The sequence below is a fragment of the Nocardia sp. CC227C genome, from assembly GCF_030767025.1.
Classification (GTDB): domain Bacteria; phylum Actinomycetota; class Actinomycetes; order Mycobacteriales; family Mycobacteriaceae; genus Nocardia.
This window is the reverse complement of record NZ_JASITE010000005.1, coordinates 286,565-401,907: the sequence shown is the minus strand read 5'-3', so window position 1 is coordinate 401,907 and position 115,343 is coordinate 286,565. Positions and strand designations below refer to the sequence as shown.

Annotated in this window: 101 protein-coding genes, 3 tRNA genes and 1 pseudogene (2 of these 105 running past the window's edge); 37 read left to right on the top strand and 68 right to left on the bottom strand. The window is 67.9% G+C overall.

Features of this window, described 5'->3' with window-relative positions; translation table 11 throughout:
* From QMO76_RS12915 to QMO76_RS12905, 3 genes are all read right to left on the bottom strand, one after another.
* On the bottom strand, positions 1-405 hold the 5' portion of the coding sequence (locus QMO76_RS12915) for an ABC transporter permease (RefSeq protein ID WP_306361481.1). It extends 384 nt beyond the left edge of the window; only the first 405 of its 789 coding nucleotides appear in the window; its start codon is at positions 403-405; its stop codon lies off the left edge, out of view.
* The gene (locus QMO76_RS12910) at positions 405-1,139 is read right to left on the bottom strand and encodes an ABC transporter ATP-binding protein (RefSeq protein WP_306361480.1); all 735 of its coding nucleotides are present in this window, start codon (positions 1,137-1,139) and stop codon (positions 405-407) included. The genes QMO76_RS12915 and QMO76_RS12910 overlap by 1 nt, the downstream gene beginning before the upstream one ends.
* A gap of 119 nt (positions 1,140-1,258) precedes the next feature.
* Positions 1,259-1,741, bottom strand: a complete 483-nt coding sequence (locus QMO76_RS12905) for a hypothetical protein (RefSeq protein WP_306361479.1) — start codon at positions 1,739-1,741, stop codon at positions 1,259-1,261.
* A gap of 202 nt (positions 1,742-1,943) precedes the next feature.
* On the opposite strand from QMO76_RS12905, the gene QMO76_RS12900 reads away from it, so the two are divergent.
* The 3 genes from QMO76_RS12900 to QMO76_RS12890 are packed head-to-tail and all read left to right on the top strand — an operon-like array spanning position 1,944 to position 4,575.
* Positions 1,944-2,903 carry an ATP-binding cassette domain-containing protein gene (locus tag QMO76_RS12900; protein ID WP_306361478.1) on the top strand — a complete coding sequence of 320 codons (960 nt, stop codon included), beginning with the start codon at positions 1,944-1,946 and terminating at the stop codon, positions 2,901-2,903.
* The gene (locus tag QMO76_RS12895) at positions 2,903-3,721 is read left to right on the top strand and encodes an ABC transporter permease (RefSeq protein ID WP_306361477.1); all 819 of its coding nucleotides are present in this window, start codon (positions 2,903-2,905) and stop codon (positions 3,719-3,721) included. The genes QMO76_RS12900 and QMO76_RS12895 overlap by 1 nt, the downstream gene beginning before the upstream one ends.
* Entirely contained in the window at positions 3,718-4,575 is an 858-nt protein-coding gene (locus QMO76_RS12890) for an ABC transporter permease (protein WP_306361476.1), read from the top strand. The genes QMO76_RS12895 and QMO76_RS12890 overlap by 4 nt, the downstream gene beginning before the upstream one ends.
* Before the next feature lie 81 nt (positions 4,576-4,656).
* Here QMO76_RS12890 and QMO76_RS12885 read toward each other — a convergent pair whose 3' ends face one another.
* The 10 genes from QMO76_RS12885 to QMO76_RS12840 form a co-directional block, all read right to left on the bottom strand.
* Complete coding sequence (locus QMO76_RS12885) at positions 4,657-6,291, bottom strand: long-chain-fatty-acid--CoA ligase (protein ID WP_306361475.1); 1,635 nt, start codon at positions 6,289-6,291, stop codon at positions 4,657-4,659.
* Between the two features lie 22 nt (positions 6,292-6,313).
* Positions 6,314-7,582 (bottom strand): wax ester/triacylglycerol synthase domain-containing protein, encoded by a 1,269-nt coding sequence (locus QMO76_RS12880; protein WP_306361474.1) that lies wholly within the window; start codon positions 7,580-7,582, stop codon positions 6,314-6,316.
* Entirely contained in the window at positions 7,579-8,742 is a 1,164-nt protein-coding gene (locus QMO76_RS12875) for an acyl-CoA dehydrogenase family protein (protein ID WP_306361473.1), read from the bottom strand. Before QMO76_RS12875 ends, QMO76_RS12880 begins: the two co-directional genes overlap by 4 nt.
* Complete coding sequence (locus QMO76_RS12870) at positions 8,739-8,981, bottom strand: acyl carrier protein (RefSeq protein WP_306361472.1); 243 nt, start codon at positions 8,979-8,981, stop codon at positions 8,739-8,741. The genes QMO76_RS12875 and QMO76_RS12870 overlap by 4 nt, the downstream gene beginning before the upstream one ends.
* Positions 8,982-9,032: 51 nt before the next feature.
* Complete coding sequence (locus tag QMO76_RS12865) at positions 9,033-10,394, bottom strand: lysine N(6)-hydroxylase/L-ornithine N(5)-oxygenase family protein (RefSeq protein ID WP_306361471.1); 1,362 nt, start codon at positions 10,392-10,394, stop codon at positions 9,033-9,035.
* Positions 10,387-11,928: an aminotransferase class V-fold PLP-dependent enzyme gene (locus QMO76_RS12860; RefSeq protein WP_306361470.1), complete on the bottom strand. Its 1,542-nt coding sequence runs from the start codon at positions 11,926-11,928 to the stop codon at positions 10,387-10,389. The genes QMO76_RS12865 and QMO76_RS12860 overlap by 8 nt, the downstream gene beginning before the upstream one ends.
* 89 nt (positions 11,929-12,017) lie before the next feature.
* Entirely contained in the window at positions 12,018-13,460 is a 1,443-nt protein-coding gene (locus QMO76_RS12855) for a condensation domain-containing protein (protein ID WP_306361469.1), read from the bottom strand.
* Entirely contained in the window at positions 13,457-15,811 is a 2,355-nt protein-coding gene (locus QMO76_RS12850) for a penicillin acylase family protein (protein WP_306361468.1), read from the bottom strand. The genes QMO76_RS12855 and QMO76_RS12850 overlap by 4 nt, the downstream gene beginning before the upstream one ends.
* On the bottom strand, positions 15,808-17,628 hold the full coding sequence (locus tag QMO76_RS12845) for an IucA/IucC family siderophore biosynthesis protein (protein ID WP_306361467.1): 1,821 nt from the start codon (positions 17,626-17,628) through the stop codon (positions 15,808-15,810). The genes QMO76_RS12850 and QMO76_RS12845 overlap by 4 nt, the downstream gene beginning before the upstream one ends.
* Positions 17,629-17,640: 12 nt before the next feature.
* Positions 17,641-18,240, bottom strand: coding sequence for a GNAT family N-acetyltransferase (locus tag QMO76_RS12840; protein WP_306361466.1), 600 nt, complete (start codon positions 18,238-18,240; stop codon positions 17,641-17,643).
* 560 nt (positions 18,241-18,800) lie between these two features.
* On the opposite strand from QMO76_RS12840, the gene QMO76_RS12835 reads away from it, so the two are divergent.
* The 9 genes from QMO76_RS12835 (at position 18,801) to QMO76_RS12795 (ending at position 27,447) form a co-directional block, all read left to right on the top strand.
* On the top strand, positions 18,801-18,956 hold the full coding sequence (locus QMO76_RS12835; protein ID WP_306361465.1) for a hypothetical protein: 156 nt from the start codon (positions 18,801-18,803) through the stop codon (positions 18,954-18,956).
* A complete protein-coding gene (locus QMO76_RS12830) occupies positions 18,953-19,678 on the top strand; it encodes a hypothetical protein (protein ID WP_306361464.1) in 726 nt (241 codons plus the stop codon). Before QMO76_RS12835 ends, QMO76_RS12830 begins: the two co-directional genes overlap by 4 nt.
* Before the next feature lie 134 nt (positions 19,679-19,812).
* Positions 19,813-22,422, top strand: coding sequence for a rifamycin-inactivating phosphotransferase (gene rph / locus QMO76_RS12825; protein ID WP_306361463.1), 2,610 nt, complete (start codon positions 19,813-19,815; stop codon positions 22,420-22,422).
* Between the two features lie 48 nt (positions 22,423-22,470).
* Positions 22,471-22,788, top strand: coding sequence for an antitoxin VbhA family protein (locus QMO76_RS12820; protein WP_306361462.1), 318 nt, complete (start codon positions 22,471-22,473; stop codon positions 22,786-22,788).
* Positions 22,785-23,213 carry a Fic family protein gene (locus tag QMO76_RS12815; RefSeq protein WP_306361461.1) on the top strand — a complete coding sequence of 143 codons (429 nt, stop codon included), beginning with the start codon at positions 22,785-22,787 and terminating at the stop codon, positions 23,211-23,213. The genes QMO76_RS12820 and QMO76_RS12815 overlap by 4 nt, the downstream gene beginning before the upstream one ends.
* Positions 23,214-23,291: 78 nt before the next feature.
* Positions 23,292-24,380 carry a tyrosine-type recombinase/integrase gene (locus QMO76_RS12810; RefSeq protein ID WP_306361460.1) on the top strand — a complete coding sequence of 363 codons (1,089 nt, stop codon included), beginning with the start codon at positions 23,292-23,294 and terminating at the stop codon, positions 24,378-24,380.
* Positions 24,377-26,416 carry a tyrosine-type recombinase/integrase gene (locus QMO76_RS12805; protein ID WP_306361459.1) on the top strand — a complete coding sequence of 680 codons (2,040 nt, stop codon included), beginning with the start codon at positions 24,377-24,379 and terminating at the stop codon, positions 26,414-26,416. The genes QMO76_RS12810 and QMO76_RS12805 overlap by 4 nt, the downstream gene beginning before the upstream one ends.
* Positions 26,406-26,861: a DUF6262 family protein gene (locus QMO76_RS12800; RefSeq protein WP_306361458.1), complete on the top strand. Its 456-nt coding sequence runs from the start codon at positions 26,406-26,408 to the stop codon at positions 26,859-26,861. Before QMO76_RS12805 ends, QMO76_RS12800 begins: the two co-directional genes overlap by 11 nt.
* 313 nt (positions 26,862-27,174) lie before the next feature.
* On the top strand, positions 27,175-27,447 hold the full coding sequence (locus QMO76_RS12795; RefSeq protein ID WP_306361457.1) for a hypothetical protein: 273 nt from the start codon (positions 27,175-27,177) through the stop codon (positions 27,445-27,447).
* 19 nt (positions 27,448-27,466) lie between these two features.
* Here the strand turns inward: QMO76_RS12795 and QMO76_RS12790 are convergent, their stop codons facing one another.
* Together QMO76_RS12790 and QMO76_RS12785 are read right to left on the bottom strand one after the other, a co-directional pair.
* Positions 27,467-27,913 (bottom strand): hypothetical protein, encoded by a 447-nt coding sequence (locus QMO76_RS12790; protein WP_306361456.1) that lies wholly within the window; start codon positions 27,911-27,913, stop codon positions 27,467-27,469.
* The gene (locus QMO76_RS12785; protein WP_306361455.1) at positions 27,910-28,401 is read right to left on the bottom strand and encodes a DUF6301 family protein; all 492 of its coding nucleotides are present in this window, start codon (positions 28,399-28,401) and stop codon (positions 27,910-27,912) included. The genes QMO76_RS12790 and QMO76_RS12785 overlap by 4 nt, the downstream gene beginning before the upstream one ends.
* 153 nt (positions 28,402-28,554) lie before the next feature.
* Here QMO76_RS12785 and QMO76_RS12780 point away from each other — a divergent pair, with 153 nt between their 5' ends.
* Both QMO76_RS12780 and QMO76_RS12775 read left to right on the top strand, forming a co-directional pair.
* Complete coding sequence (locus QMO76_RS12780) at positions 28,555-28,971, top strand: transposase family protein (RefSeq protein ID WP_306361454.1); 417 nt, start codon at positions 28,555-28,557, stop codon at positions 28,969-28,971.
* Positions 28,972-29,035: 64 nt separating this feature from the next.
* Complete coding sequence (locus tag QMO76_RS12775) at positions 29,036-30,469, top strand: DUF234 domain-containing protein (protein WP_306361453.1); 1,434 nt, start codon at positions 29,036-29,038, stop codon at positions 30,467-30,469.
* 667 nt (positions 30,470-31,136) lie between these two features.
* On the opposite strand, the gene QMO76_RS12770 is transcribed toward QMO76_RS12775, so the two are convergent.
* A tRNA-Leu gene (locus QMO76_RS12770) sits at positions 31,137-31,221 on the bottom strand.
* A gap of 390 nt (positions 31,222-31,611) precedes the next feature.
* Between QMO76_RS12770 and QMO76_RS12765 the strand changes: the two genes are divergently transcribed.
* Positions 31,612-40,980, top strand: a complete 9,369-nt coding sequence (locus tag QMO76_RS12765; RefSeq protein WP_306361452.1) for a polyketide synthase — start codon at positions 31,612-31,614, stop codon at positions 40,978-40,980.
* Positions 40,981-41,097: 117 nt separating this feature from the next.
* Positions 41,098-41,520: a holo-ACP synthase gene (locus QMO76_RS12760; RefSeq protein WP_306361451.1), complete on the top strand. Its 423-nt coding sequence runs from the start codon at positions 41,098-41,100 to the stop codon at positions 41,518-41,520.
* A 30-nt stretch (positions 41,521-41,550) separates the two neighbouring features.
* Here the strand turns inward: QMO76_RS12760 and QMO76_RS12755 are convergent, their stop codons facing one another.
* The gene (locus QMO76_RS12755; RefSeq protein WP_306361602.1) at positions 41,551-42,180 is read right to left on the bottom strand and encodes a TetR/AcrR family transcriptional regulator; all 630 of its coding nucleotides are present in this window, start codon (positions 42,178-42,180) and stop codon (positions 41,551-41,553) included.
* A gap of 275 nt (positions 42,181-42,455) precedes the next feature.
* Between QMO76_RS12755 and QMO76_RS12750 the strand changes: the two genes are divergently transcribed.
* Complete coding sequence (locus QMO76_RS12750; protein WP_306361450.1) at positions 42,456-43,739, top strand: hypothetical protein; 1,284 nt, start codon at positions 42,456-42,458, stop codon at positions 43,737-43,739.
* A gap of 67 nt (positions 43,740-43,806) precedes the next feature.
* Here the strand turns inward: QMO76_RS12750 and bcp are convergent, their stop codons facing one another.
* Positions 43,807-44,280, bottom strand: a complete 474-nt coding sequence (gene bcp / locus QMO76_RS12745; protein WP_306361449.1) for a thioredoxin-dependent thiol peroxidase — start codon at positions 44,278-44,280, stop codon at positions 43,807-43,809.
* Between the two features lie 160 nt (positions 44,281-44,440).
* On the opposite strand from bcp, the gene QMO76_RS12740 reads away from it, so the two are divergent.
* A complete protein-coding gene (locus QMO76_RS12740) occupies positions 44,441-44,665 on the top strand; it encodes a DUF3618 domain-containing protein (RefSeq protein ID WP_306361448.1) in 225 nt (74 codons plus the stop codon).
* 83 nt (positions 44,666-44,748) lie between these two features.
* Here QMO76_RS12740 and QMO76_RS12735 read toward each other — a convergent pair whose 3' ends face one another.
* Positions 44,749-45,048, bottom strand: coding sequence for an excalibur calcium-binding domain-containing protein (locus QMO76_RS12735; protein WP_306361447.1), 300 nt, complete (start codon positions 45,046-45,048; stop codon positions 44,749-44,751).
* Between the two features lie 198 nt (positions 45,049-45,246).
* Positions 45,247-46,221 carry a pirin family protein gene (locus QMO76_RS12730; RefSeq protein ID WP_306361601.1) on the bottom strand — a complete coding sequence of 325 codons (975 nt, stop codon included), beginning with the start codon at positions 46,219-46,221 and terminating at the stop codon, positions 45,247-45,249.
* 59 nt (positions 46,222-46,280) lie between these two features.
* Between QMO76_RS12730 and QMO76_RS12725 the strand changes: the two genes are divergently transcribed.
* The gene (locus tag QMO76_RS12725) at positions 46,281-46,739 is read left to right on the top strand and encodes a MarR family winged helix-turn-helix transcriptional regulator (RefSeq protein WP_306361446.1); all 459 of its coding nucleotides are present in this window, start codon (positions 46,281-46,283) and stop codon (positions 46,737-46,739) included.
* A 13-nt stretch (positions 46,740-46,752) separates the two neighbouring features.
* Here QMO76_RS12725 and QMO76_RS12720 read toward each other — a convergent pair whose 3' ends face one another.
* Both QMO76_RS12720 and QMO76_RS12715 read right to left on the bottom strand, forming a co-directional pair.
* Entirely contained in the window at positions 46,753-47,814 is a 1,062-nt protein-coding gene (locus QMO76_RS12720; RefSeq protein ID WP_306361445.1) for a crotonase/enoyl-CoA hydratase family protein, read from the bottom strand.
* A gap of 93 nt (positions 47,815-47,907) precedes the next feature.
* A complete protein-coding gene (locus QMO76_RS12715; protein WP_306361444.1) occupies positions 47,908-48,252 on the bottom strand; it encodes a hypothetical protein in 345 nt (114 codons plus the stop codon).
* Between the two features lie 156 nt (positions 48,253-48,408).
* On the opposite strand from QMO76_RS12715, the gene QMO76_RS12710 reads away from it, so the two are divergent.
* Positions 48,409-50,595, top strand: a complete 2,187-nt coding sequence (locus tag QMO76_RS12710; RefSeq protein ID WP_306361443.1) for a DUF4132 domain-containing protein — start codon at positions 48,409-48,411, stop codon at positions 50,593-50,595.
* A gap of 51 nt (positions 50,596-50,646) precedes the next feature.
* On the opposite strand, the gene QMO76_RS12705 is transcribed toward QMO76_RS12710, so the two are convergent.
* Positions 50,647-51,093, bottom strand: a complete 447-nt coding sequence (locus QMO76_RS12705) for a MarR family winged helix-turn-helix transcriptional regulator (protein ID WP_306361442.1) — start codon at positions 51,091-51,093, stop codon at positions 50,647-50,649.
* Positions 51,094-51,170: 77 nt separating this feature from the next.
* On the opposite strand from QMO76_RS12705, the gene QMO76_RS12700 reads away from it, so the two are divergent.
* Positions 51,171-51,545 (top strand): cupin domain-containing protein, encoded by a 375-nt coding sequence (locus QMO76_RS12700; RefSeq protein WP_306361441.1) that lies wholly within the window; start codon positions 51,171-51,173, stop codon positions 51,543-51,545.
* Between the two features lie 26 nt (positions 51,546-51,571).
* On the opposite strand, the gene QMO76_RS12695 is transcribed toward QMO76_RS12700, so the two are convergent.
* The 5 genes from QMO76_RS12695 to QMO76_RS12675 all read right to left on the bottom strand — a co-directional run bounded on the left by QMO76_RS12695 (position 51,572) and on the right by QMO76_RS12675 (position 62,366).
* Positions 51,572-52,402 (bottom strand): ion transporter, encoded by an 831-nt coding sequence (locus QMO76_RS12695; protein ID WP_306361440.1) that lies wholly within the window; start codon positions 52,400-52,402, stop codon positions 51,572-51,574.
* A 163-nt stretch (positions 52,403-52,565) separates the two neighbouring features.
* Entirely contained in the window at positions 52,566-53,141 is a 576-nt protein-coding gene (locus QMO76_RS12690; RefSeq protein WP_306361439.1) for a TerD family protein, read from the bottom strand.
* Between the two features lie 252 nt (positions 53,142-53,393).
* Entirely contained in the window at positions 53,394-53,972 is a 579-nt protein-coding gene (locus tag QMO76_RS12685; RefSeq protein WP_306361438.1) for a DUF421 domain-containing protein, read from the bottom strand.
* A gap of 257 nt (positions 53,973-54,229) precedes the next feature.
* Complete coding sequence (locus QMO76_RS12680) at positions 54,230-61,723, bottom strand: LamG-like jellyroll fold domain-containing protein (RefSeq protein WP_306361437.1); 7,494 nt, start codon at positions 61,721-61,723, stop codon at positions 54,230-54,232.
* Positions 61,724-61,910: 187 nt separating this feature from the next.
* The gene (locus QMO76_RS12675; RefSeq protein WP_306361436.1) at positions 61,911-62,366 is read right to left on the bottom strand and encodes a hypothetical protein; all 456 of its coding nucleotides are present in this window, start codon (positions 62,364-62,366) and stop codon (positions 61,911-61,913) included.
* Positions 62,367-62,441: 75 nt separating this feature from the next.
* Here QMO76_RS12675 and QMO76_RS12670 point away from each other — a divergent pair, with 75 nt between their 5' ends.
* Positions 62,442-63,032 carry a TetR/AcrR family transcriptional regulator gene (locus QMO76_RS12670; RefSeq protein WP_306361435.1) on the top strand — a complete coding sequence of 197 codons (591 nt, stop codon included), beginning with the start codon at positions 62,442-62,444 and terminating at the stop codon, positions 63,030-63,032.
* A 26-nt stretch (positions 63,033-63,058) separates the two neighbouring features.
* Here QMO76_RS12670 and QMO76_RS12665 read toward each other — a convergent pair whose 3' ends face one another.
* The 3 genes from QMO76_RS12665 to QMO76_RS12660 form a co-directional block, all read right to left on the bottom strand.
* On the bottom strand, positions 63,059-63,514 hold the full coding sequence (locus tag QMO76_RS12665) for an SgcJ/EcaC family oxidoreductase (protein WP_306361434.1): 456 nt from the start codon (positions 63,512-63,514) through the stop codon (positions 63,059-63,061).
* Entirely contained in the window at positions 63,447-64,076 is a 630-nt protein-coding gene (locus tag QMO76_RS35345; protein WP_372341965.1) for a sigma factor, read from the bottom strand. Before QMO76_RS35345 ends, QMO76_RS12665 begins: the two co-directional genes overlap by 68 nt.
* 134 nt (positions 64,077-64,210) lie before the next feature.
* Positions 64,211-64,426: a hypothetical protein gene (locus QMO76_RS12660; RefSeq protein WP_306361433.1), complete on the bottom strand. Its 216-nt coding sequence runs from the start codon at positions 64,424-64,426 to the stop codon at positions 64,211-64,213.
* A 132-nt stretch (positions 64,427-64,558) separates the two neighbouring features.
* On the opposite strand from QMO76_RS12660, the gene QMO76_RS12655 reads away from it, so the two are divergent.
* Positions 64,559-65,512 (top strand): LysR family transcriptional regulator, encoded by a 954-nt coding sequence (locus QMO76_RS12655; protein WP_306361432.1) that lies wholly within the window; start codon positions 64,559-64,561, stop codon positions 65,510-65,512.
* A gap of 70 nt (positions 65,513-65,582) precedes the next feature.
* Here the strand turns inward: QMO76_RS12655 and QMO76_RS12650 are convergent, their stop codons facing one another.
* From QMO76_RS12650 to QMO76_RS12630, 5 genes are all read right to left on the bottom strand, one after another.
* Positions 65,583-67,055, bottom strand: a complete 1,473-nt coding sequence (locus QMO76_RS12650) for an amidase (RefSeq protein WP_306361431.1) — start codon at positions 67,053-67,055, stop codon at positions 65,583-65,585.
* A 26-nt stretch (positions 67,056-67,081) separates the two neighbouring features.
* Complete coding sequence (locus QMO76_RS12645) at positions 67,082-67,585, bottom strand: cupin domain-containing protein (protein ID WP_306361430.1); 504 nt, start codon at positions 67,583-67,585, stop codon at positions 67,082-67,084.
* A gap of 646 nt (positions 67,586-68,231) precedes the next feature.
* Positions 68,232-69,440 (bottom strand): MFS transporter, encoded by a 1,209-nt coding sequence (locus tag QMO76_RS12640; RefSeq protein ID WP_306361429.1) that lies wholly within the window; start codon positions 69,438-69,440, stop codon positions 68,232-68,234.
* 395 nt (positions 69,441-69,835) lie between these two features.
* The gene (locus tag QMO76_RS12635) at positions 69,836-71,434 is read right to left on the bottom strand and encodes a hypothetical protein (RefSeq protein ID WP_306361428.1); all 1,599 of its coding nucleotides are present in this window, start codon (positions 71,432-71,434) and stop codon (positions 69,836-69,838) included.
* A 273-nt stretch (positions 71,435-71,707) separates the two neighbouring features.
* On the bottom strand, positions 71,708-71,950 hold the full coding sequence (locus QMO76_RS12630) for an iron chelate uptake ABC transporter family permease subunit (RefSeq protein WP_306361427.1): 243 nt from the start codon (positions 71,948-71,950) through the stop codon (positions 71,708-71,710).
* 43 nt (positions 71,951-71,993) lie between these two features.
* Here QMO76_RS12630 and QMO76_RS12625 point away from each other — a divergent pair, with 43 nt between their 5' ends.
* Positions 71,994-72,620, top strand: a complete 627-nt coding sequence (locus tag QMO76_RS12625) for an MFS transporter (RefSeq protein ID WP_306361426.1) — start codon at positions 71,994-71,996, stop codon at positions 72,618-72,620.
* 366 nt (positions 72,621-72,986) lie between these two features.
* On the opposite strand, the gene QMO76_RS12620 is transcribed toward QMO76_RS12625, so the two are convergent.
* The 4 genes and pseudogenes from QMO76_RS12620 to QMO76_RS12605 all read right to left on the bottom strand — a co-directional run.
* Entirely contained in the window at positions 72,987-73,580 is a 594-nt protein-coding gene (locus tag QMO76_RS12620) for a hypothetical protein (RefSeq protein ID WP_306361425.1), read from the bottom strand.
* Positions 73,581-73,650: 70 nt separating this feature from the next.
* Entirely contained in the window at positions 73,651-73,938 is a 288-nt protein-coding gene (locus QMO76_RS12615) for a hypothetical protein (protein ID WP_306361424.1), read from the bottom strand.
* A gap of 9 nt (positions 73,939-73,947) precedes the next feature.
* On the bottom strand, positions 73,948-74,460 hold the full coding sequence (locus tag QMO76_RS12610; RefSeq protein ID WP_306361423.1) for a hypothetical protein: 513 nt from the start codon (positions 74,458-74,460) through the stop codon (positions 73,948-73,950).
* A gap of 557 nt (positions 74,461-75,017) precedes the next feature.
* A pseudogene (locus tag QMO76_RS12605) lies at positions 75,018-75,724 on the bottom strand (transposase); the annotation flags it as partial.
* Positions 75,725-75,808: 84 nt separating this feature from the next.
* Between QMO76_RS12605 and QMO76_RS12600 the strand changes: the two are divergent.
* Entirely contained in the window at positions 75,809-75,985 is a 177-nt protein-coding gene (locus QMO76_RS12600) for a hypothetical protein (protein WP_306361422.1), read from the top strand.
* A 59-nt stretch (positions 75,986-76,044) separates the two neighbouring features.
* Here QMO76_RS12600 and QMO76_RS12595 read toward each other — a convergent pair whose 3' ends face one another.
* From QMO76_RS12595 to QMO76_RS12575, 5 genes are all read right to left on the bottom strand, one after another.
* The gene (locus tag QMO76_RS12595) at positions 76,045-76,422 is read right to left on the bottom strand and encodes a hypothetical protein (RefSeq protein ID WP_306361421.1); all 378 of its coding nucleotides are present in this window, start codon (positions 76,420-76,422) and stop codon (positions 76,045-76,047) included.
* Positions 76,423-76,634: 212 nt separating this feature from the next.
* The gene (locus tag QMO76_RS12590; protein ID WP_306361420.1) at positions 76,635-76,871 is read right to left on the bottom strand and encodes a hypothetical protein; all 237 of its coding nucleotides are present in this window, start codon (positions 76,869-76,871) and stop codon (positions 76,635-76,637) included.
* A gap of 73 nt (positions 76,872-76,944) precedes the next feature.
* Positions 76,945-77,733 carry a hypothetical protein gene (locus tag QMO76_RS12585; RefSeq protein ID WP_306361419.1) on the bottom strand — a complete coding sequence of 263 codons (789 nt, stop codon included), beginning with the start codon at positions 77,731-77,733 and terminating at the stop codon, positions 76,945-76,947.
* Positions 77,733-80,336: a hypothetical protein gene (locus QMO76_RS12580; protein WP_306361418.1), complete on the bottom strand. Its 2,604-nt coding sequence runs from the start codon at positions 80,334-80,336 to the stop codon at positions 77,733-77,735. Before QMO76_RS12580 ends, QMO76_RS12585 begins: the two co-directional genes overlap by 1 nt.
* Complete coding sequence (locus QMO76_RS12575) at positions 80,333-80,668, bottom strand: type VII secretion target (RefSeq protein ID WP_306361417.1); 336 nt, start codon at positions 80,666-80,668, stop codon at positions 80,333-80,335. Before QMO76_RS12575 ends, QMO76_RS12580 begins: the two co-directional genes overlap by 4 nt.
* A gap of 300 nt (positions 80,669-80,968) precedes the next feature.
* Between QMO76_RS12575 and QMO76_RS12570 the strand changes: the two genes are divergently transcribed.
* The 3 genes from QMO76_RS12570 (at position 80,969) to QMO76_RS12560 (ending at position 82,962) form a co-directional block, all read left to right on the top strand.
* Positions 80,969-81,151 (top strand): hypothetical protein, encoded by a 183-nt coding sequence (locus tag QMO76_RS12570; RefSeq protein WP_306361416.1) that lies wholly within the window; start codon positions 80,969-80,971, stop codon positions 81,149-81,151.
* Positions 81,152-81,639: 488 nt separating this feature from the next.
* On the top strand, positions 81,640-82,047 hold the full coding sequence (locus QMO76_RS12565) for a hypothetical protein (RefSeq protein WP_306361415.1): 408 nt from the start codon (positions 81,640-81,642) through the stop codon (positions 82,045-82,047).
* 387 nt (positions 82,048-82,434) lie between these two features.
* Positions 82,435-82,962: an Ltp family lipoprotein gene (locus tag QMO76_RS12560; protein ID WP_306361414.1), complete on the top strand. Its 528-nt coding sequence runs from the start codon at positions 82,435-82,437 to the stop codon at positions 82,960-82,962.
* A 397-nt stretch (positions 82,963-83,359) separates the two neighbouring features.
* Here the strand turns inward: QMO76_RS12560 and QMO76_RS12555 are convergent.
* Positions 83,360-83,432 (bottom strand) — tRNA-Lys (locus tag QMO76_RS12555).
* 329 nt (positions 83,433-83,761) lie between these two features.
* Here QMO76_RS12555 and QMO76_RS12550 point away from each other — a divergent pair.
* Positions 83,762-84,976: an Ig-like domain-containing protein gene (locus QMO76_RS12550; protein ID WP_306361413.1), complete on the top strand. Its 1,215-nt coding sequence runs from the start codon at positions 83,762-83,764 to the stop codon at positions 84,974-84,976.
* A 72-nt stretch (positions 84,977-85,048) separates the two neighbouring features.
* Here the strand turns inward: QMO76_RS12550 and QMO76_RS12545 are convergent, their stop codons facing one another.
* Together QMO76_RS12545 and QMO76_RS12540 are read right to left on the bottom strand one after the other, a co-directional pair.
* Complete coding sequence (locus QMO76_RS12545; RefSeq protein ID WP_306361412.1) at positions 85,049-85,426, bottom strand: hypothetical protein; 378 nt, start codon at positions 85,424-85,426, stop codon at positions 85,049-85,051.
* A gap of 121 nt (positions 85,427-85,547) precedes the next feature.
* Positions 85,548-86,504: a LysR substrate-binding domain-containing protein gene (locus QMO76_RS12540; protein WP_306361411.1), complete on the bottom strand. Its 957-nt coding sequence runs from the start codon at positions 86,502-86,504 to the stop codon at positions 85,548-85,550.
* Between the two features lie 93 nt (positions 86,505-86,597).
* Between QMO76_RS12540 and QMO76_RS12535 the strand changes: the two genes are divergently transcribed.
* On the top strand, positions 86,598-86,774 hold the full coding sequence (locus QMO76_RS12535; protein ID WP_306361610.1) for a hypothetical protein: 177 nt from the start codon (positions 86,598-86,600) through the stop codon (positions 86,772-86,774).
* A gap of 31 nt (positions 86,775-86,805) precedes the next feature.
* On the opposite strand, the gene QMO76_RS12530 is transcribed toward QMO76_RS12535, so the two are convergent.
* The 7 genes from QMO76_RS12530 to orn form a co-directional block, all read right to left on the bottom strand.
* Positions 86,806-88,296 (bottom strand): amino acid permease, encoded by a 1,491-nt coding sequence (locus QMO76_RS12530; RefSeq protein WP_306361410.1) that lies wholly within the window; start codon positions 88,294-88,296, stop codon positions 86,806-86,808.
* A gap of 34 nt (positions 88,297-88,330) precedes the next feature.
* The gene (locus QMO76_RS12525) at positions 88,331-89,401 is read right to left on the bottom strand and encodes a Glu/Leu/Phe/Val dehydrogenase dimerization domain-containing protein (RefSeq protein WP_306361600.1); all 1,071 of its coding nucleotides are present in this window, start codon (positions 89,399-89,401) and stop codon (positions 88,331-88,333) included.
* Between the two features lie 142 nt (positions 89,402-89,543).
* Positions 89,544-93,020 (bottom strand): indolepyruvate ferredoxin oxidoreductase family protein, encoded by a 3,477-nt coding sequence (locus QMO76_RS12520; RefSeq protein WP_306361409.1) that lies wholly within the window; start codon positions 93,018-93,020, stop codon positions 89,544-89,546.
* A 197-nt stretch (positions 93,021-93,217) separates the two neighbouring features.
* On the bottom strand, positions 93,218-93,694 hold the full coding sequence (locus QMO76_RS12515) for an Lrp/AsnC family transcriptional regulator (protein ID WP_306361408.1): 477 nt from the start codon (positions 93,692-93,694) through the stop codon (positions 93,218-93,220).
* A gap of 49 nt (positions 93,695-93,743) precedes the next feature.
* Entirely contained in the window at positions 93,744-94,157 is a 414-nt protein-coding gene (locus QMO76_RS12510; RefSeq protein WP_306361407.1) for a hypothetical protein, read from the bottom strand.
* Positions 94,158-94,305: 148 nt separating this feature from the next.
* A tRNA-His gene (locus QMO76_RS12505) sits at positions 94,306-94,378 on the bottom strand.
* A 55-nt stretch (positions 94,379-94,433) separates the two neighbouring features.
* The gene (orn, locus tag QMO76_RS12500; RefSeq protein WP_306361406.1) at positions 94,434-95,072 is read right to left on the bottom strand and encodes an oligoribonuclease; all 639 of its coding nucleotides are present in this window, start codon (positions 95,070-95,072) and stop codon (positions 94,434-94,436) included.
* A 239-nt stretch (positions 95,073-95,311) separates the two neighbouring features.
* Here orn and QMO76_RS12495 point away from each other — a divergent pair, with 239 nt between their 5' ends.
* Positions 95,312-97,069: a helicase HerA-like domain-containing protein gene (locus QMO76_RS12495; protein WP_306361405.1), complete on the top strand. Its 1,758-nt coding sequence runs from the start codon at positions 95,312-95,314 to the stop codon at positions 97,067-97,069.
* Between the two features lie 231 nt (positions 97,070-97,300).
* On the opposite strand, the gene lysA is transcribed toward QMO76_RS12495, so the two are convergent.
* The 5 genes from lysA to QMO76_RS12470 all read right to left on the bottom strand — a co-directional run bounded on the left by lysA (position 97,301) and on the right by QMO76_RS12470 (position 102,930).
* Positions 97,301-98,641 carry a diaminopimelate decarboxylase gene (lysA, locus tag QMO76_RS12490; RefSeq protein ID WP_306361404.1) on the bottom strand — a complete coding sequence of 447 codons (1,341 nt, stop codon included), beginning with the start codon at positions 98,639-98,641 and terminating at the stop codon, positions 97,301-97,303.
* Between the two features lie 144 nt (positions 98,642-98,785).
* Positions 98,786-99,580 carry a mycolate reductase gene (gene cmrA / locus QMO76_RS12485; protein WP_306361403.1) on the bottom strand — a complete coding sequence of 265 codons (795 nt, stop codon included), beginning with the start codon at positions 99,578-99,580 and terminating at the stop codon, positions 98,786-98,788.
* Between the two features lie 153 nt (positions 99,581-99,733).
* Complete coding sequence (locus tag QMO76_RS12480) at positions 99,734-100,309, bottom strand: VOC family protein (protein WP_306361402.1); 576 nt, start codon at positions 100,307-100,309, stop codon at positions 99,734-99,736.
* On the bottom strand, positions 100,309-102,336 hold the full coding sequence (locus tag QMO76_RS12475; RefSeq protein ID WP_306361401.1) for an NADPH-dependent 2,4-dienoyl-CoA reductase: 2,028 nt from the start codon (positions 102,334-102,336) through the stop codon (positions 100,309-100,311). Before QMO76_RS12475 ends, QMO76_RS12480 begins: the two co-directional genes overlap by 1 nt.
* Positions 102,337-102,354: 18 nt before the next feature.
* Complete coding sequence (locus QMO76_RS12470) at positions 102,355-102,930, bottom strand: PadR family transcriptional regulator (protein ID WP_306361400.1); 576 nt, start codon at positions 102,928-102,930, stop codon at positions 102,355-102,357.
* 134 nt (positions 102,931-103,064) lie between these two features.
* Between QMO76_RS12470 and QMO76_RS12465 the strand changes: the two genes are divergently transcribed.
* A complete protein-coding gene (locus tag QMO76_RS12465) occupies positions 103,065-104,435 on the top strand; it encodes an MFS transporter (protein ID WP_306361399.1) in 1,371 nt (456 codons plus the stop codon).
* A gap of 36 nt (positions 104,436-104,471) precedes the next feature.
* Positions 104,472-105,155 (top strand): phosphoribosylanthranilate isomerase, encoded by a 684-nt coding sequence (locus QMO76_RS12460; RefSeq protein WP_306361599.1) that lies wholly within the window; start codon positions 104,472-104,474, stop codon positions 105,153-105,155.
* Here the strand turns inward: QMO76_RS12460 and QMO76_RS12455 are convergent.
* From QMO76_RS12455 to QMO76_RS12445, 3 genes are all read right to left on the bottom strand, one after another.
* The gene (locus QMO76_RS12455; RefSeq protein WP_306361398.1) at positions 105,040-105,975 is read right to left on the bottom strand and encodes a DMT family transporter; all 936 of its coding nucleotides are present in this window, start codon (positions 105,973-105,975) and stop codon (positions 105,040-105,042) included. The genes QMO76_RS12460 and QMO76_RS12455 overlap by 116 nt on opposite strands.
* Positions 105,972-107,288 (bottom strand): hypothetical protein, encoded by a 1,317-nt coding sequence (locus tag QMO76_RS12450; protein ID WP_306361397.1) that lies wholly within the window; start codon positions 107,286-107,288, stop codon positions 105,972-105,974. Before QMO76_RS12450 ends, QMO76_RS12455 begins: the two co-directional genes overlap by 4 nt.
* Before the next feature lie 149 nt (positions 107,289-107,437).
* Positions 107,438-108,058, bottom strand: coding sequence for a TetR family transcriptional regulator (locus QMO76_RS12445; RefSeq protein WP_372341964.1), 621 nt, complete (start codon positions 108,056-108,058; stop codon positions 107,438-107,440).
* A gap of 199 nt (positions 108,059-108,257) precedes the next feature.
* On the opposite strand from QMO76_RS12445, the gene QMO76_RS12440 reads away from it, so the two are divergent.
* The 3 genes from QMO76_RS12440 to QMO76_RS12430 are packed head-to-tail and all read left to right on the top strand — an operon-like array spanning position 108,258 to position 110,849.
* On the top strand, positions 108,258-109,334 hold the full coding sequence (locus QMO76_RS12440) for a ferredoxin reductase (protein ID WP_306361395.1): 1,077 nt from the start codon (positions 108,258-108,260) through the stop codon (positions 109,332-109,334).
* Positions 109,335-109,349: 15 nt separating this feature from the next.
* The gene (locus tag QMO76_RS12435; RefSeq protein WP_306361394.1) at positions 109,350-110,498 is read left to right on the top strand and encodes an acyl-CoA desaturase; all 1,149 of its coding nucleotides are present in this window, start codon (positions 109,350-109,352) and stop codon (positions 110,496-110,498) included.
* Positions 110,499-110,849 carry a hypothetical protein gene (locus QMO76_RS12430; protein WP_306361393.1) on the top strand — a complete coding sequence of 117 codons (351 nt, stop codon included), beginning with the start codon at positions 110,499-110,501 and terminating at the stop codon, positions 110,847-110,849. It abuts the gene before it with no gap.
* A gap of 54 nt (positions 110,850-110,903) precedes the next feature.
* Here the strand turns inward: QMO76_RS12430 and QMO76_RS12425 are convergent, their stop codons facing one another.
* Positions 110,904-111,620, bottom strand: a complete 717-nt coding sequence (locus tag QMO76_RS12425; RefSeq protein WP_306361392.1) for a DUF4254 domain-containing protein — start codon at positions 111,618-111,620, stop codon at positions 110,904-110,906.
* Between the two features lie 175 nt (positions 111,621-111,795).
* On the opposite strand from QMO76_RS12425, the gene QMO76_RS12420 reads away from it, so the two are divergent.
* Positions 111,796-112,398, top strand: a complete 603-nt coding sequence (locus tag QMO76_RS12420) for a hypothetical protein (RefSeq protein ID WP_306361391.1) — start codon at positions 111,796-111,798, stop codon at positions 112,396-112,398.
* A 349-nt stretch (positions 112,399-112,747) separates the two neighbouring features.
* Here QMO76_RS12420 and QMO76_RS12415 read toward each other — a convergent pair whose 3' ends face one another.
* The 4 genes in view from QMO76_RS12415 to QMO76_RS12400 are tightly spaced (each overlapping or abutting the next) and all read right to left on the bottom strand, a layout consistent with a single transcriptional unit that may run on beyond the window.
* On the bottom strand, positions 112,748-113,347 hold the full coding sequence (locus QMO76_RS12415) for an ATP/GTP-binding protein (protein WP_306361390.1): 600 nt from the start codon (positions 113,345-113,347) through the stop codon (positions 112,748-112,750).
* Positions 113,331-113,774: a DUF742 domain-containing protein gene (locus QMO76_RS12410; protein ID WP_306361389.1), complete on the bottom strand. Its 444-nt coding sequence runs from the start codon at positions 113,772-113,774 to the stop codon at positions 113,331-113,333. The genes QMO76_RS12415 and QMO76_RS12410 overlap by 17 nt, the downstream gene beginning before the upstream one ends.
* Positions 113,771-114,199 carry a roadblock/LC7 domain-containing protein gene (locus tag QMO76_RS12405; protein ID WP_306361388.1) on the bottom strand — a complete coding sequence of 143 codons (429 nt, stop codon included), beginning with the start codon at positions 114,197-114,199 and terminating at the stop codon, positions 113,771-113,773. Before QMO76_RS12405 ends, QMO76_RS12410 begins: the two co-directional genes overlap by 4 nt.
* Positions 114,196-115,343 carry the 3' end of a nitrate- and nitrite sensing domain-containing protein gene (locus tag QMO76_RS12400; RefSeq protein ID WP_306361387.1) on the bottom strand. 1,153 nt of this gene lie beyond the right edge of the window, so 1,148 of the gene's 2,301 nt are visible here — the last part of the coding sequence; its start codon lies beyond the right edge, outside the window; the stop codon is at positions 114,196-114,198. The genes QMO76_RS12405 and QMO76_RS12400 overlap by 4 nt, the downstream gene beginning before the upstream one ends.

Below are 115,343 nucleotides of genomic sequence, written 5' to 3'. Positions count from 1 at the left end.
AAATACGCGCGGGAATCCGGCGAGTAGCGCGAAGGTGGTGAGCCCGGCGGTGACGGCGGAGATCGCGCCGAACACGATCAGCTTGGCCACCGGCAGGATCCAGCGCCGCGGCTGGATCGCGAAGGCCGTCTCGGCGGTGCGGTCCTTGAATTCCGCGCTGAGCGAGGACACTCCGGCCGACATGAGGATGAAGGTGGAGAAGATGAGGATCCAGTAGGCGGCGTTGTCGGTGTCCATGCCGCCCGCGCCCCGGAACGCGTTGGACTGGGTGGCCTTGGCGATGCCGAAGTTGATCGCGACCGGGATCAGCACGGCCAGCGGCACCACCGAGTACCACACCGAGCTGCGCCACGACAGTTTCGCCATTTCCGCGCGGACGGCCCGGACCAGGTAGGCGATCGACATCAGCGCGCACCTCCGGCCGCGTATTCCACACTGCCGCTGGTGATGTCGATGTAGGCCGACTCCAGCCGCCGGGGTTCGGTTCCCTTCGCCACCAGTTCTTCCTTGGTCGTGTCGGACAGCACCGCGCCCTTGCCCATGATGACGATCCGGGTACCCGTGATCTCCACCTCGGTGAGATTGTGCGAGGCCACCAGCAGGCACTTGCCCTCCGCCGCCAGACCGACGACCAGCTCGCGCAACCACAGGATGCCCTCGACGTCCAGCCCGTTGGCGGGTTCGTCCAGCACGACGGTCTTCGGATCACCCAGCAGCGCCGAGGCGATGCCCAGCCGCTGCAACATGCCGTAGGAGAACTTGCCGACCGGCCGCCCGGCCACCCGCTCGAGCCCGACCCGCTCCAGTGCCGCGCCGACCGTCGAGGTGGGCAGACCGCCCAGCCGCGCCTGCCACCGCAGGTGCTGGGTGGCGGTGTGCTGCGGATTGCGGGCGAACGCGCCGAGGCTGAACCCGATCTCGCGCAGGGTGTTCGGGAAGTCGTGCAGGGTCTTGCCATTGATGGTGATCGACCCCGAATTCGGCCGCGCCAGCCCGGCGATCATGCGCATGACCGTGGTCTTGCCCGCGCCGTTGGGCCCGAGCAGATAGGTGATGGCCCCCGGTTCGGCCTCGAAGCTGACGTCGTCCACGGCGACGGTGTCGCCGAAGCGCTTGGACACACCGCGAACGCTGATCATAGGGCAGTCCTGACTAGCTGTTTCACAATCGGATTCGTTCCTCTCCGGTGCCGACACGACAACGCGACCCCCGGATCGCGTGGACGCAATCAGGGGGTCGCGCCGGTGTCAGCGGTGGCTCAGTAGCCGAAGTCCGGGTTGCCGGCGCACTGCATCGACTGGCAGATGCTCTTCCAGTCGAACTTCCACAGGCCGCCCTCGCGGATGTAGTGGTAGGTGGTGCTGGTGGCCGGGAAGCCCGCCATCAGGCCCTCGACCTGGACCGACATCGTGTTGCCGGCGACGTTCACCGGGCCGAGCGCGCGGCCCTGGATGGAGAAGAAGTCCATGGTGGCGCTGTTGCTCATGACGCGCTCGAGCGCGCCGCGGGCGCTGGGGCCGTTGTAGCTCACCTCCACCTTGGCGTCCATGCCGATGTTCGGGTTCCAGAACGCGGCGAACTGCTTCTCGATCTGGTGCAGGCTCGGCACGTCGGCGCGGACGTAGAGGTCGGAGACCTGCGAATCGCGGATGGACACATCGGCGGACGCGGGCTGCGCGAAGCCCAGGCCGAGGATGGCGGCGAAGACGGCGATGGCGACGACTTTGATGAACTTTGGCATGACAGCCCTTCTCGAACAGCGTGCGAAACGTGCAGCGAGAGCACACGCTAGCCAGGCAAATTAGGCAAGTCAATCCTAAGTCGAGTATGGCCGCCGAAGTGTGAGGTCTCCCAAAGTGATTGGTGCGGAGCGAGGCAGGTCACACCTACACTCGCGGTAAGTTAGTCTAGCCTTGCCTAATAAAAGTACGGAAGGATGCAAGGTGTCGACCGAACCCGCCATACAGGTCGCCGATCTGGTCAAGACATACGGCGAGGTCTCGGCGTTGCAGGGGATATCTTTCGAGGTGGCGCCCGGTGAGGTGCTCGGCCTGCTCGGCCCCAACGGCAGCGGCAAGACCACGACCGTCACACTGCTGTCCACGCTCCAGCGGCCGACCTCGGGACGAGCCCGCATCTGCGGGCACGACGTGGTCGCCGACGCGGCGCGGGTGCGCGAATTGATCTCGCTCACCGGGCAGTACGCCGCCTTGGACGCCGGACTCACCACCGTGGAGAACCTGGCCGTCTTCGGCAAGCTCACCGGCCTGCGCGGGGCCGGGCTGAAGGTCCGGATCGACGAACTGGTCGAGCAGTTCGATCTGGCGGCGGTGCGTGATCGCCGGGTGGGTGCGCTCTCGGGCGGCATGCAGCGGCGCGTGGACATCGCCAGCGCGCTGGTCACCCGCCCGGAGGTGCTGTTCCTGGACGAACCGACCACGGGCCTGGACCCGCGCAGCCGCGCCGCGGTGTGGGAGACCGTCGCCGGACTGCGGGGCGAGGGCATCACCGTGCTGCTCACCACGCAGTATCTGGAGGAGGCCGACCGGCTCGCCGATCACATCGTCATGCTCAACCGCGGCTCGGTGGTCGCCGCCGGTACGCCCGGCCAGCTGAAACAGCAAGTCGGAGCGGCCGTCTGCGAGGTCACCCTGATCGAGCGCGACGACACCGCGCGGGTGCTGTCCCTGCTCGACGGATTCGAACTGGTCGAGGCCCCCGCGGACGGGAGCGCCGCCGCGAGTACCGTCCATCCGCGCCTGGTGGTCCGCGCCCCGGAGGGCATGGACACCGTGTCCGAGGTGATCGCGCGGCTGCGCGGCGAACGCATCGACGTGGTGGACATCGGGCTGCGGCAGCCGTCGCTGGACGAGGTGTTCCTGCAACTCACGGAGCAGCACTGATGGCATCGACCACCCTCGCTCCCGTATCCGTCACCCCGGCGCGCGGCGGCGTCGCCCGCGCCTCGGTGCGACTGGGCGCGGCCACCGCCACCCTGGCCCGGCAGAAGATCGTGGCCGCGCTCCGTTCCGGCGACGCGATCTTCGCCGTGTTCGGGCCGGTCGTCTTCTTCGTCTGCTTCTACGTGCCGCTGCACCGGCAGTTCGAACTGGGCGGCGGCGACTACGCGCAGTTCCTCACCCCGATCATTCTGTTGCAGGCCGGACTGTTCACCGCCATCACCGCCACCGAGACCGCCGGGCACGACGCGCGGGCCGGGGTGCACGAACGCATGATGTCGCTGCCCATCCCGCGCGTCACGCCGTTCCTGGGCCGGATGGCCTGGGTGGTGGTGCGCATGCTGCTGGCCCTGGTGGGCGGTCTCGGCATCGGCTACTCGCTGGGCTTCCGGTTCCACGGGTCCGCCTGGCACACACTGGCTTTCCTGGCGCTGGTGGTGGTCTTCGGGCTGGCGCTGAGCATGCTCACCGACGCGGTCGGCACGGTCGCGCGCAATTCGGTGTCCATCGCCAGCATCCTCATGATCCCGCAGTTGATCCTGGTGATGGCGTCCACGGGACTCGTTCCGGCGGAAGGGTTTCCGGACTGGGCGCAGCCGTTCGTCCGCAATCAGCCGATGTCGGTGTTCACCGATGCGCTGCGCACGCTGGCGACCGGGACCGGAATCGACCTGACGGCCGCTCTCGTCTGGGCGGCGGCGCTGCTCACCGCGGGCGGCATCGCGATCGTCGCGGCGGGGCGGACGCAGGTGAGCCGATGAATCAGGAAGCCATGACCTCAACCGAATCCAGTGCCACCGCAATCGATTCCACCGACGCATCCACTACATGGCCACCGCGCCGAGCTGTTCCGCTGCTGCGGCAATCGCTCGTGCACGCGGGCGCGCTGCTGCGCTCCTGGTCGCGCGATCCAGGCATCGTGGTGCAGTCGTTGGTCTTTCCCGCCTTCATGCTGCTGATGTTCCAGCTGGTGCTCGGCAAGACGGTGACCGCCATGGGCGGCGGCGACAGCGTGTACGGCAATACCGGTCTGGTGGCGCTGGTGGGTGCGCTGTTCGGCACCCTCGCCACGGCGATCAGCCTGATCCGAGAACGTGATACCGGGCTGTTGGCGCGCACCTGGACGCTGCCGGTGCCGCGCGCGGGCTTCATCGCCGGGCGGCTGCTCGCCGAGGCGCTGCGCACCGGCATCGCGACCGTGGTGCTGTTCGCCGTGGCGGTGCCGCTGGGGTTCCGCTTCGAGCACGGGATCGCCGCCGCCGTCGGCGCGGTGGTGGTGCCCATGGTGTTCGCGGTCGGCATCGCGGTGCCGGTGATCGCCATGGCCACGGTGGCCTCGGGTCGGCAGGCCGTGCAGCAGCTGGGCGGGCTGTTCCTGCTGCTGCTGTTCTTCAATGGCGGCTTCGCGCCGGTCTCCGAATATCCGGGCTGGTTGCAGCCGGTGGTGCGGCACCAGCCGATGACACCGGCGGTGGATGCCATTCGCGGCCTGACCGAGAGCGGCGCGGTGGCGAAACCGCTCGTCCTCACGGTGGTGTGGACCCTCGGCCTGATCGTCGTCTTCGGTCCGCTGGCGGCGCGGGGTTACCGCCACGCCGCCGAGCAGCGCCGCTGACCCGTACGCCGAGAGCGGGGCCGGATCGGAATTCCGATCCGGCCCCGCTCTCGTTGTTGGCCTGCGACGCCTGTCGTGACCTCAGGCCGGGATCAGGCTGGTCGCCAGCGAGCGGCGCAGCTTGCCCGACGGGGTCTTCGGCAGCGCCCCCTTCGTCACGATGGTGACCACGGCGGGCGCGATGCCGACATCGTCGTACACCGCGCGCGCCACCTCCTTGCGAATCCGTTCGGCCTCATCGGCGTCGGCGGCCGCATCGGATTCGGCGATGACCGCGATGCCCTCGCGGGCCATGGACGGCAGTCGCACCGCCACGGCCGCCACGCCGCCCGGACGCACGCCGGAGACGACACCCGCGGCCCGCTCCACCACGGTCGGCGAGATATTGCGGCCCGCCACGATGATGACGTCCTTCTTGCGTCCGGTGACCACGATCTCGCCGCTCTCGGTGACATAGCCGAGGTCGCCGGTGGACAGCCAGCCCTCGGCGTCCACCGCCGAGGAGTACCCGTCCGGTCCCAGGTAGCGCGTGGTCACCGCGTCACCGCGCACCAGAATGCTGCCGATGCGGTCGGCGGGCAGGACGGTGCCGCTCTCGTCGACCACGCGCAGCTCGATACCCGGCACGGGTGCGCCCAGCTTGGCCAGAGACCGTGTCCGCTGGACCTGCTCGCGCTGCACGACCCCGTCGCGCTCGGCCACCTCGCCGTCGATGACATCCACCGAGAACATCTCGGTCACCGGGGCGAACGACACCGCCAGGGTGGTCTCGGCCATGCCGTAGGCGGGCATGACGGCCTCCGGCCGCAGGCCGAAACGCGACGCCTCCGTGACGAATTCGTCGAGTGTGCTCTCGTCGATGACCTCCGCGCCGTTCACCGCGACCCGCAGGGTGGACAGGTCGTACGCGCCCTCGGGGGCGCGCTTGAGCCGCCGGGCGAGCAGCGAGTACGCGAAATTCGGTGCGGCGGTGTAGGTGCCGTTGAACCGGGTGATGTACTCGGCCCACTTCAGCGGGCTCTTCAGGAACGCCAGCGGGGTGGTGATGACCGCGGTCGCCTGCGCGAGCATGGGCGTCAGCATCATGCCCACCATGCCCATGTCGTGGTAGAGCGGCAGCCAGCTGACCACCACGTCCTCGGGCCGGAACCCGGCGGCCGCCACCATGGCGTGCTGGTTCTGCCGGACATTGCCGTGCGAGATGGCGACGGCCTTCGGGACACCGGTGGTGCCGGAGGTCAGCTGGAGAATGGCGATATCGTCCTCGGCGGCGGGCACCGGCTCCACCTCGGTGGCGGCCGCCAGGTCCTCGACCGAGACGATCGGCGCGCCCAGATCCAGGTCGCGCACGGCCGCGGCGAACGGCTCGCCGACCGCGATCACCGCCGCACCCAGCATGGCCACCACGGCGCGGGTGTCGGCCACCCAGGTTTCCAGATTGGTGCGGGGCGTCGGCTGATGCAGCATGGTGAACGCCGCGCCGCGCATCCAGCTCGCCTGCACCAGCGCAGCCACGTCGGCGGGTTCACCGGCGAGGATGGCGACCGATCCGCCGTGCTCGACGCCCGCCCCCGCCAGACCGCCCGCGATCCGGCGGGCGCGGGAGCGCACCCGCTCCCAGCTGTGGAAGGCCAATTCCGTTGTGTCGCTTCCACTCCACAGTCCGGTGGTAGTGGACGCGGGCTGCTCGAACAGCAGCTCGGTGACGTTGCTCATTGTTCTCCGGTCTCTTCCCGGCTCATGCCGACGGTGCTGCCTCGCGCAGCACGCGGTCGAAGTTCTCTGCGAAGGTCGCGGCGTACCCCGCCGGAAGGGCGGCCGGATCGGTGACGACGCCGAACGACGTGCGATTCCCCAGAATCAGGGAGGTCACCGAGAACGAGTAACCGGCCAGCGGCGACAGCGGCGTCAGTTCGGCGATGCGGTTGCCGAGCACCGCGCGGATCCGGGAGAAACCGGGATTGATGCCGATGTGGATGTCCGGGCTCATATGCGCCATGGCCGCGTGGGCGATGACCCGCTGCACCGGCCAGGGCAGCGCCGGACCGCCGTCGGGGGCGGCCGAGGTCAGCTCCGGACGCCGCCGCTCGATGGTCGCCAATTCGCCGCGGCAGCGCTCGATCTGGCGACCCAGATCGGATTCGTCGCCGAGCAGGTTCAGCGGCGTGACGATGACCGCGTTGCCGGTGTGCCGGAATTCCGGATCGTTGGTCACCGGCAGCGTCACCCGCAGCGTGTGCGCCCGGGTGCCGGGCGGGTGCGCGCTGAGGGTGCGGCCGATGGCGGCGAGCACGAACTCGTGCACCGTCGCGTCGTGCTTCTTGGCGGCGCGGCGCAGCTCCCGGGTGGAGATCCCGGTCGTCGCGACCTCGCGGCGGCCGGACTTGGTCAGCTTGGGCCAGCCGCGGCCCGTGCGTCCGGCGGCCCACTGGTCGTTGAAGGCGGCCTTGGACTCCTTCAGCACCTCCGGCTCGACGGGCGGGGTGCGGAAGCGCGGGCTGGTGGCGAAACGCTCGAATTCCGACAGCTCTTCGGTGGTGCCGTCGGCCAGCAGCGCGGCGAAGGCGGCCCCCGCGATGCCGTCGGACAGCGCGTGGTGCACCCGCAGCAGGATGCGCTGCGCACCGTCACCGCGCGGCGTCAGCAGCGTGATGTGCCACAGCGGATCCGGGCGGGGCAGCGGCGTCTCCATCAGGGTGGCCAGCTGCCGTCGCAGGTCGGCCTGATCGGCGAACTCGCCGCCGGTGATGTGCCGCCCGAGGTCCGGCTCGTCGGTCAGCACCACTCGCGGTGCGCGCCAACGGCCTTCGGCGATGCCGACCCGGAAGATGTCGAACAGGCCGATGCGCTCGGCCACCCGGGCCCGGATGGCGTCGAGGGTGAGCCGCTGCGCGTCCGCCTCCAGTTCGAGGAGCATCGCCCAGTGCATGGGGCGGCCCTTCATGTCCAGGTGCAGATAGGTGTAATCGGGCGGGGTCAGTTCGATGGGGGCGCTGGGATCGGTCATGGCTGTTCCACCTGGTTCTCGAACATCTTCCGGTACCGCGCGGTATCGGGCTTCATGGCCGCGGCCACCAGCTCCCACAGGATTTCGTCGGTGCCGCCGCCGACCCGCGCCAGTTTCATATCCCGCCACCAGCGGCCGATCGGCAGCCCGGTCTCCAGATAGCCGATGCCGCCGAAGATGTGCAGGCACTGCGACGCCACTTCCTCACCGAGGTTGGCGGCGGTGGCCTTGAGCGCGGCGGCGGTGCGCAGGTTGATCTTCCCCTCGGCGGCGACCCCGGCCAGGGCGTAGCGCAGCATGTCGACCCGCGATTGCAGATCGGCCAGCCGCAGCCGCAGCGCCTGATGGTCGTAGAGGCGCTTGCCGAACTGGGTGCGGTCCATCATGCGGGCCAGCGTGACGCCGAGCATGACCTCGCAGGCTCCGGCGATCTGTCCGGCCACCGAGAAGCGCTCGTGGGCCAGCCCCCAGCTGATCATGGCCAGACCGGTGCCCGGTCGCCCGATCAGCGCCTCCGCCGGCACCCAGGTGTCGATGCTGACCGCGGCGGTGTCCAGCGGTCCAGCACCGAGCTTTTCGTAGGGTGTGGCGATCTCGACCTGCGCGGTGGGCACGATGGCCAGCGCCACATTGCCGTGCTCGGCCGAGGAGCCGTCCCCGGCGCTGCGGCACACGACCATGATCTGATCGGCGATGGGCGAGAGCGAGACGAACTTCTTGTGCCCCACCACCCGATAGCCGTCGCCCTCGGGCTCGATCATGGTGCGGGCGATCTGGAGATCGGAGCCGCCGGATTCCTCCGACGCCGCGACGCACAGCACCGCCTGGGTCTCGATGGCCCGATCGGCCAGCTCACGCTGGAAGTCGTTGCGCCCGAACCGCCGCAGGATGGAGATGGCCGAATCGTGCAGGCTCACACCGACTCCGATGCCCGCCGAGTTCAGCGCGCCCAGGCGCTGGGCCAGGGCGAAGTGCTTGCCGAGGTCGGTGAGCTTGCGGTCTTCCCATTTGCGGGCGAAGACGCCCTCCTTGCCGAGCTGCTCGAGCAGCGCCCGGGGGAACTTCTTGTCCTGCTCGGCGGCTTCGGTCCAGGCGATCACCCGGTCGTCGAAGACGCGGTCGAGCAGTTCTTCGTAGGTTTCCGTGGTCGTCACGGTCACGAACCGACCTTGGAGCGGATGAGGTCTTCCAGATCGCCGACCGACGCGGCTTCGGACATCTCCCGCTCGGACAGCTTCACGCCGAGCCGCTCCTCGATGGCGACCACGCCGATGGCGAAGGCCACCGAGTCGACGCCGAGATCCTCGATCAGCAGCGACGACCGGGTGACATCGGTCAGGGACAGATCGAGGTCTTCTTCGAGAATGCTGTTCAGCGCGTCGCTGATGTGGTCGGACATATCGAACTCCTTTGGAACATAAGAGAATTGGTAACCGGGGCGGGAGCGGTGCTACTCGAGCACTTCCTCGTCGCCCACCCCGAAGCTGGTGAACGCGGTGTTGCGCTGGAGCCGGTAGACCTCGCGGCCGAGTACGGAGTTGAGGATCTTGGCATTGCGCATCGCGCCGATGTCCAGGTTCGGCGCGGAGACGCCCACCGCGTGCGCCTCGGCATTGGCCACGAACACCCGTCCGGCCAGCGCGGCGTCGGCGGCCACCGCGTGATTGCCCTCGACGACCAAGCGGCCCTTGGTGTCCCGGTGCAGCCGGTCCGCGATCGGGTCCAGGAACGCCTGCGCGCGGGGCTGGTAGCCGGTGGCCGCCACGACCATATCGGCGGTGTGCGCCAGCAGCGATCCGGTGTCGCGGTGGCGGCCGCGAATGCGCAGCCGTCCGTCGTCGAGGGTGTCGATGCCCTCCACCGTGACGCCGTTGCGCAGCCGCACCGGTTGCAGCTTCTCCTTGAGTTCGCGGCGGTAGAGCAGATCGTGCAGCCGGTCCAGGGTGTCGGTGGAGATGCCCTTGTGGAACTGCCAGTGCCCGGCGCGCACCCGGTCGCGAGTCTCCTCGGGCAGCCCGTGGAAGTACTCCATATAGGCGGGCGTGGTCATCTCCAGCGACAGCTTGGTGAAGTCCAGCGGCGCGAACCACGGTGTGCGCGTCCACCATTGCACCGCCGGGCCGCCGTCGAGGTTGGCCTCGAGCAGGTCGACCACGATCTCCGCGCCGGACTGGCCGGACCCGATCACCGTCACCGCGCCCGCGGCGTGCGCGTCGTCGCGGTGGTGCAGGTAGTCGGCGCTGTGGACGAGCCTGGGGGAGGCGGTGGCGAGCGCCGCCGGGATGGCGGGCTCGGTGCCCACGCCCACCACGATGTGACCGGCGTGGATAGTGGCGGCGGTGCCGCCGGAGGTCATGGCGGCGGTGCCGCCGGAGGTCATGGCGGCGGTGCCGCCGGAGGTCACCGACACCTCGAAGCGGTCGTGCTCGTCGTCCCAGCGCACGGCGTCGACGGTGGTGGAGAACCGCAGCGACGACAGCCGCCGCACCGCCCACAGCAGGTACGCCTCGTATTCGCGGCGGGTGGGGAAGAAGTCCTCGCGCACCAGGAACGGGTACAGCCGGTCGACATCGGCGAGATAGGCCAGGAACGACATGGGGTGGGTCGGGTCCACCAGTGAGACCAGATCCGACAGGAAGCTGACCTGGAGCTTGGCTTCCTCGAACATCATGCCGGGATGCCAGTGGAACTCCTCGACGGAGTCGACCACCAGCACCTCGACATCGTCGACCGTGGAGGCCATGGCCGCCAGACCGATATTGAACGGGCCCGCCCCGATGGCGAGGATGTCGACCGACTCGATTTCACTCATGGACCTTCACCATTTCGTCGTGTCCGCTGCGCAAGCCCTCGGACTCCACTTCCAATCCCACCCGCAGCAGTTCGTCGAACAGGTCGTCGATGTCGCGCGCGCTGGTCTCCGGGTTCAGCAGGGTGAGCTTCACGCAGGTGCGGGGCTCGCCCTCGCCGCCGACCCGCACCTGGGTGCGGCCGATGAGCGCCTTGCCGGAGCTGATCAGGCGGCGGCGCAGTTCGCCGTTCACCTGGTCGAGGTCCAGATCCTCACAGCGGTAACGGAAGACGACCGTGGTCAGGGTCACCGGCGCGACCAGTTCCAGCAGCGGTTCGGCGGTGATGCGGGTTTCGGCGTAGCGGGCCAGGTCGTGGCAGGCGTCGAGCATCCGTCCCAGGCCGTTGCGGCCGTAGGCGAGGAAGGTCGCCGCCACCTTGAGCACATCGGGACGCCGGGTGGTCTGCAATGTCTGGCCGAGCAGGCCGCCGTATCCGGCCTCCACGTCGTCGTCGGGGTTGAGGTAGGCCACCGAGCGGTTCAGCGACGCGAACCGGCGCTGGTCCGCGAGCAGCAGCACGCTCGCGGCGGCGGGCTGCCAGCCGACCTTGTGCAGGTCCAGGGTCACCGAGTCGGCGCGCTCGATACCGCACAGCAGCGGAGCCAGCTTGTCGGAGAACAGCGAACCGAAGCCGTACGCGCCGTCCACGTGCATCCACACGCCGTGGCGGGCGGCGATATCGGCGATCTCGGGCAGCGGGTCGATGGAGCCGAAGTCGGTGGTGCCCGCGGTGGCCACGATGGCGACCGGCGTATGGCTCTCGCGCAGTTCGGTGAGGGCGGCCTCCAGGGCCTCCGGAATCATCCGGTGGTCGGCGTCGACCGGGATCGGGATGGTCGCCGCCTCACCCAGACCCAGTGCGGCACAGGCGCGGTGGATGGAGAAGTGCGCCACCTGCGAGCACAGCACCACCGGCCGGGGCAGCGCGCTCACGCCATTGTGGCGAATGTCGATGCCCTGCTGGGCGGCCCCGTAGTCCCGGGCGATCAGCAGCGCCAGCAGATTCGAGTACGACCCGCCCGGACCGAAGACGCCACCGGCGTTCTCGCCGAATCCGGCCAGCTTCGCCAGCGCGCTGATGGTCCACTGCTCGATGCCCAGGGTGGCCGGGCCGGAATCGTAGGTGTCCAGTGAGGCGTTGGTGGCGCTGGCCAGCGCGTCGGCCACCACGGCCACGGTCAGCGGCGGCGGCTGCAGGTGCGCGGCGCACAGCTTGTGGGTGAGATCCAGTCCGTAGCGGGCGATCACGTCGGCCAGCTGCGCGAGCGCGGCAGCCTCGCCCACGCCGTCGTCCGGAACCTGTTCCGTCCCCAGGGAAGCCGTGACGGCGTCCAGCATCTCGGCCGGTTGGCCGGAGGGCAGCGGCGAGCGGTGGTGGCTCTGCTCGACCGCGGCGGCGAGTTGCGCCAGACCGCCGCCGACGGCGGTCCAGCCGTCGCCGGGTGAGGCGAACTTGGATGCTCTCCCCCAGGGGGACTCGAATTCAGGTGACACAGGTAGACCTCGTTACGTCAATGCGGGGGATGATTCGGAATGTCTGGGTGCCGCGGTCGCTGTCGGCGGCGGGCGGGCTCGGCGACCGGCTATCCGGCCTCGGGTTCGCGTACCGCGCCGACCAGCTCGGCCAGTGGGCGGTCCAAGGCTCCGGGGATGCGGGTGACCAGCGCCGTGGCCATGGCCGCCGCCCGATGCGCGCGGGCGGCGTCGACCACCTCCGGTTGGTGATCCACCTCCAGGTGCACGCCGTCGTCGGCACCCAGTTCGAATGCGAGTGTCAGTGGGTAGTTGCCGATCCCGTGGAATACCGATGCGCAGTCGACCCGCGCGCCGTCGGGAATCGGGACGCCGCGCAGCGGGGCATTGCGCACCGAGGCCATGATCTCGGCCACCGGGAAGCGGCCGCCCGCCGCGCGCAGCGCGGTGAGCACGGTGCCGTAGTCGACGCCGGTGAACTCCATGGACCGGTAGACCACCGATACGGCGTCGCGCAGCGCCGCGCGCACGGTGGCGTCCGGCGCGAAGGCGAAGCGCATCGGGACGATATTGCCGCTGTAGCCGACCGTGTCCGGGCTCTCGCCCTGTCGCCGGTTGTCGGCGGGGACGAGCAGCACGTGGTCCGCGGCATCGGTGAGGGCGTACACGGTGACCGCGCAGATCGCGATGAGCAGCGCGTTCGACGTCGCGCCGACCTCGCGGGCGACGCCATCGAGCGCCGCGACGGCCGATCGCTCCAGCGGCCGCTCGAACCGCACGCCCGGACTCTCGTCCATGGGCGACAGCCAGCTCTCGGCCGCGCTGATCGCGGGCAGTTCTCCGGACAGCGGGAAGCGAATCCCCTCGGCGGCCCAGGTGTTCTGGGCGTGGCGCACCGCGCGATCCACTTCGTCGGTGGTGACCGGCGCGTTCGAGCGGTTCGGTCGGTCGGTCTCGGCGGGCCACGCACCGGTGGTCAGCGTGCCCAGCAGCAGCGGCCAGGAGGTGTCGTCCACCGCCAGGTGATGCACGACCAACACCAGCGTGACGCGCTCTCCCGCACCGGCGTAGATCCGTGCGCGCAGCGGTGGCTCCACGGTCAGGTCGAACGGGGTGCGCGTGAGAAGCTTTGCCACGGCGGTGATGTCGGCTTGTCGCCGGGTGTCGTCCCGCTCGGGGACGGTGCCCCATTCCCAGAGCGCGCCCGGTTCGACCCAGCGCCCCTCGACCCGGGTCGGCACGCGGCGCGGGACGCCGTCCTCGGTGGCGACCACCGAGCCGAGTACCCCGGCATTGCGCACCATGGTCTCGAAGGACGCGATCACTCCGTCCAGCGAGTAGCCGCGTTCGAAGTCCAGGATCAGTCCGATGTTGTGGGACACCGAATTCGGATCGAGTTCGTAGATCTTCCACATGCGTCGCTCGGCGGTCCGCAGCGCGCCGTCCGGCAGTTCGGGCGCGGGAGCCGGGGCGGGGGAGCGGTCGGCGGCCACGCCCGCGGCGGCCAGGCGTCGGCGCAGCAGTTCCAATCGCGCGTCGGTCAGTGTCGTCATACTTCTCCCAGCGTCGAATCGGCGGAATGCGGAGCGCTCGGGCGCGGCGATCGGGAGGGCCGGAAACCGTCCGATCCACGGCTGAATTCCTCCCGCTGGCTCGCGGTGTCGCGCAGCACGGCCCAGTCGCTGACGATGTCGGCCAGTTCACCGCGCGCCCACAGCGGCGCTTGGTCCTCGAAGTGCGGCGAGCGCTTGTCCCCGCTGACGCCCAGCGGCACGATCCACCGGCCCGCGTCGCGGTCGGCGAGATCCCACACGTAGCGCGCGGCGGAACCGACGCTGCACGCGTGCGAGAAGCCGACGGCGCTGGCATTGGCGAAGACGCATTCCGCGTCCCCGCCCAGCGGCAGCCGACTCGGCCGGATCCGCGCCGACAGTTCGGGATAGCGCAGGCTCGCGCCGACCAGATCGAATCCGTGGATGGGCGCGAACACGTGCACACTGCCCCAGGACGGAATCTCCTCGGCCGCCTCGAGCCGGGCCGCGACCGCCTCGACGGCTTCCCGGACCAGCCGGTCCACCTCCACTCCGAGCGCAGCGGCCCGGTCCACCACGGCATCCAGCGCCGCCGCGATGCGGGTGCCCAGCACGAACCACGGATCGAAGGTGCGGCCGAAGGGGTGCGGCGCGCCCAGTCCGGCCAGCGCGGCGTCACCGGTGAGTGCGCGCACCAGGTGGGCGCGCACCTCGGCGTAGACGTACGCGTCGGTGCTGTCGGCGTGCATGGTGCGGTCCCAGTCGAGCAGGCGGCGGCGCACCTGCTCGCCGCGCGGGCTCAGCCCGGTGAGCGGGCGCAGCACGCGCTGGATCACATCCGAGGCGTCGACGGTCACATCGCGGTGGATGCGTTCGCAGTCCGCCGCCGAGACGGCCGCGGTCGCCGCGAGCAGCGCGTCGATCCGGTCGGCGCGGAACGGTGCCGCGCATTCCGTGGTGATCGGTTGCAGCGGAGCCGATTTCGCAATGCGCTGATTGGCGATGACCGAGTACTCGGCGACCCGGGCGTCGAAGGTCTCGTCCCGCACCGACGCGCCGGTGTAGCCGCGCCACCGGTAGCGCTCGTCCCAGCCCGGCACCGGCAGCCAGTAGTTCTCGTCCGCGCGTTCGGGCATGGTGCCCACCACGTGGTGGGTCAGGTTGCCGCCGGTATCGGCGATGACGATCCGGTTGACCGGCTCCGACCATTGCCGCAGCGCCCGTTCGACCTCGGGCACCGACGTGGCGAACAGCAGATCCATGGCGGCGTCGAAGGTGGTCTCCGGATCGCACAGCATGGGGGTGCGCAGGCTCAGCGCGAACGGCCGGTCGGGACCGCCGAAGATGACCGGCCCGTTGTCGGTGACGATGATCTCGACCCGCACCGGCTCGCCGCCGCGCACCCGGATCTCCTCGGTGTGCGTCTCGGCCAGCGTCGTGCCGTCGACGGATTCGGCGTACACCGCATCGCCCGAGCGGGTCAGTCTCTCGGCGTAGAGATCCTGGTAGTCGCCCATGGCGTTGGTGATGCCCCAGGCCACCGTGCCGGAGTGGCTGAAGTGCGGCACCCCGGGTACGCCCGCGAAGGCGAAGCCCACCACGTCGAATTCCGGTGCCGCCAAATGGAACTGCTGGTAGATGCCGGGCAGCTCCAGGAACCGGTGCGGATCGCCCGCGATGAGCGGTGCGCCGGTGGCGGTGCGCGCCGCGGCCACACCCCAGGCATTGCTGCCCGAGATGGCGTCGCCGAAGGAGGCTTCTGGGGCCGGACCGGCGGCGGCCGCGTCCGGAAGCCACCGCAGCAGATCGGCGACGAAAGCGCTGTCCGGCGTGGCGGGCACGCGATCGGTGGTGTCGTCGATGCCCTCGCAGTCGAACAGCGCCAGTGCGTCCACGCCCAGCGATCGGCACGCGTGCAGCCGCCAGAGCTTGGTCAGGAACCGGCCGAACAGCACATTGTGGACGATGAACACCGAGATGGGCGTCCACGGCCGCCACGGCGCGGGGGTGTGGTCGAATTCGGTCAGTTCGATGGCGTCGGCGGTGTCCAGGGTGCTGTTGACGCCGTCGGCGAAGGCGGCGACCAGATCCCGGGTGCGCGGTGAGGACGCCTCGAAGATGCGCCGGGCCGCGGCGTCGAGGCGGGCGCGCCGGGCGAATTCGTCCCAGCCCACGCTGTCGGTGCCGAAGACCTCCGCGGTGCGGCCCTCGGCGCGCAACCGCAGGAACTCCAGCTGCCAGGCGCGGTCGGTCCCGCAGGCGTGGCCCTGGCCGAAGAGTGCGCCCGCGGCCGAGGTCGCGGTGATGTGCGGAATGCCCCAGGCATCCCGGATGATTTCCACATCCGGGTTGTTCGTGGGCTCGGTGGTCACGAAACCGCCACCTCCTCCTCCTTGTGTTCCCGATTCGCGGACGGCCGGAATGCGGCGATCGGATTCACGAGTTCGTGCCGATCGTCGACCAGGGTGGAATAGGAATCGCCGAGATTGACCATGCGGCGGTTGTTCGTCAGCTGGAGCCGGTTCATATGGATCGCCTTGAAGGTCGGCGCGAACAGGTCCCAGGCACGGAACCGGTCGGCCAGATCCGGGTGCAGTTCCTGGAATTGGGTCACGCTCTCGGCGACGACGGCCCAGAAGTCCTGGTCCGGCAGCAGTCCGCTGGCATGGAATACGGCGGCGAGATGGCGCAGGAAATCGTCGAACACATCCGAGAGCACGCCCATGTTCCGGATGTCGTCGGTCGCCTCCGCGCGCGCCCGCCGACAGGATTCGGGCAGGTCTGCCGGATCGCCGAAGATGGAGACCTCTTCGCCGATGTCCTTGAGAATGGCCCGCACCGGAATGCCGTTGTCGAGCACCAGGATCAGGTTCTCCCCGTGCGGCGAGAACTTGAGCTCGTACTTGTAGAGCAGATAGACGATCGGATGCAGGTAGGAGCGCAGATAGCGGTGCAGCCAGTCCCGCACCGGAATGCCCGACTCGCGTACCACGGCCGCCGCGAACGGGTTCCCGTCATGGTCGACGTGCAGCAGCGCGGCCATGGTGGCGAGCTGTTCCCCGTCGCGCACCAGCGGAATCGGGCTCTCCCGCCACAGCGCCGACAGCAGTTTGCGGTATTCCGAGCCGGGCTGGGTGATGGCCGTGTAGCTCGGGCTGCGGTAGCCGATGGCCGCGACCTCGTAGAGCATCTCGAAATCCAGCGATTTCAAGTACTCGTCGTCGGCGACCAGCCCGCGCACCCAGTCGTTGATCGGCGGGGTGTTGCGCATGTAGTCCGCCGACATACCGCGCGTGAAGCCCATATTGACAATGGAGAGCGCGAGTTTGACGTAGTGCTGCGTCGGCTGCGTGGTGTTGAACAGCGTGCGGATGGACTGCTGCGGCTGGTACAGATCCGGCCCTTCGCCCAGCTCCACAATGCGCTCCTCGGCGATGTCGACGGCGTAGACGCGCGCGACCTTCTCGATCCACTGCCACGGGTGCACCGGCATGTAGTAATAGACGGCGGGGTCGAGTCCCCGCTCGGTGAGGACGCCGTCGAAGCGCGCGAGGGTCTCCGCGCCCAATTCGTCGCGGACCAGGTCGGCGTAGTCGACACCCGCCACCGCCGCGAATTCGCAGTTCTCGCGGCGCACGGCCACCCAGATCAGCGGGAACCGCTGCCCAGACTCCGGGGCATAGCGCTCGACATCGGCCGCGCTGAATCCGAGCCGACCGGCATTCGCCACGATGCACGGATGGCCCTCGGTCATCGTGCGCTCGACGGTCTGGAAATCGGCCCGCACCAGCTCCGCCACCGGAATACGCCGCGAGTCACGCCGATTCGTGCTGATCAGCAGGGTATTGGTGAACTCCTCGAGATATTCCGGCAGTGCGTCGGCGGGAATGCCGAGCGATGCGCTGAGATCGATGACGAGCTGGATCGCGTCGATGCGCGATTCCGCACCCTCGTGTACCCGGCGCAGTGAGTTCTCGTCGATGTTCCAGCTGTCCAGCGACAGGATCTCGGCACGGAAGAAGTATTCCGTCCGCCCGTCGTCGGAGTGGACCACGAAGACTCCGGGCGACAATTCGACCGGATGCACGAAACGCTCGTGACAAAACTCGGAGAGTATCTTCTTCGCGATTCTGGTTTCGTACGTCTGCCAGTGCGTGGATCGGCCGGCGGGGAACACGGTGCTGTTCAAAACGCTACTTTCTCAGGGGTTCTCGAGCTGATCGGTCGCCAGACAGCGCCCGCTGTCGGTCACTCGCAGGAAGTCGGCGCGCGTGCAATAGCTCAGCCGTGCGATCTTGTCGGCGACGGGGAAGTCGCCGACGACGCGGAACCCGACGGCGGCATTGAGCCGCTGCACATCCAGATTGCGGTGATCCGGCTCGACCACGACCCGCTCGGCCTCGCAGTCGAAGAACGCGGTGCGCATGATGTGCAGCATCACGTTCCCGGTGAATCCGGCCAGTCGCCGCTCACTGCTGGAGACCAGCAGGTGCATCCCGATATCGCCGGGTTCGTGCGCGTATCCGGTACCCGGCTTGGCGAGATCGCTGGTCATCGGGTTGTAGAGCTCGAAGAGGAACTGCGGCTCGCTATCGAGGTATCCCATTCGCATACCGAATCGGGGATCGGGATCCGCCTCGGCGTCCCGGATCAGCTGCTCCACATCGGCCAGGCTGGTGTTCAGCATCCCCCAGTACGCGGACTTGGGATGGTTGAGCCACCGGTGCGCGATCTCGGTATCGCGTTCCACCTCGATCCGCCGCGACGTCAGCTCATAGCTCGATACCGCTGAGCTGGGCATATCGGACCGAGACGCCTTGCCGTCCGCTCGAACTTCGACACCCGAACTCGCCTCGGGACGAGCAACCACCATGAGAACGCCTCTCGCAGATCCACTTTCGCGGGTTAGCGTACCCTAATTAAGTTAGGGTAAGCTAACAAGCCCATCAGGTTCGGCTACCTGCGATGCGAGCGATAGCGGCACGCTGTCGTGGACGAACCCGCCGCCGGTGGCGAAGTCGCCGCCCGACGTGCGCCGCTCTCTCGTTATCGGAGTTTAGCCTCACCTAAATTAGGATAGGCTACTGTAAGGTAGATCTCCTGGCGAGTGGCATCTCGTGACCACTACTCGAGACGGGATCGGCGGCCGGTGATGGTGAGCCGGGGTCCATCCCGAGCGGCACCTCCGCGCGCTTCGCCGTGACCGGGCCGCCCTGGACGTCCATGTCGGGATGGCTGACATTCGAACTGCTTCGGTTGGCCGCGACACATTCGGCGGGCGTGTTGTCACGGCCCGCGACCGCGGTCGTCGATCCGTAATGGCGCCGCCTGCTGCGCGGACGAGCCCAGGAGCCGCCCGCCGTGCCGCCGGTCGACGCCGGGACCCTGCGGCAGGTGCGGCGGCAAGTCGTGGAGCAGGCGGTGGCGGCGGGCTCCGACGCCGTCCGGGCCGAGTCGCTGGCCGATGAGGTGGTCGAACGGTCGCGACGGGTGGGCGACGATACAGAGGCATCGTGATCCGCGACGTCGGACAGCATCGCCGCTTCATCGGTTGGGGCGCGCCGCAGCTGTTCGTGCTGCTGCTCACCGCCATCATTCTCTGGTCGACGGTGCTCTCCGCTCGGCTGGTGCTCGCCTGGCACGGTGGCGCCGCCTACCGGAGCTGTATGACCGCGGCGGAACTCGATCCCGCGAACCGCCTGCACCGCGCGATGCTGGAGAATCCGGCGCGGTACGGCCGCTTCGGTCACTGCTATACCGGAACCCTGTCGTCTGCTCTGCAGATCGCACTGCTGTGGACCGTCGGCTACCTCATCCACGCCCGGGTGCAGCGGACGCGTGAGCACGTCGCCGACCACGACGCCCGCGCCTGGGGCGCGGACGTCGTGGCCTGGAGATTGCTTCGATCAGGTTGCGACTACGATCGAATGCCGCTGCGAAGCAAGGGATTCGGGCCGTCGCTCGCATTCTGGCGCATGCATCCGAGTAGCGCCCACCGACGGCGCTGGCTGGCCGACTCCGGCATGGTCGACGCCGACCACGGCAGGTTCGCACCGAATCTCCTCGCCGTGACGGCGGTCATGCTCATGCTCACCGGTATCGGTCGCATCGGAGCCGCGGAAGGGATCGCCATCGCCATCGTGGCTGCCTGCACCGTGATCGCAATCCTGATGCTGCTGTTCCTCGGCGGCTCGTCGAAAGGCAGCTGGCATCACTGGGACTTCTCGGGACGCGCATGAAATCTCGGGCGCATTCGAGTGTCGCTCGCCATCCCCCTTCTACTGTATAGCCGATCGGCGTCGCTCATGACGAATCGAAATCTGGTCCATAATCGCTCGCTACATGCCGAAACCCCAGGTGAGGAGCAAGTCGAATGGCCTATGTGCTGGACTTCGCGGAGATCGACCGGACCCGGATCGCGAGCGTGGGCGGCAAGGGCGCGAACCTCGGGGAACTGTCGAGAATCGACGGCGTTCGGGTGCCGGACGGCTTCTGCGTGACGACGGAGGCATTCCGTCGGGTGCTGGCCGAGCTGCCCGCCGTCGATATCCGGCTCGACGAACTGGCCTCGCTGATGCCGGACGATCGCACGCGCATTTCCGAGCTGAGCGCCGAAATCCGGCGTGCCATAGCGGAAAGCGTGATCCCGGCGGATATCGCGGCGGACGTCGTCGACGCGTACACCCGGCTCGGTGCCGATGCCGCCTGCGCCGTCCGGTCCAGCGCGACGGCCGAGGATCTGCCGACCGCCTCCTTCGCCGGTCAGCAGGACAGCTACCTGAATGTCATCGGCGCGCGGGCGATCCTCGAGCACGTCGGCCGGTGCTGGGCTTCCCTGTTCACCGAGCGGGCGGTGACCTACCGGCAGCGCAACGGCTTCGGGCACCGGGCGATCGATATGGCGGTGGTGGTGCAGCGGATGGTGTTCCCATGGGCGGCGGGCATCCTGGTCACCGCCGATCCCGTCACCTCCGACCGGAAGGTCGTCTCCATCGACGCCGGTTTCGGACTCGGTGAGGCGCTGGTGTCCGGCCTGGTGAACGCCGACGTCTACCGGGTCCGCGACGGCGTGGTCACCGATCGGACGATCGCCGCCAAGAAGCTGGCCGTCGAAGCCGACCCGGCGGGCGGCACCCGCACGCGGGAGATCGCCCCGGAGCGACAGCACGAGCAGGTGCTGACCGATGCGCAGATCGTGCGGCTGGCCCGGCTGGGCCGCGGCATCGAAGCACATTTCGGCTGCCCCCAGGACATCGAATGGTGTTCGGACGACGAGGATTTCCACATCGTGCAGAGCCGCCCGATCACCACCCTGTTCCCGATCCCCGAGGCCGAAGACGACGACAGCCACGTCTACCTCTCGGTCGGCCATCAGCAGATGATGACCGATGCGATGAAGCCGCTGGGTCTGTCGGTGTGGCAGCTGACCAGCCCCGCACCCATGCGGGACGCGGGCGGCCGCCTGTTCGTCGACGTCACCCGCGCCCTGTCGTCGCCGACCGCTCGGCAGGCGCTGGTCGAGGGTTTCAGCGGGTCCGATCCGCTCTCCGGGGATGCGCTGCGCACCGTCGTCGATCGCGGATTCGTCCCGACGGTTCCGGACCCGAGCCCGGCCACCGCACCGGCGGCCGCCCCCGCGCTGATCGACGCCGATCCCGCGCTGGTCGCCGAGTTGATCGCCGACAGCGAGAAGTCCCTCGCGGCACTGAAAAACGATATCGAGGCCGAATCCGGCACCGCCGTGCTCGATTTCATCGCCGCCGATATCCAAGGGGAACTCCGGCGGATCCTGTTCAACGTCCGCAGCCAGCAGGCGATCCGGGCGGGCATGGAGTCGGCGGGCTGGCTCAACGACCGGTTGCGGACCTCGCTGGGCGAGCCGAACGCCGCCGATGTGCTCACCCGGTCGGTTCCCGGCAATGTCACCGCCGAGATGGGCCTGGCGCTGCTGGATGTCGCCGACGCCATCCGGCCGCACCCGGAGGTGGTGGACTACCTGCGGCAGGTCCCCGACACCGGAGTCGACGGCCAGCGCTTCCTGGACGAGTTGACGCAGCGCCCCGGCGGCCAAGCGGCCCGGACAGCCCTCGACGCATTTCTCGACCGCTACGGTATGCGCTGCGTCGGCGAGATCGACATCACCAGGCCGCGCTGGAGCGAACACCCCGCCGCCCTGGTGCCGACCATCCTCGCCAATATCGCCAACTTCGCACCGGGCGCGGCCGAACAGCGCTTCACCGACGGCCTGCGCGCCGCCGACCAGAAAACACACGACGTGCTGGAGCGGCTGCGCGACCTGCCGGACGGGGACTCGAAAGCCACTGAGACACAGGCGATGATCGACCGCCTCCGCACCTTCGCCGGCTACCGGGAATACCCGAAATACGGAATGGTCAGCCGCTACTTCGTCTACAAGAAGGCCCTGCTGCGCGAGGCCGCACAACTCGTCCGGGCGGGAGTGCTCGCCGACCCCGAGGACATCTTCTACCTGCGATTCGACGAACTACGCGAGGTGGTCCACACCCAGCGCGCCGACCACGGCCTCCTCCGCGAACGCAAGCGACTGTTCCACGCATACCAATCCCTCACCCCACCCCGGGTACTCACCTCCGACGGCGAGGTGATCTCCGGCACCTACCGCCGCACCGACCTGCCCCCCTCCGCCCTCCCCGGCATGCCCGTATCCGCAGGCACGGTCGAAGGCCGAGCCCGCGTGGTCTCCGACATAGCCCAAGCCGACCTCACCCCCGGCGACATCCTGGTCACCGCCTACACCGACCCCAGCTGGACCCCACTGTTCGTAACCATCTCCGGCCTGGTCACCGAGGTAGGCGGCCTGATGACCCACGGCGCGGTCATAGCCCGCGAATACGGGCTCCCGGCCGTCGTCGGCATGGAGAACGCCACCGGGCGCATTCGAGACGGGCAGCGCATTCGGGTGCACGGGTCGGAGGGGTACGTGGAGATCCTGCCGGAGCCGTAGGTTTGTGGCTCAGTCCGTATTGTGTACACATTTGGGTACACTTCGAGCATGGTGTTCGAGACTCTGTCCGTGCGCGAGGCGCGGGAGCAGCTGTCCGGTGTTCTGGCGCGCTTTCGCAAGGGCGACCGTCGTCCGGTCGGGGTGGGGTCTCACCGGAAGACCGAGGCTGTGGTGCTACCTGTCGAAGTGTTCGAGGAGTTGACCGCGGAACGCGGACGTTCGTTGGCGCAAGCGGCGGCGTCGGTCCGGGCCGAGGGAGGTGCCGCGAGTCCCGCCGCGGACGCCATCATGGGCCAGTGGGCGCGCGGTGAGATCAGTACGGCCCGGATGCGGGAATCGATTCGGCAGTTGTACGGACCCGCGTGATCGTTGATCCCGACGTCGACCCTGTGTCGGGGGTCCTGCGAAACCGGTTGGGCATCGGCGATGCGGCACTGCTACGGCAGGCGGAATCCGATCTGAGTATGGCGGCGCTGGCAGATCTGGGCACCAGATCGCTGCCCGGCCGTTACGACCTGGATCACCTCTGTGCCTTTCATCGGGAGATCTTCAGGGATTTGTACCCGTGGGCAGGGGAGATTCGCGTGGTAGGGATAGCGAGAACGGATTCGTTCTGCCTTCCTCAGCACATCACGTCTTACGCAGGCGAGGTATTCGCCCACTTGGCGGCGGACGAGTACCTGCGCGGGTTGTCCCGCACGGACTTCCTTACCAAGCTGACCCACTACTTGGCCGAGGTCAACGCGATCCATCCTTTCCGTTATCTGCACTCCCTGCAGCCGTGTGTATGACGCACGGCACCTAGCCTGAACCCATCCAAACCCCTTGTCGTGGACGAATTATCTGCGGTGTCCACCAAGGAGGTTCAGATGCGAGTGCAGCTGGTCGTCGCTCCGCATGACCAAAGTCGGTCGTGGACTGTGCTCGACGACGATCTGCGAGTGCTCGTCCCTGTCGAGGCGTATCTAGCGCATCTAACGGCAATCGGCAGGTCTCCCAACACCGTTCGGGCCTACGCGCACGACTTGAAAGACTTCTTCACCTATCTGCGCCGGTGCGACCTTCGTTGGCACGCGATCAAGCTCGAGGACGTCGGCCGGTTCATCCCATGGCTTGCCCTCTCCGACGACGCACGCCGTGGCGGTTCGGGCGTCGTGGCGCTGCGCGCATCGCGATGCTCGGCAGTGACTGTGAACCGGAAATTGGCCGCAGTGTCCGGATTCTACGAATTTCATTCTCGCCACGGGGTGACGCTGGCCGAATCACTGTCGGCCTGGCAGCGCCGCGGCCAGCTCGCCGGGTCATGGAAACCGTTCCTCGCTCATCTGGACGATAATTCGAGCCCCGTGCGCAAGCGGCTGATCGCCCTGAAGACCGACCGCCACGATCCCCGCGCATTGACCGAGGAGCAGGTCAAGGCCATCATTGATGCCTGCCAACGCTTGCGGGACCGGTTTCTGTTCACCCTTCTGCGTTGGTCCGGCCTACGTATCGGCGAGGCGCTCGGCCTTCGGCACGAGGACTTGAATCCCCGCCGCTGCGAAGTGGCAGTTCGATTGCGTGCCAATGCCAATCAGGCTCGGGCGAAGACCCGCTCCCGGGTGGTGCCGGTGCCGCCGGAAGTGCTTGCCCTGTACAGCGATTACCTTCACGAAGAGTACGGAGCATTCGACTCCGATTATGTCTTCGTCAATCTGTGGGGCAGGCCGGCTGGGACGGCCATGACCTACTCGGCGGTCAACAGCCTGGTCGGCCGAGTCCGCACCCAGACTGGAATGCGCTTCACCCCGCACGAGTTCAGGCACACCTACGCGACGGAACTGCTGCGCCGGGGGGTTTCCGCCGAGATAGTTCGGGTGCTGATGGGCCACTCCTCGGTGTCCACAACGGTCGATACCTACGGGCATCTCACGGCGGACGACACCCGGAGAGAACTGCAGAAAGCAGGCGCATTGTGAGCCGCCCGCTGCTCGAACTGGTTGGTGCGGAGGGCAACTCAGCTTCTCCGCTCGTCGATGCTCTGCGCCCCGAATTCCGCGTCCCAGTCATCGATGCTCCGGTCGGTGACCCGGTCCTCGGCCTTGCGCGCTGTCTGGTCGATCGGTGCGGTGATGGCGCGATCACGCTGGATGGACTCTGCCGCCGCCATCGGCGTGACTGGGATCGTGACGGTCGACCGGCGATCGGCGAGTGGATCGGTCAGGAACGAGGTCAGGAACGGGGTCAGGAACAAGATGCGAAACGTGAATCCGGCGAGAGGGTCCCGACTTCCGTTGATGTCTTCGATCTACGTGGACTTCCGGACCGGCTTACGCGTGAGATCCAGTTCGGACTACAGTGCCGGGTCGACGAAGGACGGATAAAGACCCAGCCACGTCGTCTGATGCCGCTGGTTCGGCTTCTCAGGCGCATCGGCGTCGATTCACTGCAGGAACACACTCTCGACCAGTGGCATGAGCTACTGACCTACGGCAGGGGAATCGGCCGAGTCAACACCTCGATCGCGTTCATCCGCGACTGCCTCGAATACCTCGACCGGCTGGAAGGTCGAACCGGTTGGGATGCTGAATACCCCAAGAATATCTGGCAGCTCAAACGGCTCGGCTATCCCGCGCTGCGGACCGCGACCCTCCGGTTCGACCGAATCGAGCCCGAGTGGCTCCGCGGCCTCGCGAAGCGCTGGTGCCGATGGCGCCTGTCAACAGGGACCAGCGAGGGTGCGGTCGCATCGAATCTGTTCGCTGTGACGAGATTCTGCAAGTTCCTCCAGGAAGCATGCCAACCGATGCCGGGACCCTGGGCGCTCGACCGCCAGCTGATCGAACGATATCTGGCATGGCTGGCGGTCAACTGCCCCGATCCGAATTCGCGCCGCAAGGATCTGGGCGGCTTCGCGGCCTTCCTGCGCACGCTCCAGCAACACCGTTGGGCACCAGACCTCTCGCCCGGGGCCATGATCTTCAACGAGGACTATCCCGACATGCCCGCTCCGAAGGCACGGGCGCTGACGGAATTCGTTGCATCCCAACTGGAACGGGAATCGAACTTGGCCCGGTTCGAAGATCCGCGCCTCCGTCTGCTGACTGAGCTGCTGCAACGGACCGGCCTCAGGGTCGGCGACGCTCGGCAGCTGCCCGTCGACTGCCTCGACAAGGACCACTACGGCGCTGCCTACCTTCGCTACCACAATCACAAGATGCGCCGTGACGCACGGACGCCAATCGATGACTTGCTCGCCGAGTCGATCGCTGCACAGCAGCGGCGGGTGAAGGCAGAGTTCCCGGCAGGAACCGTGCTCTTTCCGATGGTCAGCGGGAACGCTCTCGGGACGCGGCCTGTCAGCCGCGCTGCCTATGCCAAGAAGCTGAACCAGTGGGTGCGGGATTGCGATATCCGCACCGAGGCAGGCGATCCCGTGCACGTGCACCCACACCAGTTCCGGCACACCTACGCGACACGTCTCATCAACTCCGGTGTCCCGCAGCATGTCGTCAAGAAGCTGCTGGACCACGACTCGGACACTATGACCTCCCACTATGCGCGCTTGTCGATGCAGACAGTCCGGGAGGAATGGTCCAAGGCGACGAAGGTCAATGTCAGTGGCGAGGTCGTCGAGGACGACGGCGGTGACCTCGACGATGCGATCTGGCTCAAGAACTCTCTGTCGAGAGCGAAGATGGCCTTGCCGAACGGTTTCTGTACGCTGCCGCTCCAACAGAGCTGCGAGTACGCGAACGCATGCTTGTCCTGTCCGATGTTCCTGACGACCCCCGAGTTCCTGCCGCAGCACAAGACCCAGCTCGTCGAAACCCGTGCCCTGCTCGATTCGGCCCGGCAGCGCGGTCAGGAGCGGCTTACGGAGATGAACGAGAAGGTCGAGAGGAACCTTCTGAGCATCATCAGCTCCCTGGAATCCGCAGAATCAGGTTGCTGCGGCCCGAGCTCGGCATGTTCGTGCCGCACAGCGCCGAAAGGGACTGAAAATGCGTGCTGACAATTCCGCCGCGTTGGCCGCGAACGCGCGAGAGCGTGCGCAGCAGACGAAGAACCGTGCTCTTCGCATGCTGACCGAGCTCGAGGCCGCGCACCAACCGACCAGCATCGCTGGCTTTTGCCAGCTGGCCGGAGTGTCACGATCCTGGGTCTACTCCCAGCCCGATCTGGTCACACGTCTGGACGCGCTTCGGGCCGACTTCGAATACGCTCCGCCGCCGCAGCTGGAGCAACCGGCGTCGAGAGCGAGCGACCAGTCGCTGCTCGTCCGCCTCGAGATCGCTCACCAAAGGATCCGAGCTCTTGGCCAGGAGAACGAGCGGCTCCGGGCGCAGCTGGCATGCACGCTCGGCGAGCTCCGGTTCGCCCGCATCACCACCACAGTCGCGGACAGTGTCCACGACACTAATCCGCCGGTCAGTTCCTCCGAGGTGGGCAAGCGGTAAAGATAATTTCCGGGAGGGGAACGGCCGCGCCCAACGAGCGTTCTTCCGCCAACTCGCGCGCGAGGCCGGCTGGTTGCTCGACTGGTCCAGCCTCGATCCGGACGAGAACGTGCGGGTATCCATGGCCTCGCTGCGCGGTGAAAATGCACCTCTGCATGACCTGCTCGAGCGGTTGGTTCGACAGCTGTAGCGCCGACATTCACCTGGACCACGACGAAGGTCCCGCCCAGTGGGTGCGCGATGCCGCCTTCAGGCTGGTGCGTTCGTGTGAAACCCAGACCGTGGACCGCGCGACCTTCCGAGCGTTCGTCCTATGCAGCGACACAATATTCAGGGCGGCATCAAGGCCGACGGCGCAGGCAGGTTCTCCGAACGGTGGGTCAATCCGGACTTCACTCCGACCCGCGAGTACCTCGGCGGTTCGGCCCGGATCCGGTTCAACCCCGGCACACGGTTGTCCGCGCGCCTGCCCGGCAACGACCTGCTGTTCTGGACCTGCGAGCTCACCCGAGCGGAAGCGATCGCGCAAGGCGTCGACCCGGCCGCATTGTTCGGCCCACCCTCGAGCACGGGAACGCCAGCTTGAGTCAGCTTCAGCCGTCGCTTCATGACAGGTCCCGATGGAGCAAGCCAAGATCCAGTTCAATGGGCCGATCCCCTGCGGCGCTGTTCCAAGCGTGATAGCTCAGCGCGGAGGGGCCGGGGAACCGATGGTAGTCGCGGAATCCTGTCACGATCATGGTGGCGAGCTGGCGGTAGATCGCCGAGGGAACCGGCCAAGGCAACTCGATCCACCAGTTCCTGCCGTGATCGGGGTTACCGGGAGGTCGCCAGCCGACATTGGTCATGGCCTCGGGGGCCGCCTCGATGCTCGTGGCGCCGAGGACGGCGTCACCGAGGAATTCGCCCCAGATGCTGTCTTCCAGTTGCACTATCTGTGACTGGACATACGGTCCCGACGGCTTGGTGCCGCCGATGGTTACGATCGCGCCGTCGGGAAGTCTCGCGATCTCCGCGGTCAGGTGGTCGATCAGCTGGTTCCACTCGGTCACATCATGCCCTGTTCCTGAAGTCTGACGATCCTGTCGTGCCGGGCCAGCCCCTCGTTGGTCATGAGATGAAGGGTCACGCTCGAGGACAGAGCCTGTAACCGGAGCGTGGTCTGCGCACCGGCCCAGCGAATTTCGGGATACTCTCCGGGCAGCCGGGCTGTCGGTTCACCGATTGCGCCGATCAGAGCGGCGGTGTACCCGGCAAAGGTATCGAGGACGCGTGCTCGTCCCTCGGCGTCCCTGCCTGCGTATGTCGTGACCTGCACGCTGATGTCAGCGGCGCGCCCGCCCAGGCTGGATACACCACCGGTGGATCGTCCGAACCCGGTGTCGAACTTGACCAGTTGCGACAGTGTGTTGTTGATCGTCCAACCGAAGTCCGCTATCAGTGGTGGCGCATCGTCCAGATTCCATGACCAATCGAGTGATCGTAGGCGGGTAGCCAGTTCTACGAACTCGCTGTCGGTCAGCGCTCGCCATTCTCTCATTCAGTACTCCTGCCAGTCATCACTGATCCATTTCAGCTTCCGCGTGACTGGTGCGCGAGATCTGTTGTGCCACACAGCGTGCCGAGCTGGCACACGGCGAAGCCCCTGGAAGATCGGCTGTCGACCAAGACAACCGTTCCACCAAGGGCTTCGATGCTTTTCTACCGTTCCGTGCTGTCGTTGTCACGTTCGACCCTGACCTGGGTGTCCGGTGTGATCACTCTGGGCGACAAGGGATACCAGGGCGCGACAGCGCTGCTGACCCCGTACAAAGGCAAGGACAAACCCGCTTCGCAGCAGGCCGCCTACCGCGCTCACGCACTCCTACGCAGCCGCGGTGAACGCGCGATCGCACAGCTCGAGAGCTGGCGCGTATTGGCCAAGCTGCTTCAGCTGCAACCTGCATCCACCAACAACCGGCTCTCACACCCGGTGGACCTAACCACAGGGTCCCGTCAGTGGATCTGCCCCAGTGATCCTGGTGGATTTGCCGCTGCGCAGTGCTGCCTGATCACGCCTGATGCGGTGGTGCCTCGTTACAGTTGCGGCAGTGTGGGATGGATTACATAGATTGATTCTTACTTAGATTGAATCTATGTATAGTGTGTTGATTCTTCTTGCTGGAGGTGGGTCGGTGGAGTTCAAGGGGCGGGTGGCGGATCTTGAGCTGTTGGCGCGGCAGTTGGGCCTGGTGATGGACGGGGCCGGTTCGACCCGGGGCCGTGCGGTAATCATGACCGGTCGGCGGCGGGTGGGGAAGTCGCGGCTGGTTCAGGAGTTCTGTGATCGCTCCGATCTGCCGTACGTCGTCTTCCAAGCGACGCGGGGGCGCAACCCTGTCGCGGAGCGAGCGGACTTCGTCGCGACCTTGGCTCATTCGCCGCTCCGGGGTGCGGAGCTGGTTGAGGGGATGTCTGCGGCGGATTGGAATCAGGCGCTGCGGACGCTGGCCATCGCCCTGCCGGACGATGCCGCGAGCATCATGGTGATTGACGAGGTGCCATGGCTGGTGGAGCAGGACTCCGAGTTCGAAGGGGCGCTGCAGACGGTGTGGGATCGGCATCTGTCGGCCAAACCGGTGCTGCTGGTGCTGGTGGGGAGTGATGTCTCGGTTATGGAGGCCTTGCAGTCACACGGTCGCCCGTTCTTCGGGCGAGCGACGAAAATGACGGTGGCACCGCTGCAGTTGGCGGATGTGCAGGCAATGACCGAGCTGTCGGCGGCCGAGGCGATGGATGCGCTGTTGATTACGGGTGGGTTCCCGGAAATCGTCCAGTCGTGGAGTCCGGGCATGAGCCGCACGGATTTCCTGCGCGATGCGACGGCAAATCCGTTGTCTCCGCTGCTGATTGCGGGCGAGTTGTCGCTGCTGGGTGAGTTTCCGGAGGCGTCGCGTTCGCGGGCGGTGCTAAAGGCGATCGGCAGCGGAGAACGCACCTTCGGCACGATTGCCGCTGCCGCGGGCAGCGTGGGTGCCCTGCCGGCGGGCACGTTGACACCGTTGCTGAGTACCTTGCAGGCCAAGCGCATCGTGGCCGCGGATCTGCCGCTGTCGACCAAGCCGGACAGCAAGAACAAGCGCTACCGCATCGCCGATTCTTACCTGCGGTTCTGGTTGGCCTTCCTGGAACGCGGAATTCCGCTCATCGAACGCGGTCGTGGCGATCTGGCGCTGGAGCGGATCGAGCGCTCCTGGACGACCTGGCGCGGTCGAGCGGTGGAGCCGGTGGTTCGGGAATCGCTGCTGCGCTTGCTGCCCGATGAGCGCTGGCCCGGGACCGAGGCGGTGGGTGGCTGGTGGAATCGGCAGAATAATCCGGAGATCGACCTGATCGGTGCCGACCGCGAACCCGTCGCGGGCGCAGTGCATTTCGTCGGCTCGATCAAATGGCTCGAGGACCGGCCGTTCGACCGCCACGACTACGACGCCCTCGCCCGCAGTGTGCTCGCGATCCCGGGAACCGAGTTCGATACGCCACTGGTGGCGGTCTCGCGGTCCGGAGTCGACGATGACCTGCCGGTCGCTACCTGTTGGGGGCCTGAGGATCTGTTGCGCGCTTGGCAGTGAACGGCGTTCACCGCCGCGCCGCGGTGGTCTGCCGTATAGGCGCGGCGAGGCGACGTTCCTGTCGCGTGAGTACGCGAATGGTGGATCTGCCGCTGGATAGGCGGTGGATCGCCGGGGTGTTCGTCACAGACATAGTGGCGGTGGCACTGGTCGATGAGGTTGTGGGCTGTGATGGTTCAGGAGAATCGAGTACGAGCGGTTGGTAGTAGGTCACCCGCGAAGCATCGAAGGTACGAATGCATCTCGACATCGTTAGCTGCGCTGATCACTGTCTCACGACTAGCCGTGACGCATGGGCAGACCACCGCGACCAAGGCCGTTCCAGTGCGCCGCCGCGGACATCGCGCGTGAGCAGTTGGCGGCGGAACTGCATATCGATGCCGCGGTGGCACGTGCTGCTTCCGCTGCTTTGCCGAGCCCGTCGAGGTTCCGGCTTTCGAGCTGACTGATCGTCGGCTGCACCAGCGTGGTGTCAACGCGGTGATCTCGGCGGCGATCGCCGCGCCGGTGTTCTCGATGTCCACAGGCGAAGAACCGGTTCGCCCGAGCGCGAATGCACTCGTGCGTTTGCTAGGTGATTACCGCAGGTTGGTGGGCCGGGGGCGTTCGTCCCCGGGGAACGGACGAAGCGGGCGTTCGGCGGGGTTGCCGGGCGGGATGTGAAACGTGGTGCGCGAGGGGGGACTTGAACCCCCACGTCCGTGGACACCAGAACCTAAATCTGGCGCGTCTGCCAATTTCGCCACTCGCGCTGATGGTACGACCGTCCAAACTCTACCGGGCTTAACCGGGTTAGCGAAGTACCGGTGGGGTGTGGCGTACTGGTCAGTAACCCTACCAGGGGTTATAACGATTTGGTAACCGTGAATGTGAGGGAGGCTCAACTTTCCTTCAGGGGTGTAACCGCGTGGACCTGGGGGTTCAAACATGAGGCGGAGTCATGTTTCTGATCATTCTGGGACGGTCGTACATAAATACTGCGCGGTAGGGGGTTGTGCGTAGGGGTAAACATGAGGAACCCCTCATGATTTTGTGGAATCCTCGGGCACTACCAGGGCCGGGTGGCCTCGGGAAGACCTGCGCGACGAGAGCGCGGCCCCGTCCTGCGGGGGCGAGCCGCTACGAGAAGGAAGTCGAACGTCTTGACGATCAACGAGAGCACCGGGACCGGATCTAGGGCGAGGGTGGCGCGCAAGGCCTCGGAGGGTGGGGTCAGGTCGTCGCTGTTGGATAGGTTGCTGGGTGGCGCGCCGTACGCGTTGGCGTTCGGCGGGCAGGGCGCCCAGTGGTTGCGGGAGCTGGAGGAGATCGGGCGGGATTCCGCGCTCGAACCGGAGCTCACCGCGCTCGTGAACGAGGCCGCGCAGCGGTTGGAACCCGTTGCGGCGCACCTGCTCGTGGTCCGGCCGGTCGGTTTCGACCCCATCGGCTGGATGCTCGAGGAGGAGATCGCCGACCCCGAGCAGGGCGAGGTGTCGGCGGCCCCGTCGCCGCAGATCCTGCGGTCCGCCGCGGTCTCCATGCCGGGCGTCTTCCTCACCCAGGTGGCCGCGCTGCGCGCGCTGCGGCTGCAGGGCCTGGACATCGTCGCGCAGGCTCCGGTGGCCTACATCGGCCACTCGCAGGGCCGCCTGGCCGCCACCGCCGCCGCGGCGCACGGCGAGCGGGACGCCGAGATGCTCGCGCTGGCCCAGCTGATCGGGGCCGCCGCCGGTCTCATCGCGCGTCGTCGGGGACTGGTGCCGGTGGGCGAGCGCATGCCCATGGTCGCCGTCTCCCATGTGGACACCGACCGGTTGCGGGCCGTGGTCGAGGAGGTGTCGGCGGATGTCGATGCCGACAGGGCCGCCGTGGTGTCCATTCGCAACGGACGCCGCCGCGCCGTGCTCTCCGGCCCGGTGACCCAGCTGGATCGGGTACGGCAGCGCTGCGCCGAGATCAGCGCCGAGCAGACCCGTGACCGCGAGGCCAAGAAGCGCGGCGGCGCGGTGTTCGCGCCCGTCTTCGAGGACATCCCGGTCGAGGTCGCGTTCCACCACCCCGCCCTGGCCGAGACCGTCGAACTGGTGAGCAACTGGGCCGGGCAGTGCGGCCTCGACACCGAACTGGCCGCCGCGCTGACCAAGGAGATCCTGGTCGATCCGATCGACTGGGTCGCCACCGTCGACGAGGTGGTCTCCGAAGGCGCGCAGTGGATTCTGGACCTCGGCCCCGGTGACCTGCTCACCCGCCTGACCGCCGGATCGCTCAAGGGCACCGGCGTCGGCGTGCTCGCCGCCTCCACCCGCCCCGGCCAGCGCAGCCTGTTCACCCCGGGCGCGGCCCCCGAAATCGCGCCCGCCTGGACGGAATTCGCGCCCAAGCCGGTGCGCCTGCCCAACGGACGCATCGTGGTGGAGACCGCCTTCACCCGCATCACCGGCCGCTCGCCGATCCTGCTCGCGGGCATGACCCCCACCACCGTGGACGCGAAAATCGTCGCGGCGGCTGCCAATGCGGGCCACTGGGCGGAACTCGCCGGTGGCGGACAGGTCACCGAGCAGATCTTCGCCGACCGGGTGGCGGAGCTGAAGACGCTGCTGCACCCGGGCCGCGCGGTGCAGTTCAACTCACTGTTCCTGGATCCGTACCTGTGGAAGCTGCAGCTGGGCGGCAAGCGCCTGGTGCAGCGATCCCGCGGTGCCGGTGCGCCTTTCGACGGCGTGGTGGTCACCGCCGGTATCCCGGAACTCGAGGAGGCCGTCGCACTCATCGAGGAGCTGACCGAGGTCGGCATCACCCACGTGGCGTTCAAGCCCGGCACCGTCGCCCAGATCCGGGCCGTGCTGCGCATCGCCGACGCCGTGCCGGACTACCCGGTCATCATGCACATCGAGGGCGGTCGCGCGGGTGGGCACCACTCCTGGGAAGACCTCGACGACCTGCTGCTCGAGACCTACGCCGAACTGCGCGGCCGCGACAATGTGGTGGTCTGCGTCGGCGGCGGCATCGGCACCCCCGAGCGCGCCACCGAATACCTCACCGGCGCATGGTCGCAGGCGCACGGCTACCCCGTGATGCCGCTGGACGGCGTGCTGGTCGGCACCGCCGCCATGGCCACCCTGGAGGCCACCACCGCGCCCGCGGTCAAGCAGATGCTGGTGGACACCCCCGGCACTGCGGACTGGGTGGGCGCGGGCACCGCCACCGGCGGAATGGCTTCCGGCCGCAGCCAACTGGGCGCGGACATCCACGAGATCGACAATGCCGCCTCCCGCACCGGCCGCCTGCTGGACGAGGTCGCCGGTGACGCCGAGGCCGTCGCGAAGCGTCGCGACGAGATCATCGAGGCGCTCGACCGCACCGCCAAGCCGTACTTCGGCGACGTCGCCACCATGACCTATGCCGAATGGCTGGAGCGCTACGTCGAACTGGCGGTGGGCCTGGACCGCCGCAAGGACTTCGACTGCGGCGGCGACTTCGCCGAGGCCATCGCCGACGCCACCCGCTCGGTCTGGCTGGACATCACCTGGCGCGACCGGTTCTCGGAGATGGTGCGCCGCACCGAATCCCGCCTCAACGAGGCCGACCGCGGCGAGATCGAGACCCTCTTCGCCGATGACGCCGCCTTCGAGGAGCCGGTGCGCGCGCTGTGCACGCTGAAGGAGCGCTACCCGGCCGCCGCGGACACCGTGCTGCACCCGGCGGACGTGCCGTTCTTCATCTCGCTGTGCAAAACCCCCGGCAAGCCGGTCAATTTCGTACCGGTGGTCGATCAGGACGTGCGCCGCTGGTGGCGTTCGGATTCGCTGTGGCAGGCCCACGATCCGCGCTACGGCGCCGATCAGGTGTGCATCATCCCGGGCACCGTCGCCGTCGCGGGCATCACCCGCGTGGACGAGCCCGTGGGTGAGCTGCTCGACCGCTTCGAGCAGGACGCCGCCTACTCCATGGTGCGCGCTGGCCTGGTCCCCGCCGCGGTGGACGGCCGCCGCCGCGCCGATATCGCCAACGGCGCACTGGACACCGTGCTCGCCGCCCCCGATGTGCAGTGGGCCGGACGCACCACCGTCAACCCCATCCACCGGCTCGGTGACGTCCACGAGTGGACCATGAACGGCAAGGGCGCCATCCATCCGCCCACGGGCGCGACGCTGAGCGCCACCGAGGGTCCCGAAACCGACCACGCCTACGTGGAATTGACGGTGCCGCTGCTGGGCGGTGCGGTGTCCGCCGCGAAAGACACCGTGCGCATTCGCATGACCGTCCCGACATCGGTCTACAACGGCGGCGCGCCGGTCGTTTCGGAGTCCGACGCCGAGGCCGCCATGTCGGCGCTGCTGGCCGTCGCCGCGGGCCGGGCGCTGCCCGAGGTGAAGACCGTCGACGGTGCGAAGGTCGCGCACATCAACACCGCCTGGACCCCCGACCTCATCGCCGACCACGCGGGCGTCACCGGTTCCGGGCTGCCCGAGAACCTGAGCACCAACGGCCGCACCGTGCCGGACGTGCTGGTGGGCGCGTGCTGGCCCGCCGTCTTCGCGGTGCTGGGCGCGACCCGCACCGAGGGCGGCGCGAGCGTCATCGAGGGCATGCTCGACCTGGTGCACCTCGACCACCGCATCGAGCTGGCGGGCGAACTGCCCGACGGCGCAAGCGTTCTCGCCGTGCGCGCGGAGGCGGGGGAGACCCTCGACACCGACCTGGGCCGGGTGGTCGAGGTGCGGGTGCGCATCACCGGCATGCTGGACAAGCCCGAAACCGGCATGTCCATGCCGACCATCGCCACCCTCACCGAGCGCTTCGCCATTCGCGGCCGCACCGGCACCGGCGAACTCACCGATCCGCCGCGCGCCGCGGGCACCCTGTCCGCCGACGCCGCCGACACCCCGCGCCGTCGCCGCCGCGATGTCACCATCACCGCACCGCGCGCCATGGCCGCCTTCGCGCAGGTGTCGGGCGACCACAACCCGATCCACACCTCCGACGCCGCCGCCAAGCTGGCCGGCCTCGGCAGCCCGATCGTGCACGGCATGTGGCTGTCGGCCGCCGCGCAGCACGCCGTCTCGGCCATCGACTCCGCCGACCGGGTGCCGCCGCGCACCCTGACCGCGTGGACCACCCGCTTCCTGGGCATGGTGCGCCCGGGCGCGCAGATCGACGTGCGGGTCGAGCGCGTCGCCGTGGATCGCGGCAGTGAGATCGTCGAGGTCGGATGCCGCACCCGCGGCGCGGGTAATGGTGACAGCGGCGGGGATCTGGTGATGACCGCCACCGGTCGCATCGCACCGCCCAAGACCGTCTACGCCTTCCCGGGCCAGGGCATTCAGACCAAGGGTATGGGCCTGGACGCGCGCACCCGCTCCAAGGCCGCCAAGGAGGTCTGGGACCGCGCCGACAAGCACACCCGCGAAGCCCTCGGCTTCTCGATTCTCGCTGTGGTGCGCGACAACCCGACCTACCTCAAGGCGCGCGGCGTCGAGTACCGGCATCCGCAGGGCGTGCTGCACCTGACCCAGTTCACCCAGGTCGCCATGGCCACCCTGGGTGTTGCCCAGGTCGCGGAGCTGCGGGAGGCCGGGGCCTTCGTGGACGGCGCGATGCTGGCGGGCCATTCGGTCGGCGAGTACAACGCGCTCGCCGCCGTGGCCGGGGTGCTGCCGCTCGAGGCCGTGCTCGAGGTGGTGTTCCAGCGCGGTTCCGCCATGCACGAGCTGGTGCCCCGGGATGCCCAGGGCCGCAGCGACTACCGGATGGCCGCCATCCGGCCCTCGCAGATCGGCGTCCCGGACGCCGCGGTGATCGACTTCGTCGCCACCGTGGGCGCGAAGGCGGGCGAATTCCTCGAGGTGGTCAACCTCAACCTGCGCGGCTCGCAGTACGCCATCGCGGGCACCGTGGCCGGACTCGAGGCACTGGAGGCCGAGATCGAGCGCCGCCGTGCCGAGTTCGGCGGCAAGCGCGCCTTCGTGCTGGTGCCCGGCATCGACGTGCCGTTCCATTCCACGGTGCTGCGCGCCGGGGTGCCGGAGTTCCGTCACAAGCTCCAGGACCTGCTTCCGGCCGACTTGCATCCGGAACTGCTTGTCGGACGCTACATTCCGAACCTGGTGCCGCGGCCGTTCTCGCTGGACCGCGAATTCATCGCCGAGATCGCCGATTACGTGCCGTCCGAGCCGCTGGCCGAGGTGCTGGCCGACTTCGACGGCTGGGCCGCGCGTCCCACCGAACTGTGCCGTGTGGTGCTCATCGAGCTGCTGGCCTGGCAGTTCGCCAGTCCGGTGCGCTGGATCGAGACCCAGGACCTGCTGTTCACCGATGCCGCCCACGGCGGCCTCGGCGTCGAACGGTTCGTCGAGATCGGTTTGGCGGCAACGCCGACCGTGGCCAACCTGGCGACGAATACGCTCAAGCTGCCGATGTTCGCCAATACGGCGGTCGAGGTGCTGAATATCGAGCGCGAGGCCGGTGTGGTGTACTCCACCGACACCGACCCGGCCCCGGTGGAGGAGCCGGAGGAGACCCCGGCCGAGACCGCGACGCCCGCCGCGGCCAGCGCGCCCGCCGCCCCGGTCGCGGCTCCGGCCGCCCCGACCGGTGGCCCGACCCCGGACGACATCGCCTTCACCGCCGCCGACGCCACCCGCGTGCTCATCGCGCTGTGGACCAAGCTGCGGCTGGACCAGATCGGTCCGGTGGACACCATCGAGGGCCTGTGCGACGGCGTCTCCTCGCGCCGCAACCAGCTGCTCGTCGACCTCGGCTCCGAGCTCTCCCTCGGTGCCATCGACGGCGCCGCCGACGCCGATATGGGCGCGCTCTCGGCCACCGTCGACCGCCTGGCCCGCACCTACAAGCCGTTCGGCTCGGTGCTCTCCGACGCCATCGGCGACCATCTGCGCAAGGTGTTCGGCCCCTCCGGCAAGCGCCCCGCCGCCATCGGCGAGCGCGTCAAGAAGGTGTGGGGTCTCGGCGACGGCTGGGCCAGCCACGTCACCGCCGAGGTCTCCCTCGGCACCCGCGAGGGCGCGTCGGTGCGCGGCGGCGATCTGGGCGGGCTCGTCTCGGGCGCGCTGGGCGACGGCGCGGCCGTGGACGCCGCCATCGACGCCGCCGTGCAGGCCGTGGCCGCCCGTCGCGGTGTCGCGGTGTCCATGCCGTCCGCCGGCGGTGGCGGCGGCGCGACCGTCGACGCCGCCGCGCTGGGCGAGTTCACCGAGCAGATCACCGGCCGTGACGGCGTGCTGGCGCAGGCCGCCCGGGTGATCCTGGAATCGCTCGGCCACGCCGAACAGCTCTCCGCGCCGGAGGCCACCGACGACACCCTGGTGGACCTGGTCTCGGCCGAACTCGGTTCGGACTGGCCGCGATTGGTCGCCCCCGCCTTCGACGCCCGCAAGGCGGTCCTCATCGACGACCGCTGGGCCAGCGCCCGCGAGGATCTCGCGCGGCTGTGGCTGGGCGGGGATGCCGGACTGGACGACCTGCCGGTCGACGGCTATGTCGGCGCCGGGGAAGCCGTTGCCGCGCAGGCCAACTGGTGGCGTGAGCGCGCCATGCACGAGGCCCGCTCGGTGCTGGCCGGACTCTACGGACGCATCGCCGCGGCCGCCCTCGAGGTGACCGAGCCCGGCGCCTGGTCGTCCGAGATCGCCGTGATCACCGGTGCCAGCAAGGGTTCCATCGCCGCGGCGGCCACCGGTCGGCTGCTGGGCGGCGGCGCGACCGTCGTCGTCACCACCTCCAGGCTCGACGACGCGCGCCTGGCCTTCTACAAGCAGCTCTACCGTGAGCACGCCCGCCACGGCGCCGCGCTGTGGGTGCTGCCCGCGAATATGGCCTCCTACAGCGATATCGACGCCCTCGTCGAGTGGGTCGGCAACGAGCAGACCGACACCGCGGGCGGCGCCAAGGTGCTCGTCAAGGAGGCCATGACCCCCACCCTGCTGCTGCCCTTCGCGGCGCCGCGGGTGGCCGGTGACCTCGCCGACGCCGGAGCCCGCGCCGAAATGGAGATGCGGGTGCTGCTCTGGTCGGTCGAGCGCCTCATCGGCGGACTGTCCAAGCTGGGCGCGGACCACGATGTGGACGCCAAACTCCACGTGGTGCTGCCGGGTTCGCCCAACCGCGGTCTCTTCGGCGGCGACGGCGCGTACGGCGAGTCCAAGGCCGCGCTGGACGCCGTGGTCGCCAAGTGGCGGGCCGAGAAGTCCTGGGCGCAGCGGGTCACCCTGGTGCACGCCCTGATCGGCTGGGTGCGCGGCACCGGCCTCATGGGCCACAACGATCCGCTGGTCGAGGCCGTGGAGCAGGCGGGCGTGCAGACCTGGTCCACCCGGGAGATGGCCGACGAGCTGCTCAAGTGGTGCACCGAGCGGGCCCGCGGCGTCACCGCGCAGGGACCGCAGCAGATCGACCTGACCGGCGGGCTGGCCGGTGCCAAGCTGGATCTGTCGGCGCTGGGTAGGGAGGCCGCGGAAGCCGCTGCGGCCGAGGAGGATACGGCTGCGACAGCCGCGACCATCCCGGCGCTGCCCGCGCCGCCGACCATGGTGTCGTCGGCGCTGCCGGTCCCCGAATGGGGCGCGGTGACAGCCGATCTCGACGATATGGTCGTCATCGTCGGCGCGGGCGAGCTCGGCCCCTACGGTTCGGCGCGCACCCGCTTCGAGATGGAGGTCTCCGACCAGCTGTCCGCCGCGGGCGTGCTCGAGCTGGCCTGGACCACCGGTCTGGTCACCTGGGAGAACGACCCCAAGCCGGGCTGGTACGACACCGAAACCGGTGACTACGTCGACGAATCCGAGCTGGCCGAGCGCTACCACGACACCGTGGTGGAACGCTGCGGCGTGCGCCGCTACGGTGACGACGGTGCGATGACCGACAACACCGCCCCGCTGCTCACCTCGGTGTTCCTGGACAAGGATCTGACCTTCGTGGTCAACAGCGAGGCCGAGGCGCGCGCCTTCCACGCCGCCAACCCGGAGCAGACCGTCATCACGCCGGTCGAGGATTCGGGCGACTGGCAGGTGACGCGCAAGGCGGGCACCGAGATCCGGGTGCCGCGCAAGGCCAAGCTGTCGCGCTTCGTCGGCGGCCAGATCCCCACCGGCTGGGATCCCACCAAGTGGGGCATCTCGGCCGATATGGCGGGCTCGGTGGACCGGGTGGCGCTGTGGAACATCGTCTGCACCGTGGACGCGTTCCTGTCCTCGGGCTTCAGCCCGGCCGAGCTCATGAGCTGGGTGCACCCGGCCATGGTGGCCAACACCCAGGGCACCGGTATGGGCGGCATGTCCTCGATGCGCTCGCTCTACATCGACAACCTGCTCGGGGAGCCGCGCGCCAACGACATCCTCCAGGAGGCGCTGCCGAATGTGGCGCTGGCCCATGTGGTGCAGAGCTACGTCGGCTCGTACGGCGGCATGGTGCATCCGGTCGCGGCCTGCGCCACGGCGGCGGTCTCGGTCGAGGAGGGCGTGGACAAGATCCGGCTCGGCAAGGCCGATCTGGTGGTGGCCGGCGGCTACGACGATCTCGGCATCGAGGGCATCGTGGGCTTCGGCGACATGTCGGCCACCGCGGATTCGGCGGCCATGAGCGCCAAGGGCATCAGCGACCGCTACTTCTCCCGGGCCAACGATCGTCGTCGCGGCGGCTTCGTCGAATCCCAGGGCGGCGGAACGGTATTGCTGGCCCGCGGCAGCGTCGCGGTCGAGATGGGCCTGCCGGTGCTCGGCGTGGTCGCCTTCGCGCAGTCCTTCGCCGACGGCGTGCACACCTCGATTCCGGCGCCGGGGCTGGGCGCGCTGGCCGCCGGTCGCGGCGGCCCGGAGTCGAAGCTGGCCGCCGAGTTGAAGAAGCTGGGCGTCGCACCGGACGAGATCGCGGTGGTGTCCAAGCACGACACCTCCACCGCCGCCAACGATCCCAACGAGTCCGAGTTGCACGAGCGGCTCGCCACGGCGCTCGGCCGGTCCGACGGCGCGCCGCTGTTCGTGGTGTCGCAGAAGACGCTCACCGGGCATGCCAAGGGCGGTGCGGCGGCCTTCCAGCTCATCGGCCTGTGCCAGGTGCTGGAGCAGGGCGTGATCCCGCCCAACCGCAGCCTGGACTGCGTGGACGCCAAGATGCGCGAGTACCCGCATCTGGTGTGGCTGCGCGAACCGCTCGCGGTGGGAGATCGCCTGCCGCTCAAGGCCGGTCTGGTCACCTCGCTGGGCTTCGGCCACGTCTCCGGGCTGCTCGCCGTCGTGCACCCGCAGGCGTTCGTGCAGGCCATCGATCCCGAGCGCCGCGACGAGTACCTGCGCAAGGCCGAGGAGCGGAAGCTGCACGGCCGTCAGCGCTTCGTCGAGGCCATGTGCGGCGGCGCGCCCCTCTACGAGCGGCCCGCCGACCGTCGCCTCGGCGGCGACGGCACCCCCGCCGGGCAGTCCCGCCAGCTCGAGGCCGACGTCCTGCTCACCCGGGACGCCCGCCTCGGCACCGACGGCGTGTACGTAGCCCAGCGGGGACCGGCGTGTAGCTGAATTCCGGCCCTGGCGGGCGCGTATCGAAATCCAGCGGAGCCTACGGAAACCCGTAGGCTCCGCTGGTATGTTCAGCCGACCACGACTGCACACCGACGGACGAGGAGTTGCGGCGCGTTGACGATCCTGGGTATCGGACTGGACCTGGTGACGATCTCGGAGTTCTCCGAGCAGTTGAATCGCACCGGAACGACCATGTTGCGGGAAAGCTTCACCGCGGGGGAGCGCCGCTACTGCGAGAGCAAGTCCACCGATTCGGCCCGCAGCTACGCGGCCCGCTGGGCGGCGAAGGAAGCGGTCCTCAAGGCTTGGGCCTCCTCGCGTTTCGCCCGCAGCCCCCAGGTCGGCGACAATCCGTACCCGCTCATCGAGGTGGTCAACGACGCCTGGGGCCGCCCCAGCATCCGATTGCACGGCCTGGCCGCGGAATTCCTGCCGCGCGTGCGAATCCACCTGTCGCTCACCCACGACGGCGATACCGCGGCCGCCATGGTGGTGCTGGAGGATCCGGGCGAGCTGGCCGACCTCATCGGCCAGTGACCACCGCGCCGCGCGGCCGGCCCGAGTTCTCTAGCCCGAGTTCTTCTGCCCGCCCGTGCGCGATTCCTTCTCGGCGATCAGCAGATACGCCACCATGAGGCGCTTCAACTCCGCCACCGCCGCGTCGTGGCTGAGCCCGTCCTGCACCGAGAAATTCAGCATCGAGTACACGACGTGCACCAGCACCTGCGCCATCATGGACCGGCGGGCACGGGGTGTGCGCGGCATCAGCGGCCGCAGCATCTGCGCCACCACCTCCGCGAACTCCTTCTCGTGAATCGCGCCGGTGGTCCGGGTCGACGGCGTGGACTGCATGGCGAGCCACACCTCGCGCCGGGACGGATCGGTCATCCACAGCTGCGCCAGATGGTCCACGAAGCTGTTCATGTACCGCAGCCAGTCCATGGAAGGTACTTCGCCGTGGAAGTTGGCCAGCTCCTGCGAAACCGCCACCAGGTCTTGGCGATTGAGTTCGCAGACGATCACGTACTTGTTGGCGAAGAACTGGTACAGCGTGCCGATGGGCACTTCCGCGCGGGCCGCCACCTCTTCACAGGTGAAGGATTCGAAACCCACCTCGACGAGCAGTTCCCTGGACGATTGGAGCAGTGCGTCGAATTTCCGTTTGCTCCGTTCCTGCGTCGGGCGGCGACGGGGCATCAACTCTTGCGGGTCGTCCTGCAACTCCAACGCAGGGTCGGGCCTCGGCGTTGCCCTCGCTCCCGTGCGCGCTTCCACGTTCAACAGGCTACTGGTAGCGACACGCTGATGACACGCGGCGGTGTCCTGCGTGTTTTCCGAAGGCCCATCGGTTATGACCAATCCGCGCCGAGTGTGGCGTCGAACACTCATTGCAGCTGCTTATAGCGGCTGGACTCCAACGCGCTAGGCGGAAGGCTGAATCTGTGGTTGTTCCTGCGGTAGTTCGATCAGCGGTGACCATCGGTGTCTCCACCGAACGCGGCACCGTCCATGCTGTGGCGCTCGCAGACGATGGCGAGAAGTTGCCCGAGCGAGTGTTGCTGCACCTCACCGGAAGGGCCGGCGGCGAGACCAAGGCGGACCTCGCCGCGGCCGTCGAGGCGGTCATGGATGCCGTCGCCGACACGATCGGTCCCGATCGCGACGTCGTGGGGGCCGCCGTCGCCTATCGCGATGCCGCCGAGCGGCGCGCGATCGTCACCCGGCTGGCCTCCGGGCGCTGGCACGAGGCGTCGCTGGTCTCGGCCAAGTCGTCGCATCTCGCGGCCGCGCGGGCCATGACCTGGGTGGACGAATTCGAGGATCTCGCGATCTGCGAGGTCGTGCCCGGTTTTCAGGCGTTCTCGCTCATCGACGGGGATCGCTCCCGGGTGCTGGCGGCGGTGTCGCTCACCGGCGGCGCGACCACCGAGGAGACGATGCGGGCCGCCGTGACCGCGGCCTGGGATCAGTTCGACGCGGCCGGGGTGCGTCCCGACGCGGTGGTGCTGATCGGTTCGGCCGCAAGCGAACCCACGGTGGTGGCGGCGCTGGAGGCCGGTTTCGGGGCCCCCGTCATCCCGTGTGCGGTGGCGGCGCAGGCCCCGGCGATCGGCGCGGCGCTGGCCGCGCTGCCGGAGACCGAGTACGCGGGCGAGGCGGCCGAGCGGATGAAGCGCACCCGCGGCACCGCGGCGCTGTTCGCGGCGGCCAGCGTGCTCGCGGGCGGTCTGGTGGCGGGTGGGGTGTACTCGGCCGGCGGCAGTTCGCGCACGGTGCCCGAGCCCATGCTCACCGACGCCCGGATCAATGCCGACGGCGGTCACCGCGGCGGCCCGCATCCGGCCATCGCCGATTCCGGTTCGGCGGTCGGATCGTCCAATGAGACGCACTGGGAACCCACCGTCGTCGACCCCTCGGAGGCCGGTGCGGCGCTGGAGGAGGAGCCCGCGGCCGAGCCGACCGTGGTGACCCTCGATCCCGGTACGGCCGGCTGGGGGCAGAAAGCGGACTCCGAGCCCGTCGGTCTCATGGAGCCCAAACCGCTGCTCGACGCTCCGCCGGAGCGCGAGACCGGCGTGGGCCAGCAGTCCATCATTCCGGCGCCGACCAATCCGGTCGGCGCACCCGACGGCCTCGGCCTGTTCCCGGGCGAATCCGCCCCGCCGCCGCTGGGCACGCCCGAATTCCAGAGCTGGTGGGACAGCCACTGGGCGATGATGCTCAAGTGGGCGGCGCAGATGTTGCCGCGCGTTTAGCGCTGTAGCACACCGGTACACGGGCGAAGGTCCGGCCAACCGACGGATGGCCGGACCTTCGTCGTGCTCAGACCGACAGGTCGCGACGCAGCTTCGCCACGTGCCCGGTGGCTCGCACGTTGTACTGGGCGGCCTCGATCTTGCCGTCCTCGTCCACCAGGAAGGTGGAGCGGATCACGCCGGTGACCTTCTTGCCGTACATCGTCTTCTCGCCGAAGGCGCCCCACGCGGTGAGCACCTCCTTGTCCGGGTCGGACAGCAGCGCGAAGGTGAGCTGTTCGTTATCGCGGAACTTGGCCAGTTTGGCGGGTTTGTCGGGGGAGATGCCGAGCACCTCGATACCCGCGCCGTTCAGTTCGGCCAGGTTGTCGCGGAAGTCGCAGGCCTGTTTGGTGCAGCCGGGGGTGCTCGCCGCCGGGTAGAAGTACACGATCACCTTGCGGCCCTTGAAGTCGGACAGGGATACCGGATTCCCGTCCGCATCGGGCAGGGTGAAGGCGGGGGCGGTGTCGCCGGGACTGAGGCGGTGGTTCTCGGTCATGCCAGCACGCTAGCCGATCCGGCACCGGGCTATACACTCGCTGGCAGGCCGGCACACATCGCGTTTGCCCTACTCACCACGGTGGATGTGGCGATGGGCGGCCGGCCGGCGGACGACGATCGCGCCGCCCATCGGGAGCGGCCTGAGACAGGAGTGTGACGTGGCGAGGGATACCGAGGACATTCAGCGCGAGATCGAGGCCGCGCGGCACCGGCTCGCGAACACCCTCGATGAGCTGGCGGTGCGCGCCGATCCCCAGCGGCTGGCCGACAACACCAAGCAGGCGTTCGTGGCGAAGGTGAACGAGCCCAAGATCAAGTACAGCCTCATCGGGGCCGGGCTGCTGCTGTTCCTGCTGCTGTTGGTGAAGATCTTCCGGGACTGAGCGCCCGGGTACTCGAGAAATGACGAACCCCCGGTGCGATCGAGGCACCGGGGGTTTCTGTCTGGGTGCGACGGTGTCGCGAATCAGACGGTGGGGCAGGCGAAACCGTCGCCGTCGGGATCGAGGTGCGGGCCGTAACCGGGCTCGCCGCGGAAGAGAGGCGCGTGCCCGGCGGCGCGGGCTTCGTCGCAGTTGCGGTAGGAACCGCCGGCCGAGCCGGTCTGCGACAGCTGGGCCGAACCGACCGCGGCCGAGCCGGTGTCGATGGTGGACGAGCCGGTGCCCGAGGATCCGGCGGGAACCTGGGCGACGGCCGCGGCGGCGGGGGCGAGAGTCGTCAGACCCGCGACGCTGGCGGTGACGAGGAGCCTGCGAACGTTCATGTATTCCTCTGTGTTTTCGTGCGTGTTCGTGCGCGATGGACGGGGCGGACCGGCTCGACGCGGGCGCCACCGCTGCCGGGGACGGCACGGTGGCCGGTCCGGTCCGCCGTCCACCATCACAACGGACCGTTGCATTGTCAACCGGTTGCGCTATTCATCGAGGCAGAAGCATTGCGCGCGGGTCCGTTTCGCCGCGTTTCACGCTCCGAGGCGGTGCCCCGTGCGGTGCTCCGCGGGAATATGACCCATTCGACCGGCTTGGAAATCCTCGATGGCGTCGATGATTTCCTGTCGGGTGTTCATGACGAACGGTCCGTACTGTACGACCGGTTCCCGAATGGGGCGACCGCCCAGCAGCAGCACTTCCATATCGCCGGTGCGCGTTTCTTGTTTCGCATCGGCGGTCACGGTGAGCGAATCGCCGTGCCCGAGCACCGCCAGTTGGCCCGCCGTCACCGGCCGGCCGCCGACCGCGCCACTGCCCGAGACCACGTAGGCCATTGCGGTGAACTCGCGTGGCCAGGGCGTTTCCAGCCGTCCGCCCGGCGTGATGGAGGCGTGTGCGTAGGCGATGGGCGTGTGGGTCGACCCCGGCCCGGAGAATCCGCCGACATCCCCGGCGATGATCCGCACCAGTGCCCCGCCGTCGTGCGAGCTGACCAGGGTCAGTTCGCTCGCACGCAGATCCTGGTAGCGCGGCACGGCCATCTTGTTGTCGCGCGGCAGGTTCACCCACAGCTGGAAGCCGTGCATCCGGCCACCGTGCGTCACCAGCTCCTCGGCGGGCAGTTCGTCGTGCAGGATGCCCGACCCGGCGGTCATCCATTGCGTATCGCCCTCGCCGATGGTGCCACCGCCGCCGTGCGAGTCGTGGTGGACCATACTGCCGTCGAGGACGTAGGTGACGGTCTCGAAACCGCGGTGCGGATGCCAGGGCGCACCCTTGGCCTCGTGCGGTTCGTAGGTGACCGGGCCCATCTCGTCGAGCAGGATGAACGGGTCGGCGGTGCGCAGGTCCACGCTGGGAAAGGGGCGCCGCACCTCGAAGCCCGCGCCCTCGCGCTGGCTGTGGGCGGTGACCAGGGTGCGGACCGTGCGCTCGTGTCCGGTGGCGGCGTCGGGGCGTGGGAGCCGCGGCAGCACCAGGATGTTGTCGACGGTGATGGCGGGCATGGGAACCTCCTGTGGGCGCTTGGTGTCCATGTCAACCATTGGCCGCTACGATCTATTCCATGGTGCGTTGGCTGAATGACGAGGAGCAGCAGACCTGGCAGTCCTATATCCGGATGCGGCAGCGTCTCGACGCCGCCATCGCGGCGGGGCTGGCGGCCGACGGGCTCTCACCCTCGGACTACGAGATCCTGGTCGCGCTGTCGGCGCACGGGGGAGGGCTGCGCGCCAAGGACCTCGGCGCGGAAATCTGCTGGGACAAGAGCCGCCTGTCCAAACATCTGGCTCGGATGGACGGGCGCGGCCTGGTCTCGCGCTGCCCGGCCACCGATGATGCGCGCGGGCGCGAGGTGCGGCTGACCGACGCGGGGCGCGCCGCCCTGGAGCACGCCGCGCCGAACCATGTGGAACTGGTCCGGCGGGCGTTCATCGACCATATGACCGATGCCGAGGCGGCGGCGCTGCGCTCGCTGGGGGAGAAGGTGGCGGAGGCGGTCGAGCGCGAGGGGGCGCTCGACTGAACTGCCCCGCGGCCTATTCGGCTGTCGGGGTGTAGTCCTCGTCTCCATTGCGGGCGAACTGCGCGCGCTTCCAGTCGCCGAACGGTTCGTCGCGCTCCCGGACCGCCTCGCGGAATCCCGCTGTCATGGAACGCATCTGGAAGGCGTATCCCTCGCGCGTGTGCCGCGAGACGCCGTCGAAGACCGTGCTCACCATGCCGGAGTTGGCCACGCCCTGATTGAGCAGCGCGCTGTTGAGCGCCAGCTTGGCCATGATGAGCTGGTTGATCGGCACCAGCGAGATCCGTCGCAGCAGTTCCTCGGTGCGCTCGTCGAGCCGCTCGGCGGTCGGCGCCTCGATGGCCAGCCCCCATTCCGCGGCCTGCCTGCCGCTGAGGCTGTCGCCGGTGAACAGCAGCCGCTTGGCGCGCTGATCGCCCACCCGGTGCGCCCACATGCCCGCGGCCGGGATGCCCCAGGTGCGGGTGGGGGGATAGCCGAAGCGGGCATCCTCGGCGCAGACGATCTGATCCGCGAACAGCGCGATATCGGTTCCGCCCGCGATGGCGAACCCGTGCACCTTGGCCACGGTGGGCTTGTTCGCGTACAGCAGGCTGGCGAAGCCGCGGTTGAACCGCGACATCATCTGGTAGTCGACCATGGGATCCCAGGTGCCCCGCGGGTCGTGGTTGCGCGCCTGCACCACCGGATCGAGCACGCCGCCGTCGGCCGTCCCGCCGGCCGGTCCGAAGCCGCCGCTGCCCGCACCCTCGGCGAAGATCGACAGGTCGTAGCCGCCGCAGAAGCCCTTGCCGCGCCCGCTCACCACGATCACGTGCACCCGGGGATCGAGATCGGCCTGCTCGACCGCGGCCGCCAGTTCGACGGGGGTGTCGGCGGTGATGGCATTGCCGCGCTCGGGCCGGTTGAAGGTGATGCGGGCGATGCGGCCGGTCACCTCGTAGGTGAGGGTGCGCGCGGTGTAGGAGTTCACCGGCTCGGGCCGATCCGCGAACAGCGAATCCGCACCGCCGGTCAGGTCGTCGCGCCAGGCCGCGGGGCGGGTACCGGCATGGTTCTGGTCTTCGGAGGACACGCAAGCAGTGAACGCCAGTTCATTTCTTGCTGTCAAGAGCCGATGCGATTCCGGCACCGCGTTCGCCCGGCCCGGTGCGGCAGGACGGACCGGTCAGTGTTCGCCGGTGACCCACGGCTTCACCGGCGGCTTCACCCAGGTGATCTTCTCGTCGGCATGGCTGCGCCGGGCCGCCGGATGGTCCGGGTGCCGCGCCGCCCACGCGTCCTTCGCGTCCAGCAGCCGCGCCACGACCTGCCACGTCTCCGCGCTGCCGGGCGGATTCACCCCCGCCTCCCGCGCCAGCTTGCGCAGCTGTGCCATGGGCAGCTCCCGCAGCTCCGCGCTGCTGATATCGCGCAGCCACACATACGCCGCCAGCCGCCGCGCCTTGTCCAGGCGCGCGTGTTCGGCGGCCTTGCTGTGGGCGTAGTCGTCGTTGTCCGCGGCGTCGTTCATGGTCCAGACCTTCGGATGGGGGCGATCCCAGGGTAGTCCCGGCCACCGACAGCGCCGCGGCGACCGAACCCGTCGGCGGCGATGCGCCCGCGCCGGATGTCGGGACGCTGCGGCATACTGCGCGAACCCTGTTCGGAGAATGAAAGATCGACACGAATGAGCGCAGCACGGCCCGAACTGCTCGTCGACCCGTGGTGGGAGCAGCAGGCCCGCACCGCCGCCGCGGCGGCGGCAGCGGAACGGGCGAAGGAGATACCGCTGGTACCCGGCCTGGAGCCGCCCGCGGAACGGAGCATCGTCTGGGCGCCGGGTGAACGGGCGCAGTGGCTGCGCCCCGCGGACCGACTGCGCCCGGCCAGCGCGCTGCGCGGTGCCGAGGACTGGGCAGAGGTGGTGCGCGCCTACCGTGACGGTGCGCTCACCAACCCGACGTATCAGGCGGATATGTTCGGTGCGGCTCCGGTCGAGCTGGTGGCGCCGCTGCTGCCGGAGTGGCAGCCGCGCTTCAGCGGCTCCTGGGCCGGGCAGAACCTCCGGATGCTGGCCGCCCGGTTCGAATGCGACGCGCTGCACGTGCTCGTCCCGAACGCGAAGTCCAGCGCCTACGACAACGGCCCGGCACTGGTGCCCTTCCTCGACGCCGAGGTGGCGCGACTGATGGCCGACTGGCTGGTGCGCTTGAAATCGGCGCGGCGCATCGCCCGCGGCTGGTTCGCCCGGCACGGACTCTCGGCCGTGCCCTACCTGGTGCCCGATGCGCTCGCCAAGCGGCGGGTGCCGCGTGAGAAGGCAAAGGCGGCACTGGCTCTCATCGCCGAGGCGCACGGCGCGCCGGAGGTGGTGGCCGCTGCCCGCGGGTTCGGCGACGAGGCGGCGGCCGGTATCGCGCGGCTGCTCGGCGAGGGGACCCCGGAGGTCGTCTCGGCAGGACCGGTCGCCAAACCCGCCCGACCGCCCAAACTGCCCTGGCTGGACCGCGACGCGCTCCCCGAGGTGCGTCTGCGTGACGGCCGCGCGCTGTCCGCCGCCGAGCGGGACAATCTGATCGGTGGGCTGGCGCTGTCGCCCGGATATCGCTGGAGCGGCCCCGCCGAGGCGTATCCGGGTCTGCGAGAAGCATTGGAACAGTGCGATTCCCGAACACTGGCGGCCTTCGGCTGGGCGCTGTTCGATCAGTGGTTGCGCGCCCGCATGCCCGCCCGCAACGCCTGGGTCGTCGACCAGTTCTGCTGGTTGGCCGATGACGCGGCCGTCGAGCGGCTGGGCGCGCTGCTGCTGCGCTGGCCGGGTGCGGGCAGCGACAAGCATGCCATCGGTGTGCTCGGGGCCGTCGGCACCGATGCCGCGCTGATCCAGCTGCACCGAATCTCGCAGCGCGCCAAGGCTCCGGGACAGCGCACGACGGCCGCGGGCTGCCTGCGTGCGGCCGCCACCGCGCGCGGCCTGACCGGCGACGAACTCGCCGACCGCCTCGTTCCCGACCTCGGTCTGGACGGGAACGGCACCCTGCTGCTCGACTACGGGCCCCGGCGCTTCACCGTCGGATTCGACGAACAGCTCGCGCCGTTCGTGATCGACGAGGCGGGCAAGCGCCGCAAGACGCTGCCCAAGCCCGGTGTCGCGGACGACGGCGAGTTGGCACCCGCCGCGTACCGGCGTTTCGGCATGCTGAGGAAGGCCGCGCGCGACGTGGTGGGCGACCAGATCCGCCGCCTGGAGCAGGCCATGGTCGACGGGCGGCGCTGGAGCACAGCGGAATTCGACCGCTACCTGGTCGCGCACCCGCTGCTGCGGCATATCGCGCGTCGCCTGGTGTGGACGACCGGCGCGACGAGTTTCCGGCTGGCGGAGGACTTCACGCCGACCGACATCGACGACGCCCCGCTACGGTTCGCCGAATCCGCGCGCATCGGCATCGCGCACCCGCTCGAACTGGGCGAGACGGTCGCGGCCTGGGGTGAGGTCTTGGCCGACTATGAGATCACCCAGCCGTTCCGGCAACTCGCACGACCGGTGTACGCGCTCACGCCGGAGGAACGTGCCACCCGCCGGATCGAGCGGTTCGAGGGCATCTCCGTGTCGGTGGGTGCGCTGCTCGGCCTCACCCGTCGCGGCTGGGATCGGGCCGCCGTACAGGACGGCGGTATCCAACCCGGTCTGAGCCGCTCGCTCGGGCACGGACTGGAGCTGGTCGTCGATGTGGACCCGGGGATCGTCGTCGGAGCCGTCGACATCCAGCCGGTCCAGAAGATCACCGAAATACGCTTCACCACAGGTGATCTGGATCTGTTGACGGACGTGGCCGCCTCGGAGGCGTTGGCCGATCTCGCCGGTCTCGGCTGAGCGGCGAGAACCGGCGGCAGCGGGGGAGGGTGATTCCCGCGCCGGTCGGTGTCACCAGGCGGCCGGTCGGACCCGTCCGGGCGTGACCACCCGCGCCAGCGCGTCACGCAGCGCGCCCACTGTCGAATCGCCGAGGGTGGCGGTCCAGTGGGCGGTGAGGTCCGCCGCCGCGGCATCGGCCGCCCGGGTGCAGGCCCACCCGCGGCCGGTCAGGGTGATCAGCCGGGCGCGCGAATCCACCGGATGCGGATTGCGCTCGGCGTAACCCTTGCGCACCAGCTCGTCCACCAGTTGACTGGCCGCCTGCTTGGTGACCCCGAGGTGTTCGGCGATCTCGCCGACCGTGGCCCCGTGCGGAGCCATGCGGGCGAAGGCGAATCCGTGTGTCGGCCGCACATCGGTGAATCCGGCGGCCACGACGCCCGCGTGGATGGCATCGGTGACCGCTGCGGCGGCGGCGAGCAGGAGCGGCGGCAGATCTCGAGCGGGTGCGGGCATGGGGAGATTCTGGCACTTGACAGGAAGGTCAACAAGCTTGACTATTTAGACAAGCTGCTGGACCAAAAGGAGATCCGATGCCCATAGTCCGCGCCGCCGAAGCTCCCGTGCATCACCTGCACGGCTCCCGTTTCACCCCGTTGATCCGCCCGTCCTCCGGCAGCGCGGAGGTCTGCGTCTGGAAGGTGGAGGTGGCTCCCGCCACCGCCGGTGTACCGCACCGCATCCTGAGCGAGGAAGCCTTCGTCCTGCTCGACGGCGCGGTCACCCTCACCATCGACGGCGTCACCGCCACGCTCGCGCCCGGCGACGCCGCCGTCGCCCCCACCGGCTCGACCATCGCCCTCGGCAACGACTCCGACGACCCCGCCACCGTGCTGGTATCCACCACCGTCGGCTTCACCGGAGAACTGCTCGACGGCACCGTGGTCGAACCGCCGTGGGCGAACTGACCGTTCCGCCCGACCGGAAAGGCGTTCTACACCAGTCGCTCTCGGTCCAGGCCGCGTTCGAGCGCGTCGAGGCGGGCGTTGAGGGCACGCAGCAGCTCCAGCATCTCCTGGCGCTCCGCGTGCGCGGCCGACTCGCGCGTCTCGAGCTCGGCGCGCTGATCCTGGTCATGGACTTCCTGGGTCGCGCTGACGATGATCGCGATGAACAGATTCAGCACCACGAAGCTGGTCAGCAGAATGAACGGTACGAAGTACAGCCAGGCGTAGGAGTACTCGGCCATGACCGGGCGGGCGATGCCCATCGACCAGCTTTCCAGCGTCATGATCTGGAACAGGCTGTAGAGGCTACGGCCGAGATCGCCGAACCAGTCCGGGAAGCGCTGGCCGAACATCTCGGTGCCGACGACGGCGAACACGTAGAACAGCAGTCCGAGCAGCGCCGCGGACCAGCCGATGCCGGGCAGCGCCTGGGCCAGCGAATCGACCAGCATGCGCAGCCGCCGCACCGTCGACAGCAGCCGCATCACCCGCAGCACCCGCAGGGTACGCAGCACCGACAGCGGCCCGACGGCTGGCGCCAACGCGACGCCGATGATGACGAAATCGAAGACGTTCCAGCCGGATCGGAAGAACCGCGGTCCGATCGCGATCAGCTTCAGTGCCAGCTCCACCACGAAGAACGCGAGAAAGGCGTGATCCAGGCCCGTCAGCAGCTCTTCGGCATGCGCGCGTGCCGTCGCGGAGGTCTCGATACCGAGCACCACCGCATTGCCCAGAATCAGCGCGGTCGTCGCGCTGCGCACCCGTGGTGAGTCGACCCACCGCTCCAGGGCCACCCGCCAATCCGCACGGGCCACCGAATCGACCGTATCCTCCACCGCCACACTTTCTTTCAGAGTTCGAACCCCGGAAAGCTTGGCACCCAGCGGATGTCGTGTCGAATCGTGCGGATGGTCCTGGGAGCGTTCGGGTCTCCCCGACGCGGGAAGCGCTCAGGGCGCGCTCAGGTCGACTGCGGCCTCAGATATTGACCCCGTAGTCGCGGGCGATGCCCGCCAGGCCCGAGGCGTAGCCCTGCCCGATGGCCCGGAACTTCCATTCCGCGCCACTGCGGTACAGCTCCCCGAACACCATCGCGGTCTCGGTGGAGGCGTCCTCGGTGAGGTCGTAGCGCGCCAGCTCGGTGCCGTTGCTGCGGTCCACGACGCGAATGAACGCATTGCGCACCTGTCCGAACGACTGCTGCCGCGCCACCGCATCGTGAATCGACACCGGGAAGAAGATATTGGTGATCGTCGGCGGCGTATTCGCCAGATCGACGTTGATCACCTCGTCATCGCCCTCGCCCTCACCGGTGAGGTTGTCGCCGGTGTGCTCGATGCTTCCCTCCGGCGACCGCAGGTTGTTGTAGAAGACGAAGTGCTGATCCGACGCCACCTTCAGATCCGACCCGCACGCCAGCGCGCTCGCGTCGAGATCGAAGTCCGTTCCCGTGGTGGATCGCACATCCCACCCGAGCCCGACCGCCACCGCGGTCAGATTCGGCGCCTGCTTCGACAGCGAGACATTGCCACCCTTGGCCAGGCTGACACCCATCGTGATTTCCTCCTCTGTATTCTTTCCTCGGCACAGCGAATCGTCCGCCGTGTCCGGCTCGTGCGCGCGACCGGCGGCAGGTTCGACCATAGTGTTTCGGGGCGGTGAGGTGTCGGCGGTGCGCCCACGAACCCGTCAGGCCCCGGCGACACGCCCGCCGATACTGCTCGCCGAGCTCGTCGGCCCGCTCGACGACGACTGTCGTATCGGTCATCCGTCCCCCATGTGCCGTGCGTAGATACGAGTTCCACCCTAGTGCGGGGGACGTTCCGGCCGTTCCGGGCTCATCGACGGGGTTGGGTCATGGCGGAGCAGTTCCGCCCCGACGACGTCGGCGAGCAGGCTCGGATCGATCGGTCGGCCCGAGCGCAGCACGCTGATGCTGCCGGAGGGTTCGAAGATCACGGCACCGACGTCATCGGGGTGGGCGATGCCCGCCTGACGCAATCTGGAATGCAGCTCCGCACGAGACACATGACAGGTCCGCAGGTGCGATTCCAGCACCTGCCGCCCTGCCATCAGCAGCACCGGCCGGTTGACCACCGCCCGCGAGCCGACCCGGGTCCCCCGCACCATGCCGACGAGTGCCTGAATGGCCACCAGCGTCACCAACGCGACGACCCCGCCGGCGAGGCGCAGCGAATCTCCCAGCGTGGCGCGCCCGATCACCGCCCCGAAGGCGATCACCGCGACCAGGTCGAAACTAGACATCCCGGACAACACCCGCTGCCCGAGCAGTCGCACCAGCACCATCATGACGAGGTACATCCCGGCGGTGGCGAACGCGACCGCCAACGCCCCCTCGACCGTGATCCCGAGGAGCTCAAACATCGCGCTCACCCCAGCGCCATAACCGTGGATTCGATATGCCCGGCATCGTGCCGCTAGCGTACGAACCCCGCCCCGGCCCGATTCGCTCGAGGCCGTCGAGCGAATCGGACTACGACCCCAGCCAGCGAGAGTCGCGGCATCGGCGGCAGGCGAATGTCCGCCGCCGTTGATCCGACAGTCCCGCCGGCAGCCTCGCGACATCCGGACGCCGTGGCTTCTCGTCGTGGACGCCGAGGCGGTCGGGCTCGATGCGGCGGTCAGGCGGTTCCGTAGTACTGGGCCAGGTAGGTGGTGATGTCCTCGGCGTTGGGGAGTAGTTCGGGCAGGTGCAGGGCCAGCGCGTTCTTGGTGGCGGCGGTGAGTTCGGTGCGGGAAGCGGTGGCGTCGCGGACGTAGGGTTCGAGGCGTTTGATCAACTCGAAGTTGCTGTCGATGTTCTCCGCGCGCATCGCCTTCTCCAGCGGGCTGGCGGTCGACGGCGGGATGGATTGCAGGATGCGGCTGATGTAGGTGACGCGGTGCATGATGCGCCAGCAGGGCGGCTTCTTCGCCGAGTGCTGGGCCTGGCGCAGGGCCGCGGCGTTGGCGTCCTGGCTCTGGGCGAGCCAGACCGGATCGACGACCTTGCCGTAGAAGTCCTCGAAATTGGCCTTGTCGGAGCCCAGGTAGAAGGTCATGAAGCGGTAGGCGTCGACCTTGCCGGGCACCTTGGTCGGACGCCCGGCGGCATCGAAGACCAGTTTGCCCCCGGTGTCGTAGCGATTGAGGTCGCCGCTGGGACCGCACGAGACGTCGAGGCCGAAGCCGCGGGTCGCATCCTTGGATTTGCTCTGCGTGGTGCTGTGCGAGGCCCCGCCGGAGAGTTCGAAGTTGATGCTGGCTCCGGCCCCGAAAACGCCGAAGGAGAGCCCACCGCCGCCGGAGGCCTTCCATCCGGTGGTGTAAGAGCTGGCCATGGTTTCGGAGACCACGTCGGTGGTTTCGCTGGTTTCGGCGAAGAATCCGCCCGCCGCGGTCCACACGTAGGTGTTGGCCAGATCGCGGCGCGCGAAGCTCTTCGCCACCTCGGTGGCGGCGCTGTCGGAGCCCTTTCTGTCGGGCGGGGCGACCGAGTGCCGGGACAGTTCGTTGAGCATGCGACCGGCGGCGTTCGCATTGGGGTCGGCGGGTGGCGTGGTCGACATCGACGCGTAGAGCCCGCGCAGCCGTTGCTGTTCGCGCTGAATCCGGCGCTTGATGCCGTAGGCCTCGGTCGGTTTGAAGTAGCTGTACTCTCCCCGCCCGGCGGCCTGCGGGTAGTCGGGATCGAGGACCTTGCCGGCGTCGGTGGAACCGATCGAGCCGTCCAGGGTGCCCTGCTTGGTGTAGCGGGGGTTGATCGGGAACGGGATGAGGTTCCAGTCGCGCGGGATATCCGGGCTCGGCAGAATCCGGTAGGAGACCAGCGCGTTGTTGTGTGCCAGCCGGATCGCGAAGAGGTCGACCGTCTCGGACCGGACGACGGCGAACCCGGTGTTCGCCGGTAGGAAACGCCGCCCCACCGCCGCATTGAGCAGCTTGGCCGGGTCCTCCCACGAACCGGTCAATTTGACCGAGGTGGCACGGGTGGTGGCGATGCCGCGCTGGATCTTGTGGTCGCTGGTCCATCCGTGCGAGAAGTTGTATCCGCCACCGAATTTCACGCTCGGCGCCACCTCTCCCAGCGGTGTGGTGATACCGACGCCGAGCGGTGCGGCGACCGAGCGGATGTCAGCCTTCCACGACAGTTCCAAGGAGGCTTCGAACGCGAAGTTCGTGCTGTCGGAACTGTTGGAAGCCTGCGCGACGGTGACCGAATCCGATTGCCGGAAGGCGACACTGGAGGTTCCGGTGAGGTCGGCGGTGCTCGAGCCGGTGAGGTTCTCCGACGGCACCGGCGGCGCGCCCTCGATATAGCCGATGATCTGCGGATCGAACTGTGCCTGGCCGATCCATTCGGTGACCAGATTGCCGATCTTGTATCCGGTGATCAGGTACCACTTGTCACCGCGGCGATAGCTGTAGCAGCGCTTCATCACTCCGGTGAGCCGCCCCTGGTGGTCGATCTGGGCGTCGGCGTATTCGGTGGCCGCCGGGATATTGCTGATCCGGTCCTGGAAGGCGGTCGACACACCCGACAGCGCCGAGCGCACCTGCGCGGTGTCGGTGGACAGCGGCGCGGTGGACAGCACCATCCGGGGCTTCTGGTCGGTGCTGCCGAACTCGAGATCGTTGCCTCGTAATCCACTGTCCCGCAACGCGGATGTGGCGTCCGCGCCCAGTGCGAGGTCGAAGCTGTAGCAGGCGATGAGCTGATCCCTCTCACCCTTCAGCCGGGTGAACAGGTTGTCGAGGATCTGTTCCTGGGTGCGCAGCGTGTGCCACACCCGAACCTCCTCCAGCACGCCGCTGAACGGCTCCTGCAGGGTGCCGCCCACCAGGCGGCCGCCGATGGTGAACTGGGTGTCGCCGTATCCGGCGGTCCGCAGATCGTCGGTGGCGCCGACTATGTCGAAGACCACCGCCTCGCCATTGCGGTACAGCTGCGCCGGGCTCGCGGCCGGATCCGGACTCCTGGTCCAGCTCGCGTCGTTGAGTTCGGCGCGGTAGGTGCCGGTGGTGTCGACGGTGACGTACCCGGAGTTCTCCTGGAACCTCCAGTGCGCCACCAGTCCCGAGCTGCGTGGCGGTGCTTCCCGGCAGACGTCGGCGGGGGAGCGGGCCACCCGCCACAGTCGCACCTCGCTCAGCGTCCCGCGCAGGCCGGCGGCGGCCGAGCCCACCCGCACCCGGCCGAACTCGAGTGGACCGGGGCCGCCCTGCGGGGCGCTGCCCTCGTATCGGCTCGTGCCGGCGGTGTCGCCGTCTATGTAGAAGTGAATCTCGTTGCCGCCCTTGCGGACCACCGCCAGCCGGTGGAAGGCGCCGACCGTGATGGGGCGGGTGGACTCGTGGTGCTGAGCATTGCCGTCGAGATCCACGAAGGAGAAACGCAGGATACCGTTGGACAGCACCTGTAGTTGGTAGGGCACCCCGCCGGATTCGCCGCTGCCGACACTGCCGAACGAGGCCAGGCCTTGAATCAGGCCGATCCTGTCGACGGTAGTGAAGACCTCGAGGGTGAGGTCCCCGACGATATTGAACGGCTCGTCCCGCCCGGCGTCGAGGTAGCCACCCCCGTCCAGCCGGATCGCCCAGGACGGTCGCACGGTGAGTGCCAGGTGCTCCCATTCGTTGGTCGGGAACGCGTCCCGGCTGCGCACGATCCGGTCGCCGAGTGCGGCGAACACCTGGTGGCCGCCGAGACTCGAGGGCGCTTGCGACGGGTTGCCGACGAGCTGTCCGTCCTGTCCGGCCGGTGAGCGATCGGTGGCGCGCTTGCCGGCGAAGGACCAGCAGCGCAGCAGTCCGGTCTCGCGTCCGCCGACGCGCCGTCCCATGTCGAGATAGATCTCCGCCGCGGAACGCACCCGGGACCAGACGCGGACCTCGTCCATCCGGACCTTGGCTGCCATCTGGGCTCGCGGCCAACCGGCCAGGTAGAGGTCACCGCCGCCCCCATAGGGCGTGGCGACGTCGCGCTGGCCGATCTTCTCCCCGTCGCGGTAGAGGATCTGCACGCCGTTGGCCCGGTCGTAGACCGCCGCCCAGTGATGCCATTGCAGGTCGGTGAAGGCCGTGGCGATGTTCAGGTCGTTGTTGCCGAAGAAGCCGAAGACGAACGTGTTGTCGTGGCGGAATCCGATGTGCAGCAGATTGTTCGCTGTTGGATCGCCCTGGACGACGAGGAACTCGGTACGTCCGGACACGGCCTGACGTTTGGCGAGGAACTCGATGGTGAAGTCGCCGCCCAGCGGAATAGGCCCGCAGTCCACCCGGTCCTTGCCGTCATCGAAGGTCAGCGCGGTCAGCAGCGGAGCCGGGGCGACGCCGAGGGTGTAGCGGGAATCGGAGCCGCCGGTACCGGTGTTGGCGTGCAGCACCCGCGCGCTGTCCGGCACCCGGTCCGGCAGTATCCAGGCCTCCAGGGTGAAATCGCCCGGGGCGGCGGTCTGGGGCAGCAGTGCCGCTGGCAGTGCGAGCCGATTCTGTTTGCCGTCGAAGCTGAATGCGCGTCCGGGAGCTTCGGCGCGCCACTGCATGGTGCGTCCGGCGACCAGACCGGCGGCGCTGCCGTTGACCACCGACCCGGTGGTCGAGGTGGCGTCCACGCGGATGCGGGTGGAGCCGGTGTGCAGCGAGACCCCGGCGCGGGTGGCGGTGGCCCATCCCGCGGCGTAGAACACCGACCGGATCTCGGTCCCCGCGGCGATGCCGGTGGTGTCGCCCGCCACCACGGTGAGGGACTTCGCCCCCGCGGGAGTGTGGGCGGCGACCAGGAATGCCTTGTCGCCCACCGAGATCGCACTCCCGCCCGGGAGGACGTTGGGCGTGGGTTCGGCCAGCGTGAGGGTTTTCGCGTCGGCCTGCTGCACGAGGCCGACCAGGACGGAGGTGGTGTCGGGGTCGCCGTTGAGGACGCTGGCGAACTGCACGGGAGTGCGCGGCACCTGCCGGAAGGTCTCCACTTCGGTGCCGGTGGTGATGGTGACGGTGCAGCGTTGCGGTGTGTCGCCGTCGGTCACGACCACGGTCGTGCCGGTGAGGTCGATCAGGGCGTCGCGGCTGACGAGCCGCAGCGGCGCGGTGTCGGTGGCCAGCTTGCGGCTGGAACGCGACACCGTGGTGTCGTAATAGGCCGCGAAGAACTGGCCCTCGCCGCCCCGGAAATACAGGGCGACATGACCGACGGTGCTGTCGGCCAGGAACGGGGTGTCCGGGGTCCAGGCGAAGGCCAGCAGGCCGCCCGCGTAGCTGAGTCCCCGGCGGTCGGCGCCGAGATAGGGCATCGGAAGCACCGTGTCGGCACTGCCCTGCGCACCGCCGGTGAGGACCGCCAATTCGTTCAGTTCGGCGGCCAGTTCCAGTTCGGCGGCGGCGATGCGGGCCTTCGCCTCGGCGATCCGCGCGGTCTTGCGCTGCGCGTCGTCGATCTTGGTGTCGAGATCGCTGAGCTTGTCGCGGGCGGTCTGCAGCGTGACATCGACCCCCGAGGGCAGGGTGTAGCGCTGGAAGATGAAGCGGACCGCCTTGGGATCGACGGTCTCGCCCTCGTTGACGGTGCGATAGCGATCCTCCTCGCCCGGATAGTCCTTGCCGCTGGCCATCGGCCGGAACAGCACCTGCCTGCCATTGGACTGGGCGATGATCTCGCCCTCGGTGGACGATGCGTCCGCGACGTCGATCAGAAACCGCGCCCACGAACCGCTGCCCGGCTCCGGTCCGGGAACACCGTGGGACATGTACTGGAAGTCGAAGAAGATCACGTCGGGGGCGCCGGTCGGCGGCTGACCGATCAGCGGGCCGTGGTTGTTGCCCGGACGCGCGTCCGACACCCGCAGCGGGGTGGCGAAGCCACCGCCGGGGCTGTAGGGCGGGGCGATGAGGTAGTAGGGACGGCCGTCGCCCGCGCGTACACCGGTATCGCGGATGCGGAACAGCGCACAGCCCTCGCGCGGGTCCATGGTCGCGGTCAGCCGCATCCCCTGATCCCCGGCCGGGTAGGCGGTCATGAACGAGTTGTCGATCGCATTGCGGATCCGATAGGTCCAGTTGGTAACCGTGTTCTCCCGGTCGTACTGGGCCTGGAGCCGGGCTACCTCGGCCGCGACGCTGGTGCGCTCGGCTTGCCAGGCCGCGATGGCCTGCGCGTCGGGCACCGGTTGGGCCAGCAGCGCTTCGTCGTTCGCGATGCGGGTCTGCAGTGCCTTGATGGCCTGCTCGAGTGCGCTGATGCGGTCGAGGTCCGGGGCCGTCGCCGGTTTGCCCACCGCGGGCAGGGTGATCCGGTCCGGCACCTGGGCCAGCCGACCATCCCGGCCGACCGCGAAATCCAGGGTGGCGACATAGGATCGGCCTGCGGTGCCGCCGGGCGGCGGCGGACCGGCGGTGACCCCGGCCAGCAGCACCCGCGCCTGCTTCTTCAGGGGTTTCTCATCGGTGGCGTACCCGGCGACAGCGTTCTCCTGCTGGAAATACAGTGTCGCGGTCAGACCGGAGACGATGGTGCGGTCCGCGAAGGTGAAGCTGTCGCGGCGCATGCCGGGTCGGTCGCCGATGGGGGCGTGGGAAGTCACCCAGGTCGCCTTGTTCACCGTGCCATCGGCCCTGTTGTCGGTCCGGTCGAAAAGCGTTGTGCCGGAGCCCTCGTCGAAGCGGTAGTAGGCGATCAGCCCGGGCTCGTTGCCGATCAGGCAGAGACAGCGGTCGCGCGCCAGCTCCGCCGGGGACCGGGTGCGGTTCCAGACGCGGATCTCATCGATCTCGCCGTTGTACCAGGCGGCACCGCCCTGTTGCGCACCGATCAAAACATCTGTGGTGGTGAGGGTTCCGATTGGCAGCAGGCCCGCACCGGACTGCACGCCGTCCAGATACAGTTCCGCGCGGTCGCCGTCGAAGGTGACCGCGATATGGCAGTAGGTGCCCATCGGTACCGGGCGGTCCGATTCGAGCAGCGCCGCGCCGCCGCGCCGCACCGTCACCGTTCCCTTGCCGCTGAGCGCCAATGTGAACGTGCCCTGGACCTGGTTGCTGTCGTGTTTGGTGAGGATGGTGCCATTCGGTGCGGTAGGCCGAATCCAGGCCTCCACGGTGCATTTCGGAGTGGTGAACGTCAACGATGCCGGGTTGTGCAGGTTGACGTAGGTGAAGGCCGTGCCGCTGAACCGCAGGGCCGTCTGGGCGAAGTCGGATTTGCTCGCCACGGGCACCAGCGGTTTGCCGGTGAACGGGCAGGTGCCGGGGCGTCGTTCGAAAACCGCTGCGGTGTGGGCGGGGTCGGGGCTGGTGTAGAACTGGCTGCCCATCGTGTTGAACAGCCCGTCGGCGGACTGCTCGATATTGAACGCGTCGATGCGCTGTGTTGTGCCGTTGCGCGCGAACAGCTGCCAGCGCCGGACGTCGGTCACCTGGGTGGGCAGTAGCAGAATGGTGAAGGCGCCGTCGGTGAGGTGGCGGACGAAGGTCAGTTCCTGGGTGGGCTCGTAGAACGGGTAGCCGTCCATGTCCTTGGTGCTCAGGGTATCGCGGTAGGACTCCGGGCGGGTGCGCTGACGGCTGCGCTGGTAGCGCACCTCCATCAGTGGACGAAGTTCGCTGCCCGCCAAGATGAATCGATCGCACAGCAGCGTGTTGTCGACGACGGCAACCCGTTCGGTACCGGCCGTCCCGGTCACCGTACCGTTCGGCAGTTTGAACACCATGTCCGCGTGCGCCGCATCGATGGATTGCCGGAACACCAGCACATTGGTGCCGTCCGACACCACCTGGAACGGCGCCGCCGCACCCAGCCGCGCGGTGGTGGACAGGAACGGGTCGATGTCGTCGGGGCGCAATGTTTCCGAGCTGCTCGCCTCGACGCGGCCGCCACGTTTGATGGTCGGCAGCACGGCCGCCCCGGCGGCGGCATAGCCCACCTGCGCGATCTCGTTCGGGAACTTCAGCTCTCGTGGGTTGTCACCCCAGTTCTCGGTGTCGTAAGCGTCTCCGGTGTCCCGCGACATGTCGAGTACCGAATAGAAGATGCGACGGGTGTCGTCCATCGCGAATGCCACGGTCGTGCCTTGATGCTGCACGAGGGTGGTGTGGAGGTAGCGTCGCTGGCTGTAGACCTTGACAAGCTGTGGAACGGGCATCGGAAGCCTCCTTCGACGCCCTTAATTAAACGCCGAAAGTTGCGGTGCCACAGTGGAATAGAGCTGGTTGGCCGATATGAGGGATGTCCGTCCGCTCGGCCGGCCGGTGATCCCGCCCCGGCGGGTTCGAACGCCGTTCGTGGGGTGGGATCCAGAGCGAACCCTCACGGTCGTGGCCGAAGTCGGATCAGGCGCTCCCGGCCGCCGCGGCGTGCCGATCACCGCCATCGGGTTGCCGAACCGGAGTGATCACCGCCGCACTGAAGGCGAGGCTGGCGATTCCGAAGGTGAGGATGGGCGGGGGCATTTTGACGACGGCCACCGCGAGGGCGAGCGCACCCAGTGAGAAGGCGAGACCGACGAAGGCGATCGGACGGGTTCGCTCGATCGGGTCGGCGCGGCGGGCGGCGAGCAGGAACAGCACGCCGGCCAGCACCATGCTGTAGCCCATGGTGATGCTGAATCCCATGTTCAGGGTGTAGAGGTCGTTCGACCTGCCCGCGAGTTCGAAGCGTTCGCCGCGCATCACCTGTTCCGCGGGGGTGTCGGCTACGACGAACCGTGCGACCACGTCGGCCGTGGAGTGTATTCCGCCCGTCGCGATCCAACTCCACGCGCCGATTCGATAGGGGAGATAACGCATAGCCGCTCCTTGTCCGGGCTGTGCGGCCGAGTCCGCTACAGCTGTAGTGGATGCTACAGCTGTAGTGTCGACGGTGTGGAACGGAGTGCGCGAAATCGCAAAACCCTGCTGGCCGACGCGGCGACCGACATCATCGGCACCGAAGGTCTGCGCGGGCTCACCCACCGCGCCACGGACGCGCGGGCAGGGCTGCCGCCGGGCACCTGTAGCTACCACTACCCGGCGCGCAGCGACCTGCTCGCCGCGGTGCTACACCGCATCAGCGAGCTCGAACGCGCCGATATCGACCGGTACCGGCCCGGCCCGCTCACCCCGGACCTGGACCCGGACCTCCTTGTCGAAGGCACCACCACGACCCTGGCGCACTGGCTCGGCCCGGCCCGAATCCGCAGTCGCGCCAGCATGATCCTGCGGCTCGACCCGGGCAGCCGCGAACTGATCGAGTCGGCGATGGGTAGCGTCATCGCCGAGTTCCACGCGATGGCGTCGGCGCTCACCGGCGACCCCCACCGAGCCCGGCTGGCTATCACCCTCGTCGGCGGGATCCTGTTCGACGAGCTCACCCGCGGACCCGAACAGGTCGACATCGATCAACTCCGAGCGCAGGTCGCGACCGTTGTCCGGGTGGCCCTGCCCGACCGCGAAAGCTCGCCGCGCCGTGGGTGACACCCGGAATGACCGGGGAAGCCGGCTCATGTCCCCGACCCCGGATCAGTTGTCGCGGCGTCGATGAGCGCGGTGGGATCGGGGATGGAGGAGTCGGGGAAGGAGTGGTGTTCATGGCTGACCTGCCATTCCCCGTCCACCTTGCGGAGGCCGAGGGTGAGCCGCAGCCGCAGCTCCGGGGTCTTCGCGTAGGTGTCGGGGGTGCCACAGCGCAGGAGGGCATGGGCGAACGCCACATCGGTGCCCGCGGTGACGTCGAGGGAGAGGATGTCGAAGTCGGCACCGTCGGCCAGCCAGGTGAAGAACGGCGGCCAGGTCTGTCGGTAGGCGGCTATGCCGCGGACCCCGTCGTGCGGGGGCGGCACATCGAACATGACGATGTCGTCGGTGTGGCCGGTGAGTACTCCGTCGAGGTCACCGGCTCGGACGGCTGCCGCCCAAGCCTCGATGAGGGTTCGAATCCGGTGTTCGTCGTTCGTCATCGGTGGTCGTCCTTTCGGCGCACCGGTCCGCAGGGCCGGTCGGTGGGCATCTCCCACACCTCGTACGACCCTCGGCGCGAGCCGGATTCATCCTGGCGCGGTGGATTCGTCGGCGATGGCTTCGGGCAGACCGAATCCGCTGCACCCCGGGAAGCTGCTGGAGCACCGCGATGAACGCCAGCTCCACCGCCTCGCGGGCGGTATACCGGGCCTCCGGTCCGGGTTCCCCGACACCGGAGCCCGGATATGGTTCCAGCCACGAGCGTTCGGCCGCGGGCGTACCCGGTGCGAAATCCGTCGGCAACTCTCGACGTCGGCGGCTCTCCAGCATGGTCAGACACCGATTCGTCGCGATGCGGTACAGCCATGGACGGAATTCGCGGACCTCGGTACCGGTGGTCAGTGCTCGCCACGCCCGCAGCATGGATTCCTGCAAGGCGTCGTCGGCATCGTGGACCGACCCGAGCATCCGGTAGCAGTGCAGGTGCAGTTCCGCGCGCAACGCTCCGGCGAGGCGCTCGAAGTCGTCCGCGGTCGGCGCGGCGGAATCCGGGGAGACCATCGGATCGATCATCGCAGATCTTCCGCCCGGCGGCCGCGCCTCGACGCCGATCGGAACGGATTCCGCCCGTGGTCAGGCCGTACCGCTCGCCGAACCCGTGCGAATCGCTGGATCGACTGTGACCGGCACCGTCATCACTCGGACGAGAGGCCGACGGGAATGGGTATCCGGGTCAGGAGGCAGAAGAGATAGGACGGCAGATCACGAGGGTTGTAGCAGGGATCGCCCACCGCTTGGGCCGCACTGGGCCGCGGCTCCTCCAGCGGGACAGCCCCGGCGGGGGCGACGGCGGCCACCGGCGCGGCCGCGAGGACGATCGCGAAAACACTGGCGCGGAAACAATTACGCATGAGGGTCCGTTCTGTCGGTTGCCAACGGATGACCAGCCTGCCCGACGTTCGCAGTCCGAGCAACACCGAACTCGGCGACCGTTGATTACCTAGTCTTATCGGTGCTGGATAAGGATCGGACTGGACGGACGTATGGATCTCAGGGATATCGAAATTCTGCTCACCCTGGCCGATGAGCTGCATTTCGGCCGGACCGCGCAGCGTCTGCACCTGTCACAGGCGCGGATCAGCCAGTCGGTCAAGAATCAGGAACGGCGGATCGGCGGCCGTCTCGTCGACCGATCCAATCCGCGCAGGATCGCCCTCACGCCTCTGGGCAGGCAGTTGGCCAGTGAACTACGCCCGGCCTACGGCCAAGTCGTGCGCGCCATCGAGGGTGCCAGCCGGACCGCGAGGGGCGATTCCGGAGTGCTGCGAGTGGGTTTCATGGCCAGCACGACCGTCGACGACAGCACCGAACACATTCTCGCGTCGTTCGGCCGACGCCGACCGGGCTGGCGGGTGCGGATGCACCAGGTCGAACTCTCCGATCCCACCGCGGAGCTGGCCGCCGGTCGCAACGACGCCTGTTTGCTGCGGGTGCCGTTCCCCGGCCAGGGCCGGTACCGGGTCGAGGTGATCCGCAGTGAGGACAAGTGCGTCGCACTCCCGGCATCGCACCGGCTGGCGGCGGTCGAGCGAATTGCGTTCTCGGACCTGTGGGACGAGCCGGTGGTCGCGATGCCCGCCGCCCCGGATTCCTGGCGCGATCACTGGCTCGCGGTCGACGCCCGCGAAGGGCATCCGGTACACATCGCCGCCGTCGCCCACAATCCGGAGGAGTTTCTGGTCGCGGTCGCCGGCGAATACGGCGTGGGTATCGTCCCGGCGGTCGCCGCGATCGTCTACCGGCATCCCGGTGTGGTGTACCGCCCGGTCGACGGCCTCCGCCCCACCCAGATCGCGGTCGTCAGCCACCGGGCGGCCGGCAACCCGGTCGTCGACGACTTCGTCAGCGCCTGTCTGGAACACCGCACGCACGCCGCCGCCCCGATCACCCTGGAACCAGCGAACACAGCTTTGCGCATCGAAGCGCGTTCGCCGTGACGCCGGATCGGAGTCGCGCACTGCCGCAACGATTCACGGCACAGCCTTCTTTCAGGGAACTCCGAGGCGATTACGGGGCATCGCGCTCGGCAGCGACACTCCCGATCCGGTCGGGAGTCGGAATCGGCTGTGGCTGGGCGTCGATTCGCGCCCACGGCATTGCCTCCTCGAGTTCGAAGGCCAGCTCGAGCAGGGTGCGTTCGTCTCCGATGTTCGCCGACAGGTGCGATGCCAGCGGCAGACCCGATCGCGTTCGGTGGAGCGGGAGTGTGATGGCAGGGGTGCCCGAGATGTTGTTCAGCGGCGCGTAACAGTCGAAGGCACTCAATCGCTCCAACCACGAATCGAACGGCTGATCCGGCGACAGGTGGCCGAGAACCGGCGTCGAGTGCGCGACCACGGGCGAGAGCAGTACGTCGACGTGGTCGAATGTCGATCTGAATCGCTTCTGCGCCTGTCGAAGTCGATGAAGAGCGATCGGTGTGCGGATGATGGCGCGCCGGAACCGATCGCAGAGGCCGGTGGTGGTCGCCTCGAGCTCGGCCTCGTCGAGGCTGGACCCGACGATCTGGGTGGCGGCGCTCCGGATGGAGGTCATGAGCAACCCCATGTACAGCAGGTAGTCCCGCATGAAGTCCGCTCGAACGGGAACCGTTATCGAGGTGACGTGGTGCCCGAGAGATTCCAGCAGATCAGCGGTGACCCGGACGGATTCCCGCGTTTCCGAGTCGACCGGGCTCGAGGTGGGAGCAGCCGACAGCACCCCGATTCTCGAGCGAGTGCGACCGGAACCGGCCACGTCGAGCACGGGGCGCAGTCGGGGGTTTCGGTAGCGGCGCTCGGCCTCGAACATCATGCGTGCCGTGTCGCGAACCGACCGCGTGAGAACGCCCTGCACCGCGATTCTGAGCGGCATGGCCTTCTCCGAAATGTCTTCCACCAGGCGTCCACGGGACGGTTTGAGGCCAACGAGACCACACGCTGCCGCGGGGATACGGATGGATCCGCCCGCATCGGTGGCGTGGGCAATGGGAACCACACCGGAGGCAACCAACGCCGCGGCTCCGCCCGACGACCCGCCCGCGGAATAGTCGGTGTTCCAGGGGTTTCGGACCGGTTCGTCTCGCGAGTACTCGCAGGTGACGTTGAACGCGAACTCGGGTAGCCGGGTCTTCCCGATCGGGATCATTCCGGTCCGTACCATCTGGTCGACGAAGTGTCCGTTCGCCGAAACCGGGGCGGCGCGAAACGCGGTGCTGCCGAACTGTGTCGGCAGCCCGGCCATGGCGGTGTTGTCCTTGATCGCGGTCGGCACGCCACCGAAGGCCCCACCGCCACAATGGTCACTGGCGGACAATGCTCGATCGAAGTCTTCGATGGCGAGGCCACGCAGAATCGGGTCTGCGTCGTGTGCCCGTGCGATGGCCGCCTCGACGACCTCGCGCGCCGAGACCTCGCCCGAGGCGATGCGCGCCGCGATCCCGCACGCATCCAGATCGGCGAGTGCGTCGTCCCTGAAGGTGTGGACGCGATTTTTCTCCATGCTCTCGAACCTCCGTGCGAGCCGCGCTATACGGGCGGCAGGTCGTAGGGCATGACCTCGATCCCGTACTGCCCGGCGACGACCGGACACTCGGTGCCGCCTCGGGGGGCCTCCTGCGTCGGATCGGTGAGGATGGTGCCGTCTTCCAGGAACATGCCCTCCAGTCCGGAGGGCGCCACCAGGATGAGCATCCGTGCATTGCGGTCGGTTTCGTTGCGGAAACCACGCACCACCCCGATCGAAGCGTTGATGAACGTCCCCGGCCGGGCCGGGATGCGTTCGGTCTCGGTGTAGAAGGCGACCTCGCCGTCCAAGACGAAGAACGCCTCCTCCTCACGGCTGTGCACGTGGAACGGCGAGCCCTCCCCGGGACGCAGAGTGGCTTCGAAAAGGGAGTACTTGTCGTTGGTTTCGGCGCTGGTGGCCAGGAAGCGGTATACGATCCCGCCAGATGCGACGCGCAGGCCCTCGCCCGGGGCGCACACGGTGGGAAGCTGCACGTCGGTGGCTGTCGTCTCGTTGTTCTTCATCTGAGTTGCTCCTCTTGCAGTGGTTGGTCGTCGAGTAGTGCGCTCGTCGGTTCGGTGCCGGTCACACGGGTGCGTGACCGTGGTGTCGTGCGAGATGTCTCGCTTCATGACCTGAGCGTGCCCGCGGTTGACGGAGGACAGCAACGAAGATTGCTGTTTCCGCAACGGATTGTTGATGGGGATGGTTCGACGGAATCATCGGCGAAACGGAAAGCCGTGGTGGCGCCCACTGCGGACAGGACGGTCGCCGGGTGCCATGATGGCGGTGCCATGAATAGTTCGTCCGTTTCCGCCGATACGCGGGTGTTGCGTGCCTGTGTGTTCGCTGCGGTCGGGGTTCTGCTGTCGGCTGGTGGGCATGCGGCGACATCGGCGCATGGGGTGTCGTTTTCGGCTCTGGTCTTGGCATTTGCCGCTACCGGGGCGGTGGCGTGGGCGTTGGCCGATCGGCAGCGGGGGATTCTCGCTATTGCGGGGACGTCGGCGTGCGTGCGTGCGGCGCACTCCAACGCGGCGTCCAGTGCGACGGTGACCGCTCCGTCGTCGACACCGGGTGCTCGCCCGGATCCGCTCTAGCCCCGCACCTCGCCGACGTTCGCCTCCGGCGCACTCGCGGCTGTGCCCGGTGTTCGCTCGCTGCGCTCACTCATGCCCGCAACCGATCCGGTGTTCGCCGGTCGCGTCGTGCCCATGCCCCGGCGACGGCAGCGGCCGCGGCGAACGATCCGGCCACGAGGAACCAGCCCACGCCGTAGCCGTTCCCGGACAGCAGCGCACCGAAAACCGGTGGGCCGACCGCGAATCCGGCGAAGAATCCCGCCGCTACCAGCGCCGAGTCACGTCCGGCTCGTCCCGGTGCGGCACGCTGGATGACCAGCACCATCGAGACCGCGTTCCCGGCCATGCCGAAGAAGCCGATACCGAACACCGCCGCCCATATCAGCGGCGTCGCCCACAGCGCCGCCGCCAGCAATGTTGCCGCGCAGGCGGATCCGAGTGCGAGCCCGGCGGGCAGGACCACGGCCATTCCGGGTCGCCCCGCCGCCCGCGCCCACCCGATACGGCCCACGATGCCCGCCAGCCCGAGCATCGCCACCGAAACGCCTGCCACGGTGGTGCTCAATCCGAGCCGCTGCTCACCGAACAGCGCCAGATACGTATTGACCGATGCGAGGCCCGCTCCCAGGAGGAACGAGTACACCGCCAGCCAGCGCACGACCGGGCTGCCCGCGGGTTCGTGTCGGTCACCGCCTATTCCGGCCCCGTCTCGACGGTCGCCCGGATCGGCGGGCAGCACGCGCCAGGCCCACAACGCGCCCAGCACCGCGACACCGGCGGCAGCACCGGCGGCCGTGCGCCAATCCGTGACACCGGCCAGCAGCGTCAAGGGCAACCCGGCGGCGATGGCGCCCAGCTGTACCCCGGACTGCTTGGCCCCGGTGACCGTCGCCCGGCGCGCGACCGGAATCGTCGCCAGAATGGCCTTGTTCGTCGCCGGATTCGCCAATGCCTGTGGCACCCCGCCGATTCCGACCGCCAGCAGCAGCACCCCGTAACCCGGTGCGACGGCGATCAGGCCCAGCGCACCCCCGGCGAGCAGCAGCAGGGCCACCAGGCAGCGGCGCGGACCGAGCGCGTCCACCGCCCGTCCGGCCAGCGGCGACAGCAGCGCCGCCAATCCGAATCCGACCGTCGTCGTCAGCCCGAGCTGCACCGCCGACAACCCCAATTCCGGCACGATCAGCGGCCCCAGCGCCCCGATCAGGAACAGTTGCAGCATCGAGAAACCCATGGCCGCGGTCAGCACACCCGTCGCCGCCACCGTCCCATCGCCCCGCGGACGCGTTCGCTCCACCGCTCTCCCTTCCCGCCACACCATGCTCGACACCTTCGCGCATCAATAGTCGGAGTGCGACCGCTGCTGGTTCCAGCGCGGACGAGATCGTGGGGCGCGAACTGTTGGAGACTGTGTGATCGAATGCGAGCGTCCAGCGGTGACTGTGAGCGCATATTGTGCGCGGCTGGACGGTGCGGGCGTACCGGTATGCCTTGGACCTCACCCAGGAGGAAGTGCTCCGATCCCATTGTCATCTCGGCACCGGGCGGCACGACACCGCTGTACGTCTTCCGTTGCGGCACACAGCGCCCTATCCGAGCGACACACTCTGAGCTCGGCGTACGGCTCTGTCCGGTATCCATCGACCGCCGACCGGACGACCGTGCCGAGACCACTGACCGCTTCGGGTAGCTTCACCGGTCGCCGAAACGGTCGGCCCAAAATCGATGATTCCGGAGAGCGTCGATGTTCTGCTGTGGTTTGCCGTCGAACACGAAGCCGATCACGTCATCCCAGATCGGATGAAGCCCACGAGCGAGTGTCCATACCGCGTCCTGGTTGGTGTACAGGAAGTACGACCGCGGCCGGGGCGGAGCAGGGTCCCAGGCGACTTCGACCGAACAGCCGTCACCCGGGTTGGCGGTGATCGTGCCGGTCAGGTGAAAGTCCATGACCGAAACGAGGTTTCCGCGCCGATCGAACGGAATCTCGTCGCCGCCGGTATTGCGGCGGGTCCGCACCGCGATGCGTTCACCCGGAAGCATGTCGGCCACCTTGGCCTCGAAGCGAGGATGAGGCGCCATCCGCCACTCGCCTCTAGCGAGGAAGTCCCGTAACTGGTTTCGGCCGGACTTCTTGGAGCCTGGCATAACCAGCCAGTAGCAGACGATGTCGCCGAGATCGTCGGGTTCGGGCGCGGTCAGCAGATCGTCGGTCGACCCGCTGTCCCCGCTGGTTGTCGTGTCGGGGGGCATTGGGGTGGGCTGCGACGGTTCGACGGGCGCGCGTTCTATGTCGTAGTGGGACGGGGTTTGCCGCCGATGCTCGGGGTAGACCGCGGCAACTACCTGCGGGCAGTGGTTACGGGTGTAGGTGCAGCAATGTTTACGCATCACGTCGAGAGTCAAACGGGCTGCTGCGGCGGTGACCTCGGGGTCGTCCAGTATGCCCTGCAGGGTATCGAGGTTCGGACAGTGGATGGAGATGACGTCGCCGTCCGCGTCGTCGTAGTCGCTGTGCTGCAGCCGCGCTCGCGGATGTCGACGCCCGAATGCCCGCTCGGCCTCGCCGGTGGGGACCAGCAGGCTGCGACGGACGTTGAGGAATCCCGTCAGGTCGTCACGGACGACGAATACCTCCATCGTGCCGACGCTCACGCAGAGTCGGCGCTTTCCCCCGTAGGTTCCGGTGCTGACCGACCAGTATTGGAACTCCGTTGCCCGCGGTGCCGGAACAGACGATTCCACGAAGGTGCGCAGCAGTGCGGTCACTTCGGCGGCATCCGGTTTGGTGTGGTAGCGGTGCGCTTGGTTCGAGTAGCGGATCTCCTGGGCCGTCATGGGCTTCAGCGGTGTGGTGTCGGCGGCATTGTAGGTGCGTGGATCGGCCAGCCATCGATCCTGCTCGACCGTCGACAGCAGGTCGTCGAGCGCGTCACGCCCGGTGGTGATGTCCGCGTTGATCACATTGCGCAGCGGCACACCCAGCGCTTCCAGTTCGCGGGTGAGGATCCGCTCGTGCCGCTTCAGCTCGTGCTTGGACGCCACCAGCGGCAGCAGCCGCGCGGTGACGACGTCACCCCACCTCGCCACATGCTGGGCGATCCGCCGACTCAGGTCCACGGATTCGCCCACATAGTAGCTGTCGTCGTGGAACCGCAACAGATACCAGCCGCTGATCACGGATCGCCCGTCCGGTAGCGACACTGTCCGAGCCCCGGCGAGTTCGATTGCGGGCAGGAACTTCCGAAAGTCGGCCCAAGCCTCGGCCACGGCGACGGACGATCGATTCACGACATTGAGAATACGAAACGGAACCGACAGTTACGGTGCAGCCCAGCGTGATTCACGTACCGTCGACGGCTCCGGGAACGACCCAAAGGACGACCACCATCGCCAGCTCTGAAACGACGGCACCTGAGGGTACGCATCTCGTTCCGGAACTCGCGGGTCACCCCGAACTCCTTCGGAAGAAGGCATGTCAGGACATGCGGGAATTCTTTACCGGTCTCCTGGAACTCGGAGGCAACGACCCGGACTGGTCGCCTCGGAAAGCCGCCGACGGGATCATCGGCGAGATGGCCCAATCGGCTCAGTGGGCAGCCTCGCACCGTGCGACATGCCGAGCAGGTACGGCTCGGCCAGCGCATTGCGGGTCACCGCCTGCAATACCGCGCCGCAGACAGCCAGGAGCGCCCCGACCACACCGGCCAGCAGTACCCTGGGCAGCCGCAGATCCCAGATGAGCGAATCGCGCAACCGGGACAGCGGCTGCACGTCGAGCCCGAGACGGGCGCCGATCACCCGCACGATGTCGCCGTAACCGACACCGGCGGTGCCGATGCGCGCCGCGATGATGGCGGACAGACGAGAACATCTCGGATTCCGCGCCGAATTCCTCGAAGGTGTCCACGAAGCCCGCAGACACCCGTGGTTCCTGGCCGGGCTGGGGGCGCTCACCGCGGTCATCGCGACCGGCTACTCCGCGACCGGTGTCGTGCTCCCCCTGGTCAGCCGAGACCGATACGGTACGGAGGCCGTGCTGGCGGGAGCGACGACCGCCTACGTCATCGGCGCCATCCTGGGAGCCGTGGTCGTCGCCCGGTGGCGGCCGCGCTCACCGGGATGGGCCGCGCTTGCCGGGCTGGCCTGCTACGGGTTCGCCCCCCTGAGCCTGCTGCTGCCCGTGCACCCGGCGATCATCTTCCTGGCCTACACCGTGGCCGGCGTAGGTATCGAGCTGTTCAACGTGCCGTGGTTCACGGCGACGCAACGCGAAGTCGAACCCGGCAAACTGGCCCGCGTGTCATCCCTGGACTTCCTGCTGTCCTACGGACTGGCCCCCGTCGGTCTCGCGCTCATCGCCCCGGCCCTCGAAACCTTCGGTGCGACCGTGGTACTGAGTGCCTGCGCCGCAATCTGTTTCGCCGCACCCGCGGCGGCAGCCCTGATTCCCAGCGCTCGAACCTTCTCCCGATGAGAGTGCGCAACCGGTCGCATCCGCACGGCAGCGTCGCCGCGCCGAACGGTCGGATTCGCCGGTGTAGAGCAACGCCGCGCGGGCCTACCGACCTACTTCCTCGCACACGAAGACGTCCTGATCTTTCGTGAACCCGAGAAGTGCTCGGGTTCACGGGAACTGAAGCATCTTCGCCAGGAACCCGAGTGATCATCGGCCTTGAGCCAGCGCCTTCGCAGTCAGGTTGAAGCCGAACCCGGTGCCGCTGCGTCGTGAGGAGCTGTCCGGAATCCCTTGTTCCGCGCGAATAGTACGACGACTGCCGGTCGGCGCGGTGAGGTCCGACCTCGCTTCGATGCGGTCGCGCAGTCGGCAATCGATTCCGGGTCACGCGGTGCGGTGGGGCGGCGTCCAGGGGCTGCCGGGGGCGGGGCGGGTGCTGCGGAAGCCCTTTTCCAGATCCAGAACGTCGATGAGGGCGGGGTCTTCGTCTATGGCGTGGTGGAGGTGGCCGATTCGGCCCTGGTCGCGGGCGTCGGTGGGGCCGATCAATTGCCAGATCCCGTCATCGTGGTGGCTGACCGAGAGGATGGGTTCCTGCTTTTCGAAGACCTCGATTGTCTGGATGCATTGGGTTCCGAACAGCCAGTGGCGCATCCACCAGGTGCGGGTGTCGCGTTCCATTACGCGGTCGACCACCCACCAGATGAATGGGAGATCCTGGTGTGCGCGGGCCTGGTCCGCGGTGAAGTCAGGGCCGCCCTGCGGCACCTGCTCGAATGGGTCGTCCACGAGTGAGAACGCGTATGAGCCGTCGCGATCGAATACGACGGCGTGGAATGTGCCGCCACCGGCGTTCCCAGCCCCGATACCGATGGTGAACCGGCCGACGTGAGGGTCGGAGCCGGTCGTCCATCCGAAGGCGTACGACGCGAGCTCGCCTTGGGGACCGATGAATTCGCCGAACGCCCGGCGGTCCATGCCGATTGCGTCCGGGGTCGGTACCTCGATCAACCGACCTGGGATGACTTGTACGTCCACGTGCCGAACCTTAGCTGGAATCGTTTGACCCTTCGCCTCGAAGGGTTGGAACGGCGGATGCCGCAGCGGTGTAGGAGGAATCTTCAGTTCCGGTCGGAGGTATCCGCAGGTGTCGTGCGTTGGTGGCCCAGCGGATGACGGTGGTGTCGGGGATACCGAAGACCACTGTCAGGTGCAGGGGGTCGGCTCCGCAGGTGATGGCCTCTTCGAGTTGCCGGTCCAGGCGTAGCCGTTCCAGCGTGGCGGTCAGTCCGCGCAGATTCTGCAGGAACGTGCCGCTGACCGGGCCGGTCTGCAAGGCACTTTCCTACTGATGAACAGATGCGGATTGGCGGTGCGCGGCCATCGGGTGCGTCGGTGGTCGAGCCATTCGCGCAGCAGTCCGGCGGTCGGCTCGTCGAGCGGGAGGTTGCGGCCGGCGAAAGTGATGCGTCGATTGCTCCTGGTCGACGTCGTCGACGTGCAGGACCCGGATCCGGCGGGGGCGGGCGGCGTAGAAGGCCGCCAGCGCGACGCACAGCCGTGCCGCCGGAGTGTCGGCGGCGTGCCAGTGCGGCGGCGATCTCGTCATCGGAGAGCCGTTGCCGGATGCGTCGCTGTTTGCCGCCTGCCGGATCCGAGCGCACGGATCGCGGACGATCACCCCGTTGCGTTTGGCCCAGCCGAACAGCGACCGTAAACCGGTCGAGGCAATCATCCGCGGCTCGGCGCACAGGTCGGCCAGATAGGCCAGGACCTCGTCGCGGGTGGTCTCACGGAGGTGATCATGGTTGGCCGACCACGCCAGCAGGGCAGGTCGGGCCGCGTTGAGGTAGGCCATGGCGGTAGTGGGGCGCGGGCTTGGGCGGTCGGCCCGTGACCCCGCGCCGACGGGGCTTCGTGCGCAGCCGAGGACGACGCAGATCACGTCCAGATCGGTGAGCTTGATCGAGGCCGGCCGCCGCCAGACGTAGGTTCCACCGCATTCACATCAGCAGCAACGGGACACCGGGACGGGTGTGGTCGTCGCCGAACTGTCCCCTACATCCTCGACGTACCACCACATCAGCCGGTCGGCACCGTTGAGCAGTGGCACCATCCGCTCGCGCGGCCCCGACCCCCGCGCCCCCTTCCCATGCGAACGTGGAGCTTGCCGAAATATCCCAACTCCCAACGGATATCGGCCAAGTCAAGATGGCGGGTTTCGTTGACTCGCAGCCCGGTATCGGCCATCAGCCGCGACGCGGTGTAGTTCCGTGCGGTAGGAGCGAACTTCCGGCACGTCGCCAACTCCTGTGCGCACCCGGCGAGGAGCGTTTCGACGTACCGCCGATGCGGCGGGATCCGCAGCTTGGCGTCCTTGCGGTCCCGGGATGCTTCTATATCTGTCAAGTATTGATGGGCGGCAGTGAGGATTCTGAAGAGTTGCCTGGTGATGTAGCGTTTCAGGCTCCGCATGATCTCCTTGGTCGTGCGGCCTTCGGCTCCGCGTCGCGCGATGTAGGCGCGAGTGGCGGGATCGATCCGCATCCGCACGATGACCACGGTCGTCAGTGCTCGGTTCAGCCGACGATCACCGCCCCGATTGAGCCTGTGGCGCACGGTGTTTCCCGAGGATGCCGGGATCGGGCAGGTTCCGGCAAGCGCAGCGAAAGCGGCCTCGGAGCGTAACCGCCCGGGATGCGACCAGGCGATCAAGACCGAGGCGGCGACGACGGCCCCGACGCCGGGTGCCACGGTCAGTTTCGGCGCGGTGGTCTCGACCAGTTCCGCGAGTGCCTTGCGGTTGTCACGCAACTCGACATCCAAGGCTCTGATCCGAGCGGCCATCGCGGAGGGCTCCACCACCGTCATACCCGCTTCGAGCAGGCGCTCGGCCAGGCCGGCACCGTATGCGCCGATGCCTTCGACCACGACAAGGGCGGAGCGTTCACCGGCCCGACGCGTGATCCAGGTGGCGGCGCGATCCAGTCCGGTCGTGCTCGCTGGAAGCTTGCCTGGTCGACCATGGCGCCGGTCGCGGCGGTGACGACCGACAATGCGTGATTGGCTGCGTGGGTATCCACGCCGATGACGAGTTCGTACTGCTCTGAGACGATAGGCATTGACGGCGGAAGTCCTTCCGATGGGCAACGTCGTTGGTCGGCGTCGGCCCGGAAGGAGAAACTTCGAGGCACCGGGTCACGCACTTGCTCACCGAGGCCGTCGGCGAACGGATCTGGGTGATCGGCTGCCACTACACGATCGGCCTCACCCGGCGGAACGACACCTGGCTGCTGTCGTCGTCTCGGGTACGCATCTCGTACGAGGAAGGCGGCCGCGAACTGGAAGCCACCGCGCGCCAACGGGTGACCGCAGCGGCGTAACCGGATTGCCCAGGGAGACCGCCCGTTCCAGCGGGCAGCCAGGAAGTCGCCGAAATGCGTTATCGCTGAGTCGGCAGTTCGGCGACTATCTGCTGTGCCGCTGCTTTCCACCTCTCGTCGGTCGGTGCGGTCGCCGGTTCAGATTGGCCGGTGAGATTGATATCCAGTGCTACAGCGAGTGTGTCGGTGTAGATCCCGGCATTAGGGGTGCTTCCGTCGTCCCAGACCAACATTGTTCGGGCGACACCTGGGATCTCGCGAGCACCCGGGCCGCGGAACATGGCGATGAGGTCGTCGAAGGCTATGTTCTGCCAGAGACGAGCGATATTGATGGACGCGACCGCGAAATCGCTGTCACCGTCGGAGCGGCGGTACTCGCAGCGGCGGTCGATGCCAGGCACCGAGGTCTCGACGTTCGTCCCTTCACCGACGGTCACACCGGTCAGCGCACCGACTTCCGCGGCGGTGAGCAGGCACTCATTGTCGACGACTTCGCCCGAGTGGATCCCGATGACGGTGTCCTGAACGGCGGTCGTGGTGGTGGATGACTCTGCCGCTACCGGGGTTCCGGTGCTGGTGCTGTCGCATCCGCTGATCGCCAGCAGGGCGATGGCAGTGGGAACGACAATGATCGAGGGGGTGCGATGTCTCATGCCCAGTTCTCCGGTGCTTTGATCGACCAGTTCTCGTTGGCGTGCCAGCCTTCGTAGGCGACCGCTTCGGGGTAGTCGGGGTCATCGCCGATAGGCACGTCATCCTCGTCGAATGTGGGTTTGTCAGATGTGGGCGGGTTCGTGGGGGTGGGTTCCTGGCCCGGTGGTGACGCGGGTTTTGGTTTCCGCTGCATCAACGCGGCCACGAGATCGCGTGATAGATGTTCGGTCACGGTGGTTCCCGGCGGTGTGCTGAGGTCGATGGCGATCGGTTGATGATCAGGGGCTCTGCGGGGTTTCTTGGTCTCAGTGTCGGTACCGGGGCCAGCCGGGATACGCGGGCAATGTTTCGGGCGGGGTGTCGGTGGTGATGGTTTCCGGTTCGGCCGGGGCATCCGGATCGAGGGTCGCCACCCACGGGACGCACCGTTCGCTGTCGTAGTCGTCAGGGGAGCCGGGGTCGATGATCCAGCCGGTGAAAAGGTTGTCCTCGGGCGCTTGCCATTCGCGGGGGCCTGGTGCCGGGCTCGGCGTCGTGGTCGAAGTCGCCGTGGGAGCCGAGGTGGTCATCTCGAGCGGAAGGCCGTTGTCTTCCCACTTCGTGCGGGCGAATGTAATGGTCTGCGAGTGGCCGCGATGGCTACGGGAGACGTTGTACTTGCCGTCCCGTTCGACAGCGAAGTCCTTGAATGATTCGCAGGTGTGAGCGGTGAATCCAGTGTCGGTTGGGACGATGTCGACGATGTGCTTGTACAGCGTGCCGTACACCGTGTCACGGTTGGCCTTTCGGAAGTAGATTCCCCGTGTCGTGGGATCCGTGACGGCTTCGTCGAATCCCGGATAGGAGCGTTCGGGTCCAGCAAGACCAGCGACCACAAGTGCTTCGGCGGCAGCACGGGTGAGAGTCGGGTAGGTGTCGAACAGATCGGTGCCGGGCTCCGCAGACCAGACGACGGTCGCGTTGCGAACCTCTTCTGGCGGTAGATAACTCGGTGAATCGGGGGACTCGTGTGAGTCGGACGGGCTGGTTGTGCAGGCGACGGCAAGCAGCAAGACTGCCGTGATCCCCGCAGTGTGCAGAAGATTGCGGGTCATCAGTCTCGGTACCTCCATCTGTTGGCGTTGCCTACGTTGGCGCTGTCGTTCTTCAGCACACTCTCGAGAGTGCGCTGGTTATCGCCATTGTCTGGGTGTAGGACCTCGCGATCCAGCACGCCGGGTGCTTCAGTTGCTGCCGACGTGTAGGAGAATTGTTCTTCGATTTCGACCCCGCCGTCTGCGAGGGCTTTCGGCAATGTTTTCAATGCATCATTTATTGCGGCTATCTGCGCGTAGTCTGTCGAATTCCTTTCGGCGTTCAGAGCCACCCAGGACTTCATAGTACCGTCCGTATTGAGGAATGCGTCGGGCAAGCTGGCAGGTTCGATGTGGCCACCGTCGACGAGTCCCTGAACCATGGCGTACATCCGGTTGTTGTTGTCACCGATCTCTGCGGGGTTGTAATTGGTGTAGTCGATACCATCGACGGTGAGCTTGACGTCGGGGAACGGGTTGACGAAAGTCCCGTCTACCGCGGTGATGTCGTTCTTGAAAAACTCGGTGACCGCCACCCCGGCGGCAGCCTGGGGACCGAAGCCGGCTGCGAAAATCTGCGCGGCGGTGTAGGCGGCGGCGTACTTCTGCTGTTTCGAAGTGTCCGCGTCCTGGGCATTCTGGGTGCGATCGGCGATTTCGGCATCGATTCCGGAATCGACGAGCCAGCGCATGTCACCGGCCAGGGTGCCGAGCAGATGATTCGGATTGCCTCTGGCGGCTTGGTCGGCGTAGATGCCCTCGATGCGATCGGCCTCGGCCAGCGCGACGCTGTTGATGATGGTGGCGGCATCGGAGTCGGTATTGAGGACGCTCATGACACGCACAGCTTCGACGGGATTCAACTCGCCGAATCCGGTGGTGGTGGTCAGGTCGTCGTTGGCGTCGATCATATCGAGCGTGTACGGCGCGAGTGCGGTGGCCAGAGCCTTGGTCGCGACGGGGTTGAGCTCGCCAAGGGACTGTTTGTCGTGGCCGGGCACGTCGAGCCAGGATTGGTAGAGGTTTTCCTTGTTGAGTCCCGATTCGGTGGTCGACAACAGCTGTGCCAGCCCGTACGCGGCCTCACCAGCCTGCTTGGCGTCCGCGGCCTGCACCGGGTTGCCGGGATCGGTGATGCGGGCGTCCTCGTTGATCCAGGTGAACATCTCCGAGAGGGCCTTACCGTCGTCGTCCCATTCGTGTTTCAACAGCGGAGTGAGAACCGAGTCGCGGTGGTAGCCGTCATTGTCCTGTCCCGGTGTGCCCGCACCGAACAGCTCCGGGTCGCCGTTGCCGGTGATGAGGGCGTAATTGGCATCGTCGTTGCGGGCTCCGACATTGACCAGGTCCTGTAGCGCCTGCTCACTGACCCCGCTCCAGGGCACGTCATGCCCCGCCTCGGTCCGATCGGCGAGAATCGCCTGATGCGCCGCCTGGCGGGTCAATTCCATCCCAAACCGTTGTCCGGGTTCGTACCCCTTCTCCGAAGCTCCGAGCAGGTTCGCGAATCGCTCCAGGTCTTGGCGGTAAGCGGCCTCCCGGTCGTTGCCGAACAGGCCGCCGCGGTAGTCGTCGGGCAGTTCCCGAGTGTTGGCGTCGGGCAGATTGATTCCCGTTCCTGCTCGGGTTCCGACGAGTTCACGGACCTCGGAATGGAGTTTGTCGTAGCCGCCGCGATTGACAACGGTTCCGGTGTCCTTCTCACGCGTGACGACCTTCTCATTGGACAGCACCATCAGCCCGTTGCCGAGATCCTCCCGCAACTGCGTCGCCTGCGGAGTGTCGGTACTCGCCAGTTGGTCTGAGAACCGGAGTAATCCGTCCCGTCCGGCGTAGCCGTAGAAGGCTTGGAGATAGGCCAGCGTCGCCGGTGGCACGTCTACTTCTTCGCCCCTCTCGAGTGCCGCCAGCTGCTCCGGAGTCAGTCCCGTGTCGGCCAGCCGCGCGGAGATCCGCGCGATCTCTTCGTCAGTGGCGGTGCCGTCGGCGATTGCTTTGCCATCCTCCTCGGCAGCCGATGGAGTCAATCCCTCGGCGGGAGCCTCCGGGGCGAGTTGCTCGATGCCGTCGAGGATCTTGCCGATAGCGTCGGCGGTGGCCGCGTCCTCGATCCCGATATCCCGGGCAAGCTGCTGCAATCTGATGGTTTCGTTGATGGCGGTGTTCGCCCGAGTCGACTTGATGTTGTCGAGCTGGCTGATCGTGTCCTGGTTGTCGCCCGCCGCCGCGTAGAGGGTGTCCCAGTCGGTGCCGTCGGTGACCGTCCAGTCCTCGGCGACGTTGTAGAAGTTGACGCCGTTGAAACTGTTGTCGCGCAGGCTCGCGACGGCGGTCTTGGCGGTCGACACCATGTGGTCGAGATTGGCGTGGTGGGTGCGGGACTGGGCGGCGAGGTCATCGAATTCGCTGGCCAGAGTCCCCATCTGCTGGTGTTCGCGATCGGAGCGGTAATCCGCGCCCGTACGTCCTTCCCCCGACCAGTTCAGGCCGTCGATAGTGGAATTCATCCGGTCCGCCAAACTGCGCAGCTCCCGAGCGATCGTCTCGGCCAGCGGCGCGGTCGAGTCGACCTTGACCTGCCAGCTCAGGACCTGGCTGACGGTCGGCGTGATCGGGTCGGTCACGCCGAAGCCTCGCCGCCGTTGAAATCACCGAGCGCGTAGAACCACGTGGCCGCCTCGGCATCGGCATTGATGTAGGAGTCCGCGGCCACCCGCAGCAGGCTCGCGAACTGCTCGTAGCGGTCACCGACGTTCTTCAACGCGGTCGCGCGAACCGTTTCGATACGGTCGAGCACCGGCGCGGTTCGCGACCCGGCCATCAGCGTCTCGCCCGTTATCCCGCTCCACAGACCCGGCGAGTTCCCCGGCGCCATTGTCGGCAAGTTCCCCACACCGGTGACCAGCTTGTCGAACTCTCCCGCTGCTTGCCGCAACTCCTCAGCTGAAACCTTCATCGGCCCCCTCCTGGTGTTACTCGTGCCGAGCTGCTCGCCCGCTTGCTCCAGGGCCTACAGCATGCCGACAATATCAAGAAACAAGTCTGGACCAGCCCCTGGATTGTTGCGATGGAGACTACGGGCAAGGGTGCGTGGGGAGCTTCACTCGAGGGGGATCGTGCGTCTGTTTTCGGTTATCGCGAGTCTGACTGTGGTGCTGGCGACAGCGGGATGTACAGGGGCAGAGTCGAATTCTCATGTCGCTCCTATCACGAGCGCAACGGAATCGGTGCAGCCGGCAGTTGAGGGCGCACCCAGGTGGTCGATCGACACTTCGACGGCACCAGCGTTGTTCTGAGTGGCGACGTGGTGGTCGTTACCGCCGAGCAGCGGCTGTCGGGTCGTGAGCGCGCGACGGGTCGGCTGTTGTGGCAACGCGATACCGACGTGAGCGGTGCGCTGCGCGTCAGTGGCGATCTGATCGTTACTGGGCAGGACTGAGCCGAATCTGCGGGCCCGCGGCATGATGGAAGTGATCGAGTCAGCGACGGGTACGACCCTGTGGAGAGCGACGCCCTGGGGGTTCAGAGTTTTCGACTCGTCCATCTATATCTGGGATTGTCCAGGTGATAGCTACCCTCTCACCGGATGCCCCTTGATGCGGCACGATGTGCGGACCGGTGCCGCGCTGTGGGCGCAGCCGTTGCCCGCGGGCGTGGTTACCGAGGACACGGTGGGAATCCACGGTATGACCGCGCCTGCCGAACCGGAGTATCTGCCGGTGAACGTGTATGAGCCCACGCGGACGCCGTGGGCGCTGGTGAAGGCGGAGACGGGTCGGATCCTGCCCGGGCGTCTGAGGAGCCGCGGCTGGCATCTTGTCGGCGCTGGCAGGTTCCTGGTCGGGTCTAATCACGACGATCCTCACTGCCGAGTCTTCTTGAACCGTGTCGATGCCGAGAAGGCCACGGTGCCAGAGGAATCCCGCGGTGACCTCCGACGGGCGACCACAGCTGTTCGATCTCGCAACGGGAGACGCGGTGTGGATCGGCACTGCCGCCGGGGTTCCCATCGATGGCGACGATCAAGCGGTGCTCGTACGCGAGCAGGCTGATCGGGGCGCACTGTCCTTGCTGGATATGGCCACCGGGACGATACGATGGACCATCCCCGATCCCGGCTTGGAAACTACGTCGGCGTCGTGGCGGACGATCGTCACCCAAAGTCGGGTGGCGTTACAGGGCTGGGATGACGAGGGCCCCGCCACTCAGGTGTACGACAGCACGACCGGTGCGGAGATCGGCCACTATCGCGGCTGGTTGCAGGCGGCGGGTACCGACTGGGTGGCCGTGCTGCTCACCTCTGTACGGGAAAGGCAGTTGGACTTCCACGACTGAATGCGGGATCGGACCGGTACACCGAAGCTTCTGGCGACATTGATGACGAGCGAGGTGTTCTGGTCGTTGGAACCCTTGTTGCCGTGAGCATCCCACCTGGTCGTGGGATCCTTGGCGGGTGATGGACCGCGGGCACGGCGACCTCCCATTGATTCGATGGGTGGCCGATCAGGAGGCGCGGTGCCGCCGCGAGGCGCCGTCCCAGGGGTTGAGCGAGGAGACCGAGGCAGACGGGACCCGTAGATGCTCAGGGGACACGAACTGCCATCCCACCGACATCCTGTGCCTAACCGGCACTCACCGCACCTAACCGGCTAACAACACTCTGGCGTCAGTAGATGGCACGACTGCATGATGCTCCACCCATCACCTGACGAATGGACACCCGTGAACAACACACCCACCCGCGTCGAGCCGTTCCCCACCCCACAGCCCAGCCGCCTGTCGGCCGCGGACGCGCCGAAGAAGCAGAAGAAATGGGTGTGGCTGGTCGGTGCCCCGGTACTGGCTCTCGCCCTGGCGGCACCCGCGTGGAACGGCGCTGTGGCAGCGGCCGACGTCGCTCAGCCGGAGATCACGGCGCCCGTATCGACGCTCGTGGTCGATTTTTCCCCGGCCAAGCAAGACATCACCTCCAGCCAGCGCAACGCCATCCGGTCTGCCCAGCAGTACCTCGAGTACTCTGCCTTCTCCCGCAGCGGTCTGATTCACCAGCTCGAGTACGAAGACTTCTCCACCGCAGACGCTACGTTCGCAGTGGACAGCCTGAATGTGGACTGGAACGAGCAGGCGGCAAAGAGTGCCAAGCAGTACCTCGAGTACACCTCGTTCTCTCGGACCGGACTGATCGATCAGCTGATGTACGAAGGCTTTACGCGCGCCCAGGCCGAGTACGGGGCCAATGCCTCCTACTGACAATCTCTGCCGGCGGTAGACCCTGGTGGCGAGAAGCGAGCACTGCGGCGCGCGGCCGGTCGCAGTGCTCGCGTGGGCGCGGCGCGTGGGGTCTTCATCACCACCAAAGCGTTCACGTCGGTTTCCCGGGCTGAACCGGTCTGGCTTCAGTCGATGGGGAGTGAGCGATAACGCCGCGTTGAGCGCGGTTCGAACCGGCCGTGCCGGGAGTGCGCGTGACCGGCGACATGCCAACTTCCGAGGGGCCTTCCCTGGCTGCCCGAATGCGCTCAGGGCCGGGGACGGCCCCTGACAACCTGCGGCGCTGAATTTTTGGTGTTTCTTGGTATGGGTTCCGATCCAGCGGCAGAACGAAAGAAGTCCCTGACCAGATCGCCTGGTCAGGGACTTCTCGTTGTGCGCCATCAGGGACTCGAACCCCGAACCCGCTGATTAAGAGTCAGCTGCTCTGCCAATTGAGCTAATGGCGCGTGCCGTGGGGCTCGCCGGTGTGTCGGGAGCTCTGCGGTGCGGAAGAAACCTTAACAGGCGGAAGGTCTGAAAGTGAAATCGGCCGGTCTAGCTGGGAGTTTGGTTCGGGTGGACGGATGTGATCATCCGTGTTAACGGAATCGGGCTCGGAATGGATGAAGGGGGCGAACGCTGCGGAGGGTGGTTGTGGTCGTGTGTCTGTGTCCCTGGGGCCTGGCAGAATGATCGTGTCTCGACCGCTCCCCGCAGGCGTGGTGGGTCGAGCAGGCGTAGTCGGGGTGAGGCAGCGGACCCCGCGCGCACCGAGACGTGAAGTGGGGTTGTGCATATGAGGAACGGTCAGGGCCGACGTCGATCGCGGAAGCTGCTGGGCGCAGTGGCCGTGCTGTCGGCGCTCGTGCTGGCGCTGGGGGCGTGTTCGTCCGGGTCGGGGACGGATTCCTCCACGGTCGCCATCGACTCGAATCCGATCAGCGAACTCATCAAGCCGAAGATCGTCGCGCCGGTCAAGGACGGGCAGATCGGGGTGTCGCCGGGTGATCCGCTGGTGCTCGAGGTCGAGGACGGCAAGATCAACAAGGTGAGCCTGCTCAATCCGGAGGGCCGGGAGGTCAGCGGTGAGCTGGCCGCCGACGGGCGGTCGTGGACGCTGGCCGAGCCGCTGGGCTTCGGACGGACCTACCAGCTGAGCGTGGACGCCATCGGGCTCGGCGGCGCGAACACCACCAACATGAGCTTCACCACGATCTCACCGAACAACCGCACCCACCCGTACTTGATCCCGGGTGAGAACGAGGTGGTCGGTATCGGCCAGCCGATCGCGATCCAGTTCGACGAGAACATCCCGGATCGCAAGGCCGCGCAGGACGCGATCAGGATCACCACCACTCCCGCGGTGGAGGGCGCCTTCTACTGGGTGAACAACCGCGAGGTGCGCTGGCGGCCCGAACACTTCTGGGCTCCGGGCACCAAGGTCGACATCGAGGTCGACGTGTACGGCAAGGATCTGGGCAACGGGCTGGTCGGTGACGCGGACATCACGTCCACCTTCACCATCGGCGACGCCGTGATCTTCACCGCCGACGACAACACCAAGCAGGTGACGGTGGAGAAGAACGGCGAGGTGATCCGCACCATGCCGACCTCCATGGGCAAGGACAGCACGCCCACCGACAATGGCATCTACATCGTGGCCGACCGGCACGAGAAGATCATCATGGACTCCTCGACCTACGGCGTGGCGGTGGACTCGCCCGACGGCTACAAGACGCCGGTGGACTGGGCGACGCGTATCTCCTACTCCGGCATCTTCTTCCACTCGGCCCCGTGGTCGGTGGGCGCGCAGGGGTCGTCCAACACCAGCCACGGCTGTCTGAACCTGAGCCCCGCCAATGCGCGCTGGGTGTTCGAGAACGCCAAGCGTGGTGACATCACCATCATCAAGAACACCGTGGGCGGCACGCTCTCGGGCGTCGACGGCCTGGGCGACTGGAATATCCCGTGGGAAACCTGGAAGGCCGGCAACGCGGACGACAACCGCTGATTCCAGCGAAAGGGGCTCCAGTTCGACGGCTGGAGCCCCTTTTTCGTGCGCTCGGTCAGAAGGCGGCCGCGCTCAGATGATGGCGGCGGCGGTGGCGATGGTCTGCGGCGCCTTGTTGTCCGCGATGAGGTCGCAGCCCAGTCCCGCCTTGCCCGCCAGCGCGAAGGCGCTGCCGGTCACCGCGCACAGGGTGTCGAACGGCCCGAAGAGCAGCTTGTCGAGATTCGGCAGGCCGAACGATCCGGTGCCGGTGGAGCCGGTGGTGACCAGCCCGCCGGTGGAACCGCTGCTCTGCACCGAGCCGGAGCCGGTGACCTCGGACTCCATCGGATCGTCGGCCACGTCGGTGGCCGGGGCGAACGGTTCCAGCGGAACGGCCGAGGCGGTGGCTGGAGCGGCGGTGAGGATGGCGGCGGTCGCCAGGAATGTGGTTACGGCGCAACGATTCACAAGTGCGGTCTTTCTGATCGAGCTGGTTCGGGGGCCCCGACATCACCCCGTGTCGGATGAAGTCTACGAAGATCGAGTGGGCCGCGCCACAAATTCGAAGCGATGTTGTTTCAACCACAATTTATTCGTCGGAACGCCCCGGTGAGCCGCCGGTCCGATCCGCGACCCGGCGCTGCTCGAAGCGCTCGGCGCAGCGGATCAGCACATCGGCCGGATCCGCGGGCGGCGACAACCTGCGCCAGATGGCCCGGAACTTGCGGGTCAGCGCCGCGTCGGTGAGTGGAATCTCGACCAGTGCCCCACTGCGCAGGTCGGCGTCGGCGATCAGTCGGCTCAGCACCGCCGGTGCCATCCCGGTGCGGGCGGTGGCGAGGATGGCCGCCGCCGATCCGAGTTCGGCGGCGGGCGGCACCGGTTCGGCCTGCGCACCGAGAATTTCCCAGAGTGTGTCGCGGGTGCCGGAGCCCGGTTCGCGCCACAGCAGCGCGGTGCGCGCGAGCTCCCGCGCCGTCACCGGCGTCCGCTGCCGCGCCCACGGATGCGCGATGCCGACCACGACGACCAGGTCGTCGGCCCCCAGTACCCGGCTGCCCAGGTCGGCCGGGGGATGGGGGCCCTCGACGAAGCCGAGATCGGCCTGTCCGTCGCGCACCCACGCCTCCACCTGCCGCGAATTGCCCACCTCGAGGGCCACCGCGATCTCCGGCCGCGCCTCCCGCAGGGCCGTGAGCCAGTGCGACATCCGGTGGTCGGCAATGGTTTTCGACGCCGCTATGCGCAGCCTCGGCCGGTCGGCGGCGCGCAGGGCGGCGACGCCCTCGGCGAAGGTGTGCGCCGCGGCCAGTATCGGCCGCGCGTGGTCCACCACCGCCCGCCCGGGGTCGGTGAGCACGGATCCGGTGGGGCCGCGGTCGAGCAGTCGCAGTCGCAGCCGTCGCTCCAGCGCCGAGATCCGCATGCTCGCGGCGGGCTGGGTGATTCCGTGTCGCCGTGCCGCCGCGCCCAGACTGCCCAGCTCTCCGACCGAGGCGAGCAGGTCCAGCACCTCGAGGTCGGGCATTCCCGGCGGCAGACTCATAAGCGTCGATTATGGGGTGCGCTCGATTCGGTGGCTACCGGAAAGCGCGTGCCGGACGCAGGCTCGAGGGGCGACAATTCCCGAGGAGACACCATGACCTATGTCATCGGCGTGGACTGCGTCGACCTCTTGGAGACCCTGCCGGGACGCGACGAACCGCTCGGCATTCCCGGCGGACCCTTGAAATTCGGCGAGGCGGTGGGCGTGGACACGCCTTTCGTCGCGCGATTCCAGCGCTGTGACAGCGAGAAACCCCGGCCCCCCTCATGATCGGGCCGGGGTTTCCGCGATCGGCGGGTGGCTACCGCACCGGTGTGACCACCGGGTCGTCGAGATCGCGCCTGCGTCCCAGCACCGAGTGGTGGCGGCTGTAGGCGAAGTAGATGACGGTGCCGAGCACCATCCAGACCACGAAGCGCAGCCAGGTCTCGATGGAGAGGTTGACCATCAGCCACAGGCAGGCCAGCGCCGCCACGATGGGCAGCACCGGGACGAACGGGACGCGGAAGCCGCGCGGCAGGTCCGGGCGGGTGCGGCGCAGGATGGGCACGCCGACGGCGACCATGACGAAGGCGACCAGCGTGCCGATGTTCACCATTTCCTCGAGGGTGCCGAAGTCCACGAAGCCCGCGAGCAGCGCGCAGACCACGCCGACGATGACGGTCAGCCGGACGGGAGTGCCCTTCGAACCGGTGTGCGCGAGACCGCGGGGGAGCAGTCCGTCGCGCGCCATGGCGAACAGCACCCGGGTCTGGCCCAGGAACATGACCATGACCACGGTGGACAGACCCGCCAGCGCCCCGATGGCGATGATGTTCTTCACCCAGGTCGCCCCGTGGATGGCGAAAGCCGTTGCCAGGGTGGCGTTCTCGCCTTGCAGCTGGGTGTAGGACACCATGCCGGTGAGCACCAGCGAGACGGCCACGTAGAGCACGGTGACAATGGCAAGCGAACCGAACAGGCCGCGCGGCATATCGCGCTGCGGATTGCGGGTCTCCTCGGCGGTGGTGGCGACCACGTCGAAGCCGACGAAGGCGAAGAACACCAGGCTGGCCGCCGACAGCAGCCCGAACCAGCCGAAGCTGGTGCCGCCGGAACCGGTCAGGAAGGCGAACAGCGACTGCCGCAGCCCCTCGGCCTTCTCCGACTCCTGCGCGGGCGGAATGTAGGGCGACAGGTTCGACGCCTTGAAGTAGGTGGCACCGACCACCAGCACCAGCGCGATCACCCCGAGCTTGATGGCCACCGCGATGGCCGACACTCGCGAGGACAGTTTGGTGCCGGTGGCCAGCAGCACGCCGACAGCGGCGATGATCGCGACCGCGCCCCAGTCGAAGTGGATCGAGCCGATGGTGAGGATCGGCGCGTCGGTGCCGAGCACCGCGCCCAGATACTGCGACCACCCCTTGGCGACCACCGAGACCGCGAGCGCGAACTCCAGGATCAGATCCCAGCCGATGATCCAGGCGATGAGCTCACCGAAGGTGGCGTAGGCGTAGGTGTACGCACTGCCCGCCACCGGGACCGTCGAGGCGAACTCGGCGTAGCACAGCGCCGTGAGCCCGCAGGCGATGGCCGCGAAGACGAAGGCCAGCGAGACCGACGGCCCGGCGACGTGTCCCGCGGTGCGGGCGGTGAGGGTGAAGATGCCCGCGCCGATGACCACGGCCACACCGAAGATGGTGAGGTCGCGGGCCGTCAGATCCTTGCGTAGCTTGGCATCCGGATCATCGGTGTCCTGAATCGACTGTTCGACGGATTTGGTGCGGAGTAATCCGCTCGCGATCGCCACTGTTGTCTCCTCTCTGAAACTCCCTGCGGCGCTGTCAGATCGCGCGCGGGATGGCGTCGAGTCGCCGCTCGGCGAATCGGTTGGCGGCGGCGCCGGAGCCGATGCCCTCGGTCCGCGCCACGGCGAGAATGTCGCGGCAGCGGTCGAAGATGCGGGTCACATCGGCTTCGACCGCGGCCGCGTCGGCCCGGCGCAATTCGCCTTCTACCTGGATGAGTCCGCCCGCATTGGCGACGAAATCGGGCACCCAGGTGATGCCGCGCTCGCCGAGCGCGTCCTCCACCGCGGGCGTCGCCAGCTGGTTGTTGGCCGCGCCGCACACCAGCTTGGCCTCGATATCGGCCACGCTCGACGCGGTGAGCGTGCCGCCGAGCGCACAGGGCGCGTAGACGTCGACGGGCGCGGTGGCCACCGAACTCAGCAGCCGCACCGGCGGGTGCTCCTGCGAGATGCGCTGGAGCGCGGCCTCGTTCACGTCGGTGACGCAGACCTCCGCGCCGTCGGCGAGCAGCATGGCGATGAGTTCGCGGCCGACCTTGCCGACACCCTCGACGCCCACCGTTCGGCCCGCGAGAGTGGGCTGGCCCCAGACGGATTCGGCACCGGCGCGCATGGAGTGGAAGACGCCGAGAGCGGTCAGCCGGGCGCTGTCACCGGAACCGCCCGCGGCCTTGCTGCGGCCGGTCACGTGGCCGGTGTGCTTGCCGATGATGTCGAGATCGTCGGTATTGGTGCCGACGTCACCGGCCGTGATGTAGCGGCCGCCGAGCGTTTCCACGAACCGCGCGTAGGCGGCCAGCAGTGCCTCGGTCTTGTGCACGGCCGGATCGCCGATGATGACGGCCTTGCCGCCGCCCAGATTCACGCCCGCGGCCGCCGCCTTGTAGGTCATGCCCCAGGACAGTCGCAGCACATCATCGAGCGCCGCGGCCTCGGTGGCGTAGGGGTAGAAACGGGTGCCGCCGAGGGCGGGGCCGAGTGCGGTGGAGTGGATGGCGATGATCGCCTTCAATCCGGTCCGGTCGTCCTCGCAGAACACGACCTGTTCGTGGCTTCGGGCGCTCACGTCGTGCGAGCGGGCGAAAACCCCTGCGTCGGTGTGCATCGCGGTCACAATGGTTCCTTTCTGGATGCCGCCCGGGTGGGGCGTGCGGGAGTCACCCGCCGGGGTGTGGCGGGCTGATGCCGCTGGTGTGCGGCGGGGGTGCCGAATGACGTTTCGGCGGAACGCGTTCGGGAGAACGGGGTCAGAACTCGATGCCGAGCTCGTGCAGCCGGGCCCGGTACAGCTCGACATTGCCGAGCTTGATGTCCTCGTAGCCGCGCACCACATCGGGCAGGGCGGCGGCCTCGGCGGCGATGTCGTAGCTGTCGGCGCTCAGGTCGGCGGCGAGGCGGCGCACCATGGCGGTGTAGTGGGACAGCAGTTCCCGCTCCACCTTGCGCACATGGGCGTAGCCGAATGGGTCCAGCTTGGTGCCGCGCAGCGCCTTGCCCTTGGCGAGCACCTTCAGTGCCACATGCGATTTCGGACCCAGGCCGATCTTCTTCTTGCGGCCGAGCGCGCGCAGCACCGGCGGATGCAGTTTGTAGGTGAGATTCTCCCCGCCCGGCACCTGCGCCCGCACATCGGCGAGGAAGTCCGGATCCACCAGCAGGCGGGCGACTTCGTACTCGTCCTTGTAGGCGGTGAACTTGTACAGCCCGCGCGCCACGGCCTCGCTGAAGTCGGTGCGCTCGGTGACGTCGCGCTCGGCGCTCCACACGAACTGCACCGTCTCGACGAACCGCCGGGCTACCTTGGCGTTCTGGTAGCTCACCAGTTCGGCGGCGCGCAGTTCCACCAGTCGGCGCACCTCACCGTCGAAGGTGGTGTCGGCCAACAGGTTCGCGGGGAGGGCGGCCCGCTCGCGGCGCGGTCGGTCCGGTTCGACCGCGGCTTGGAACGCGGCCGGATCGGCGACCGCGACCCGGCCCCACCGGAAGGCCGCGATATTGGCGGACACCGCGACACCGTTGATGCCGATGGCCTCCTCGATGGCGGCGGCGGGCAGGCGCAGTCCGCCGGCCTGGAAGGCCGCGCCGACCATCAGGAAGTTCGCCGCCGCGGTACTGCCGAACAGCCGCTGCGCCGCCGCCAGATGATCGAACCGGCGCAGCGAATTCGACACCGACGCCAGGCGATCAAGCAGCGACTCGGTGGCCGGGTAGGTGACCGACTTGTCGTACACCATGTCACCGGTCGGCGTCTGGCTGGTGGAGGCGACGGCCACCGTGCCCGCCGGATCGCCGTACTGGAGGTTCTTCGGATCGGCGGCGGTGAGCAGGTCGATGGCCACGATGCAGTCCGCGCTGCCCGGCGTGAGCCGGTTGGACGGCTCCAATTCCGTTGCCGAGAACCGCAAATGGGAGATGACGGGCCCGGCCTTCTGGCTCAGGCCGATCTGGTCGAGGCTCTCCACCTCGTATCCGGCGCGCAGCGCGGCGGTGGCGAGCACCTGGTTGACCGTGACGATGCCGGTGCCGCCGATACCGGCGATGAGCACGTTCTGGGTGCGCCGCGGTGCCCCCAGCCCCGGATCGGGCACGGTCGGCGGCTCGAGCGGCTCGTCCCGGGTGCGGCCCTGCTCGTCCCCGGGCGTCAGCTCGACGGTGACGAAGGACGGGCAGTCGCCGTCCAGGCAGCTGTAGTCGGTATTGCAGGAGGTCTGGTCGATGCGGGTCTTGCGGCCGAACTCGGTCTCCACCGGCTGCACCGACAGGCAGTTGGACTGCACGCCGCAGTCGCCGCAGCCCTCGCAGACGGCCTCGTTGATGACCACGCGGGTGTTGCGCACGGGCAGCTTGCCGCGCTTGCGCTGCCGACGGGCGTCGGCGGCGCAGTGCTGGTCGTAGATCAGCACGGTGACGCCCTTGATCTCGCGCAGCATGCGCTGGGCCTCGTCGAGCCGGTCGCGATGCCACAGCAGGGTGCCCTTGGCGAGCGCTTTGCGGTTGTGCCGCTTGGGTTCGTCGGCGCAGACGATGATCTGCTCGACGCCCTCGACGGCGAGCTTGTGGGTGAGCTGCGCGACGGTGAGCCCGCCCTCGACGTCCTGCGCGCCGGTCATGGCGACGACTTCGTTCCACAGCAGTTTGTAGGTGATGTTCACGCCCGCGGCCACGCACGCCTGCACGGCGAGCTGCCCGGAGTGGAAGAAGGTGCCGTCGCCGATGTTCTGGAACAGGTGCGGCACATCGGTGAAGGGAGCCTGGCCGATCCACTGGCTGCCCTCGCCGCCCATCTGGGTCAGCCCGGTCACCGCGCTGTCGTCGCGGCCGGACATGGTCACCAGGGTGTGGCAGCCGATCCCGCCGCCGCCGATGGAGCCCTCGGGCAGTGCGGTGGAGCGATTGTGCGGGCAGCCGGAACAGAAGTACGGGGTGCGCTTGGCGGACAACACCTCCAGCGACAGCGGCGGCGGCGCGGCCTTCTTCAATTCCACGTGGTCGCGCAGCACCCGGCGCAGCGGGCCGAGCAGGCGACCCGGGGTGAGTTCGCCGTCGAAGGGCATGAGCAGTGCGCCGCGCTCGTCGTGCTTGCCCAGAATGCGCGGAGCATCGGTTGTGCCGTACAGGATTTCGCGGATCTGGGTTTCGATGAAGGCCGTCTTGTCCTCGACCACGACGAGCCGGTCGAGACCGCGGGCGAACTCGGTGATCCGCTGTGCGCCGACCGGGTAGGGCATACCGATGCGCAGCAGCCGGATGCCCGCGCTGTGCAGGGCCGCGTCGTCGACGCCGAGATCCAGCAGCGCTTGCCGCACCGCGTCGAATGTGGTTCCGGTTGCGGCGATTCCGACCTTGGCGTCGGTGGGGTTCACCTCGATGACATCGAGATCGTTGACGGCGCCGAAGGTGCGGACCAGCTCCCAGCGTGGACCGTACAGGTCGGCCTCGGCCAGTACGCTGTCGGTCGGTGCCGCCATGGGCCGCTGCCGGTAGACGAAAGGCCTCCCCTCCCAGGTGATCTCGGGTACCGTCAGCGGCCGGTCCGCGACCGCGGCATCGACGGTCCACGCCCCGTCGGCCACATCGGCGACGATCTTCATGGCGACCACGCAACCCGAGGCACGCGAGAGCGCCACGCCCTGCATGCCCATGGTGATGATCTCCTCCGCATTGCGCGGGAACAGCACCGGAATGCCCATGGCCGCCAACGAGCGCTCGCTCACCGCGGGCACCGTGGATGATTTGGAGGCCGGATCGTCGCCGACCAGCAGCAGCACCCCGCCACGCGGATTGACGCCGTACATATTGGCGTGCCGCAATGCGTCGGTGGCCCGGTCCACGCCCGGCCCCTTGCCGTACCAGACACCGACCACACCGTCATGGGTGGGCGTTCCCGCGGGCAGATCGGCCTGGCTGCCCCACACCGAGGTGGCCGCGAGTTCCTCGTTCAGCCCCGGCACGAAGGTGATGTCGTGTTCGGCCAGCACGTTCGGCATGCCGAGCAGCATCTTGTCCACGCCGCCCAGCGGGCTGCCCTGATAGCCGGAGACGAAGGTCGCGACCCGGCGGCCCGCACGAATATCACGCACATGCTGTTCGACCAGCAGCCGGGCGATGGCCTGAACGCCGGTGAGCAGGACCGGTCCGGCCCCGGAGCGATACCGGTCGGCGAGGTCGTACGGCGCGGTCGGCTCGGCCTGCGGTAGCGAGGACGGGCAGGCAACGCTGGTCATGAACTCTTCACCACACTTTCCACAACCCAGATCGTGAGCTGCGAACGAAGGGACTAGCGATCGGTGCAGCGAAATCTGCCGTGAAGGTGTGATCTGTGTCAACAGTCGGGCGAATCGTTGATCAGATTGCTCAAAAGTGATCTAGGGCACTCGGGGTCGTGCGTCATTTTGCTCGAGCGCGGGTGTCGCCGGTCACATTACTGTCTGCCGGTCAGGTGCTCCACGAGCGGCAGGGCCCGGTAGGGGATCGGCGTCGCCAGCGCGAGCATGGTCTCGGTGTGCTTGACCCCGGGAATGGCGTGCACGCGCTGGATGATCTCCAGCAGATCCTGCTGGGTCTCCGCGGCGATGCGCACCAGCAGATCCGACCGCCCGGTGGTCGCGTGCACCTCGAGGACGTGCGGGAACTCACGCAGCGCCGCCACGATCGCGTCCATCTTGTTCTGATCGAGTTCGATGCCCAGCAGCGCGTGCACCGCGAAGCCGATGGCCTGCAGGTCGATGCTGGGCGGATACCCGACCACGACGCCCGCGGCCTCCAACCGCTTCATCCGCGCCTGCACGGTATTGCGCGCGATGCCCAGCCGCTGCGCCAGTTCGAGGATCGGCGCACGCGGGTCGGACGCCAGCTCCGCCAGCAGCGCGGAGTCCAATGCGTCGATCTTGATGGTCATGCCGCATTGTGGCACAGCGTTTCCGGCGCTTCCCGGACGCCGGGGCGACTCATTCCCGGCCGTGGCCGATGACCGTGACCTCGTCGAGCAGGACCACCGGATCGCCGAGATTGTCCTTGCCGGTCAGGGTGATGGTGCCGGTGAAGACATCCCCCTGCCGGACCGCGTCGCCGCCCGTGCCGACCACCTGCGCGCGGGATCCGTTGATGGTGTAATACTCCTCCGGCGCGCCGGAGAGGAAGGCCAGCGTCCACACCGCGGCGTCGGAGTACACGAATCCGTAGACGCGTGCCTGCTCGCCGACGTGCCCGCGGTGGTCGCGCAGCATGCCCTTCACCTCGGTCTCGGCCGGGGACTCCGGCTCGGCCGTGGTCGGCGACGCGGGGGATACCGCGGTCCCGGCCGCGCCGAACAGCGGCGCGACTGCCAGCACGGCGGTGGCAACAGCATTCCTACCGAACATCTTTCGCATCCGTCCTCATGGATTTCCCGTCCCCTGGGGATTCCCACGATCATGGTGGGCGAAAACCCGGATGGCTCAGTGCGGCCGGAAACACACTCGGGCCGGACATGCGAGAAGCCCGGTCCTGAGGGACCGGGCTTCCGCTCGGGGTGACCGACGGGACTCGAACCCGCGACAGCCAGGATCACAACCTGGTGCTCTACCAACTGAACTACGGTCACCATCACCGGGTAACTTCCGGCGCGGTAGATCGTAGCGCGAACCGGCGTCCAGTTCCTAATCGGCTGATGAGGGGGTGTTTCCGGGGCGGGATTCGGCACCGGTCAGGTCGGCGGCCACGGCGGCGATCTCCGCGGTGGAAGGGCCGGGGGCGGGCACGAACGCGGTGCGGCGGTAGTACTGGAGCTCGCGAATGGATTCGCGGATATCGGCCAGGGCGCGGTGGGCGAGACCCTTCTCGGGCTGGCCGAAGTAGATGCGGGGATACCAGCGGCGGGCCAGTTCCTTGATGGAGCTGACGTCGATCATGCGGTAGTGCAGGTGCGCGTCCAGGGTGGGCATGTCACGGGCGATGAAACCGCGGTCGGTGGCGATGGAGTTGCCCGCCAGCGGCACGGTGCGCGGGGTGGGCACGTACTGCTTGATGTAGTCGAGGATCTGCTGCTCGGCCTCGGCGACGGAGACGGTGGAACGGCGGACCTCGTCGGTCAGCCCGGAACGGGCGTGCATCTCGGTGACCACCGGCGGCATGGCGGCCAGCGCGGCATCGTCGGCGTGGATCACGATGTCCACGCCCTCGCCGAGAATATTGAGGTCACTGTCGGTGACGAGCGCGGCCACCTCGATCAGCTTGTCGCTGTCGAGCCGTAGGCCCGTCATCTCGCAGTCGATCCACACCAGGTACTTGTCGCTCACCGGAGACACAGTAGCCGCTCCGTCGTGGTCCGCCGGGCGCACCCGGACCGCGTTGCCCCAGCGTGTTCGGCGTGGCGTCGGACGCTGCGGCGGTGCCGGTCTTCGGCCGCGTCGGGGCGGGGGCGGACCGACCGCGCGTTATCGTTTGTGACAGATCCGCGTGTGATCAGGCGGTCGGTTTGTTGTTCGGCGGTGTGTTCGGCAGAGCAGGCAGTGGCAGATCAACGGAGGACGGCGCGATGACCACCCCGCAGGAAAAGGCAGCGGCGGCCCGCAGGGCCGCGGAGGAAGCGGCGCGCGTCGCGGCGGAGGCGGCCGCCGCGGCCGAGGCCGCCGAGCGGGAAGCGGCCGAACAGGAAACCGCGGAGAAAGCAGCGGCGGCCGTACCAGACGCTGCGGCGAAGGACGCGGCGGCAGCGGACGCGAAGGCAAAAGACACGGAGGCAAAGGGCGCGGCGAGTTCGGCCGAGTCCGCCGCGGCGGCGATCGCGGCCGGTTACGCCTTCGAGGGGCTCGCCCTGGAACTGGGCACCGTCATTGTGGACGGTGAGGTCAATCCCTCCGCGCGCGTGCGTATTCCAATGAAGACCATGAACCGCCACGGTTTGGTCGCGGGTGCCACCGGCACCGGTAAGACCAAGACCATCCAGGGCATCGCCGAGCAGCTGTCGGCGGCGGGAGTGCCGGTCGTGCTGGCCGATATCAAGGGCGACCTGTCCGGGCTCGCGCAGCCGGGACAGGCCGATGACAAGATCCTGAAACGCGCCGGGGAGACCGGTGTTCCGGACTGGAAGCCGACCGGCTTTCCGTGCGAGTTCGTCTCCCTGGGCACCGGTGGCATCGGCGTGCCGATTCGCGCCACCATCACCTCCTTCGGTCCGATTCTGCTGTCGAAAGTGCTGGGGCTCAACGAAACCCAGGAATCCACGCTGGGCCTGATCTTCCACTGGTCGGATAAGAACGGCTTCCCGCTGCTGGATCTGAAGGATCTGCGCTCGGTGATCCAGTTCCTCACCAGTCCCGAGGGCAAGGAGGATCTCGAGGGCATCGGCGGCGTCTCCGCCGCCACGGCGGGCGTGATCCTGCGCGCCCTGGTGAATCTGGAGGCCGAGGGCGGTGACACCTTCTTCGGTGAACCCGAACTGGATCCGGCGGATCTGCTGCGCACCGCGGGCGGCCAGGGTGTGATCACGCTGTTCGAACTGGGTGCGCAGGCCGCGCGCCCGCAGATGTTCTCGACCTTCCTCATGTGGGTGCTGGCCGATCTGTTCCAGACGCTGCCGGAGATCGGCGATATGGACAAGCCGAAGCTGGTGTTCATCTTCGACGAGGCGCATCTGCTGTTCAACGACGCGTCCAAGGCGTTCCTGGACCAGGTGGAGCAGACGGTCAAGCTCATCCGCTCCAAGGGCGTCGGCGTGTTCTTCTGTACCCAGTTGCCCACCGACATCCCGAATTCGGTGCTCTCACAGCTGGGCGCGCGCATTCAGCACGCGCTGCGCGCCTTCACCCCGGAGGACCAGAAGGCGCTGTCCAAGACCGTGCGCACCTACCCGAAGACCGACACCTACGATCTCGAAAAGGCGCTCACCTCACTGGGTATCGGCGAGGCGGTGGTCACGGTGCTGTCGGAGATGGGCGCGCCGACGCCGGTGGCCTGGGCCCGCATGCAGCCGCCCCGCTCGCTCATGGACACCATCGGTGACGACGGCATCCGCTCCCGTGCCCAGGCGAGCACCCTGTACGTCAAGTACGGTCAGACCATCGACCGCGATTCGGCCTACGAGATCCTGGCCGAGAAGGTCGCCGCCGCGGCGGAGCGGGACGAGGACGAACCCGCGCCCACCCGGTCCCGTTCCCGCCGGGCCGAGCCGGTGGAGGAGTCCATGGCCGAGAAGATCGTCAACAACGCGGCCTTCAAGAACTTCCTGCGCTCCGCCGCCACCGTCGCCGGACGTGAGATCGGCCGCAGCATCTTCGGCACCAGGAAGCGGTGACGTACGGCCCCGAAACAGGCAGGAGGGTTTCGGGGCCGGACTTGACCTTGCCCCCGGGGCAAGGTTCGACCATCGTCACCATGAACAGCGCACTGCACATCCTGGCGACCACCCTCGGCGAACAGATCGCCGAATCCTGCGAATCCCACGGCATTCCCGGCTACGTGGCGGGCATCCGCCACCGCGGCGAGCAACTCGTGCTCGCGCACGGCACCGGGCGGCCATGCGCGGTCATCCCACGTCGCGGCGCAGCAGGTCGTCGATCGTCTCGCGGCGCAGCAGTTCGCGGCAGCGGCCGCCGCCGATCGCCACGATGGGCGGGCGGCCGACGCCGTTGTAGGTGGAGGCGAGGCTGTGGTGGTACGCGCCGGTGCACGGCACCGCCAGCACCTCGCCGGGCCGCAGGTCGGCGGGGAGCCGCACGTCGGCGGCGAGGATGTCGCCCGCCTCGCAGTAGCGTCCCGCGACGGTGGCGGTCATCTCCGGGCCGACGGGGTGCCGGTTGGCCACCACGGCGTCGTAGCGCGCGCCGTACAGCGCCACGCGGGGGTTGTCGCTCATCCCGCCGTCCACGGTCACGTAGGTGTGGCCGTTGTCGATCCGCTTGATGGACAGCACCCGGTACAGCGTGATCCCGGCCCGCGCCAAGATGGCCCGGCCGGGTTCGACGGCGATCCGCGGGCGCGGGTAGCCGTAGCGCACGCAGGCTGCGTCGAGGGCGTCCTCGACGATGTCGGCGAGTTCGGGCAGGTTCATCTCGGCGTCACCGCAGCGGTAGGCCACCGCGTGCCCGCCGCCCAGATCCAGTTCGGTGAGCAGGTGGTCGTGGTCGTCGCGCACCCGCGCCATGGCGGCGACCAGGCGGCGCACCGCCTCACCGAACGGGAAGGTGTCGCAGATCTGCGAGCCGAGGTGGCAGTGGAAGCCGACCAGGCGCAGATTCGGTTGCCGCAGTACGCGTTCCACGGCTTCGGCGGCCAGGTCGCTGCCCAGCGGGAAACCGAACTTCTGGTCGGCGACGCCGGTGCGCACCGCCGGATGCGAGTCGATGTCGATATCGGGGGAGATGCGCAGCAGCACGCGCTGCGGTTTCGTGGCCAGCGCGGCCAGCAGCGGGATCTCGGTGAGCGAGTCGATCACGATGCGGCCGACCCCGGCGCGCACCGCCGCCTGCATCTCGTGGAACGGCTTGCCGTTGCCGTGCAGGATGATTCGCTCCGGGTCCACACCGGCGGCCAGCGCGATCGCCAGCTCCCCGGCCGAGCACACGTCGAGCGAAAGTCCTTCGGAGGTAACCCATTCCGCCACCGCCCTGGTGAGCAGCGCCTTGCCCGCGTAGATGACCTCGGCGTCCGGGAAGTACTTGCGGTAGGCGCGGCAGCGGCCGCGCACCTCGTCCTCGGCCAGCACGTAGGTGGCGGTGCCGTACTGGTCGGCTATATCGGAGAGGGCAACCCCGCCGACGGTGATGCGTCCGCCCGTGTCGTAGTGGGTGTCGGTCGGCCAGACCGACGGGGCCAGTCGCGGCACCATCGTCGATCCCAGGGAGGGGAACATGTCGAGCAGCGTCACGGTGTCTCCAGCTGTCGTCCCCGCCGTTCGGTATGCGGGGCCGCTGTCAGGACTACGCCGATTCCGGGGGACCGGCGCACCCGATAACGCTGCTTTGACGGCCTCCCGGGCGATCTTGACGGGTTCCTGACCCCCGGGGCCGACTCAGCCGCCCAGCTTCTTGTACACCGATCCGGCGACCACCGAGGTGATGGAGCGCGGGCCGAACTGTCCGGCCAGGCTCATCCCCTTGCTGAGCACGCCCGGAACGATGCGCATCCGGTTGCGGGCCAGGCCGTCGATGGAGATCTTGGCGGCGTGCGCGGCGGAGACCCAGACGAAATCCGGGATCTTGTTGCCCACATCCTCCTGATCCGGGTTGTCGGTGCGCACCGGGCCGGGGGCCAGCAGGGTGACGTGGATGCCGGTGTCCTTGAGCTCACCGCGCAGCGATTCGGAGAAGGTGTTGGTGAACGCCTTGCTCGCGGCGTAGGTGGCATTGTTGGGGATGGGCATATTGCCCGCCGCCGAACCGGTGATGAGGATGCCGCCCGCGCGCCGCGCCAGCATGCCCGGCAGCACCGCGAGGGTGAGATCGTGCACGGCGACGGCATTGAGTTCCATGATGTCGCGCTCGTAGTCCAGGTCCAGGTCGGCCAGCGCGCCGAAGGTGGCCACCCCGGCGTTGTTGCACAGGATCGCGATATCGCGGCCGGAGAGCTCCTTGGACAGCGGAGCCCGCTGCTCCCGATCGGACAGGTCCACCGCGCGGACCTCGGCGATCACGCCGTATTTCTCGGCCAGCCGCTGCGCCAGCTGGTTCAGCAGATCCTCGCGCCGGGCGACGAGGATGACGTTGTAGCCGCGCGACGCGAGCTCGGTGGCGAGGGCGGTGCCGATACCGGACGAGGCTCCGGTGACGACGGCACGGTTGTCAGCGGTGGGTACGGGAAGACTCACGATTGGCGAGCTTACCCGCCTCTCCGTGACTTCAACGGCCGGCCGCGAGCCGTCGTCGGTCGTGCACCCGTGCCGGCGGTGAGTGCCGAAGCCATGTTGGGCGTACCCCATGAGTTACCCCCGCCTCACGAGATCAGCTGTCGCGTCTGCGGTCTACTCCTCCATGAACGCGATGCCCCACTGCGCGTGGCCCCGCCAGATACTGGCGATGCGACCACCCTGGACCGCCGGTTTGGGGTCGCCGATGGGGCCGCCCGCGGCGCGTACGGCCGTGACCGTGGCGTCCAGGTCGTCGGCCATGAAGGCGATACCGGCCAGGGCTCGGGGCAGGCCCGAGGTGACGACCTCGATGAAGGCTTCGCCGACGCGGTAGAAGGCCATTTCCGGGCCGTCGGGGCCGCGCGGGTGGAAGCGGCGGCGCGGGGGCGCGCCGAGGACCGCGTTCAGATCCTCGACCGCCTTGTCCAGGTCGGGGACCCAGTAGACGATGTGGTCCACCCGGGTCACGCCGTTCGGATGCGGTGGTGCGTGCGGTGCGTCCGTCGTGTCCAGCAGGGCCGGGACGCCCAGCAGCGCCGGATCGGCGTGCACCTCGTCGAAGCCCCAGGCGGGTTCGCCGAAGGTGCACGTCACCTGGCCGATGCGCACGATGCCGTCGGTGACAGTGAATCCCATTGCCGCCCAGGACCGCTCGTCGCCGGGCAGACCGAGGCGGGTCAGCAGCGGCATTACAGCGCCGCCGCCAGGCGGGTGCCCTGTTCGATGGCGCGTTTGGCGTCGAGTTCGGCGGCCAGGTCCGCGCCGCCGATGAGGTGCACCCGCACGCCCGCCGCCCGCAGCGGCTCCTCCAGCTCCCGCACGGATTCCTGTCCGGCGCAGAGGATCACGTTGTCGCATTCGATGACGCGCGGCCGCTCCCGCTTCTCGCCGAAGCTGATGTGCAGGCCGCGATCGTCGATGCGCTCGTAGTTCACGCCGCCGATCTGCTCGACACCCTTGGCCTTCACCGCGGCACGGTGCACCCAGCCGCTGGTCTTGCCGAGCCCCTTGCCGAAGGACGAGGTTTTGCGTTGCAGCAGCACGACTTCCCGGGCGGCGGGGGAGGGTTTGGGGGTGGTGACGAATCCGCGCACGTTCTCGTCGTCGGTGACGCCCCACTCCTCTTTCCACTCGTCGAGCTTGAGGCTGGGATGCCCTTCGACGGTGAGGAATTCGCTCACGTCGAAGCCGATGCCGCCCGCGCCGATCACGGCCACCTTGGTGCCGACCGGCTTGCCCTCTCGCACCAGTTCGGCGTAGGTGAGCACCTTCGGGTGGTCGATGCCCGGAATCCTCGGGACGCGCGGCCGCACGCCGGTGGCCAGAACGACCTCGTCGTAGTTCCCGTCGATGAGCTGCTCGGCGGTGGCGCGGGTCTCCAGATGCAGACGCACGCCCGCGACCTCGATCATGCGGGTGTAGTAGCGAATGGTCTCGTTGAACTCCTCCTTGCCCGGAATGCGCCGCGCGATATCGAACTGGCCGCCGATCTTGTCGTCGGATTCGAACAGGTCAACGTGGTGGCCGCGCTGGGCCAGGCTGACGGCCGCGGAGAGTCCGGCCGGGCCCGCCCCCACCACGGCGAAGCGCCGGGTGCGCCGGGTCGGCAGCAGATTCAGTTCGGTTTCGCGGCCCGCGCGCGGATTCAGCAGGCAGGAAACGTGTTTGGCCTGGAAGGCGTGGTCCAGGCAGGCCTGGTTGCAGGCGATGCAGGTATTGATCTCGTCGGCGCGCGCCTCCTGCGCCTTGACCGCCCAGTCCGCGTCGGCCAGCAGCGGGCGGGCCAGCGAGATGAGGTCGGCGTCGCCGCGGGTGAGGATCTCCTCGGCGGTCTCCGGCATATTGATCCGGTTCGACGCGCACACCGGAATGCTCACCACGTCCTTGACTTTCGCCGTCCACTCGACGAACGCGGCACGCGGCACCGAAGTGACGATGGTGGGCACGCGGGCCTCGTGCCAGCCGATATCGGTGTTGATGATGGTGGCTCCGGCGGCCTCCACATCCCGTGCGACAGCGGCGATCTCGTCCCAGGTCTGACCGTTCTCCACGAAATCGGCCATGGAGAGCCGGAATACGATGATGAAGTCCGGGCCGGTGGCCGCGCGCACCCGCTCGACGATCTCGGCGGCGATGCGGCGGCGGTTCTCGGAGCTGCCGCCCCACTTGTCCTTGCGCTTGTTGGTGCGCGGCACCAGGAACTGGTTGATGAAATAGCCTTCACCACCCATGATCTCGACACCGTCGTAGCCCGCGAACTTGGCCAGGTGGGCGCAGCGCGCGTAGTCGTCGATGGTCTGCTCGACGCCCTTGGACGACAGGGCGCGCGGACGGAACGGGTTGATCGGGGCCTTGATCGCGGAGGCCGACACACTGCCGGGCATGTACGAGTAGCGGCCCGCGTGCAGGATCTGCAGGGCGATCTTGCCGCCCTCGGCGTGCACCGCCTTGGTGATGGCGCGATGCCGGTACGCCTCGGTCCTATTGGTCAGTTTCGCGCCGAAGGGCAGCAGCCAGCCGGTGCGGTTGGGGGCGTAGCCGCCCGTGATGATCAGGCCCACACCACCTTTGGCGCGCTCGGCGAAGTAGGCGGCGAGCTTGTTGGTGTTCCACGCCCGATCCTCCAGGCCGGTGTGCATGGAACCCATCACCACCCGGTTGCGCAGGCTGGTGAAACCGAGGTCGAGCGGTTCGAAGAGGTGCGGGTAAACACTCATCGCTGAGCACTGCCTTTCTCAGGGCGCGGGCGACGGGGCTGTGTCGCCTCGCGGGTCCGTGTCCCGCCGCAGGGCGGCGAGGATTTCATCGCACCAGTCGACGAACCCCTCCTCGACGCGGATGCCGCCGCGCAGGACGAGGTACTGGTGCAGAGCCGTTCCGGAGAGCCGATCCGGTGCGGAGAAGTCCTTCTTCTCGAAGGCGCGATACAGCTCCAGCCGCTGGGCGTGCTGATCGCGCAGCCGGGCCACCTCGGCGCAGAGCGTCGGGATGTCGCCGTGCGAGGCGGCGCGCAGTTTCACGCCCAGCTCGTTGCGCATGGGACCGATATCGAGGGGTTCGGCGATCCAGCGGGTGAGTTCGGCCCGCCCGGCGTCACTGACCGTGTACACCTTCTTGTCGGGTCGTCCGTCCTGCACCACGGCCTCGGCGCTCACCCAGCCCTGCTCTTCCATACGCTTGAGGACGCGATAGATCTGCTGGTGGGTGGCGTTCCAGAAGAAGCCGATGGATTTGTCGAAGCGACGCGCCAGTTCGTAGCCCGAACTGGCGCGCTCGGTCAGCGATACCAGCAACGCGTGTTCGAGGGCCATGCGTCGAGGATAACTGCGACAATATGTACTATGCAACTCGGTGCATAGCGGGGTGGGGTACCGCCGCATGGCCGCCCCGTGAACGGTGGCGTGTTTCCCGCCGCCGTTTCCGATTCGTCGCATACCCTGCGCTGATGGCGGAGGTTTCGGGACAGGCGACGGTCGGGCAGGCCAGTGGCCGCGGGCAGGTGGTCGCGTGGGGTATGTGGGATTGGGGTTCCGCGGCATTCAATGCCGTGATCCTCACCTTCGTCTTCTCGGTGTACCTCACCGACAAGGTGGGCGAGAATCTGCCCGGCGACATCTCGGCGAGCGCCTGGTTGGGATGGGCCTTGGGAGCGGCGGGGCTGGTGGTCGCACTCACCGCGCCCGTGAGCGGCCAGTGGTTCGACGCCGCCGCCAAACGCAAACTCTCCCTGGCGATTCTGACCGGCATGACCGTGCTGACCATGTCGCTCATGTTCTTCGTGCGCGACGACTATCACTATCTGTGGCTGGGTCTGGTGCTGCTGGGCTTGGGCTCGGCGTTCTTCGAACTCGCTAACGTGCCCTACAACGCCATGCTGCGCCAGGTGTCCACGCCCGCCACCGTGGGCCGCGTCTCTGGATTCGGTTGGGCCATGGGCTATTTCGGCGGCATCCTGCTGCTGCTCATCTGCTATTTCGGCTTCATCAGCGGTGACGGCGATTTCCGCGGTCTGCTCGGCGTTCCCACCGACACCGGCCTGAACATCCGCCTGGTGGCCGTGCTGGCGGCCGTCTGGTTCGCCGCCTTCGCCCTGCCGGTGCTGTTCCTGGCTCCGGAGCTGCCGCGCACCGACGCCGATCCCGGTGCGGCCGTGCGGGTTCGGACCGGTAACAGGCTGACCGGTTGGTGGCGCGCCCTGCTCACCTCGTATCGGGTGCTGTGGCGGGATCTGCGCGAGCTGTGGCGCGTCGACCGCCGTACCGTCGGTTTCCTGCTAGCCAGTGCGGTTTTCCGGGACGGCCTGGCCGGTGTCTTCACCTTCGGCGCGGTGCTGGCCGTCAATGTCTACGGCATCGCCGACGCCGACGTGCTGCTGTTCGGCATCGCGGCGAATGTGGTCGCGGCGCTCGGCGCCGTCGTCGCGGGTCGCTTCGACGACCGCATCGGCCCGAAGGCCGTCATCGTGACGTCACTGCTGTCCATGATCGTCTGCGGCACCGCCCTCCTCGCGGTGTCCGGCCCCCTCATGTTCTGGATCTTCGGCCTCCTGCTCACCGTCTTCGTCGGCCCCGCCCAAGCCTCCGCCCGCTCCTTCCTCGCCCGCCTCGCCCCACCCGGCCGCGAAGGCCAGATATTCGGCCTCTACACCACCACCGGCCGAGCCGTATCCTTCCTGGCCCCCACCCTCTTCGGCCTCTTCGCCTGGGCCTTCGACGCCGACCGCGCCGGCATAGTCGGCCTGCTGCTGGTACTGATCATCGGCCTGCTGGCCCTGCTGCCGGTGCGGCCGCCGCAGCGTGCGGAGGAACAACGCTGACCGTCGCAGTGTTTGGGTAGAGTAGCCAAGGTGACCATGCGTGCGAAGATCTGCGGAATTCGCTCCGAGAACGATCTGCGAATCGCAGTGTCCGCCGGTGCAGACGCCATCGGGTTCATCAGTGGCGTAACGCATTTCAGCGAAGACGCGCTCGATACCGAAACGGCGGCCCGATTGTCCGGGCTGGCCCCGCCCTTCGTCACCCGGGTGCTGGTGACGCATCTGGAGGATGCGGCAGCCATTGTCGATCTTGCCTGTCGCATCGGAGTGGACGCTGTCCAGGTGCACGGTCTGGTCACCGATGAAACTGTGCGGCAGGTCAGGGAGCTGGCGGGTGGGCTGAAGGTCCTTCGAGCTGTCCATGTGACCGGACCCGAAGCCGTCGATGTGGCGCGGCGGGTCGCGGTTGATTGTGACGCGATTCTGTTGGATTCACGGACGGCCGACCGTCTCGGAGGAACGGGTCGGACGCACGACTGGTCCATCAGCGCGGACATCGTGCGCGCTCTCGACGGTTCGCAGTGCGTGGTAATCCTCGCGGGCGGGCTGAATCCGGAGAATGTGGGCGACGCGATCGCGACTGTTCGCCCGTTCGGTATCGACGTCAACAGCGGGGTCGAGACCGAGACCGGAGATAAGGACGAGAGAGCTTGCGCGGCCTTCGTCGCCGCCGCTCATCGAATGCCGTATCGGTTCGGACCTGCACGGCCACGGCCGTGAGTACCAAGCCTCCGGCCACCACGGTCGCCGTGGTGAGGAGGGTATCGGTGAGGACAGCACCGATGATCGCGGCTGCCACGGCTTCATTGAGTCCTAGGATGCCGGCTGTCGTGGCGTCCAGCGTCCGAAGCGCCCACCAGTAACAGGCGAACCCAGGACCGAGCAGCAGCGCCCCGATCGCGACGAGTTGTGCGGTCGCCCACCCGGAGGACGGCGCTGCGGCGATCGTGAGAGGCAGCGCGAGAATCGCCGCCAGCAGCAGCTGTAGCCCGGCAGAAGCCAGTGTCGCGCGCTGTGCCGCGTGTTCGGCGACCAGCGTCACGAGGCCCGCCACACAGGCCGCGCTGGCCAACGCGAGTACGCATCCGGCGACGACAGCGGTGGTCCCGCGGGAGTCCGTCCGCCCCACGGCGACGAGGCCGATCGCCGCGCCGACCAGCGTCAACTCGGCCAATACCGCTATCCCGAGGGAGCGTTTTCCCCGTAGGACCTGCGACACGATGAGGATCATCGGTGCGGTCAGATGCAGCGCCACGACGACCGGGAGTGGTCCCAACCGCAGTGCTGCCACATAGAAGGCGAGGTTCGCGGTCTCCAGCCCGCCGAGGCAGAGAAACAGGCGACGGTCCGCGCGGAAGGTCCGCCACGGCGCCTCCCCGCGGGCCGTGGCTACGCACAGTAGAGACAGTGCGCCGCCGACGGCCACCGGAGCCGCTGAACCGATGCCGGGTGCGGAGACCACCGCCAAGAAGGCGCTGGAAGCCCCCCACAGAGTCGTCGCGACGACCATCAGGACAATCGCTCGTCTACTGCCGATCACGAGAGCAGGAAGGTGACAATCGGCAGCACGACAGCCGTGTAGGCGGCGAAAACGGCTGCTGCGATCCGCCCATTGGGCACGCTCGGCAGTCGCGTCGAGATACCTGCGAAGGTTCCCAATGCCACGAACAGGACGCCCCAGACGACGAGTGCCCGGCTGCCGGCTTCGCCCAGATCGTCGGCGAACGCGACAGCGAGTAGTGCGATGGTCAACCCGGAAGCACCGCCGACCGCGAGCAGTGCGGCACCGGCGTGGCTGTTCATCACGAGTTCCCGACCGCGGGTGGATATCAACCGTTGCGCATCCGCGTGGTGGACCCCATCGGCACGGCAGACCAGATCGAATACCTTTGCGGTATTGATGCTTTCGTTCAGCGACGTTCGGATATTCGTCATGGCCTCCAGCGCCTGCGTGGTCGCGTAGGAGGTTACGAACCCCGACATGGATGTGCGGAAACCACCGTGCTGCGCGTGTTGGCGCGTCGTTTCCTGAAGGTCCAGAAGTTCGGAGAGCGCTTGCCGGACGGCCGGATCGAAAATGGTTCGCGGATCGGCGGCCACTACCGCACCAACCGAGAGGTGGAGGGTCAGATGACGCCACGTCTCGGCCTGGTTGTCGCGTTGGAATGCCTCCTCGCCGATATGTGTCTCCTGGCGGCGTAGGCCGGCGAGAATGCGTTCCACCGAGAGGTCCCGGGCCCGCTCGAACCGTTTACCACCCAGCGACGAGATTTCGGGCCGAGCCAGTGTCGACGCGATATGTGCGCATGCGTAGAGCGGTTCGACGCGGGGGTCGCGGGCGAGCGTTGTCGAGACCAGGAACTTGATACCGCGCTCCGCCGAGCGCATGAAAACGTCATTCGGCTGACTGACTCCGGTCAGCGCCTGCACAGCCGTCGCGGTCGCGGTAACCGATATCGGCCCGACTCGGCTGGACATTCGCCACCCACCGCTGTCGGCATCCTGTTCGGCGACGAGAGCGTCACGGCACGCGGTGATATCGATGTCCGCGGCGTCGACCCCGAGGCAGCGCAGACCCCGGATCTTCCAGGCCAGGTCGATGGGTGCTTGGAAGGCCCAATCGCCGCCTTCTTCACGATGCACGACGGCGCGGCGAACCAATCGGGAAACCTCGTCGACGCGCGGCACCCGGCGGCGTGCCGTGGTGAGCGCACAGACGACCTCGGCGGTGTTCTGCGGGTTCGGCGGCACGTCGGGTACCCACCCCCACCCCGCTCCGCCTTGACTGTCAGGCATCTGATTGCGAGTCAGCCACCCGGTCGCAGCACTGATCCGTTCGTCGAGACTCGACATTTCCCCTCCGCGACAGCCATCCATTCACCTCATATCAATTGGTGGGCAAAGGATTTCACATCACTGTATCGGCAATCGATTGATCGGTCGGAGAAATTCGGGTGCGAACCTGTGAGTTCACTCGCCGCATGCCGGCTCACCGGTGGGTGTCACGGCCGCCAGGCGGCCATGCCGAGGGAGATCAGGCGGACCTGGCGGATGGCGGTGTCCACCAGGTGCGGGCGGTCGCGGGGGGCGGCGGTGATGTAGTCGGCTATGCGGGCGGCGACGGTGGAGACTATGAGGTCGGCGGCCAGTTCGAGGTCGTCGTGGGACCAGGTGTCGAGGGCGCGGATGCGGGAGAGGTCGACCACCAGTTCGCGCACTATGAGCTGTAGTTCGACGGCGATGGCGCCGCGCAGGGCCGCGGAACCGCCGTGGCGTTCGCGGAGCAGGAAGCCGTAGAGGTCCTCCTTGCCGTCGACTTGCTCGAAGACGAAGCGGACGGTTTCGGCCAGGCGGGCGTCGGGGGTGCGGCGCAGTTCCCGCAGTGCCAGGCGGAGTTCGCGGACGCCCTGGTCCACCAGGGTGGCGCCGAGCTCGTCGAGCGAGGAGAAGTGCCGGTAGAAGGCGGTCGGCACGATTCCGGCGGAGCGGGCGATCTCGCGCAGGCTCAGGGCGGCGAAACCGCGGTCGGCGGCGAGGGAGAGGGTGCCTTCGAGGAGAGCGGCGCGGGTGCGTTCCTTGCGCTCGACTCGGGTAGCTGCCTGCTCGCTCACGTCGATGAGCATACATGCGTTCACATTCAGTTCCTTCACGAGATGTCGCGTGGGTCACACGAACTGCTGGTTGCACTCGAGGGTGGGTACTCGGCAGACTAACTCAGTGTACAGATGTGCACCGAAACGTTGGTGAGCTAGCGCGGTCGGTGCACAGCAAGATCGACGGGGCGCGCCGAGGCGAACTCGGTGACGCGACAGGAGGCCCGCAATGGTTGGACTGCTCGAGCTCGTGCAGACACTCACCAGCCCGCACCCGCTGGACCGCTACCTCGAGCTGGTGCGCCCGACCCTGACCGTGCGCGACATGCGCGCCGAGATCACCCACGTGCGCCGCTATCCGGGGCCGGGCAGCGCGGAGGGTTCGGTCACGCTGACCCTGCGGCCCACCCGGCAGTGGACCGGACACCTCGCGGGGCAGTACGTGCAGATCGGCGTGGTCATCGACGGGGTGCGCCACACCCGCTGCTATTCACCGGTGAATACGCAGGGCCGCCGCGACCGGCATATCGAACTCACCATCAAGGCCCACCCGAACGGCCTGGTCTCCCGGTACCTCAACGAACACGCCATCCCCGGCATGGTGGTGGACCTGTCCCCGGCGGCCGGTGTGTTCCACCTGCCGGAACCGCGCCCGGACAAGATCGTGCTCATCAGCGGCGGCAGCGGCATCACCCCCGTGCTGTCCATGCTGCGCACCCTCACGGCCGAGAGCTACGACGGCCAGGTCGTCTTCCTGCATTACAACCGTTCTCCGGAAATGGTGCCGCACCGCAGCGAACTCGACGCCATCGCCATGCAGCACGGCAATGTGCGTATCGAGCTGCTGTATCCGGAACGCGATCCGGGGCACCGCTTCTCCTACGACCAGCTGGAGGAGTTCGCCCCCTGGTTCGCCACCGCGCAGACCTACCTGTGCGGCCCGCCCGCGCTCATGAACGCGGTGCGCAATGTCTACGAGGCCGAGCAGCTGGCCGACCGCCTGCACAGCGAGGAGTTCACGCTGTCGGTCGCACCGGCCGATCCGGATGCCGCCGAGGGAGAGCTCACCTTCTCCGGCAGCGGCGTCACCGCCGCCAACTCCGGCGCGACCCTGCTCGAGCAGGCCGAGGCCGCCGGACTCACCCCCGAATACGGCTGCCGCATGGGGATCTGCTTCTCCTGCACGGCGGTCAAGACCAGCGGTTGCACCCGCAACCTGCGTACCGGGGAGCTCGACAGCGACCCGGATCAGCCCATCCAGCTCTGCATCAACGCCCCGGTCGGGGACGTTGACATCGCCATCTGAAAAGGAGGGTTCGTCATGGCGATTCTGACCGAAACCAAAGAAGGACCCCTGGTCCTGTCCGCCGAGCAGGTCGAGGAGATCGGCCGCGAACTCGACGAACTGCGCGCCCGTATCGTCGCCGATCTGGGCGAGCGCGACCGCGAATACATCTACAAGATCATCAAGGCGCAGCGCGGCTTCGAGATCGCCGGGCGCGGCCTGATGTACCTGGGCTTCCTGCCGCCGTTCTGGCTGGCGGGCGTGGCCGCCCTGGGCGTGTCCAAGATCCTCGACAATATGGAGATCGGCCACAACGTCATGCACGGCCAGTACGACTGGATGCGTGAACCGGGCCTGAACTCGCGGGTGTTCGAGTGGGATACGGTCTGCCCGGCCGACCAGTGGAAGCACTCGCACAACTACATGCACCACACCTTCACCAACATCCACGATATGGACCGCGACATCGGGTACGGCATCCTGCGTATCGACGAGGGCCAGAAGTGGAACCCCTACTACCTCGGCAATCCCATCTACGCCTTCTGGCTGATGGTGCTGTTCGAGTGGGGCGTCATGCTGCACGACCTCGAGGCCGAGAACATCGTGCAGGGCAAGCGCAAGTGGTCGGATATCAAACCGCTGCTGATCGGGCAGTGGCGCAAGTCCGGACGGCAGGTGCTCAAGGACTACATCGTCTTCCCGGCGCTGACCGGACCGCTGTTCCTGTCCACGCTGGCGGGCAACGTCACCGCCAACCTGATCCGCAACGTGTGGGCGTTCTCGATCATCTTCTGCGGGCACTTCCCTTCCGGCGTACAGACGTTCACCAAGGAGGAGACCGCCGAGGAGACCCGCGGTGAGTGGTACGTCCGGCAGATGCTGGGTTCTGCCAATATCACCGGCGGCAAACTGTTCCACATCATGTCCGGCAACCTGTCGCACCAGATCGAGCACCACCTGTTCCCGGATCTGCCCGCCAACCGCTATCCGGAGATCGCGCCCCAGGTCCGCGCGCTGTGCGAGAAGTTCGGCCTGCCCTACAACACCGGCCCGCTCGGCAAGCAGATCGGCTCGGTGTGGGGCAAGCTGTTCAAGCTGGCGCTGCCGGACTTCCTCGTCAACAAGACACCGCAGCCGGGTGTTATCGTCATGCGGCGGGGGAAGCCGAGCGAAGTGGGCGTTTAGATGATCGGAAAATTCGAGAGCAACAAGGATCTGATCCAGGAATTGACGTCGTCGGGCGCGAAGCACGTCGGCAATATCGCGAACATCATCACCGGCACCGTGGCCGAGGTGACCCGCGAGATCGGCGACTGGATCACCGACGCCATCGAGATGCGCGAGGCCGCCGCGGCCGCCGCCCGTGACGCCGAGGCACAGCGTGTCGCCGAAGCCGACGGCGCGGCGGATGTCGGCGATGGTGTCGGTCCCGATGCCGACGCTGATGTCGCTGCGCCGCAAGACTTCTCGCCCAAGCGCGAACAGGCCGGTGACGTCATCGACGCCGAGGTCGTGGTCGAACCGCGCCAGCGCTGACGCGCGGCGCGGCCGTGGGCGCGGGGAGAAGGCAGCCGGTCGTCCCCGCGCCGCTCACCACACCGGCAGCCGTCGGCGGTGCTCGGCCACGTCGGTGATCAGATCCCGGTAGCCGTCGGCCAGCTCGGCCAGGCGGTACCAGAGCAGATGCGTCTCTCGGTCGACGCCGCGTCGGCCTCCGCGCCGCGCGGCGTCTTCGCCGTTCTGCGCGGTGTGATCGTTGCCGTTGCGGCGGGCGGGGTCGTCGCCGCCACGCGGGCCACCGTCGCCGATGTGGATCGGGGGTCCGTCACCGCGGTGCGGTCCGGTGCGCGGCCGGGGGCGGCCGTCGGCGGTGGGCGGCCGGGAGGTGCGTGTCGGCATCCCCAAAGCCTGTTGTGCCGCAACCCATTTCGCTGCCATGCGATCGATGACCGCGCCCAGGGTCTCGGTGTGCAGCGAGGCTCCGTTGCGATGCGCGATATTGGCGGCCACCCAGGTGTCGATTCGGCCGACGAGTTCCGCGCGGCGGGCGTCGATATTCTCCACGACCTGACTGCAGTGTGCGACGCGGCGCGGGGTGGCCCCGCTGGCGTGCGCGGACTGTTGGGCCTGGTGGCGGCGTTCGTGGCATTGCACCAGCTCATGGGCGGCGTCGAGGACGTCGCGGTCCGGGCGGTCGGCGGCGACCGGTTCGCGGAAGGCGCGCAGGAGGGTGGCCGGTGCGGGTAGTCGCGCACCGGACATCGGTATTTCTTCCCCGAAAACCGCTGTGCCGTAGTCGGTTGTCATACTTCCGCCCTCGACTGTCCGTGGTGTTGGATGCGCCAGGGCCGAGGGGGTTTCGGGGAGGGGCGCCCCTCGGCTCCGGCGCAGCCCCGCATGCCGGAACGCACAGCCCACCACTCAAACGACACGGTGAAGAAACCGGGAAATCCGCGACGATGCGATGAGAAGACTGTCCGAAATGCGGGACATATTCAGGTTGGCCCGCCCGTCGGAGACGCGCAACCAGCGGGCGCGCGATTCGGGAAGCTGCCGGGGAATCGTTATACACCATTACGGGACGGTCACATGCGGGGTGCGGTTCGAGGCGATTCGACACCTGGACGCCGAGCTTGCGGGTGCGGGTGCACCACCCGCCGGAACCGGCGGCGCGGGCGGTCCGGTGATCGCCAGGCGCATCGACGGCAATCCGCAGGGCGTGGCGACCGGATCGGGCGGGTCGGCGGCGATAGCCTCGATATTCGTGCCAGCATACGTGTCCTCGCCGGAGCTGACCTTCGGTTTCATGTTCGCCCTGGAAGACCCGGAGCGAATAGCGGAAGTGGTGCGCACGCTCATGGTTCGCCGGACCGTATCGGTGTTCCGGCTCGCGCACCTGTCCACCGACAACGGCCCGCCGGAGCGCTATGTCGTCAACTGGGCCGCCATTCCGCAGATCTCCATCACCACCGCCGCACCCGAGCCGGACGAGCTGCGCTCCACGTCGACGATGCTGGTCAACGCCTTTCTCGGGGAGGACGGCGAGGTGAGCCTGTATTCGTCCGGAGCGCAGCCACCGCGATAGTCGCGCATCGGCTTTCGTTACGGTGACACTACCCACAACGGGTCTCAGCGATCTCTCAGCTACCGACCAGTGCGCTGTAAGCCTGCGTCGGCAGTGTGGTCACGTCCGCGGAGGGAAATCCCCGCCGGGGACGCCATACGACAGAGAGGTTGATTCCATGATCCCGGTTATCATCGACACTGGTAGCGCCGCCCTGAACGGTCTTTTCAGCACCGGTTCGGCCGCGCTGCACGGCATCCTGAGCACCCTCTGGACGGGTTCCTTCGGCGGCTGATACCGCACGCGAAGGGTTTTCGGGCCACCGCCCCGGATGCGAGCGCATCCGGGGCAGTTTTCGTCCGCGGCGCGCTCAGTGCGCCAACGCATGGGTCCGGCGGCGCAGCAATACCTGCTCCAACAGTGCGACCAGCACCGTCTGCACCGATTTGCGTTCGCGCGCATCACAATCCATGACATGGACGGCCGGATCGAGATCCAGCGCCTCGCGCACCTCGTCGAGTTCGAATCGCTGTCCCGCGTCGAATCGGTTGACCGCCACCACGAATGGGGTGTGCCGCCGCTCGAAGAAGTCGAGTACCGGATAGCAGTCCTCGACCCGGTCGGTGTCCACCAGCACCACACCGCCGAGCGCGCCGTCGAGCAGGTCGTCCCAGAGGAATTCGAAACGCTCCTGGCCCGGCGTGCCGAACAGGTACAGCACCAGGGATCGGTCCAGGGTGATGCGGCCGAAGTCGAGCGCCACCGTGGTGGTGGTCTTGCCGGTGTCCCGGCCGGGTGTGTCGACGCCCACCGACACCTCGGTCATGGCGGCCTCGGTGGTGAGCGGTTCGATTTCGGAGATGGCCCCGATGAAGGTGGTCTTGCCGACCCCGAATCCACCGCTCACGACGATCTTCACGGAGGAGGCCGGGGCGGGTGCGGAAGTGGCTTGCTCAGAGTGCCCGGACAAGGTCCCGGATCCTTTCGATGGCGGCGGTGGACAGTTCATCGGCCTGGCTGACCGACACGTGGCCCGCGCTCACCAGATCGCTGACCAGCACGCGGGCGACGCCGACCGGAACCCGCAGGGCCGCACTGATTTCGGCGATGGAGTGGGTGTGCTGACACAACCGCACCACGCGCTCCAGCTCGAAACGCAGCGGGGCGGACAGCGCGGCGGGGGTGGCACGGACCATGGTTTCCAGGCGCAGGCCGTCCACCAGCGGGGTGGTGCGGCCCGCCGTCACCATGAACGGGCGCACCACGAGTTCGTCGGCGGGCTCGCGATGGCGTTCGCGGCCGGGCGCGCCGACGTCGTGATCGGCGGGGTGCGCCCAGTTCGCGGGCCGGTTCAGCGCGATCATGCGCGGATCCGGGAGTCGATGCCGATCGTTCATCGCGACAGCGACTCTCTCAGTTCGGTGACGAGTGCGGGGGTCAGCAGCGCTCCGGCGCGGTCGGCCAGCACCGCCATCTGATAGCCGACCAGCCCGACATCGCAGCCGCTGTCGGCGATCACGCCGACGCTGCTGCCGTCGGCCATGGCGGAGACGAGCAGGAAACCCCGCCCCATCTCGACCATGATGAGCCGCAGGCCATCGAAATCATAACTGCGGGAGGCGCTTCGGCTCAGGCTGGTGAGGCCGGACACGATGGCGGCGAGCCGGTCCGCGCCGGTGCGGTCCAGTCCGGCGGACATGGCCATGAGCAGTCCGTCCGAGGACACCGCGACGGCGTCGCGCACCCCGTCGGTGGTGCGGACGAAGTCGGCGAGCAGCCAATTGAAGGTGTGCGGGTCGGTTTCGGTGTAGTGGGTGGTCACCTGCGGTCCTCCTGCGTGTTCGACGCGCCGCGCTGATGCCCGGCGCGAAATCCGGCGAGCATGCCGCGCACCTCGTCGGGGGAGCGTTGTGCGTGCGCGACGCCGGGCTGCCGGTGCGGTGCGGGGCGCACGCTGTCCGCGCCAGCCTGCGCCCGCGCCTTCCGGTTCCGCTTGACGAGCCCGTTTCGGGTGCGTTGCACCTCCGTGCCGTGCGAATCGATTCCAGTCCGAGAAGTGCTGCCCGACAACGGGTTCGCCGTATCCGGTGTGATCGGCCTCGCCCCGTCCTCCGATTCCCGTGTCACCGGTGCGTCGATCTCCTGGGGCGCAGCTCCTTTCGTTGTCAGCGCGGGCTGTTCCGGGAGCTGGTCGACCACCAGCTCCGGGGGCAGCAGCAGCCGCGCCGCCACGCCGCTGATCGGGGAGCTGGTCAGTTCCACCTCCACGCCGAGGCGGCGGGCGAGGCGGCCGACCACGTAGTGACCGAGGAAGCGGGTGGGGGCGACCAGGAAGTCGGCCTCGCCGCGCAGGCGGGCGTTGGCGACGGCGAGCTGGTCGGGCGGCATGCCGACGCCGTGGTCGACGATGGCGACGAGGTAGCGTCGGCCGATCCGCCGTCCGTAGATCTCCACCTCCATATCCGGTGGGGAGAAGGACAATCCGTTCTCGATGAGTTCGGCGAGCATGTGCGCCACCTCGCTCACCGCCGAGCCGAGGACGGCGATCTCGTCCACCCGCCGCAGCACCACCCGGCGGTAGTCGTCCACCTCGGACAGTCCGGCTCGGATCACATCGCTGAGCGGTACGGCCTCCGACCAGCGCCGCGGGCTGGCCTCCCCGACCAGGACGAGCAGGCTTTCGGCATTGCGCCGCATGCGCGTGGCCAGATGGTCGAGCTCGAACAGATTGGACAGTGCGGTGGGATCCAGTTCCGTCCGCTCGAACTCGCTGATCAGCCCGAGCTGGCGGCGCACCAGATTCTGATTGCGCCGCCCCAGATTCGCCAGCGATTCGGTGGTATTGCGCCGCAGCAGCGCCTGTTCCGAGGCCAGCTCGAAGGCGGTGGTCTGGACGCGGTCGAGAGCCTGCGCCACCGAGACGATTTCGTCGCCCGCCCCGGCGCCGACCCGCACCGGGGGCGGCG

What these genes read in the sequence shown, in the direction of transcription:
- QMO76_RS12910 (WP_306361480.1), bottom strand. Translation starts at nt 1,139, where the DNA reads ATGATCAGCGTTCGCGGTGTGTCCAAGCGCTTCGGCGACACCGTCGCC.
- QMO76_RS12905 (WP_306361479.1), bottom strand. Translation starts at nt 1,741, where the DNA reads ATGCCAAAGTTCATCAAAGTCGTCGCCATCGCCGTCTTCGCCGCCATC.
- QMO76_RS12895 (WP_306361477.1), top strand. Translation starts at nt 2,903, where the DNA reads ATGGCATCGACCACCCTCGCTCCCGTATCCGTCACCCCGGCGCGCGGC.
- QMO76_RS12890 (WP_306361476.1), top strand. Translation starts at nt 3,718, where the DNA reads ATGAATCAGGAAGCCATGACCTCAACCGAATCCAGTGCCACCGCAATC.
- QMO76_RS12885 (WP_306361475.1), bottom strand. Translation starts at nt 6,291, where the DNA reads ATGAGCAACGTCACCGAGCTGCTGTTCGAGCAGCCCGCGTCCACTACC.
- QMO76_RS12880 (WP_306361474.1), bottom strand. Translation starts at nt 7,582, where the DNA reads ATGACCGATCCCAGCGCCCCCATCGAACTGACCCCGCCCGATTACACC.
- QMO76_RS12870 (WP_306361472.1), bottom strand. Translation starts at nt 8,981, where the DNA reads ATGTCCGACCACATCAGCGACGCGCTGAACAGCATTCTCGAAGAAGAC.
- QMO76_RS12865 (WP_306361471.1), bottom strand. Translation starts at nt 10,394, where the DNA reads ATGAGTGAAATCGAGTCGGTCGACATCCTCGCCATCGGGGCGGGCCCG.
- QMO76_RS12855 (WP_306361469.1), bottom strand. Translation starts at nt 13,460, where the DNA reads ATGACGACACTGACCGACGCGCGATTGGAACTGCTGCGCCGACGCCTG.
- QMO76_RS12840 (WP_306361466.1), bottom strand. Translation starts at nt 18,240, where the DNA reads ATGCCCAGCTCAGCGGTATCGAGCTATGAGCTGACGTCGCGGCGGATC.
- rph (WP_306361463.1), top strand. Translation starts at nt 19,813, where the DNA reads ATGGCCTATGTGCTGGACTTCGCGGAGATCGACCGGACCCGGATCGCG.
- QMO76_RS12820 (WP_306361462.1), top strand. Translation starts at nt 22,471, where the DNA reads ATGGTGTTCGAGACTCTGTCCGTGCGCGAGGCGCGGGAGCAGCTGTCC.
- QMO76_RS12810 (WP_306361460.1), top strand. Translation starts at nt 23,292, where the DNA reads ATGCGAGTGCAGCTGGTCGTCGCTCCGCATGACCAAAGTCGGTCGTGG.
- QMO76_RS12800 (WP_306361458.1), top strand. Translation starts at nt 26,406, where the DNA reads ATGCGTGCTGACAATTCCGCCGCGTTGGCCGCGAACGCGCGAGAGCGT.
- QMO76_RS12795 (WP_306361457.1), top strand. Translation starts at nt 27,175, where the DNA reads ATGCAGCGACACAATATTCAGGGCGGCATCAAGGCCGACGGCGCAGGC.
- QMO76_RS12785 (WP_306361455.1), bottom strand. Translation starts at nt 28,401, where the DNA reads ATGAGAGAATGGCGAGCGCTGACCGACAGCGAGTTCGTAGAACTGGCT.
- QMO76_RS12780 (WP_306361454.1), top strand. Translation starts at nt 28,555, where the DNA reads ATGCTTTTCTACCGTTCCGTGCTGTCGTTGTCACGTTCGACCCTGACC.
- QMO76_RS12755 (WP_306361602.1), bottom strand. Translation starts at nt 42,180, where the DNA reads ATGCCCCGTCGCCGCCCGACGCAGGAACGGAGCAAACGGAAATTCGAC.
- bcp (WP_306361449.1), bottom strand. Translation starts at nt 44,280, where the DNA reads ATGACCGAGAACCACCGCCTCAGTCCCGGCGACACCGCCCCCGCCTTC.
- QMO76_RS12735 (WP_306361447.1), bottom strand. Translation starts at nt 45,048, where the DNA reads ATGAACGTTCGCAGGCTCCTCGTCACCGCCAGCGTCGCGGGTCTGACG.
- QMO76_RS12730 (WP_306361601.1), bottom strand. Translation starts at nt 46,221, where the DNA reads ATGCCCGCCATCACCGTCGACAACATCCTGGTGCTGCCGCGGCTCCCA.
- QMO76_RS12725 (WP_306361446.1), top strand. Translation starts at nt 46,281, where the DNA reads ATGGTGCGTTGGCTGAATGACGAGGAGCAGCAGACCTGGCAGTCCTAT.
- QMO76_RS12715 (WP_306361444.1), bottom strand. Translation starts at nt 48,252, where the DNA reads ATGAACGACGCCGCGGACAACGACGACTACGCCCACAGCAAGGCCGCC.
- QMO76_RS12710 (WP_306361443.1), top strand. Translation starts at nt 48,409, where the DNA reads ATGAGCGCAGCACGGCCCGAACTGCTCGTCGACCCGTGGTGGGAGCAG.
- QMO76_RS12705 (WP_306361442.1), bottom strand. Translation starts at nt 51,093, where the DNA reads ATGCCCGCACCCGCTCGAGATCTGCCGCCGCTCCTGCTCGCCGCCGCC.
- QMO76_RS12700 (WP_306361441.1), top strand. Translation starts at nt 51,171, where the DNA reads ATGCCCATAGTCCGCGCCGCCGAAGCTCCCGTGCATCACCTGCACGGC.
- QMO76_RS12690 (WP_306361439.1), bottom strand. Translation starts at nt 53,141, where the DNA reads ATGGGTGTCAGCCTGGCCAAGGGTGGCAATGTCTCGCTGTCGAAGCAG.
- QMO76_RS12685 (WP_306361438.1), bottom strand. Translation starts at nt 53,972, where the DNA reads ATGTTTGAGCTCCTCGGGATCACGGTCGAGGGGGCGTTGGCGGTCGCG.
- QMO76_RS12680 (WP_306361437.1), bottom strand. Translation starts at nt 61,723, where the DNA reads ATGCCCGTTCCACAGCTTGTCAAGGTCTACAGCCAGCGACGCTACCTC.
- QMO76_RS12675 (WP_306361436.1), bottom strand. Translation starts at nt 62,366, where the DNA reads ATGCGTTATCTCCCCTATCGAATCGGCGCGTGGAGTTGGATCGCGACG.
- QMO76_RS12665 (WP_306361434.1), bottom strand. Translation starts at nt 63,514, where the DNA reads ATGACGAACGACGAACACCGGATTCGAACCCTCATCGAGGCTTGGGCG.
- QMO76_RS35345 (WP_372341965.1), bottom strand. Translation starts at nt 64,076, where the DNA reads ATGGTCTCCCCGGATTCCGCCGCGCCGACCGCGGACGACTTCGAGCGC.
- QMO76_RS12660 (WP_306361433.1), bottom strand. Translation starts at nt 64,426, where the DNA reads ATGCGTAATTGTTTCCGCGCCAGTGTTTTCGCGATCGTCCTCGCGGCC.
- QMO76_RS12655 (WP_306361432.1), top strand. Translation starts at nt 64,559, where the DNA reads ATGGATCTCAGGGATATCGAAATTCTGCTCACCCTGGCCGATGAGCTG.
- QMO76_RS12650 (WP_306361431.1), bottom strand. Translation starts at nt 67,055, where the DNA reads ATGGAGAAAAATCGCGTCCACACCTTCAGGGACGACGCACTCGCCGAT.
- QMO76_RS12645 (WP_306361430.1), bottom strand. Translation starts at nt 67,585, where the DNA reads ATGAAGAACAACGAGACGACAGCCACCGACGTGCAGCTTCCCACCGTG.
- QMO76_RS12625 (WP_306361426.1), top strand. Translation starts at nt 71,994, where the DNA reads ATGATGGCGGACAGACGAGAACATCTCGGATTCCGCGCCGAATTCCTC.
- QMO76_RS12620 (WP_306361425.1), bottom strand. Translation starts at nt 73,580, where the DNA reads ATGGACCGCCGGGCGTTCGGCGAATTCATCGGTCCCCAAGGCGAGCTC.
- QMO76_RS12610 (WP_306361423.1), bottom strand. Translation starts at nt 74,460, where the DNA reads ATGGCCTACCTCAACGCGGCCCGACCTGCCCTGCTGGCGTGGTCGGCC.
- QMO76_RS12585 (WP_306361419.1), bottom strand. Translation starts at nt 77,733, where the DNA reads ATGACCCGCAATCTTCTGCACACTGCGGGGATCACGGCAGTCTTGCTG.
- QMO76_RS12575 (WP_306361417.1), bottom strand. Translation starts at nt 80,668, where the DNA reads ATGAAGGTTTCAGCTGAGGAGTTGCGGCAAGCAGCGGGAGAGTTCGAC.
- QMO76_RS12550 (WP_306361413.1), top strand. Translation starts at nt 83,762, where the DNA reads ATGAGGAACGGTCAGGGCCGACGTCGATCGCGGAAGCTGCTGGGCGCA.
- QMO76_RS12540 (WP_306361411.1), bottom strand. Translation starts at nt 86,504, where the DNA reads ATGAGTCTGCCGCCGGGAATGCCCGACCTCGAGGTGCTGGACCTGCTC.
- QMO76_RS12535 (WP_306361610.1), top strand. Translation starts at nt 86,598, where the DNA reads ATGACCTATGTCATCGGCGTGGACTGCGTCGACCTCTTGGAGACCCTG.
- QMO76_RS12525 (WP_306361600.1), bottom strand. Translation starts at nt 89,401, where the DNA reads ATGCACACCGACGCAGGGGTTTTCGCCCGCTCGCACGACGTGAGCGCC.
- QMO76_RS12520 (WP_306361409.1), bottom strand. Translation starts at nt 93,020, where the DNA reads ATGACCAGCGTTGCCTGCCCGTCCTCGCTACCGCAGGCCGAGCCGACC.
- QMO76_RS12515 (WP_306361408.1), bottom strand. Translation starts at nt 93,694, where the DNA reads ATGACCATCAAGATCGACGCATTGGACTCCGCGCTGCTGGCGGAGCTG.
- QMO76_RS12510 (WP_306361407.1), bottom strand. Translation starts at nt 94,157, where the DNA reads ATGTTCGGTAGGAATGCTGTTGCCACCGCCGTGCTGGCAGTCGCGCCG.
- QMO76_RS12495 (WP_306361405.1), top strand. Translation starts at nt 95,312, where the DNA reads ATGACCACCCCGCAGGAAAAGGCAGCGGCGGCCCGCAGGGCCGCGGAG.
- QMO76_RS12480 (WP_306361402.1), bottom strand. Translation starts at nt 100,309, where the DNA reads ATGCCGCTGCTGACCCGCCTCGGTCTGCCCGGCGACGAGCGGTCCTGG.
- QMO76_RS12475 (WP_306361401.1), bottom strand. Translation starts at nt 102,336, where the DNA reads ATGAGTGTTTACCCGCACCTCTTCGAACCGCTCGACCTCGGTTTCACC.
- QMO76_RS12470 (WP_306361400.1), bottom strand. Translation starts at nt 102,930, where the DNA reads ATGGCCCTCGAACACGCGTTGCTGGTATCGCTGACCGAGCGCGCCAGT.
- QMO76_RS12465 (WP_306361399.1), top strand. Translation starts at nt 103,065, where the DNA reads ATGGCGGAGGTTTCGGGACAGGCGACGGTCGGGCAGGCCAGTGGCCGC.
- QMO76_RS12460 (WP_306361599.1), top strand. Translation starts at nt 104,472, where the DNA reads ATGCGTGCGAAGATCTGCGGAATTCGCTCCGAGAACGATCTGCGAATC.
- QMO76_RS12450 (WP_306361397.1), bottom strand. Translation starts at nt 107,288, where the DNA reads ATGTCGAGTCTCGACGAACGGATCAGTGCTGCGACCGGGTGGCTGACT.
- QMO76_RS12445 (WP_372341964.1), bottom strand. Translation starts at nt 108,058, where the DNA reads ATGCTCATCGACGTGAGCGAGCAGGCAGCTACCCGAGTCGAGCGCAAG.
- QMO76_RS12440 (WP_306361395.1), top strand. Translation starts at nt 108,258, where the DNA reads ATGGTTGGACTGCTCGAGCTCGTGCAGACACTCACCAGCCCGCACCCG.
- QMO76_RS12435 (WP_306361394.1), top strand. Translation starts at nt 109,350, where the DNA reads ATGGCGATTCTGACCGAAACCAAAGAAGGACCCCTGGTCCTGTCCGCC.
- QMO76_RS12430 (WP_306361393.1), top strand. Translation starts at nt 110,499, where the DNA reads ATGATCGGAAAATTCGAGAGCAACAAGGATCTGATCCAGGAATTGACG.
- QMO76_RS12425 (WP_306361392.1), bottom strand. Translation starts at nt 111,620, where the DNA reads ATGACAACCGACTACGGCACAGCGGTTTTCGGGGAAGAAATACCGATG.
- QMO76_RS12420 (WP_306361391.1), top strand. Translation starts at nt 111,796, where the DNA reads ATGCGGGACATATTCAGGTTGGCCCGCCCGTCGGAGACGCGCAACCAG.
- QMO76_RS12410 (WP_306361389.1), bottom strand. Translation starts at nt 113,774, where the DNA reads ATGAACGATCGGCATCGACTCCCGGATCCGCGCATGATCGCGCTGAAC.